The following is a 115,343-nucleotide window of genomic DNA, read 5'->3' on the forward strand; positions in this document are numbered from 1 at the left end:
CACTCCGCCTGGGGAGTACGCTCGCAAGAGTGAAACTCAAAGGAATTGACGGGGACCCGCACAAGCAGTGGAGTATGTGGTTTAATTCGAAGCAACGCGAAGAACCTTACCAGGTCTTGACATCCCTCTGACCGGTACAGAGATGTACCTTTCCTTCGGGACAGAGGAGACAGGTGGTGCATGGTTGTCGTCAGCTCGTGTCGTGAGATGTTGGGTTAAGTCCCGCAACGAGCGCAACCCTTGAGCTTAGTTGCCAGCATTAAGTTGGGCACTCTAAGTTGACTGCCGGTGACAAACCGGAGGAAGGTGGGGATGACGTCAAATCATCATGCCCCTTATGACCTGGGCTACACACGTACTACAATGGCCGGTACAACGGGAAGCGAAGGAGCGATCCGGAGCGAATCCTTATAAGCCGGTCTCAGTTCGGATTGCAGGCTGCAACTCGCCTGCATGAAGTCGGAATTGCTAGTAATCGCGGATCAGCATGCCGCGGTGAATACGTTCCCGGGTCTTGTACACACCGCCCGTCACACCACGAGAGTTTACAACACCCGAAGTCGGTGGGGTAACCGCAAGGAGCCAGCCGCCGAAGGTGGGGTAGATGATTGGGGTGAAGTCGTAACAAGGTAGCCGTATCGGAAGGTGCGGCTGGATCACCTCCTTTCTATGGAGTCCATGCTGACGGTAGGTCAGCGGACAAATCTGCAACGTAAGTTGCAACGGCACTCACTCGTGTTCAGTTTTGAAAGGTGCAATGCCTTTCGATCGTTTGGTGATGATGGCGGAAGGGAACCACACGTACCCATACCGAACACGACCGTTAAGCCTTCCAGCGTCGATGGTACTTGGACCGCAGGGTCCCGGGAGAGTAGAACGTCGCCAAGCGAATCCACTTTAAGTGGATTTTTTAATCCTATAAAGCTGTGAGGGCCCTTAGCTCAGCTGGTTAGAGCGCACCCCTGATAAGGGTGAGGTCGGTGGTTCGAGTCCACTAGGGCCCACCATTAAACTTCATAGTGGTGGTCATGGGGCCATAGCTCAGCTGGGAGAGCGCCTGCCTTGCAAGCAGGAGGTCAGCGGTTCGATCCCGCTTGGCTCCACCATTCAATGTTTGTTCCTTGAAAACTGGATATCGAAACAAAGCAAAATGCTGAATCATCCCGCTGCGATTTTCGTAAGAAAATCGTCAGCAGCCGATACGTAAGTGTCGGTACCGAATAACCAAATTGGTTAAGCTAATAAGAGCACACGGAGGATGCCTAGGCGCCAGGAGCCGATGAAGGACGTGGCGAACGACGAAATGCCTCGGGGAGCCGTAAGCAGGCTTTGATCCGGGGATGTCCGAATGGGGAAACCTGCGTATCGTAATAGATACGTACCATGCAGTGAATACATAGCTGCATTGGAGGCAGACGAGGGGAACTGAAACATCTAAGTACCCTCAGGAAAAGAAAACAAAAGTGATTCCGTCAGTAGCGGCGAGCGAAAGCGGATTAGCCCAAACCAGGGGGCTTGCCCTCTGGGGTTGTGGGACGTCAACGTGGGTTGAGCAGAGTAGGTGAAGCGGTCTGGAAAGGCCGGCCAGAGAAGGTAACAGCCCTGTAGCCGAAATTCTGCGAAAGCCCTAGACGGATCCCGAGTACCGCGAGACACGTGAAACCTCGTGGGAATCCGGCAGGACCATCTGCCAAGGCTAAATACTCCCTGGCGACCGATAGTGAAGCAGTACCGTGAGGGAAAGGTGAAAAGAACCGCGGGAGCGGAGTGAAAGAGAACCTGAAACCGTGTGCTTACAAGAAGTCAGAGCCCGTTAAAGGGTGATGGCGTGCCTTTTGTAGAATGAACCGGCGAGTTACGTTTGCAAGCGAGGTTAAGGTGAGAAGCCGAAGCCGCAGCGAAAGCGAGTCTGAACAGGGCGAATGAGTTTGCAGGCGTAGACCCGAAACCGTGTGATCTACCCCTGTCCAGGGTGAAGGTGCGGTAACACGCACTGGAGGCCCGAACCCACGAATGTTGAAAAATTCGGGGATGAGGTGGGGGTAGCGGAGAAATTCCAATCGAACTCGGAGATAGCTGGTTCTCCCCGAAATAGCTTTAGGGCTAGCCTCGGGAGATGCGTCGTGGAGGTAAAGCACTGATTGGGTGCGGGGCCCGCCAAGGGTTACCAAGTCCAGTCAAACTCTGAATGCCACAGACGTTATCCCGGGAGTCAGACAGTGAGTGCTAAGATCCATTGTCAAGAGGGAAACAGCCCAGATCATCAGCTAAGGTCCCCAAGTGTGTGTTAAGTGGGAAAGGATGTGGAGTTGCGCAGACAACCAGGATGTTGGCTTAGAAGCAGCCACCATTCAAAGAGTGCGTAATAGCTCACTGGTCGAGTGACTCTGCGCCGAAAATGTAACGGGGCTAAACACACCACCGAAGCTATGGCTAGATATGATATATCTGGGGTAGGGGAGCGTTGTAACAGCGTAGAAGGTTGATCGTGAGGACAGCTGGAGCGGTTACAAGTGAGAATGCCGGTATGAGTAACGAAAAGATCAGTGAGAATCTGATCCGCCGAAAGCCTAAGGGTTCCTGAGGAAGGTTCGTCCGCTCAGGGTAAGTCGGGACCTAAGGCGAGGCCGAAAGGCGTAGTCGAAGGACAACAGGTTGAAATTCCTGTACCACCGTGAACCGTTATGAGCGATGGGGTGACGCAGAAGGATAGTGACGCGAGCTGATGGATGCTCGTCCAAGCAGTGAGGCTGGTGTGCAGGCAAATCCGCACATCGAAAGGCTGGGCTGTGATGGGGAGGGAAAATTGGAGTACCGAAGGTCATGAGTTCAGGCTGCCAAGAAAAGCCTCTAGCCAGGGAGAAGGTGCCCGTACCGCAAACCGACACAGGTAGGCGAGCAGAGGATGCTAAGGCGCGCGGAAGAACTCTCGTTAAGGAACTCGGCAAAATGACCCCGTAACTTCGGGAGAAGGGGTGCCCCGGTAGGGTGAATAGCCCGAGGGGGCCGCAGTGAAAAGGCCCAAGCGACTGTTTAGCAAAAACACAGGTCTGTGCGAAGCCGCAAGGCGAAGTATACGGGCTGACGCCTGCCCGGTGCTGGAAGGTTAAGGGGAGCGGTTAGGGGTAACCCGAAGCTGTGAACCGAAGCCCCAGTAAACGGCGGCCGTAACTATAACGGTCCTAAGGTAGCGAAATTCCTTGTCAGGTAAATTCTGACCCGCACGAATGGCGTAACGACTTGGGCGCTGTCTCGACGAGAGATCCGGTGAAATTTTAATACCTGTGAAGATGCAGGTTACCCGCGACAAGACGGAAAGACCCCATGGAGCTTTACTGCAGCTTGATATTGGACTTTGGTACGATCTGTACAGGATAGGTGGGAGCCTGGGAAGCATGAGCGCCAGCTTGTGTGGAGGCGACGTTGGGATACCACCCTGATCGTATCGGAGTTCTAACCTGGTGCCCTAAGCGGGTATGGGGACAGTGTCAGGTGGGCAGTTTGACTGGGGCGGTCGCCTCCTAAAGCGTAACGGAGGCGCCCCAAGGTTCCCTCAGAATGGTTGGAAATCATTCGCAGAGTGCAAAGGCAAAAGGGAGCTTGACTGCGAGACAAACAGGTCGAGCAGGGACGAAAGTCGGGCTTAGTGATCCGGTGGTACCGAATGGAAGGGCCATCGCTCAACGGATAAAAGCTACCCTGGGGATAACAGGCTTATCTCCCCCAAGAGTCCACATCGACGGGGAGGTTTGGCACCTCGATGTCGGCTCATCGCATCCTGGGGCTGAAGTAGGTCCCAAGGGTTGGGCTGTTCGCCCATTAAAGCGGTACGCGAGCTGGGTTCAGAACGTCGTGAGACAGTTCGGTCCCTATCTGTCGCGGGCGCAGGAAATTTGAGAGGAGCTGTCCTTAGTACGAGAGGACCGGGATGGACGTACCGCTGGTGTACCAGTTGTCTCGCCAGAGGCACGGCTGGATAGCCAAGTACGGAAGGGATAAGCGCTGAAAGCATCTAAGCGTGAAGCCCCCCTCAAGATGAGATTTCCCAGTATGTAAGACCCCTTGTAGACGACGAGGTAGATAGGTTCGGGGTGGAAGCACGGCAACGTGTGGAGCTGACGAATACTAATCGGTCGAGGGCTTATCCAAAAAGCACATGAAGATGATCAGCGGCTTGGTTTCGATCCAGTTTTCAGGGCGCAAGCGAAAAGCCATCGTTCAAATCACGAACGTTGGCTTTTTTTAATTCACTTATATCCAAAGGCCTAATGATATGGCTAAGGCGAACATCCCGCTATTGGGCATAGCAGGACGTGTCGTTATCATTAAGTTTCAAGTACCCGTTGGATCGATGTTTACGAAGCAGGAATAGCAGAAGGAGACGGGGAAGCAATAGCCAGATATGGATGAACAGCAGGTAAACCAAATACATAGGTGACATCCAGGGATAGAAGCATCCTATAATAATAAACACGATCCACAATGTGTGCAGATGAAGCCGGCAGGCTTTGGCCAATGCAATATAGCTGTCGGGGACGTATCCCAGCCAAGGGAATCGCATAGACCACTTCCAAGTTTTGGGCGCATATCTTTCTTTGGTCCGGAGCAGCAATTGAATGATAAAAGCGTGAAGGACGGGGACAACGACAATACCTGACAAGACGGCTGCGGGGTGAATCAGAAAAAAAGACAGCAGCGGAATAATGGCCGCAACAGGCCAGAACATATATGCAAAAAAAGGTTTATAATGTATCCTTTTGAGCAGACGATAGTGATAGATGGTTGAATCTTTGGACAAGCTTCTTTCATTAGGTTTATTGTAAGTATTCAAGGTCTGCATCCACCTGTCTATCGTATGAGCATTTTGCAAAAATCTGAGCCCTTATGGCACAAGGATTTCTGAACATAAAAAAGGGACTTCACCCCAACTTGGAGAAGTTTTTCGGTGACCAAACCCAAAACTTCAAGAATGGAGGAAGTCACCTTGTATATTCTCCAAGAAAGTCTGTTTTCCTTCGAGGAACTGCAAAAACTTGAATCCAAAGAACGATTGCCTATCTTTTTCAGCGCTCTTGACCTACGTCCTTACGCCAAAGAACTGAGAAGCCGTTCACCCCGTGGCGCTGACGGTCACTGCAGACAAGGAATTCTTCGGGCTTTGCTTGCAGCTCCGCTTGAGAATATCAGTACGTTCACTGGCCTACATCGTCGGCTGGATATGGATCTTCGTTTTCGCTATCAATGCGGACTTCGGCTTGATCGGAAAGCTCCTTCCGTGGCAACGTTGAGCCGCGTCTTTGCCGAGCTTACGAGCAAAGACCTGGCCAAGCGACTTTTTGAGGATCTGGTCACACGCTGCAAGCAAGAAGGCATCGTCGATGGAAGTCATGTGGCCATCGATAGTGCCGCGATCCATGCCTACGAGAAGAAACAGCCGAAACGTAAAAGCGAGCTCACAGGCAATGCAAACTGGGGTGCCAAGTTCGACTCCTTCGGCAATAAGGTGAAGTGGTTTGGCTACAAGCTTCATCTCGCCGTCGATACCAAAAGCGAACTGCCGATGGCGCTCGCCGTGACACCGGCTCATGTCCATGACGGCGATATGGCGCCAGATCTGATGGAACAAGTCGCGGCAAAAACCAAAGTCAGCTTCTTTGTCCTCGATGCTGGGTACGACCAACTAAAAAACTATGAGGCAGCCCGGAATTTGAAAGCACAGGCGATCATCCCGATGAATCTTCGCAATGAGAAAGAGCCGCCTGCCGGCATGACATCAAACGGAACGCCTTGCTGCTCCATGGGTTTTCCGATGACCTATTGGGGAGCGGATGGCGATGTTCTGAAATTCCGCTGTCCCCATGCTACAGGCAAGGTAGACTGCCCGCTCGGAATGGCCGCTTGTTCGTCTTCCAATTATGGGATGGTCGTTAAGGTGGATACAACCAGTGATCTGCGCCGCTACTCCACACCGCATCGGGAGAGCAAGCGTTGGAAAGAACTGTACAACGAAAGAACTAGCGTGGAACGATGCAATTCCCGCTTGAAAACCTATCTAACTGCCGATGCGATGCACGTTTGGGGAATTCGGAAAGTCACAACGCACCAGTACCTTAACGCCATTGTATTGCTGGCTTCTGCACTAGCCATGGTTAAGCATTCAAGCAAAGCCGCAGCTTAAATTTTTCGGCATAGACGAAAATTCTGCAGGTCTGCCCATTTTTCGAAAATGCTGTTGCCTCACGATACTTAAACCCATAACTGTCTACGAAAATCTGTTGTCGATTCTCAAAAAGAGGAATTATGCAAAATGCTCGTATAATAAATCCAATACATATATCGGTAAGCTATAGTTAAATTATAAGGCAATACGCACAGGATAAGCATCGTTTACATAAAAATACTTCAGGACGGTTTATTCTTGAGAGAATCGGACATACTGATAGATAAAAGAATAGAGGTGATTGAAATGGGCGATGCGCTGCAGCACGAATGTACAGGACCCTGCATCATCTGCGGACTCTCTAAGGAACAAGGCATCATGATTATATCCGAATTTATATGTGACGATTGTGAGAAAGAGATGGTCAGAACGGATGTAAGCGACCCTAAATATCCTTTTTTCATACATCAGATGAAACAAATTATTTATAAAAAAATGCGTGAACCTTTGCGCGAACCGGCTCATTTTATCTTGAACAAGGATGGAAGCGGGCTTTTTTGTTTGGTACAATACGTGTATTATCGGTTTGTGAAATGAGGATGTTCATGGGATTACATCATAGAGCACCGCTCTTCGAGAAGCTTGCCGCACATGCGCAAAGAAACGCGGTAAGCCTTCATGTACCAGGCCACAAATCCAGGTCAAAGGCATATTCAGGCGCTTGGGGACATTACGGCAGCGTACTGAACATCGATCTGACGGAAATTCCCGGACTGGATGATCTGCACCATCCGGAAGAGGCGATCAAAGAAGCTCAAGAATTGGCCGCGGATTGCTTTGGAGCGGAAGAAACGTTATTTCTTGTGGGCGGAAGTACGGCTGGAAATCTGGCGATGATCATGTCCGCATGCCGCCCCGGGGATCTTCTGCTTGTGCAGAGAGATGTACACAAATCGGTCATTCACGGGCTTACGCTGGCGGGAGCGCAGGCCGTTTTTATTACGCCCCAATGCGAGCGGCATTCCGGATTGACCATCGGACTTCGTGTCCCAGACGTGGAAGAAGCTCTGAAGCGCTATCCTGAGGCGAAAGGGCTGTTTGTTACGAATCCAAGCTATTACGGAATGGCGGCAGACCTTACTTCTCTGGCTCAGTTGCTGCATGGCCAAGGAAAGCTTCTGCTCGTAGATGAAGCGCATGGCGCTCATTTTGGCTTTCATCCGGCCTTGCCGTCATCGGCGCTGGCCGCGGGCGCGGATGCGGTGGTGCAGTCTACTCACAAAATGCTGACCGCCATGACCATGGGGGCCATGCTGCATGTGCAGGGTGAACGGCTTAACCGTCGTTTACTTCGGAAAGCGCTCGCCATGCTGCAGAGTTCGAGTCCTTCTTATCCGATTATGGCGAGTCTTGATGTAAGCCGGCGGTTGCTGGCGGAGCAGGGGACGGAGCTTCTGGAGCACGGACTGCAGATAATGAACGAGATTCGCAAGCGCCTCGCCGCGCAGCCACGTTGGAAGCTGTGGACGATGCCGGAGAGCCTACGATCCGGGAACAGCTATAAACAAGATCCTTTCAAAATCGTGCTCAGCGATGCAAAAAATAGACTTTCAGGCTATTCCTTAAAGGAGCAGTTGGAGCTTCGTGGCTGTTATCCGGAATTGGCCGACCCGGAGCATGTGCTATGTGTATTCAGTATAGCCAGTACGCTCCGCGACGGGGAGCGTCTTATAGAAGCGCTCGCCGACATCGACAAGGCTGCAGGAGACTCACCTTCATCGGAATTGGTTTGTACCAATGCGGAGAGCGAGGTATTGGAGGGGAGCATCTCTGAGCCTGTGTCTTTCGGTTGGGGACAGGAACATCATCATTCTTGTGAGGTTGACATGCTGCCGGTGGCCGAATGCGCAGGCCGTAGAGCGGCGGAAATGATCGTTCCCTACCCTCCGGGTATTCCGGTGTTGTATCCGGGAGAGAGGATTACGAAACAAGTGGCGGCCTACTTGGAGCGGCTTACGGTTTTCGGTTCCCGGTTTCACGGGTATGATGTGGCAAAATCCGGAAGAGTGCCGGTATATCAAGCTGGGGAATAAGGAGACGGGAACGTGAGACAAGGTTTTTTATAACGGTGGAAGGCGGCGAGGGGGCCGGGAAAACCTCGGCGATCGGCGTGATTATAGATCAGGCAGCGGAGCATGGCTATGAGGTGGTATCGACTCGTGAACCGGGGGGAATTCCTATCGCGGAACATATCCGAGCGGTGATATTGGACAAAAGCCACACGGCTATGGATGCCCGTACCGAGGCGCTGCTTTATGCGGCGGCACGACGTCAGCATTTGACAGAAAAGGTCATTCCGGCTCTCCAAGCAGGTAAGGTGGTCATATGCGACCGGTTTATCGACAGCAGTTTGGCTTACCAAGGGTATGCCCGGGGGCTCGGAATAGATGATGTGCTGGCGATTAATCGATTCGCGATCGGAGAGTGGATGCCGGACCTTACTTTATTCATGGATGTGAGTCCGGAAACGGGGCTTGCCCGGATTCATGCAGATCAAGGGCGGGAGATCAACCGGCTTGATTTGGAATCCATGTCTTTTCACCATAAGGTCAGGGAAGGTTATCTGCAGCTGCTGGAGCGATTTCCGGATCGGATGATAAGATTGGATGCAGAGCAAGAGCTGGATGCCGTACTCCGCGAGCTGAAACAAATCGTGAACCAATATCTCCCCAGAAGAGTATAATAAAACTGAAATAATATAAAATCGAGCCTATATTATATAATAGAAGGAATTGTTCAACCTCTTGTCTAATTATAAATGTAGGGACGCGGATCATTCATTTGGCAAAGGAGGCTGGATGTATGAAATTGGTTATAGCCGTTGTGCAGGACAAAGACAGCAATCGCTTGTCCAACGCATTGATTAAAGAAGGCTTTCGCGCTACGAAATTGGCAAGTACAGGCGGATTCTTACGTGCGGGAAACACGACGTTCATCATCGGTACGGAAGACGAACGGGTGAATGAAGCGCTGCAGATCATTAAAGAGAACTGCAAGATCAGGGAACAGGTGGTCACCCCGGTATCTCCGATGGGAGGAACAACGGATTCATACATTCCTTTCCCGGTCGAAGTTCAGGTGGGCGGAGCCGCGGTATTCGTGCTTCCGGTCGAACAATTTGAGCATTTTTAAGGAAAAAGGATGCGGACGATGTGAAAATTAACCCGGGCTGGCGGCCTTTCGGTAAAGAAATTATACGAGGCGAGAACAATTCGTCTCAGCAGCTTCAGCAAAAGTCGTTTAGCGATATGATGCAGCAGCAGGACCAAAGAGCTACCCGGGAGCAGCTTCAACGTATTTTGCAGCAAATTGAACACCAGGGGCAGCGGCTTGCCAAATCGATGACCGTCCGCGAGCTGCGGCAGTATAAGCTGCTGGTCAAGCAGTTTCTCGAGGAAACCGCGCGCCGCGGCGTACAGCTCCGTGAGACGCGAGGGTGGGATCGGCGAGGCAGAGGTAAACGGTATAAGCTTCTGGAGGAAATTGATCGGGAACTGCTTGGATTGGCCGAGGAGATGCTGGATAGTGAGCAAGGACGTATTGAGTTGCTCCGCAAAGTCGGTGAAATTCGCGGCATCCTGATCAATTTGTCTTTTTAGATCGGGGCTGCTCATCATAATGGCCTTGATAGAGGTTTTCTTATAACGGAAAGGAATAGAGACAGTCATGTCTTTTCAATCCATAGCAGGACAGGAACGTGTAAAACGTATTTTACAAAACAGTCTTCGAACGGATAAAATATCGCATGCCTATATTTTCACGGGGCCGTCCGGAACGGGACGAAGGGCGATGGCCAAAGCTTTTGCGCAAGCAATTTATTGTAAGGTGCTGCCCGATGATGCCTGCGGTGAATGCTTGGACTGCCGCAAGGTACTGCATGGAAATCATCCTGATTTGCACGAGGTGAAGCCGGAGGGGGCCTCGATTAAGATTGAGCAGATCCGGGAGCTTCAAAAACAATTCGCTTACCGTGCCTCGGCTTCCGGAATCAAGATGTATATTATTGAGGAAGCCGAAAAAATGACGGTTCAGGCTGCGAACAGCTTGCTTAAATTTTTGGAAGAACCCGTATCCCAGGTTGTGGCCATTCTGATCACGGATAATGGACAAGCCCTGCTTCCGACAATCCGCTCCAGATCACAATGGATTCCCTTTGTGCCGATCGGCCGGAGTGAAATGCAAAAGGCGCTGCTTCAAGAAGGGCACCCGGCTGTCCTGGTGCAAGCCGCTGTGCATATGGCGGCGGGAACGGAAGCGGCTCGCGGGTTGATTCAAGGAAATGGGTTTGCAGAACTTCGAAATCTAGTGATACAATTAGTAAGGGAAAGTTTGACCCGGCTGCCCGCCGCTCTGCTGACCGCACAGCAGAAGCTGACGAAGGGCGAATTTTCCGAACAACTGCCAAAATTTATGGATATGCTTATTTTGTGGCTCAAGGATATGGTACAGCTTAGCTTGGGCAATAAGGACGGACTGATTTATTCCGATCAGGCCGATTGGATGTCGAAGCAAGCTTTGTCTTACCCGATCGAGCATTGGATCTACTGTCTCGAGCAGGCGGTAGAGACGCAGAAACGATTGCGGTTTCATGCCAATCCCCAGCTGGCGCTGGAAAATATATTTATGAAGCTTAAGGGGGTGTAGGATTGTTCTCCGTAGTAGGTGTTCGCTTCAAAAAAGCGGGTAAAATTTATTACTTTGACCCAAGTGATCTTCCGGTCGACCAAGATAGCGCCGTGATCGTAGAAACGGCTCGCGGTGTTGAATACGGTAAGGTTGTGATCGGTCGCAGGACGGTTGGAGAGTCCGATGTGGTTCTTCCGCTGAAGAAGGTTATCCGCATCGCTGACCATCAGGATGCCAAGCTGGTAGAGGATAACAAGCAGGCGGCCAATAATGCATTTACCATTTGCCAGGAAAAGATTAAGGATCATCAGCTTCGTATGAAACTGGTGGATGTTGAATATACATTTGACCGAAACAAAATAATTTTTTATTTTACGGCGGAAGGACGAGTTGATTTCCGAGAGCTGGTGAAGGATTTGGCCGGGATTTTCCGGACACGCATCGAGCTTCGCCAGATCGGTGTCAGGGACGAAGCCAAAATGCTGGGCGGCATCGGACCATGCGGACGCATCCTGTGCTGCTCTTCTTTCTTGGGGGATTTTGAGCCGGTGTCGATCAAAATGGCTAAAGATCAAAACTTATCGCTCAACCCGACGAAAATATCCGGTCTTTGCGGACGATTAATGTGCTGCTTGAAATATGAGCATGATAATTATGAAAGTGCCAAGGACGACCTGCCCCGTGTCGGCAGTGAAGTGATTACATCGTTCGGAAACGGAAGGCTGATCTCCTTAAATGTGTCCGAACGTATGGCTAAAGTACAGATTTTTGAACTCAAAAAGTGATGGATCTTCCTTTGGATGATGTGGTGGAGCAGCTCTAAGCTATTCGCTGCTTCCGCGGCTTGGGGTGAAGAAAGAGTGAATAAAAGGGATATATTCGTACAAATCGAACAGTTGGAAGAGCAAACGGGTGTTGTGCATTCCGAGCTCGGATCTTTGAAGCGGCAAATTATTGAGCTGCTTGAGGAAAACAAGCGGCTGAGCATTGAGAATCAGCAGCTGCGCAAGCTGTTAAAGAAAGAGACGGAGCCGATCACTCCTGCTCTTCTGGCGGTAGGTAAAGTCGCTGACGCAAGTACGGATCCTGCGGCCGCCTCCGTTTTAGTCAAGGAGCCTACCGGTGAAGGCTATGACAATCTGGCCCGCATCTATCATGAAGGATTCCACATTTGTAACGTGAATTACGGGCATTTGCGAACGGAAGGCGATTGTCTGTTTTGCATGTCATTTTTGAATAAATAAAAGCGAACCGTAGGGAGGATGGACTTCTCTACGGTTTTTTTGAAGGAAAGAGGAATTTTGTGTTGGAACAAGTACCGGTATATGAATATGAAAGGGTCGACGATTTATTAACCCAACAGCTGAAAATCATTCAAAGCGATGAAGTATTCAGCTTCTCCATGGATGCAGTTCTGTTGGCGAGGTTTTGTTCTGTTCCGCATACGGGCAGCATTGTCGATCTGTGTTCAGGCAATGGGGTTATACCGCTGCTGCTGACGACGCGAACCCGTGGAACGATTATCGGGGTGGAGATTCAAGAGCGTCTGGCCGATATGGGGAAACGGAATGTGCTGCTCAACGGATTGGAAAAACAAATTACGATGATCCATGGTGATTTGCGTGATGCCCCTGATCAGCTTGGCCATGGGCAATTTGATCTGGTGACCGTGAATCCGCCTTATCTGCCCGTTCCCAATGGGGAACAGAATGTGAATGCTCATGTCGCCGCAGCCCGGCACGAGGTGTACTGCACACTGGATGATGTCGTGCGGGTAAGCAGCCGGCTCGTTCGCAGCGGCGGTCGGGTAGCGATGGTGCATAGGCCAAGCCGGTTGGTTGATATTTGCTGCACTATGCGAAAATACCGGTTGGAACCCAAACGCATACGTTTTGTTCATCCGCGGGCAAACGCGGAGGCCAACATGGTGCTGATCGAAGCGCTGCGTGATGGCAAGCCGGAAGTGCGCATGCTTCCGCCGCTGATTGTGTACAAGAACGAAAAGGAATACACCGACGAACTGTTCGAAGTGTACTATGGCCGTCGAGATAAACTTGCTTATACAGAGAACATATATAATAGAAGGAATAGATCAACTTGAACATTCAAAAGAGTTACCATGATGCTGGAGAGCAGCGCGGAAAACTGTATTTGGTTGGGACGCCGATCGGCAATCTGGAGGATATGACGTACCGGGCGGTTCGCGTACTGCGGGAAGTTCAATGGATTGCCGCTGAAGATACCCGGCAAACCCGTAAGCTGCTCACGCATTTCGACATTGCCACGCGGATGGTCAGCTACCACGAACACAATAAGCATGCGAGCGGACCGGAGCTGGTGCGGCTAATGCAGGCGGGCGATTCCATCGCGCTGGTCAGTGATGCAGGGCTTCCGGCCATTTGCGATCCCGGGGCAGATTTGGTAAGGCTTGCGATTGACGCTGAAATCGACGTTATCCCGGTTCCCGGTGCTAATGCGGCTCTCTCCGCGCTCATCATGTCCGGGTTACCGACTGAGCGCTTTACCTTTGTCGGTTTTCTGCCGCGAGACAAGAAGCCGCTGGAAAAGGAGCTTAAAGCGCTAAAGCGTGAGCCGGGCACGGTACTCTGCTATGAATCGCCTCATCGGCTGGTAAAAACGTTAACCGCCATGTCGGAAATCCTTGGCGAGGACCATGAAATTTGTCTTATCCGGGAACTAACCAAAAAGTATGAGGAAGCCGTTCGAGGTACGATCCGGGAATGCTTGGCTCATTTGGACGAGCACCCGCCCCAAGGCGAGTATTGCCTTGTTATTCGCGGCAGCAACGGCGAAAGCTCTGCTGAGTCGGATGATGATGCCGCATGGTGGACTGGCTTGACGCCGCAGGAGCATGTAGCGCGGTACGAGGCTGAGGGCTTCGACCATAAGGAAGCGCTGAGACGCGCCGCCCAAGACCGCGGCGTCCCGAAGCGCGAGCTATACAATCTGCTTCACCAGGGCAACTGATTTTTAGTTTTGCTTTTTGGTTTGTGGGTTTTGTTGTTGTGGTTGACCTTGCCTTTGATCTTGCGATGCTGCCTTGGCAGCGAGCTCACTTTGCCCGAACAAGAGCTGTCGAGGCTTGCCTCGGGTGCGTCCCCACGGCGGTCAGTCGCTCCAAAAAACACCCAAAGTCCGCACATGCACTCCAACGGAAGAACGCCGCAATCAAGCGTGTGCCCGATCACCTCATCCAAGAGGTGATTCCGAACGTTAGCGCTCCTCCCGCCCAAACGTCCATCAAGGCCCCGAGCGGGGTCCAGGGGCAGCCGCCCATGGGGTCCCCCTTGGAAGGAGGATTTAGGGGGTTGATTAAAAAAAGAACCCTAATTCGAGGAAACCACGAATCGGGGTTATAGAGGAGATATGAAAAAGGTTAGAATTACCTTAGATAAAATTGCTATCTTCATTATACCTTATTTTTTTTATTTTGTCACAGGTATTGGCATTTCAGATAAACATTCATGACAGACAATTTTCCCTTTGAAATAAGAGACGTTCTCAGCATTGCCGCAGAAGATACAGGCCGGCTCATATTTCTTCAACATAATGCGCTCTCCGTCTACGTAAATTTCAAGAGCATCTTTTTCGCCAATGCCTAGCGTTCTGCGAAGTTCGATAGGAATAACGACACGACCCAGCTCATCAACTTTTCTTACGATACCTGTAGATTTCATCATAATAAAAATTCCCCTCTCCTAGAAGTATAAGTAAGAAGCATTTTGGAAGAAAATTAATCGTCATGATTCGACATAATTCTTTACGAATATGATACCAACCATTCCAAAAATAGTCAACTAAAAATTGAGTCAATTTCATGTTATTTTATGGAATATGACGCTGTATTTGTTATATCTTAAAGAAAAAATCGAGTAAAATGTGAGATATCACACATTTTTGCAAAGTGTATTGTCACAAAAAATACGATTTTTCATTACTTTATTTCACCGTTTACATAGAAAAAAAAGTAAGGATTGGAAAGTGAAATCGACATCATTCGACAAAATTATCAAGTATACTGATTTGTTTGTCGAATAATAGTTCATTGATCAAGGAGGAAAGCTATGAGCACGCCGATGAAAGAAGAAAAGGTGTTCAAGGATCCGGTACATAAGTATATTTATGTGCAAGACCAAACGATTTGGGATCTGATCAATACAAAAGAATTTCAAAGGCTGCGCCGTATCCGTCAGCTTGGCACATGCTTTTTGACCTTTCACGGTGCAGAACACAGCCGGTTTTCTCATTCGCTTGGTGTTTATGAAGTCACACGCAGGATTATATCCCAGTTTGAACGGAATCAGTATGAGGATTGGCCCAAAGAGGAACGACTGCTGTGCTTGTGCGCGGCTTTGCTGCATGATGTTGGACACGGTCCGTTCTCCCATTCCATTGAAAAGACGTTCGGCAGCCACCATGAAGAATGGTCGTGCCGCATTGTCCTGGGGGATACGGAAGTCAATCAAGTGCTGCGGCGCGTATCTCCGGCATTCCCACGGCAAGTGGCTGACGTCATCTCCAAAACGTATCACAGAGAAATCGTCGTCAGTCTTGTATCCAGCCAGCTGGACGCCGACCGGATGGATTATTTGATTCGGGACGCTTATTTTACCGGGGTGAATTACGGTACCTTTGATTTAGATCGGATTCTTCGGGTCATGCGTCCGTACCAGGGACATATTGTAGTCAAAGAGAGCGGCATGCATGCTGTGGAAGATTATTTGATGTCACGATATCAAATGTATTGGCAGGTTTATTTTCATCCGGTAACCCGCAGCGCGGAAGTGGTGCTCCACAGTATTTTTCAAAGAGCCAAAAAGCTTTATGAGGAGGGATACCGGTTCCAGTTTATGATTGCTCCGCTGCATAAGCTGTTTCAGCAGCAGTTGACGGTAGACGAATATTACTTCTTGGACGAAGCGTTCATGCAAACCGTCTTGATGCAGTGGTCCCTGGAGAAAGACCCGATTCTTTCCGATCTGTGCTCCCGGTTTTTGCAGCGGCGTTTGTTCAAATATATAACGCTCGAGCGTATCGACACTCAACTGATGGAACGCCTGGGAAGCTTGCTGCAAAGCTTTGGAATCGATCCGGATTATTACCTGAAAATTGATTTCCCGTCGGATCTGTCGTATGATGTGTACCGTCCCGGAGAGCAGGATGAGAAGCTGCCTATCTTGCTGCTGGATTCCAAAAACACATTATCGGAGATCTCCTGCAAATCGGAGATTGTCCGCTCGATCAGCGGTATTCATATGGGGAAATACCATTTGTATTACCCTCATGAGCTGCTGTTGAACCATCTGCAGGAACTGGACGCTGATGTTCGCATCCTGTTAGGTCTGTCCTGAACATTGTCGCAATGGCGAAGAAAGGGGTATGTTCATATGCTGATCGACACGCATGTGCATCTAAACGTACAGGCATTCGATGAAGATCGACACGAAGTGATTCAAAGGGCAAGAGAGAACGGAATTAGTCACATGATCAATGTCGGATTTAACAGGGAAACCATTCCCAGCTCCATCGCTTTGGCAGAACAGTATGACTTTATCTATTCGACCGTGGGTTGGCATCCGACAGACGCAAAGGATATGACCCCGGACGATTTGGAATGGATCGAATCGCTTTGCCGCCATGAGAAGGTGGTAGCCATAGGAGAAATCGGGCTGGATTACTATTGGGATACGTCTCCAAAGGATGTACAAGCCCGTGTGTTTCGTGAGCAAATCCGGCTCGCACGTAAGCTCGGCATGCCGATTGTCATCCATAACCGGGATGCGCATCACGATGTTGTGCAAATTTTGCGCGAAGAAAAGGCGGCGGAGGTTGGCGGTGTGATGCATTGTTACTCCGGGAGCTGGGAAACAGCCAAAATGTGCCTTGACATGAATTTCTATATCTCGTTTGGAGGACCGGTCACGTTTAAGAATGCAAAACAGCCCAAGGAGGTGCTGGAAAAAGTTCCTCTCGATCGGCTGCTTATTGAAACGGACGCGCCTTACCTTGCCCCTCATCCGTATCGGGGCAAGCGGAATGAATCGTCTTACGTTCGTCTTGTAGCTGAGACGGCGGCCCAAATCAAGGGCATTTCACTGGAAGAATTGGCCGGGATTACCTCGAGGAATGCCATATCCATTTTCGGTATAAAGTGAATTTTCACACAAAAGAACTTTTTTATACAAAACAAGATAATCGAAGAAAACAAAATAAAAAACTGTGACCAATGGAGAAAAAGATGGTTTTGGTTTAAAAATTAATAAAAAACAATGATAATTGAGTAAAATCCGAGATTTTTTTCAAAGTTTGTATACTTTACAATTCCAGCCTTCACATCGTACACTCAATATTAACTTCATACGATTGCCAAAATTCCAACATCGCTGAGTTCCGTAAGGGAACGGGGGAACCGCATCGCGGATGTCACAGCGCTACGCTGTTGATGAACGTGGTGTTTATAGGGGTGAATCTTGGGGCAGGCAGCTGCTTCCGAGTAGGGCGACTCTCAAGTCCGAATCCGTCAGCTAACCTCGTAAGCGTTAAGAGAGAGGTAACGATTGTCGTCGGCTTAACTTTTCATTTTGAGGAAAATGAGAAAAGTCACGGGAAGGTTCCTCTTCTCCGCTGACTTTTTTTGTATTCCCCCGTCATTGGGATAACGATCCAAGCCGGTTCATAAAAAATAAGATTCCAGGAGGTGGCCTTAGGCAAGTACGGTTCTGATAGCCGTTGAAGCAAACGTTGGTAATTGGAGAAGAATATACTTTACCATAGTCGCGTCAGATCTAATCATGCATAACACTCGGATGGCGGGGCTTTAAGGAGGACCGAACAAGTGGGCGTTGTGACACCTGAACAAACCCATGAAAGACGATCATCCAGCTTGTCCTTCGCATTGCGATGGAAGCATGAAAACTTGCGTATGATATCGATCATTGCACTCATATTATTCGCTATGACTTTCATGTTTTTAATCATGTATTACGGTACGTCAATCAAAAGCGTATCGGTTGTTGTAGACGGAAAAGAGCAAACTTTCCAAACTAGAGAATCAGTTCTGCAGCATATACTGGATGAGCAAGGCATCTCTGTCGGTGAACACGACCGTGTGTCGCATTCTCTGGATGATTCGGTGGAATCGGGAGATCGAATTATTATCGAGAAAGCCAAACCGGTACAATTGACAGACGGTGGGCAAACCAAGACCGTATATACGACAGGAAAGACGGTCAAACAGCTATTTGACGATCAGAAGATCAAGCTCAGTGAACTTGATAAAGTGACTCCCGCTTTGAATGCGGCAATAAACGAAAATAGTGAAGTCAAGATCGTCCGTGTCAAGAAAAATGTTGAGGAAATCAAAGAACCGATCGCTTTCGAAACGGTAAAAAAGACGGAGCCGAAGCTGATCAGAGGCAAAGAACAGGTTATTCAAGAAGGACAAGAGGGCGTTCTGCTCAAGAAGAAAGAAAAAGTCTATGAAGACGGTGTGCTCGTATCCGAACAAATCGTTGACGAAAAGATTCAAACCCAAAGTGTGCAAAAAATTATTGCGGTGGGAACGAAGAATCCCGTAGTAACACTCTCTTCGTCTTCGCCAACCTTGGAACAGGTGACCAGAAACGGCGTGAAGTTCGACGTTAAACAGGTCATCAATAACGTGAAGCTCACTGCGTATAGCGCGGGACCGGCCTCGACAGGCAAGGATCCGGATCATCCGCAGTATGGAATCACGGCATCAGGTACGAGAGTAACGGAAGGTCGCACGATTGCAGTCGATCCAAAGGTCATTCCGATAGGCTGGTGGGTTTATATTGAAGGTCTGGGCTTCCGCAGAGCGGAAGACACCGGCAGCGCAGTCAAAGGAAATAAAATCGACGTTTATTTCGACAGCCATGATTATGCTTTGCGCTTCGGAACAAAACATGGCGCAACCGTATATATCATCGGTCCAAAGAAGCCGTCGGCTGATTAAGGATGGGCAATTAGGGCAGACTCATCATATATAGAACAGATGAAGAAGAGGTACGGCTAACGTCCCTCTTCTTTTCTCTTGCTGCGAAAGTAGGTACGGACGAATTCCATGATTAAAGAGATTATTGTTGTTGAAGGCAAAGACGATACGGTTGCGATTAAACGGGCCGTCGAAGCGGAAACGATCGAAACCGGCGGTTCCGCAATCAATAAAGAGGTGCTGGAGCGTATCCGGTTGGCGCAGGAACGCAGAGGCGTAATCATTTTCACGGACCCTGATCATGCAGGGGAGAGGATACGTAAAATCATCGCCAAGGAAGTCCCCGGCTGCAAGCATGCGTTCCTGACGCAGGAGGCGGCCACCAGCCGCGGCGACATTGGGGTGGAGAACGCATCGGTGGAAGCGATTCGTTCCGCGCTTGTGAATGTACGCACGGATTATATGGCCCAAGGTACGGAAATCGGCTGGAACGATCTGCTGGAGGCCGGTCTGATCGTTCACCCGGCGGCTGCCGCCAGAAGGCTTGAGATGGGCAAGCGGCTTGGTATCGGTTATTGTAACGGAAAACAGTTTTATCATCGCTGCCGCATGTTTCAAATTACAAAAGAAGAATTCGAGGCGGCGCGGCGGCATTTGGATGAAGAAGAGGGTGCAGCGTTATGAGTACCAATCGCTTTACAGATACGGCGGATGCGGGACAAGCGTCTGTGGAGGACATCGCCTCGCCGAAAAAAACCAAAGAGCTGATGCAGAAGTTCGGCTTTACCTTGAAGAAAAGCTTAGGTCAAAACTTTCTTATTGATTACAATATATTGCATAAAATCGTTTCTGCAGCCGACTTGACCCCTCAAAAAGGGGCGCTGGAAATCGGTCCCGGGATCGGAGCCCTAACGCAGCAGCTGGGCAAGGCGGCAGGACGGGTCGTGGCCATTGAGATCGACCAAAGACTGCTGCCGATGCTTGAGGAGACATTATCCCCTTATCCTCATACGACCGTTGTCCACGGCGATGTGCTTAAGGTTGATCTGAAGGAGCTGTTCGAGCAGCATTTTCAGGGCGTCTCGCAAGTTAGCGTTGTCGCCAACCTCCCTTACTATGTGACCACTCCCATTATTATGAAGCTGCTCGAAGAAAAGCTGCCTCTGGAGAATATCGTCGTCATGATTCAGAAGGAAGTGGCCGACCGGATGGCTGCGAAGCCGGGAGGTAAAGATTACGGCAGTCTCAGTATTGCGGTACAGTATTATTGTATCCCCGAAGTCGTAACGATCGTCCCGCGCACCGTGTTTATCCCTCAGCCGAATGTGGATTCGGCGGTCATTCGGTTGAAAGTAAGACAGACGCCTCCTGTGGATGTGGAAGACGAGGCCTTTTTCTTTGACGTGGTCCAAGCCAGCTTCGTGCAGCGGCGCAAAACGATATATAACAATCTAGCGGCGAAATATTTCACCAAAGAAACGAAAAGCGAGCTGGAAGTCATCCTGCAACAATCAGGCATCGATCCCTCCCGCCGCGGGGAAACATTGTCTATGGAAGAATATGCTGTACTGAGCCGGAATCTTGCCAGAGCGTTAAGTTCCCGTTAACTCCTCCATAGGGGTTATAGGCAATTCACCTGCACCATTTGCCTATATTCGCCATACGATAGACGAGGAGGCGATGCAGCCATGAAACAGGGAGACCTCGTCACTCGTAAGTCGTATGGCGGTGACATAGTTTTCAAAATCCAAGAAATCAGGCAGCAGCAGGCGGTGCTCCGCGGAGTAGAGCTGCGGCTTTTGGCCGATGCTCCGCTTCCGGATTTGGAACCCATGCCTCAGCTCGATCCTTTTCAATATTTGGGTTTGATCCGTCCGAAATGGTTGGATGCCATGAGGCGCACGAATGCATCGCAATCTCAAGCAAGCCCGAACGCGGCGGATAGCAGCACAGCTCCGGGTGCGGCGCCCAAATCACGTCCGACTTATTTTGACGTGCCGGGTAAAGTGCTGCATCTGGATGGCGATCCAGTGTATCTGCGCAAATGCATGGTCTTATATGGAGAGCTCCGGGTACCGGCCGAAGGATTCTATGTGACGGAAGCCCATATGGCCGATGCGCTCTACCGCCTGCTGCCCCAAATCCAGCCCGATATTGTAGTGGTGACCGGACATGACGGCCTTCTGAAGCACCGGAGTAGAGGGGACATTACCTCGCTTAGCAGTTACAAAAATTCGCATAATTTCGTGAATGCGGTGCAGGCAGCAAGGAAATATGAAAAAAACCGTGACGCATTGACGATTATCGCCGGTGCGTGCCAATCCCATTTTGAAGCGCTGCTGCAAGCCGGAGCCAATTATGCCAGTTCCCCCGCCCGTGTGCTGATTCATGCTCTTGACCCGTTGTGCATCGCGGCTAAAGTGGCTTTTACGCCCATTCGCGATACGGTGAATATCGTAGATGTCATCGGGCTCACACACAGTGGTTTGGAGGGGCTCGGCGGCATAGAATCACGAGGCAGCTATCGCCGGGGCGTGCCCAAAATTCAACACGCAAATCAGACTTAAGCGCCGAAAGGTGCTTTTTTTCTTTTTCAATTCCCCCATCCATCCAGAATAATTTTTGACAATTGTGTGAATGAAAGTAAAGATGATTTATGTTTTTCTGCAGAAATCAAGGAAAAAAAGTCATTGACAACACGTTTGTATGGCTGATATAATATTCGGCTTAAATTGACATACTACCTTTGTTGCGTTATAATTAAATAGGAAAGAGGTGGTAGTGATCAATGGCTAAAAATACGCTGTTGGATATCAAACGCAGTTTGGAACCTCATGTCGGACAAAAGATCATGTTAAAAGCAAATGGCGGTCGCCGCAAGACCATCGAAAGATCCGGTGTATTGGAGGAAACCTATCCTTCCGTATTTATTGTGAAGCTGGATCAGGAACACCAGACCTTCAAGCGCGTTTCTTACAGCTACGCAGACATTTTGACGGAATCGGTTGAAGTGACAGTGCAAGGCGATGACGGAGAAGTGCGGATTACAATACAACAATAATACATAAACGGTTGGCTTGCTCGAGCAGTCAGCCGTTTTTGCTTGTGTACTTCATAAGACGGTGCTGCCGTCGATAAAGTTGCATGATTTCCTGGTATCGGCGCATACTAGCTTTTACTAACTTCAAATCAACAGCGAAGGAGGTAAGGTTATGGGGCGCAGAAATCGCAGAGGGGTTATGTCCGATGCTTTCAAATATGAACTTGCCAAAGATCTCGGCTTCTACGAAACCGTACAGCGAGAAGGCTGGGGCGGCATAAGAACGAAGGATGCGGGCAATATGGTAAAGCGGGCGATCCAAATTGCGGAGGGAACGTTGCAGAAGCAGAACCCGATCCCGGTTGGAAACGTCGGGATGGCTCCCGGACAAGGTACGATTCCCGCGCAGGGGGCGATAGCGTCGCCGTCTCAGGAATCCCTAGCGCCAAGGTACGGCGGCGTGCAGCCAACTGTACAGACGCCGGTGTATTCCCCGTACTCCAGGCCGTAATTGCACCATTAAAGAAAGCTAGAGCAGCCAAGAGGCCGCTTTAGCTTTTTTTTGTGCCGTTTTTGGTATAGTATTAGGAGAAGAACGGTAAGCCCGTATAGACAGACAGTTGTAAAGAAGGTGTCCTATGAAGGTATTCGAGAAAGCCCCGGCAAAAATCAATTTGTCCCTGGATGTATTATATAAGCGTGAAGATGGCTATCATGAAGTGGAGATGGTTATGACCATGGTCGATCTGGCGGACCGGATCGAAATGCAGGAGCTGCCGCGCGACACGATCATCATATCGAGTCAAGCCGGGTACATACCGCTGGATGAAAAAAATCTCGCTTTTCAAGCCGCTCGTCTGATCAAAGAGCGATATGACGTTAAGCAAGGAGTTTATATTCATTTGGATAAGAAAATCCCGGTAGCTGCGGGACTTGCCGGCGGGAGCAGCGATGCCGCGGCTACCTTGCGTGGGCTGAATCGGTTGTGGAGGCTTGGCATAGGGATGAAAGAACTGCAGAAGCTCGGGGAAGAGCTCGGTTCGGATGTGCCATTCTGTGTAACCGGAGGAACAGCGATTGCACGGGGACGCGGTGAAAAGCTGGAGCCGATCGAATCACCCCCGCAGTGTTGGGTTATTCTGGCTAAGCCCCCGATCAACGTGTCTACATCGGAAATATACGGCAAGCTGCAGGTCGGCGCCATCCGGAAGCATCCTTCCACTGCGGGAGTGCTTGAGGCGATCCGGGAGAAGCGGTTCGAACAGCTGTGCGGGGAGCTCGGCAATGTGCTGGAGGAAATTACGCTGGAGCTTTACCCGGAGGTGCGGCAGCTGAAAGAAGTGATGGCTAAGCTGGGGGCTGACGGCGTATTGATGTCGGGGAGCGGTCCTACCGTTTTTGGACTGGTTTCGAAAGAAGCCAAGGTTCCTCGCATTTATAACGGGCTAAGAGGCTTTTGCAAAGATGTTTATGCTGTAAGACTGCTGACTTGAACAAGATGATAATGTCACTTTGGTGTCATTATATTTTTCGCGATGTGCTTGTATAAATACGTATAAAAATGTTATATTTTCATTATATTATTCGGATTTTATTATAACATGCGTCGTAAATTAGGGGGTGCACCAGTGAAAAAAATGAAAAGAAGCGCAAGATTGGTGGAAATGACCCAATACTTGCTAATTCGCCCCCATACGTTGATTCCTTTGACGACTTTCGCTGACCGCTACAACTCCGCCAAATCTTCTATTAGCGAAGACTTGGCCATCATTAAGGAAGTGTTTGAAGAAGAAGGTCTTGGGGAACTGCAGACGCTTGCAGGCGCGGCAGGGGGTGTCAAGTTCATCCCGAAAGTATCAAGAGACCATTCCCTGCAGTTTATCAACCAGCTGTGCAGACAGCTTGAGCAGCCGGAGAGAATACTGCCAGGCGGATATTTATACATGTCCGACATCATGGGACAGCCGATGGTCTTGAACGAAGTGGGCAAAATGTTCGCATCCGTTTTTGCGGGCAAAGACATCGACGTGGTCATGACTGTGGAAACCAAGGGTATTCCATTGGCCTACTCGACGGCCACATATTTAAATTTGCCGGTCGTCATCGTACGCCGGGACAATAAAGTAACCGAGGGTTCAGCCGTAAGCATCAACTATGTTTCGGGGTCGAACAAGCGGATTCAAACGATGTCCTTATCGCGGCGAGCGCTCAAGGAAGAATCCAAAGTATTAATAATCGATGACTTCATGAGGGTCGGCGGTACGATTCACGGTATGATGGATCTGCTGCAGGAGTTTAAAGCTACGGTGAAGGGCGTGGGCGTTTTTGTAGAGTCGGGTGAAGTGGAGGAGCATCTGGTGGAAGATTACGTTTCTTTGGCCAAGCTGTCCGCGGTAGATCCGAAGACAAAACAAATCACAGTCGAGCCGGGCAACTATTTTCGTGAAGGCGATACCTTTGATGAGGAGTGATCAATCAATGACGAACATAAGTATCATTTCAACAGACCAGGCGCCAGCCGCTATCGGTCCTTACTCGCAAGCGGTTCGGGTCGGATCGCTTCTATTTACATCAGGCCAGATTCCGCTCGGATCGGACGGCCAATTGGTGCCCGGAGGCGTAGAAGAGCAGACCCATCAAGTATTCCGCAATTTAAGCGCAGTGCTTGCGGCAGCCGGAGCGACTTTCCGGGATGTCGTTAAGGCAACCGTTTTCATCAAAGATATGAATCAATTTGCCCAGATCAATGAAATCTACGCTTCGTATTTCGGAGACCATAAGCCGGCTCGCTCGACGGTAGAAGTGGCGCGGCTTCCGAAGGATGTTTTTGTCGAAATCGAGCTTATTGCAGCGTTAAATGTCGAATAATTTTAAAAAGACAAATTATTTATAAAAAAGCGGAAAAATTTTGAATGGAAAGCAGGAATTTGCCCTAAAATGTGGAATTTATACCTCAAGTCAACAAGATGGAAAAAGGTGGTGAACTAGAGGTGCAAATAACTGACGTCAGACTTCGTCGGGTAAACTCCGAGGGCAGAATGAAAGCCATTGCTTCCATTACCATCGATAACGAATTTGTAGTTCATGACATTCGTGTGATTGACGGTAACAACGGCATGTTCGTAGCTATGCCGAGCAAGAGGACGCCGGATGGGGAATTCAGGGATATCGCGCATCCGATTTCCTCTTCCACTCGTGAGAAGATTCAATCGGCGGTACTGACAGAATATGAACGGGCCGCAGCGGATGAAGAAGTAATTGAAGAAGGGGCATAAACCGATGTTCTTAAAGAGCCTGTGGGCTCTTTTTTCTTTTTCCTCATGAAACGGGTGTACGGAGATTGCATTTTGAAGACCCCGACCCGTATACTAACATAGAATGATTAACTTGAACGAAGGGGATGGAAAGCTTGAACATCATGGGAGTCGTGCTCGCCGCAGGGCAGGGCAAGAGGATGAAATCAAAGCTATATAAAGTGCTGCACCCGGTGTGCGGAAAGCCTATGGTCGGTCATGTGGTCACCACACTGGAACATATAAATACTTCGCGTACGGTAGTCGTCGTAGGCCACGGCGCCGAAGCGGTTCAAGCGTATTTGGGGAATCGCGTGGAATATGCATTGCAAGAGAAGCAGCTCGGAACAGGTCACGCCGTCCTGCAGGCCAAACCGCTGCTTGAGGGCGAAGACGGGATCACCATCGTCATCTGTGGAGATACGCCGCTGGTTTCTGCAGAAACGCTGCAGGACATGATTCGGACTCATCAGGAGAAGGGGACGGCCGCTACCATTTTGACAGCGGTGATCGACGAGCCTCGCGGATACGGCCGAATCATTCGGGATGCACAGGGGCATGTCAGCGGAATTGTCGAAGAGAAGGATTGCAATGACGAGCAGCGCAGGGTTCAGGAAATCAACACAGGCACCTATTGCTTCGATAACCGGAAACTGTTCGACGCTCTCGCCTCAGTTAAGAATGACAATGCCCAGAATGAATACTATCTCACCGATGTGATCAGTATTCTGGTCAGTCGTGGTGAAAAAATCGAAGGCTGCGTGATGAAGGATATCCGGGAGTCCATCGGTGTCAACGATCGGCTGGCTCTGTCGCAGGCGGAAGCGGACATGCGTCAGATCATTAACCGGCGCCATATGCTCGGAGGGGTTACGATCATTGACCCTTCGAATACGTATATCGAAGCGGATGTGCAAATCGGTGCGGACACCGTCATTTTACCGGGTACGATCCTTAGGGGCAAAACAGTGATCGGGGAGGACTGTGTCATTGGGCCTCAGGCCGATATCACAGACAGCACCCTCGCCAACGGCATCACGGTCAAGCATTCGGTGCTGCAGGAAGCGGTGATCGGCGCCGGAACGACCGTCGGGCCTTACGCTTACTTACGACCGGGTTCGAATTTGGGCGAAGACGTGAAAATCGGGGACTTTGTTGAGATTAAGAATGCCAGACTGGCTGACGGAGTCAAGGTATCTCATTTGAGTTACGTCGGGGACGCGGTGATTGGACGGAATGTGAACTTTGGCTGCGGCGCGATTACCGTAAACTATGACGGCTATAACAAACAGCTGACCGAGGTGGAGGACGACGCCTTTATCGGCAGCAACGTCAATCTTGTGGCTCCGGTCAAAATCGGCAAAGGCGCTTACGTCGTTGCAGGCTCGACCATCACCGATGATGTCGAAGCGGGGGATCTTGCCATTGCCAGAGAGCGGCAGGTAAACAAGCCGGGTTACGCCGAGAAGCTTCACGCCAAATTTGCGGCCAAGAAAGAGCAGCTGAAGAAGAACCGTCCGTAATCGAACTTCATCGGCAGGACGTATTTCCCTTTCTATGTTTCGAACCTCCTTCAAATGGGTAAATTAGTAGAAGCTTGGGTTTGCCCAGATTGAAGGAGGTTTAACTATGGCAGCAACATTGAAAGCGGAAGCTCGTACAGGCCGAACGAAGGGTGATCTCAACCGGCTGCGTGCGCAAGGAAAAGTACCCGGTATCGTTTACGGAAAAAAAGTGACGCAAACGCCAATCGCCATCGATCAAAAAGAACTGTTTACCCTGTTGAAAACGAATCCGAACGGCATTATCGAGATGGATGTTCCGGGATTCGGCAAACAGCCGGTGATGATCAATGAAGTGCAGCGCGATGTGTTCACCCGTCAGCCGCTGCATGTCGATTTCCATCAAATCAATATGGACGAGCCCGTCACCACGACGGTCCGCCTTGAATTTATCGGAGACCCCGTTGGCGTCAAGGCCGGCGGTATTCTGCAAATCCAGCATCATGAGATTGAGATCCGCTGCTTGCCGCAGCATATCCCGAGTGAAGTAGAAGTAGATATATCCGGTTTGGACGTTGGCGAGAATATCCTCGTGTCCCAGTTAAAACTGCCTGCCGACGTCGAAGTAAAAGCCGATGAGAACGATGTGCTTGCAACGATTCTTCTGCCTCAGAAGGAAGCCGAGGAGGAGCCGGCCGCCGACGAGCCTGCAGCCAAGGTCGAGGGAGCTTTCGAGAAAGAAGAAGAGGAAGCCGACAAAACGGTATAATGTTGAACGTTCGGACGTACGGTCCGTATGTTTTTTAGAGGAAGCGTGTTGATGGGCGAGTCGATCGACACGCTTTTCCATTATGCTCGAATGACAGGAGCTTCTACCGATTCGGGGAAAAGGTTGATGAACGGGGTCATGTGAAAGTTGGCTTGGGGCGCTTTTTCGGGTATGATTAACTCGTAGGAGTTACATGGATGGTTTTGAAAGGAGCAGTTGGCTTGAAATGGTTCGTAGGCCTCGGCAATCCGGGGCGGCAATACGAAATGACGCGGCACAACATCGGCTTTATGGCGCTGGACCGATTCGCCGACAAGCACGGAATCCAAATCTCGCAGAACAAATGCAAGGGCCTGATGGGAGAAGGAATGGTGGCCGGGGAGAAGGTCGTTCTCCTTAAACCGCAGACGTATATGAATCTGTCGGGAGAGTCCGTGCGGGCATTTATGGATTTCTACAAGGCGTCCCCGGACGACCTGATTGTGGTATATGACGATTTGGATACGCCGTACGGGAGTATCCGTTTGAGGTATCAGGGCAGTGCAGGGGGCCACAACGGAATCAAATCCATCATACAGCATCTGGGCTCCCAGAAATTCAATCGAATCCGAATGGGCATTTCGCGTCCGGCACCCGGCCGGGATATTGCCGATTACGTATTAAGTCCTTTTAGCAAAGAAGAATGGCAAAGCATGCCTCAGGTGCTGGATAGAACCTGCGAGGCTATGGAATATGTATTGGAGCACACATTCGAGAAGACGATGGCGAAATTTAACGGTTAGGTTGTTAAGCATTCAAGCTCCAGCGACCCCAGGCTAAAATCCTCCATTCTTGGTCATACTAAGTATGATGTCAGCGGATTGCCGATTGTACCGGTGACCGTTGTCCGTAGAGAAGCGCTTTGCCCGGCAAAGCGGAGAGGAGGAAGGCCGCATGACCGTGAAATACATATGCCGTCATTGCCAAACATCCATCGGGGAGATTCGTCAGGAAGAAGTGAGCGAGTATCAGTTGGGCTTTCATTTCTTGACCCCTGAAGAGCGGAGAGATATAATATCGTATAACCCAAATGGGGATGTCACCGTCAAGGTGGTTTGCGATTATTGCAAAGAAGCGCTGGAGGCCAATCCGGAGCTCTCGCTCCTCGCGAATCCTCTGCAGTAGGGGCTATTCGCGTCCGGCTGTCCGGCATGATGTACATGAATCGGGCCTAAAGCGAGTGCGCTATAGGCTTTTTAGTGTTACGCGGTTGAGAGGGGTGTCCTGTTTTGCAGGCTTTAATTCGGGCGTTCGCCGCGGATCTTGATTTTCAATCCGTGGTTGCCGGCATTCGCACGGGGATGAGGGAGCAGTTAATCGCCGGATTAACTGGTTCCTCGCGTCAGGTTATGCTCGCTTCGCTTTATGAGGAGCTGGAGCGGCCTTTATTTGTCGTGACGCACAATATGTTTTCTGCACAAAAAATGTACGAGGATTTAGCCGAACTGCTGCCTGGGGACCGGGTGCTTTTGTTCCCTGCCCAGGAGTTGCTTGCCGCTGAGGCGGCAATCGCGAGCCCCGAGATGCTGGCACAGCGAGTGGATGCGCTGTCCCGTCTGGCTGGAGATTTCCGCGGCATCGTCGTAGTGCCTTATGCGGGGATGCGTAGGCTGCTTCCAAGCCGGGATTCCATCGTTCAGGCTCAGTTCCGCATTGAAGTGGGGCAGACCGTGGAGCTGGACCAGCTGGTAAGCCGCATGGTCGAGCTGGGATATGAACGGGTGGAGCGGGTTGAAAACAAGGGAGAGATGAGCGTTCGCGGGGGAATTCTCGATTTGTATCCCCTCACATCGCCTCATCCGTATCGGATCGAGCTGTTCGATATTGAAGTCGACTCCATTCGTTCGTTCGATGCGGGAGACCAGAGGTCCATCGATAAAGTGAACGAACTGACCATTCTGCCCTGCCGCGAGATCGTGGCCGATCGTAACCGGTTACAATCGGCGGCGCAGCATGCCTACGAGCTGCTTCAGGAGCAGATCGGCAAAATGACGGACCGGGCCGCCAAAGACAAGCTGCTTGAAGGCATGGGACACGAAATCGAGCTGCTTCGGGAAGGACAGCACTTTCAAGGGATATTCAAATATGTCTCCCTCCTGTTTCCGGAACGGCAAACGCTGCTGGATTACATGCCGAAGGATTCGATTATCATTGTAGACGAACCCTCGAGGCTGCTGGAGACGGCAAAGCAGCTTGAGAAGGATGAGGCCGAATGGACGACCTCGTCGCTGCAGGACGGCGAATGCATCCCGGCGCTGGCCTTGTCCAAGCCTTATGAGACGCTGCTTCTTCGCAAAGCTTATCCAACGCTGTACATGTCGCTGTTCCTACGTCAGGTACAGCAGGTGACGCCGCAGAATATCGTCAATTTCATGTGCCGGTTGATGCAAAACTTCCACGGCCAGATGAATCTGCTCAAAAGCGAAATGGAACGCTGGAAAAAATCCGGCGCCCAGGTGATGATGGTGGCCAGCGGGGCTGAACGGATTGAGCGAATCAAGCGGGTGCTGGCCGATTATCACATTGAAGAGCCGCAGATTGTGGACGGCAGCCTGCAGACCGGTTTTGAGCTGCCCAGCATTCATCTTGTCGTCATTACCGAAGCCGAAATGTTCACCCAAAAGCAGCGCAAGGCCCGCAAGGTAGACAAAAAGATTGAGAACGCCGAACGCATCAAAAGCTACCAGGAGCTTAAGGTTGGGGATTATGTCGTCCATGTCAACCACGGGATCGGGAAATTCGTAGGCATCGGAACGCTTGAGGTTGGCGGGATTCATAAAGATTATCTGCACATTATGTATGCCGGCGGCGACAAGCTGTCGGTACCGATTGATCAAATCGACCATGTCCAGAAGTACGTAGGCGCCGAGGAAGGCAAAGAGCCGAAAGTGTATAAGCTGGGCGGGACCGACTGGAACCGGGTCAAGAGCAAGGCAAGGGCATCCGTGCAGGATATTGCGGACGATCTGATCAAGCTTTATGCCGAACGCCAGGCGACTCCCGGATACGCATTCTCCAAAGACAGCGCCTATCAGCAGGAGTTCGAAGGGATGTTCCCGTACGAGGAAACAGCAGACCAGCTCCGTGCCATTGAGGAGATCAAGAGGGATATGGAGAAGCCCCGGCCGATGGATCGGCTGCTGTGCGGCGACGTCGGCTACGGCAAGACGGAGGTGGCGATCCGCGCAGCGTTCAAAGCGGCGATCGACGGGAAGCAAGTGGCGGTTCTGGTACCGACGACCATTCTGGCCCAGCAGCATTACGAGACGTTCAGGGAACGCTTCTCGGGTTATCCGTTTAACATTCACGTATTGAGCCGATTCCGTTCCAAGAAGGAACAAACGGAGACGATGAAGGGCATAAAGAACGGTACCGTGGACATCGTGATCGGCACCCACAGGCTGCTGTCCAAGGATATCCAATTTAAAGATTTGGGGCTGCTTATCGTCGACGAGGAGCAGCGCTTCGGTGTTTCGCACAAGGAAAAGCTGAAGCGGCTCAAAACGAACGTGGACGTGCTGACCTTGACAGCGACGCCGATCCCGCGCACGCTCCATATGTCGATGCTTGGGGTAAGGGACTTGTCGGTCATTGAGACGCCCCCGGAGAACCGTTTCCCGGTACAGACCTACGTCGTAGAGTACAGCGCTTCTTTGGTACGTGAGGCGATCGAGCGGGAGCTTGCCCGTGAAGGCCAGGTATACTATTTGTACAACCGTGTACAGGGAATTACCCAAATGGCTGAACAAATCTCGATGCTCGTTCCCGATGCGCGGGTGACCGTAGCTCACGGCCAAATGTCGGAGCAGGAGCTGGAGAAGACCATCCTGGATTTTCTTGACGGAGAATATGACGTTCTTGTCAGCACGAGCATCATTGAAACCGGAGTCGACATTCCAAACGTGAACACGCTCATTGTCCATGATGCCGATAAGATGGGGCTTTCGCAGCTGTACCAGCTGCGCGGTCGGGTCGGACGTTCCAACCGGATCGCCTACGCCTATTTTACTTATCAGCGGGACAAAGTGCTGACGGAGGTGGCGGAAAAACGTCTTCAAGCCATCAAGGAGTTTACGGAGCTGGGTTCCGGGTTTAAAATTGCCATGAGAGATCTTTCCATTCGCGGCGCCGGTAATTTGCTCGGTGCCGAACAGCACGGCTTTATCGCATCGGTTGGATTCGACCTGTATTCCCAGATGCTAGGAGAAGAAATTAATAAGCGGAAGAAGGAAATGGGCGGCGAAACGACGCCCGAAGAAAAGGTTTGGTCAACGCAGCTTGATATTCAGTTGGATGCCTATATTCCCGGCGATTACATTTATGACAGCGTGCAGAAAATTGAAATTTACAAAAAAGTGGCGGCTGTGCAAACCTTGGATGAAGCGATGGAGCTGGAGGATGAACTCGTGGACCGGTTCGGCGATTTGCCGCAGGCGGTGGTCAATCTGCTCAAGGCGGCCCGCCTGAAGGTCTACGGCGCGATGTATGGGATCGAAACGATCTCGCAGAAAGGTTTGGATTACGAGCTTCGGATTCACCCTGGACAAAACGACAATTTGGACGGGCAGAAGCTGCACCAATTGTCAGGCGAATTCGAGAATCGGATCAAACTGATCGGCGGGCAGCAAATCATTATCGAGCTGAAGGGCAAAGGGTTAAAACCAGAAGAATCCATCGATTTGCTGGAAAGGTTTCTGGTACAATACAAGCGTGTTTTGAAATCGAAGGGAGAGCTGCAGAATGTGGCAAAATAAAGGGAACCCGTTGCAAAAAGGGCTTTTGGCTCTTTTCGCACTCATATTGATTATTGGTGTAACGGCAGGATGCGGAAAGAAAGACGAGGGCGGCTCCACCGCGGCGCCGGAAGGCAATCCTGATGAAGTGCTTGTCACGTACAAAGACGGCGGCCAGGTGACACGCGGGGAATTTGAAACATTTATGAACGTCAATTTGCTTTTTAACCAGCAGTATGCGCAGTATAAAGATGAGCCGGCGTTTCAGCATGACATGATGAATCAATTGGTTGCGTTCAAGATTCTGGCGTCCCGTGCGGACGACAAAGCGAAAGCGGAAGCCGACAAGCAGTCGCAGCAGCAGCTTGAACAGCTTAAAAGCTTTATGGGCATGCAGGAAGGCGGCATGGAAAAGCTGCTGAAGGATAACAACATTACGGAAAAGGACTTGGATGAATTCGTGCATCAGAGCATTCAAGTTTTCGTATCGGAAGAGAGCAAGATTCCGGATGCGGATCTCAAAGCGGCTTATGACCAGAAGCTGGCGCAGGACAAGAACACCTACGATATCGCTACGGTCAGCCATATTCTCATCGGCATTAATGATCCGGCGACGGGGAAAGAGACCCGTACGAAGGAAGAAGCCTTAAAGCGGGCGAAAGAAGTAAAGGACAAGCTGACGCAGGGCGGCGACTTTGCCGCGCTGGCCAAGGAATATTCGGAAGATCCGGGCTCCAAGGATAAGGGGGGGACCTATACGGATATGCCTCTTTCTCAATGGGTGCCTGAATTCAAACAGGCTGCTATCGAGCTTCCGATCGGCCAGATCAGCGATCCGGTAGAAACGACATTCGGTTACCATATCATGAAGGTTGAATCCCGCAAAACCAAAACGTTTGATGAAGTAAAGCCGGACTTACGCTCTGAAGCGGCGCAAAACAAGGTGCATGAATTTATGGAGAAAGAGCTTCCTGGGCTTATTGAGACGAACAATCTGCCTAAGCCGGAAGAGTCTAAGCCCGCAGAAACGCCGGGTACGCAAGCTCCGCAACCGGACGCTCCTCAATCCGATGCTCCAAAGACGGAAAACGGCAAGTAAGATTTACCAGGGCACCCGTATGGATGCCCTGTTTTGTTTTCATTTTTTTGGACATAATGTAAACAGCGGCGGACATTCTTACATAATGAACCGATGACCGCAAGGATCAAGCGCCAGGTATCATGCATAACCACTTGGGAATCGAAGAATACTAAGATTAGTTCAATTCCCTCCATTGGCATAAATTAGAGTCCAGTCTGTATCTAACTCTCAGGAAAGCGAGGCATCTAGAATTATGAAAGCAACTGGAATCGTTCGTCGTATAGACGATCTTGGCAGGGTCGTCATCCCCAAGGAGATTCGCCGTACGCTGCGGATTCGGGAAGGGGATCCTCTCGAAATCTTTGTAGACCGCGACGGAGAAGTGATTCTTAAGAAATACTCTCCTATCGGTGAACTGGGTGATTTTGCAAAAGAATATGCCGAGTCCTTATATGAAAGTACAGGCCACATTACGATGATATCGGACCGCGATACCATGATTGCCGTAGCCGGCGGTTCCAAGAAGGAATATTTGGACAAGCCGATCGGTTCTCTCGTTGAACAATGCATGGAAAACCGTAAGGCTTCGATAGAAAGCAGCAGCGGGTCATATGAAATTTCCAAGGATGTAAACGAAACTTACAGCTCGTATGTGATTGCTCCGATTGTGGCGGGCGGAGACCCGATCGGAGCGGTGATTCTGGTCAGCAAGGATGAAAGTGTGAAAATGGGCCAAATGGAGCTCAAAATGGCGGAAACGGCTGCGGGCTTCCTCGCCAAGCAAATGGAACAATAATGTGCGGCTGAAATCAACCGCAAGAAAGCAAAAGCAGGGCTTCCTGATGGCATCCTCTTGAAGGGATATCGGGAAGCTTTTTTGCTTGGTTTTGGAAAATGGGCGGCAAGTGCGGTATAATGTTGGCGTTAAGACGGACGCTAAGCCAAGCTTTAGTGCGGTACGGCAAGAAGGAGAGGGAGAGCATCGGAGGAAAGGAGACGGACAAGGCGTTCGGGCCGGAGGGGCGGACCGATGGGGGACGCGCGGGCTCGGCGCTGCTCAAAGGCGCTGCTTTGTTGGGGATGGCCGCTGTCATCTCCAAGCTGATCGGAACGCTGCAGAAAATTCCGCTTCAGAATTTGGCCGGCGATGCGGTATTCGGCATTTATAACGCGGTTTATCCGCTCTATATTTTAATTTTGTTTTTGGCGACGGCCGGTTTTCCGCTGGTGATATCGAAATTTGTATCTGAGTATGCGGCCGCCCGCCGCTTCGACGAAGCGCGCCGTGTGCTTCGTGTGGCCTTGGTTGCGCTGATGGCGACGGGAATTTGTTTCTTCCTGCTGCTGTATTCCGGAGCCGATACGATCGCGCGATGGATAGGTGCTTCGCAAACCGTCGAGGCGATTCGCAGCGTGTCGTTTGCACTGTTGATCGTACCGGTCATGTCCTGCCTGCGCGGCTACTATCAAGGATTTCAAAATATGGTTCCGACCGCTTGGTCGCAGGTTGCCGAACAAACGGTGCGGGTGGGTACGATGCTGATCCTGCTTATCGTGCTCATGCATCTGGGTTATGGACCGGAATGGATTGCCGCAGGCGCCACGTTTGGTTCTGTGACAGGTGCGATGGCGGGTTTGGCGGTCATGCTGTTTTTTTGGCGGAGGGATCGCGAAACGCTGGGGAGTACGGGTGCGGTCGGCGGTTCTTCCCTCTTCGGCGCTTGGCAATGGAAGCGGGATTGGGCGCTGATGAAACGGTTGACGGTCTACGCGATTCCGCTCTGCCTCGGCGCCATTGCGGTTCCGATTTTGACACTTGTGGATTCCTTCACGCTGCCCAGGCTCCTTCGAATTTCAGGCTATGACGAAACCGGGGCGCTTTATCAATTCGGGCTTTATCATCACGGCCTGCCTCTGGTGCAACTGGTTGCCATGATTGCGTCTTCCATGTCGGCGGCGCTGGTGCCGGCGATGGCGGAAGCCAGACAGCGGGGAGATCTGGCGGCAGCGCGCAGCAGGGCGGAGATATCGCTGCGGTTCACCTGGATGATCGGGCTCGCCGCCTCGTTCGGTCTGGCCGTGCTGGCGGAGCCGCTGAACGTAATGTTCTTCAAAAGCGCCGATGGTACGGCGGCGATGGCGATCCTTTCGTTCACCGCGCTGTTCTCGGTGATCAATATTGTCGCCGGCAGCGTGCTGCAAGGGCTTGGCGCCGTGCGTGCGCCGGCGCTGTATCTGCTGCTTGCCGCCGGCGTGAAGGTCGCGGCGAACGCGCTGCTTGTGCCGCGCTTCGGCATCGCCGGCGCCGCGGCAGCCGCGGTGGCCGCCTACGCGCTCGCCGGCGGCCTCACGCTCGCGCACGCGCTGCGCGCCGCCGGCATCACGGCCCCGGGCGGCCGCGCCGTCATAAAGCCGCTGCTGGCGGTCGGCTTTATGACGCTCGGCCTGCTGGCCGTGACGCACGGCGCTCCGCCGCTGCTTGCACGGCTGCCTGTGGCCCTGTCCGAGCGGGGCATGGCCGCGATCATCGCGCTTAGCGGCGTCGCGATGGGGGCGCTGGCTTTCGCGTTCGCGCTGCTGCGTCTGGGCGCGGTGACCGCCGCGGAGCTGGCTCAGGTGCCCAAGCTTGGGGGCAAGCCCCTTGCGCTGCTGCGCAGACTCCGGCTGCTCCCCTAGAGCGGAGCGCCGCATCAAAACTTAAGGAGGCGCTTGCGCCATGTCTATGCAACCGCAAATTACCGTTGTCGGCCTCGGAACCGGCGACCCGAATCAACTGACGCTCGGCGTCTGGAGAAAGCTCGAATCCACCGGCACGACGGGCGGAGCGCTGTATCTGCGCACCAAGGAGCATCCGATGGTCTCGATGCTTGATCACCACGGGCTGCGCTATGAGACGTTCGACGCCGTATATGAAGCCAATGAGGCGTTCGACACGGTGTACGAAACGATCGCCTCTACGCTGATCGCCCGGGCGAAGACTCCAGGGGCGGGGGAAGTGCTGTACGCCGTCCCCGGACATCCGATGGTCGCCGAGCGGACGGTGCAGCTGCTTCGCGAGCGTTGTCCGGCCGAAGGCGTGCTGCTCGGGTTCATGGGCGGCGAGAGCTTTCTCGATCAGGCCTTTCTGAGGCTCGGCTTTGATCCCATCGAGGGCTTTCAGCTGCTTGACGGTACCTCGCTTCAGGCAAGCTCCCTGAATCCGCAGCTGCATACTTTGATCGGACAAGTGTATGATGTCTATACGGCCTCGGATGTGAAGCTGACGCTGATGGAGCTGTACCCGGACGACTATCCGGTAACCGTTGGCCATTCGCTTGGCGTGACAGGGGAGGAGCGCGTTCGTGAGGTGCCTTTGTATGAGCTTGACCGTGTAGAAGGTTACGGCAACTTGTCATTGGTGTGGGTGCCGCGGACGGATCGGGACGATGTGCGCAGCCGCACCTTCTCCCGCCTGCACGAAATCGTGCACATTCTGCGAAGCCCGGAAGGGTGTCCGTGGGACCGGGAGCAAACGCACAAGTCGCTGCGCAAAAACTTGATTGAAGAGGCCTACGAAGTACTGGAAACGATCGACGACGACGATCCAGATCATATGTGCGAAGAATTAGGCGACTTGCTGCTGCAAATCATGTTGCATTCGCAAATTGAAGCGGAGGCCGGCTCCTTCACCGTATTCGATGTGATTCAGGAGCTCAACGAAAAGCTGATCCGCCGTCATCCCCACGTATTCGGCTCCATGCAGGCGGAGGATGCGGACGAAGCGCTAAGCAACTGGCAGCAGATCAAAGACGAAGAAAAACGCCGTAAAGGCATAAACCCTGACGAGCAATCGGTGCTGTCGGGCGTGCCGCGCGATCTGCCGGGGCTGATGAAGGCGTATAAGCTTCAGAAGAAAGCCGCCGGCGTTGGCTTTGATTGGAGCGCTTTGGAAGAGGTGCTGCCGATTGTGGAATCGGAGTTGGCCGAAGTGAAGGAAGCGATCGAACGGTTCGGTAAAGCGGAGCAGCAGGAGGAGATTGGTGACCTGCTGTTTGCCGTCGTGAATCTTGCACGTTTTTTGAAGGTGGATCCCGAGGAAGCCATGGCCGACGCCAACCGAAAATTTTTCGACAGATTCAGCTATATTGAATCGCAGCTGCGTTTAAAGGGCAAGACATTTGACCAAACTGATTTGCAGGAGATGGAATCTCTTTGGCAGGAAGCAAAAAAAGTTCTAAAAAAATAAGCATCTTTGCAGGAATTTCCTATGCAAGCAAAGAATACATAAGCTTAGCGTCATTCAAAGAGGAGGATATTTACTCATGAACAAAACCGATTTGATCAACAACATCGCTGAAAAAAGCGGCCTTACAAAAAAAGACGTGGAATCTGTATTAAACAGTTTTCTTGGCGAAGTAACAGAAGCTTTGTCGAATGGTGACAAGGTTCAGCTGATTGGTTTCGGCACATTTGAAACTCGCAAACGTTCCGGACGCACGGGCCGCAACCCGCAAACCGGTAAAGAGATTACAATTCCAGAATCCAAGGTTCCAGCCTTTAAAGCAGGCAACAAGCTTAAAGAAGCGGTGAAATAATGCGGCTTGACAAGTTTCTCAAGCTCTCCCGTTTAATTAAGCGCCGTACGGTCGCTAAGGACGTATCCGAACAGGGCCGCGTCTGGATTAACGGAAGGGAAGCCAAACCCAGCAGCACGGTGAAGGTAGGCGACGAACTGACGATTCAATTCGGGCAGAAGCTGGTCACCGTTCGCGTGGAACTGCTGTCCGAGTCAACCCGCAAGGAAGACGCGGCCAAGATGTACACGCTGCTGAAAGAAGAAATGAACAAACGTGATTCGGACTTTTTGTTGTGATCCGATTTCGATCAAGAAGAGACTGAGCGGATGCTCGGTCTCTTTTTAGTCTGGCGGTAATTTCCGGTCACAGGCGGATCCTGCAGGATGGCGCATCGGATTCCGATTGGGAGTTCTAAACCTCGGACGACCCCCATACGTTTATAGTAAGCATGCTTTGGGCAGGCCAAAGTGATGAGGAGGGGGACGTGCCATGGCAGAATTGCCGGGGAAGGTAAAGCGCCAGGAGATTAAAATGCTCAACCGCAAGCTGCTGGAAGTATCCGGAGTGCTGAATGTGGAAAGCTTCGACAGCGAGGAGTTTTTGCTGGAAACCGAGTGCGGCTATCTGATGATCAAAGGCCAAAATTTACATATCAAAAATTTAAGTCTCGAGCAGGGCCTGGTCGCGATTGAAGGGTATGTCAACGAGCTGGCGTATGTGGATGCAAACTCCCAGGGGAAAACCAAGGGATTTTTCGGTAAACTGTTTAAGTGACGCTGCAGATTCAATTTGTGACGCTGGGCATGATGTCTGCAGGAGGGCTCGCGCTGGGAGTGCTGTTCGACATGTACCGGGTGCTTGCTGGCCAGCTGAAAGTACCCTCTTGGATGAAAGCCGTCCTGGATCTCCTGTATTGGTTCATCGGCACGCTGATCGTGTTCAGGCTTCTTTATGAGAGCAACTGGGGCGAGGTTCGCCCGTTTATTTTTCTTGGTCTTGGCATCGGCATCGTTTTATATTTTTTGGTGTTTAGCCGTGCGGTCATCTGGGTGATTCGGTTATTGATCCGCATTGTGCTGGCCGCCGTTCGCATTGGAAAGCAGTTGATCCGGGTGTTTATTGTCAAGCCGGCGATCGGATTATACCGGTTTTTGATCATCTTTTTAGGATTTTTGCTCGCGGTGGCTATTTTCCTTTATAAAACTGTGATACAATTATGCTATCCTGTGCGGAAATTGCTTGTATGGCTGGTGAGGCCGATTGGCCGATGGATTCGCGCCCGAATTCCGGTTCCCGCATGGATGAAGCAAATGATAACAACTGTCGCAGCCTGGCTGCAAAAATTCAGATAAGAGTTTCGCTCTTATCGTAACCTGGGAGGATACAAGGTTCATGCAGGCAGCTTCTAAAGCAAAACATAGTGAGCCGCAAAACAAAGGCTCGTATCGCCGACGCCGTTTTGTGATGCTGGTGCTGGCATGCTTTTTGAGTTGGGCCGGCATTACCCTTTGGAACCAGGCTGACAAAATCAGTGACCGGAAAGAGAAGGTTAGCGCCCTTGAGCAGGAACTGACCAAGACGCAGCAGGTCTATGACAGCCTGCAGCGCGAAATCGAAAGGCTCAATGACCCGGAATACGTAGAGCAAAAAATCCGTAAAGAGCTTCATTATGTAAAGCAAGGAGAAACGTTGTTTTATACCCCGAAGCCGCCACAGAAATAACCTAGCAAATGATGGTCTACGCCTTGTGTTGACCGTATTTTCTCCATAAGTTATAATCTGCGTAGCTTCATTATTGTTTTTTTTGCATTGCTAACTATTTAAGGGAGGATCAGTTTACTTTATGGCAATTGAAGTGGGCAGCAAGCTGCAAGGAAAAGTAACAGGCATTACTCACTTTGGGGCGTTCGTCGAGCTTTCCGAGGGGGTTACCGGCCTTGTACACATCTCGGAGATTGCGGACAACTATGTCAAGGATGTCAACGATCATCTCAAGCTGAACGATATCGTTACCGTGAAAGTGATTAATGTCGACAAAGACGGCAAAATCGGTTTATCCATCAAGCAAACGGTGGATCGTCCGGTAGATGCTGCTCCGCCGACAAGGCCCGCTCGTTTTGAAAGACAAGGAGGAGACCGCGGAGGCTTTAACCGAGGAGACCGTGGGGATCGTGGAGGCCGTGGTGGTAAACCTCCCGCAACCAGGCTTTCCTTTGAAGATAAAATGGCTCGCTTCCTGAAAGACAGCGAAGACCGCATTTCTTCCCTTAAGAAGAACACCGAGGGTAAGCGCGGCGGTCGCGGCGCGCGCCGAGACTAGCAGGAAACGATATTTCGAAGCTGTTCGACTGGCCAAGTCCGAACGGCTTTTTTGCATACGGAGGAAATATTTTACGGGTCGAATATTTCGCGCATCGGGACTTGACAAGCCCTTGCCGGCTATTATATACTCATGCTTGTTGCGGCGGCGTAGCTCAGCTGGCTAGAGCGTACGGTTCATACCCGTAAGGTCGGGGGTTCGATCCCCTCCGCCGCTATAAGTGCTCAGAACCGCTTCCATAGAAACTGTGGGAGCGGTTCTTTTTTTTGTGAAATATTCCAATATTTGTCGGATATTCCATTTCAGCTCCCCGAATCGACAGGTTGTAACGCAAAGAGTGCTTGTCCGCGGCGAACACAAAGGGGAACAAGACTGAATTTCTTCTCCAAACCATTTTGAAAGCCCTAACAAATACAGGTAGGACAACGACTGAACGAAATTCGCGGACAGACTTCTTTTTGTCGGAAAAAACTTTGAATCTACCAACTCATTCTGACAAACTTTCCACAACGCACCACGTATACTAGGTACCACTAATAGTTTATGGGTGGTGTAATCATATTATGCACAAACGTCAAATTTTTTCCAAAGCGGGAACGGCATGGTCCGGGTGGATGCAGCGCTCGATGAAGTCCGTTTCCAGAGTCACCGTAGAAAACAGGCTTGTCCAGTCGCTTGTCGGTAAGAGATGGTCCATTCTGCTTCTTGTGATGGCGTTCCTGCTGGGCCGCGCAATGATTCTGGAACAGCTTGCGCCGTTTGCCGTCGCTTATTTTGCCGTGATGTATTTCTTGAGGCGGGAGCTGCTCTTTTGGTCCGGCCTGTTCCTGACAGCCGGCAGCCTGTTCTCTGTAGAGCCTATGAATGCGGGCTATCTTGCGGCCTCCATGATCGTGTTTCTTCTCATACAAAGAGGAGTGGAACGGTTCGAACGATCGGACATTTCATACGCGCCGGTCATCGTGTTTGCATCCATCTTCTTTGTGCAGTTGTTTTCACACCTCGCTTCCGCTGAGCTCACGTGGTATACCTTAATGATGACGGCCATCGAATCGATGCTCAGCTTGATTTTGACTCATATCTTTTTGCAGGCCGTACCGGTATTTACCTTATCCAGAAAAAATTACAGTTTAAAAAATGAAGAGGTGATCTGTCTTATTATTCTGCTTGCGTCCGTCATGACGGGGACGGTCGGCTGGTTAATTGGTCCGGTAACGCTGGAGCATGTGCTGTCCCGGTATTTGATCCTCCTGTTCGCGCTTGTCGGGGGAGCGCCTTTGGGGGCTTCGGTGGGAGTGATCTCCGGACTCATTCTTAGCTTGGCCAGCTCCAGTGCAATCTACCAGATGAGCCTGCTCGCTTTTGCCGGGATGCTGGCGGGCTTGCTCCGGGAAGGCGGCAGGCTGGCGGTAGCGCTTGGCATGCTGCTTGGTTCCTCCATCTTATCCGTTTATCTGGGGACCCAAGCTCAGGTGCTAAACTCAACCTGGGAATCGGTCGCGGCGGTGGCGTTGTTCCTGCTGACTCCCAAGGGAGTGATACAGACGTTGGCCAAATATGTGCCGGGGACCCAAGAGAATTTAAAGTCACAGCATGATTATGCCCGCAGGGTCCGCGATGTAACGGCAAACCGCGTTGAACAGTTCTCCGAAGTATTCCGCCAGCTGTCGCGCAGCTTCAAGCAAATTACGGTGGATGCCCAGCCGCTGCACAAAGAGGAAGAAGTCGGGCACTTCATGAATTCCGTGGCCGAAAAATCATGTGCATCGTGCTGGAAACGACAGCAGTGCTGGGACGGCAAATTTTATCAAACGTATAAATTTATGACCGACATGATGACCGAGGTAGAGCTGCGCGAGAACATGACACGCAAAGACATCCTACCCGAATGGAAAAAGCTGTGCATTAAACCGGATCAGGTGCTGGAGGTGATGAAACAACAGTATGGCCAGTATAAGAATGACCAGCATTGGAAAAAGCAAATCATCGACAGCCGTCAGCTTGTGGCGGAACAGCTATCGGGCGTTTCTCAGGTCATGGAAGATCTGGCCAAGGAAATCAAGCGGGAAGGACAAGAGCTCTTCATGCAGGAGGAGCAGATCCGCAGCGCATTGGAAGAACTGGGCCTGTCCATTCACAGCATCGATATCATCAGTCTGGATGAAGGGAACGTGGAGATTGAAATTATCCATCAATATACGAAAGGATTTGATGAATGTCGTAAAATTATTGCTCCCCTGCTTTCGGATATTCTCGGGGAAAACATTGCAGTCAAGAACGAGCAGCTGCTCGAGCAAAAAGGAGGGTACAGCGCCGTACTGCTCGGGTCGGCCAAGGAATACGAAGTGGAGACGGGGATCGCCGGAGCGGCGAAAGGAGGGGATTTGCTGTCCGGAGACAGCTTTAGCACAGTAGAGCTGGGCAACGGCAAATTTGCGGTGGCGCTCAGTGACGGAATGGGCAATGGCGAGCGGGCGCGGGCGGAGAGCAGCACGGCGCTCTCGATTTTGCAGCAGTTGCTGCAATCCGGCATGGACGAGAAGCTGGCGATCAAATCACTCAATTCCATTCTGATGCTGCGCTCGTCGGATGAGGTATTTGCGACAGTGGATGTGGCTCTGATCGATCAGTACAGCGCGAATACGACATTTATGAAAATTGGCTCCACGCCAAGTTTCATCAAACGGGGGAATGATGTGATTGCCGTTACGGCGAACAATTTGCCTGTAGGCATTGTGCAGGACATGGATATCGATCTCGTGAGCGTGTCTTTGAAGCATGGGGATATTTTGATTATGGTGACCGACGGCATTTACGATGCGCCCGGCCACGCCGTCAACAAAGAAATGTGGATGAAGCGAATGATCTCAGAAATCGAGGCGGACAGCCCGCAGGAATTTGCGGATGTTTTGCTCGAGCGTGTGGTAAGGTATCATCACGGAGATATCTATGATGATATGACGGTGGTTGTGGCACGGATTGATAAATTCCAGCCGGAATGGGCTACCTTCTCCTGGCCGGGAATGCAGCGCGTCGAACGTCCGAAGACGGTTAGTTAATAGATAGATTTTCTAAGGGACATCCGTTCTTTAGGTATGGCGGATTGCTGTGCCAATGAACAGGGATGTTCCTTTTTGTCGGAAACCAAGTTTAGAATCCTCCCTACTGGTAAAGATATGTAATAGAGTAAAAGGGAGGACAGAAAGATGAAGCAGATTATTCTCATCACAGACGGTTGTTCGAATGTTGGAATCAGTCCGGTTGTAGCGGCGGCCCATGCCAAGGCGGAAGGGATTATCGTTCATGTGGTTGGCGTGCTGCATGCCGGCGATACGGACGATTCGGCTGCGGCGGAAATCGCGGAAATTGCCAAGGCGGGTGGCGGGATGAGCCGCATGGTTCAGCCTTCACAGCTGTCCCCGACGGTGCAAATGATGACGCGCAAGACAGTTGCGCAAACGATTCAGCAGGTCGTAGGACAAGAGCTTCGCAGCATCCTGGGACATTCCAGGCTTGAAGCGCTGCCGCCGGAACAGCGCTCCGAGGTCGTCCGGGTCATCGACGATTTAACGGAGACGACGAGCCTGCAGGTCGCGCTGTTGATCGATGCGAGCGCCAGCATGAAGCCCAAACTTCAGGCCGTAAAAGAAGCCATAGCGGATCTCCAGCTTAGCTTGCAGTCCCGAATCGGCCAAAGCCGGATTGCCGTTTTCCATTTTCCGGGGAACGTATCGGGGGACCAAGAGATTGTCATGGATTTGGATTGGACCAACGAGCTTGCAAATCTGAACCGGTTGTTTTATAAATTAAACATGAAGGGAACGACACCCACAGGTCCCGCACTGCTGAAAGTGGTTCAATCTATGAACCGGAATGCCGATGATAACAAAGAGAACGCGGGTTATACAGCCGGGAGCCTCTCTATAACGAGCGGCACTGTGATAACAAACGAGGAAGGGATACTCCGTGACTACGTTGTTTGAACCCGCAGTACCTGTGGGAGCCTGGATTCAGGGCAAGTGGAACAAAAACCAGTACCGGGTCGAGCGGCTGCTTGGCGAGGGGGCGAACGGAAAGGTGTTTCTCGTGAGCCGGCGCAAGCGGCATTACGCGCTCAAAATAGGCTTTGATCCGGCGGATCATCAATCGGAAGTGAATGCGCTCAAGGCGTTAACGAAATCTTCGACTTCCTTTCAGGATATGCTCGTGGAAGCGGATGATTTTTCACAGGAGGGTATGGATTATCCTTTCTGTGTGATGCGTTATATCAAAGGAAAGTCTCTTACAGAGTTTATTAAACAATATGGAACCGATTGGATTCCTCTGATTGGCTTGAATTTGCTGCGCAAGTTATCGGAGCTTCACTCAAGCGGCTTTGTCTTCGGAGATCTGAAGGCGGAGAACATGATCATTACCGGGTACGGAGAAGTGGAACTGATCGACTTCGGAGGGGTGACGGCCAAAGGCCGGTCGGTTAAACAGTTTACGGAAGTGTATGACCGGGGGTTTTGGAACAACGGATCGCGAACGGCGGATGAAGGATATGATTTATTTTCTTTTGCAGTGCTGCTCCTCCAAGTGACCGACCGGGAGAGGTTTCAAAGCGTGACATCCATCCTGCCGCAAACCCGGAACGTAGAATGGCTGCTTGAGCTTTTGCAGGGGTGTCCCCCATTGGCGCAGGCAGCCCCCTTGCTCCGCAAAGCGCTTACGGGACGGTACGACAGCTCAAAGCAGATGCTGGCCGATTGGCGGGCCCGCAGTCTGGGAAATGGAACCGTCCATAAAAAGCCGGTAAATGGGGATTGGATTAAGCTGTGCTTTGCCGCCTCATTAATTGTATTCGGCGCAACGTTGTATTTGGTTTGGCCATAGGGGCAATACATAAGAGAGCGGGATAACAAGAAGAAACGGGCTATTGGGGAAATGAGAGGGACATAGGGATGGAGACGGCACAATCATTATCCGCTAAGATAGAGCGGTACATACGAGACGAAACGCTGATTGAACCGGGAGATGGGGTTGTCGTAGCGGTATCGGGAGGGCCCGATTCCGTAGCGCTGCTTCATCTTTTGTTTGCGTTGTCCGATCGATACGGATGGAGGCTCGTCGTAGCCCATGTAAACCATGGCTTTCGGGGGTTGGAATCCGATCGGGAAGCGGAGCTCGTGAGTGAACTGGCACAGCGCCTTGGCCTTCCTTTGGCTTCCACCTATATCGATATGCCGCGTTATATAGAAGAAACAGGGCTGAATACACAAGCGGCCGCCAGGGAAAAACGCTATGCTTTCTTGCTGGATACGGCTGTACGCTACCAGGCTCGGCGCATCGCGCTTGCGCACCATGCGGACGATCAGGCGGAAACCGTTATGATGCGTATGCTGCGGGGAACAGGGCCATCCGGCTTGGCCGGTATCCCTATCAGGCGCAAAGAAAAAAATGATGTGGAACTTATTCGTCCCTTACTGCGTATATACAAATCAGAGCTGCTGCATTACTGTTCCGCGCAGGGCTTACCTTACTGCACAGACAGCAGCAATCTGCAGACCAAATATTTTCGCAATCAAATACGATTGGATGTGCTGCCTTTTCTTTCCCGCTACAATGACCAGCTTCCTTCCGCTTTAAACCGACTGGCTGAAATGATGGCCGGAGAGGACGATTACCTGGAGGCGGAAACGCTCAGGCTTTACAAGGCTCATGTAAGCCGGAAGAACGATGCCTGGTTCTGGAGTGCGGAGTGGTTTAGCGGGGTACATGTTGCTTTACAAAGGCGTTTGATTAAACTAATATTAAGTTATCTTGCTTCCGATCCGGAATCCATCGATTTCCTGAAAATCGAGCAGATGCGGATAGCCGCGCTTAGTAAGCAGCCGACGAATTTCAGGCGAGTCATCGGACAAAACATTACGCTCAGCAGGGAATATGATCAAATCGCTGTACATACGATGGTGTTATCACCTTTACCTTATGTCTACGAGATCAAGAAGAACCAGCCGGAGCTGCTGATCCCCGAGACGGGGGTTCGGGCGGAGTTTCGATGGCTTATAGGGACGACGGAAAAGCCGCAGACAAGAGATATGTATTCGGCTTGCTTCGATGTGGATGAACTGGCCTTCCCTGTCATTTTTCGAAGCCGTCGTCCCGGAGATCGTATGCGTCCTCTGGGACTAAATGGATCGAAAAAGGTAAAGGATATGTTCATTGACGGCAAGCTCCCGTTGAGCTTGAGGGAGAAGATCCCGATTGTAACGGATGCCAAAGGGCGCATTCTATGGCTGCCCGGAGTTCGGCGGTCAGGGCATGCGTTGGCCGGCAAAGAAACGAAACACGTGGTATGTATGAAGCTTGATATTGATTTTACTTAAGAAGTAGGAGGATCTCTTTTGCAAAACGACGTCCAAGAAGTACTATACTCTGAGCAGCAAATTCAAGACAAAGTGAAGGAAATGGGCGAATTGATCAGCCGCGATTTCGAAGGGCGCAACCCTCTCGTCATCTGCGTGCTCAAGGGTGCTTTCATTTTCATGGCTGACTTGGTAAAACAGATAACGATACCGCTCGAAATCGATTTCATGGCGGTGTCCAGCTACGGAGCCTCTACCAAATCGTCGGGTGTAGTCAAAATCATCAAGGATCTCGACATCTCTGTAGAAGGCCGTCACGTAATCATTGTTGAGGATATTATCGACAGCGGGTTGACGTTAAGCTATCTGATCGATGTGTTGGAAAGACGCAATGCGAAATCGATCACGGTCGCCGCTTTATTTGATAAGCCTGCGCGTAGAACGGTGGATTTGGATGCAGACTATAAGGGTTATGTTATCCCGGATGCGTTCGTGGTGGGCTATGGTCTGGACTACGGCGAGAAGTACCGGAATCTGCCGTATGTAGGCATATTGAAGCCGGAAGTGTACTCCCATTAGCATTTCTTGAGAAGCCAAGACTTGCTGTGGTACAATATACAAAGTTGCCGTTTGCCTGAGAGGAGGTAGGGAATGAATCGCATTATTCGCAATACAGGCTTTTATCTGCTCATTTTTTTGGTTACCGTCGGAATCGTTCATTTTATCAGCACTCAGAATGAGCAACAAGACATCATCAGCTACGATCAACTCCGACAGACCTTAACGGAAAAGAATGTCGAATCGATCATCGTCAAGTACGATGCTCAAACGTATTTAGTTCGGGGGACATATAAAAATGCGCCATCGTCGAATAATAAAAATTTCGAATCCCGTGCGCCGTATGACCCACAAATCTTCCGTTTGATTGAATCCAGCGACATTCCCCCGGGGAACGTTTACATCGAGAGAATGGAAGGGGACAATGTTTGGATCAGTTTCCTCACCTCCATCATCCCGTTCGTGATCATCTTCATTCTGTTCTTCTTCTTGCTGAATCAAGCCCAAGGTGGCGGCGGTAAGGTGATGAACTTCGGCAAGAGCAAAGCAAGGCTTTATAATGAAGAGAAAAAACGCGTCACTTTCGAGGACGTCGCCGGAGCCGATGAAGAGAAGCAAGAATTGGTAGAAGTGGTGGAATTTCTGAAGGATCCCCGCAAATTTGCGGCAGTGGGTGCCCGCATTCCGAAAGGGGTTCTGTTGAACGGGCCTCCGGGTACAGGGAAGACGCTGCTTGCCAGAGCTGTGGCCGGTGAAGCCGGTGTGCCGTTCTTTAGCATCAGCGGTTCCGATTTCGTCGAAATGTTCGTCGGTGTCGGTGCATCCCGCGTACGCGATTTGTTCGAGAATGCAAAAAAGAACGCCCCTTGTATTATTTTTATAGATGAGATCGATGCCGTGGGTCGCCAGCGCGGAGCCGGTTTGGGCGGTGGGCATGACGAACGCGAGCAGACGCTCAATCAGCTGTTGGTTGAGATGGACGGTTTTGGCGCAAACGAAGGGATTATTATTATCGCTGCGACAAACCGTCCGGATATTCTCGATCCGGCCCTTCTCCGTCCGGGTCGTTTCGACCGCCAGATTACAGTAGATCGTCCGGATTTGAAAGGCCGTGAAGCCGTCCTGAAGGTACACGCCCGCAACAAACCGCTGAATAAGGACGTGAAGCTGGATCAACTGTCCCGCTATACGACCGGATTTACCGGTGCGGATCTTGAGAATCTGCTTAATGAGGCAGCGCTGATCGCAGCCCGCCGCAACCGGAAGGATATCTCGATGTCTGAGATCGAGGAGGCTTTCGACCGTGTCATCGTCGGGACGCAGAAGAAAAGCCGGCTGATCAGCGAGCGGGAGAAGAGAATGGTCGCTTACCACGAGGCGGGCCACACCATTGTAGGTCTTCATGTGGAGAATGCCGATGTGGTGCATAAGGTCACGATCATTCCGCGCGGCCGCGCAGGCGGTTACGTGATGATGCTGCCGAAGGAAGGCGAAGACAAAATGATGCAGACGAAGTCCGAGCTGCTCGATAAAGTCACCGGACTTCTGGCAGGCCGGGTATCCGAGGAGCTGTTCATCGGAGAAATCGGAACCGGCGCTTATAGCGACTTCCAACGAGCTACCGGCATTATTCGCCGCATGATTACGGAATTCGGGATGAGCGACAAGCTTGGTCCGATGCAGTTCGGCACATCGCAGGGTCAGGTCTTCCTGGGCCGCGATTTTGGGCACGAGCAAAACTATAGCGATGCGATTGCTTATGAAATTGACCAGGAGATGCAAGCGATGACCCGCGCTTGCTATGAACGGGCCAAAGAAATTCTTACCCAATATAAAGACCAGGTTCGTCTTGTAGCGGAAACCTTGATCGAGAGGGAAACCCTTGAGAAGGATCAAATTAAAGAGCTGATCGAAAAAGGTTCGCTGCCGCCTTTGGAGAAAGACGGCTCCTCTGAAGCCAAATCCGAGGAAGTGAAAGTGAACATCCAAAGTCAGCCCTCGCAGGAAAGCAAAGAAAGTCAATCGGATTTGGATAAAATATATTCCAAGGACCCAGATAAAGATAAATAACCATACGCTAAACCGGTGCTGGAAACAGCACCGGTTTTTGTATTTCACAGGGTCCATGACGGCTTTTTGCGAAACTGGACTTATGACCGGGTACGGATGAACAGGGGTTCCGGAATTGTGGATTTTTTCCGGGTTTTTCAGGTGATTTAAACATTGACATAGCTTTATCAGTTGTGTAAATTAGGTGTAAATCTTTATAAGCTTTGTGAACATTTTCACCAGACTGCTCTAGTCAATGAATGAATTTTTCATACCGGCTGCAGGGGCTGAGAAAAGGATGGTACCTCATGGAAGCATTAGCATTGGAGCGAAAAAAGGAGCAGCAGCAAGAGCTGAAGGAACGAATCGCCCAGTTGAAAAAAGAGCGTAATGCCATTATTCTTGCTCATTATTATCAACGGGATGAAATCCAGGAAGTGGCTGATTTTCGGGGCGATTCTTTCTTATTGGCGCAGAAGGCCGCATCTACCGATGCCGACGTTATTGTATTTTGCGGCGTGCATTTTATGGGAGAGAGCGCAAAGATTCTGGCTCCGAACAAAACAGTGCTCATTCCCGATGAAAGGGCCGGCTGTCCGATGGCGGACATGGTCAATGTGAATGGCCTTCGGGAGTTGAAGAAAAAGCATCCGAATGCCAAGGTCGTTGCGTATATCAACACATCGGCCGAGGTTAAAGCGGAGACGGATATTTGCTGTACGTCGGCGAATGCGATCAAGGTGATCAATTCGGTCGATTCCGATGAAATCATCTGGGTTCCGGATAAAAATCTGGGGGATTACGTTTCCAAATTTACGGACAAAAAAATGATTATTTGGGAAGGATATTGCAACACACATGACATGTTGACCGTCAAAGATGTAGAGGAAATGAAAGCGCAGTATCCGAATGCTCAATTTGTGGTTCATCCGGAATGCCGTCCGGAGGTCGTAAAGCTTGGCGATTTTGTCGGCAGCACAACGGCGATCATTAAATACTGCAAAGAATCCGACTGCCAGGAATTTATCGTCGGCACAGAGGATGGAACCGGTTACCAGCTGCGAATGGACAGTCCGAACAAGAAATTCCATTTTGCCACGAAGTATTTGGTTTGTCCTAATATGAAAGTCAACAATTTGAAAAAGGTGGTCAAATGTTTGGAGACGAACAGCCCCCAAATTTATGTGCCACAACACGTGGCCGATCAGGCCAGAGCATCCTTGGAGCGCATGTTGCAGGTCAAGTAGCATGCGCTACTTCTCTTCTTGGACGGGTGGGGTTGGGAATCAATGATACCGCGGTACTTGGTTAATTTTGATTTGGAGAAGCTTCCTCATGTTTATACGGATGTCATCGTGATCGGCGCAGGAATCGCCGGTCTTTTTACCGCTCTGAAAGCATCGGAAAAGCATAAGGTATTGATGGTGACGAAAAAATCGCTGCTGGACAGCAATACCCGGTATGCTCAAGGGGGAATCGCGGCGGTTATATCGGATGAGGATTCTCCTGCCTATCACCGGCAGGATACGCTCATTGCCGGAGCGGGGCTGTGTTCTTCGGCCGCGGTGGATGTGCTGGTTCATGAAGGTCCTGCAGGCGTTACGGATTTGATCCGTATGGGTACCGAATTCGATATGGAGGACGGCCGTTTTGCCTTAACTAAGGAAGGGGCGCACAGCCAACGGCGTATTCTGCACGCTCAGGGCGACGCAACCGGCGCTGAGATCGTACGAGCCCTTTCGGAGAAAACGAAGCAGGAGAAGAACATTGAGATCTGGGATGATCATTTTGTTATCGATTTGATCACCGATGAAGGAACGTGTTACGGTGCGTTGGTGCAAAGGCCGGACGGACAAAAGGTGTTCGTGGGCGCCAATGCGACGATTCTTTGCACCGGCGGGGCCGGACAGCTGTTTCGTTACACGACGAACCCCGAGATTGCCACAGGCGATGGCATTGCCATCGCTTATCGTGCAGGAGCGGACATACGCGACGTAGAATTTATACAATTCCATCCGACGGCATTATGTTACCCGGGGGCGCCGAGGTTTTTGATCTCGGAGGCCGTAAGGGGAGAAGGCGCGGTACTTCGCAACATCAAAGGAGAGCGTTTTATGGAGCGGTACCATCCCCAATTGGAGCTGGCTCCGCGGGACATTGTCGCACGTGCCATTGTCAGTGAGATGGAGGAGACGAAGTCCACATTCGTTTACATCGACTTTACCCACGAATCACATGAAACCGTGAAGAACCGTTTTCCGACCATCTATGATTTCTGTCTGAATTACGGGTTGGACTTGTCATCGGACTGGATTCCGGTTGCGCCGGCGGCCCATTACATGATGGGCGGAGTAGCGACGGACTTATACGGAGAAACCACCGTGAAGCGGTTGTTCGCATGCGGGGAGGTATCCTCAACCGGTGTTCACGGTGGCAATCGGCTTGCCAGCAACTCCTTGTCCGAGGCGATTGTTTTCGGGCGGCGGATCGTAGAACGGATTGATCAGCTGTCTCCTTTAGAAACGGTACCGCCCGTCCGGGAGCAGCGGCCCTTAAAAGATAACGCGATTCAGCCGGTGGTGGAGAAGAAGCTGAAGCTTCAGAAGCTGATGCTTCGCTATGCAGGTCTAAAGCGGCATGCGAAAGGATTGGCTAAGGGTTACGAAGAGCTTAAGCGTCACCTGTCCTTTTTGGACAGCTGCCTGTCCAAGCGGGAGGAGTACGAGTTTGCCAATCTCCTCATATGCGGGCTGCTCACAACCCAGGCTGCATTGATTAGGGAGGAAAGCCGCGGGGGACACTACAGAGAAGATTTCCCTGAAAGGGACGACCTGGTATGGCGCAAGCATACCGTGTTCAACCGCGTGAACGGAATCAAGGAAGGGAGAAGCGATGATGTTTGAGTTGAATCAAACCGTTCTGAATGAAAGTCTTAAGCGATGGCTGGAAGAAGACATCGGCATGGGCGATGTCACGACGATGACCACCATCCCTTCCGATTCAATGTCCAAAGGGATCATTCATGTGAAGGATAACGGTATTGTGGCAGGCCTTCCCGTCGCGAAGGCGGTTTTTGCTCTGGTTGATCCTCAGCTTCGGTTTGAGGCTAAAGCGAGCGATGGGGACGCCGTCTCCAAAGGAACCGTCATTGCGGAGGTTAGCGGAAGTACCCGCAGCATTCTGCTGGGGGAACGGCTAGCGCTCAATTTGCTGCAGCGCATGTCGGGTATTGCCACCCGAACAAACCAGTTTGTCGAACGGCTGGAAGGGCGTCCCTCGCGGCTGGTCGATACGCGCAAAACGACTCCGGGCCACCGCATGCTGGAGAAATATGCGGTTCGCGTCGGCGGAGGGCATAACCACCGGTTCGGTTTATACGACGCGGTGATGATCAAGGACAATCATATCAAGGGTGCCGGAGGCATCGCGAAGGCGATTCAATCCGCCCGGGCCCGCATTCCCCACACGATGAAGATTGAAGTCGAAGTGGAGAATTTCGTGCAGCTGAACGAAGCGTTAGGCGCGGAGCCGGATATCATCATGTTGGATAATATGGGGCCGGAACAAATGAGGGAAGCGGTGCTGTTCATTAAACAACGGGCTCCGCATATCATTGTAGAAGCGTCAGGAAATGTATCGTTGGACAATGTGCGTGAGATCGCTGAGACCGGCGTCGATGTGATTTCCGTGGGCAGGCTGACTTACTCTGTCCAGTCACTGGATATCAGCCTGGATTTGAATGAACAGAAGGGGAAGAAGGAGGATCGTGCATGATTCTGGTGGTGGACGTAGGCAACACGAATATCGTAGTCGGTATTTACGAGGGCAGGCAGCTGCTGCATCACTGGCGGCTCAGCACGAATCGGTCGGCCACCACGGACGAATACGGAATGATGATGGTGAATCTGTTCCGCCATGCGGATATTCGCCTGGAGCAGGTAGAAGGGATTATCATTTCTTCGGTCGTACCGCCGCTTATGTTTGTGCTGGAGCAATTATGTTTAAAATATTTAAAGAAAACGCCTCTGGTCGTAGGGCCGGGGATCAAGACCGGTCTGAATATCCGCTATGAGAATCCAAAAGAGGTGGGAGCGGACCGGATTGTGAATGCCGTGGCAGCCATCGAGCTGTATGGTTCCCCCTGTATTGTGGTCGATTTTGGAACGGCCACCACGTTTGATTATATTGATGAAGGCGGACAATATGTCGGAGGCGCCGTTGCGCCAGGGATTGGAATTTCGACCGAAGCCCTGTATCAGCGAGCGGCCAAGTTGCCCCGGATTGAGCTGACCAAACCCAAAAGCGTGGTAGGAAGAAACACCGTTGCTTCCATGCAGGCGGGCATTATTTACGGCTTTGCAGGTCAGGTGGATGGCATCGTGGACCGGATCAGGCAGGAATTCGGTTCAGAGCCGAAGGTTATTGCGACCGGCGGCTTGGCGGAGTTAATTTCAAGCGAATCCCGTACCATTGAGCTGGTGGACCCTTTGCTTACACTGCAGGGGCTGCAAATCATTTATGAACGGAATGTCGGGTAAATTTTTATGTGTAACAAAGCCATATTTGGTAGATAGAGAAGGAGCGGCATTATGCAGGATTATTTGATCAGGGCAACGGCGTATGAAGGAAAAGTACGGGCGTTTGCCGTGAAAACGACCGGGATTGTAGAAGAGCTCCGGCGGAGGCATCTTACAACGCCTACCGCTACAGCGGCATTGGGGCGCACGGCAACGGCAGCTCTCATGATGGGTGTGATGCTGAAGGGTGAAGAAAAGCTGACGGTGCAAGTGAAAGGCGGCGGCCCCATCGGCCAGATCGTCGCGGATGCGAATGCCAAAGGTGAAGTGCGCGGGTATGTAGACAATCCGGGTGTTGATTTGCCGCTGAATTCCATCGGCAAGCTTGATGTGGCCGGGGCCGTCGGTACCGATGGTTTTTTGTATATAACCAAAGATCTTGGCTTGAAAGAGCCTTACCGCGGAAGCGTACCGATCGTTTCCGGGGAATTGGCTGAAGATTTCACCTATTATTTTGTTAAATCGGAACAGACCCCGTCGGCTGTCGCTTTAGGGGTGCTTGTGGATGTCGACTATACCGTAAAAACGGCAGGCGGCTTCATCATCCAACTGCTTCCAGGGCTTAAAGACGAGGAAATCGATCAAATCGAGAAAGAGCTTGGCACTCTTCCCCCCATTACTAAGCTGCTGGACCGGGGAGATTCATTGGAATCCATTCTGGAAACCTTGCTTCCCGGGGCCAAAGTGCTTGAACGCAGAGATGATGTCCGATTCCAGTGCAAATGCTCGCGTGAACGTGTAAAGCAGACCCTGATCAGTATGGGGCGCTATGAGATAGAGCAAATGCTGGAAGAGGATGGGCAGGCGGAAGTGGTGTGCCATTTTTGCAATGAAAAGTATCATTTCGGCGAAGATGATTTGAAAGTCCTGATTCAGGCCTTGTAAGCCAGGAGAACGATCGGGCGGAGGCGCTCTGTCCGACTATATAGAGAGCGACAATACGAGGGGATAGGATATGCGAAACGTTAAGGTGTTATGGGGATTGATCGTTGTTTTGCTGACCGCTGTTGTTATCCTCTCCTCCGTACTGATGGCCCAAACCTTACAACCACCCGATTCAGACAAACATCCGGACCAATCTCAGAATGGCGGAGAGACACGCATTGTCGCCACAGTCGGAACCAAGAACATCACCATCGGAGAAGTAGAGGAGCAGCTGATCCAAAAGTATGGAAATCAGCAGCTGAACCAAATGATAGATCAGGAAGTTATACGTGCCGAAGCTGAGACGCAGGGGATTGTGGTGAGCGAAAGCGAGATTCAGCAGGAACTGGAACGAATGCAGCAGGGCTATGACAGTGAAAGCCAGTTTTACGAATTGATGAAAGAGCAGTTGGGATTTACCCCCGAGGCTTTAAAGAAGGATGTATACAATAAATTGCTGGGCGACAAAATTACGATTCAAGGCATCGTCATTACGGATCAAGAAGTAGAAGCTTACATGCTTGCTCATCAAGAAGAGTTTAAGCCGCGTGTACAGCTTAAGCTGCAGCATATTGTATCCGCGAATCGGGAACAGGCGCAAAGAGCGCTGGACGACTTGGCCAAGGGCCAGAGCTTTGCCCAAGTGGCCAGGGAGCGTTCGCTTGACGATGCCACGCGGGATAGCGGAGGAGATTTAGGGTGGCTCGATGATGACGATCCGTTCATCCATCCGGCTGTAATGAAAGCGGCCATTTCGCTAAAACCGGGAGAAGTCAGCAAACCGGTGGAGGCCGATGGGCGGTATGTGATTGTTCGTGTGGCGGATCGGAAGGAGCAGTCAAAGGGCAGCCCGGAAGTCCTGCGCGAACAAGTGCGCAAGGAGCTTGCTTTACGCGAAGCTCCGCCTTTAAAGGAAACGCTGGAGAACCTACGGAAGAAGTGGAATGTGACGATTCGCGAGTCATTTTAAAAGATCGAATCCTCAAAAAATGTGTATTGACAACCTCCTTAAGGGTTGATAAGATAAAGACATAATACCTAGCAAAATACTCGGATATTTGATGCGAACTTGAGGAGGAGAACGGAATGGCCAAACTAGTACAAAATGTAACTGAATTAATCGGGGATACGCCGCTTGTGAAATTGAACCGCGTCGTACCGGAAGGAAGCGCGGAAATTTACGTTAAGCTCGAATTCCAAAACCCGGGTGCAAGTGTAAAGGACCGGATTGCCATTAGCATGATCAATGTAGCAGAGCAAGAGGGGCTCATTAAGCCGGGGGATACCATTGTGGAGCCGACCAGCGGCAACACGGGTATCGGTTTGGCGATGGTCGCTGCGGCCAAAGGGTACAAAGCGATTCTGGTTATGCCTGAAACCATGTCTATTGAAAGACGCAACCTGCTCCGGGCTTACGGCGCTCAACTGGTACTGACACCTGGAGCAGAAGGCATGAAGGGTGCGATTAAGCGCGCGGAAGAGATTGTTGCCGAGAACCCTGGCTACTTTATGCCACAGCAATTTAAGAATCAAGCGAACGTCAAAATCCACCGCGAAACAACGGGTCCGGAAATCGTGGAAGCGATCAAATCCCACGACGGTAAGCTGGATGCCTTTATCGCAGGGATCGGAACGGGAGGAACGATTACAGGCGCCGGCAGCGTTCTGAAGGAAAACTTCCCGAACATTAAGATTTATGCCGTTGAGCCTGCGGCATCTCCTGTATTGTCCGGAGGCAAGCCGGGTCCGCACAAGATTCAAGGTATCGGGGCCGGATTCGTGCCTGATATCCTGAATACGGAAGTGTACGACGGAGTGATTACGGTTGAGAACGAAGAAGCGTTCGAAACGTCCCGCCGTGTGGCCAAAGAAGAAGGCATTCTGGGTGGTATCTCCTCCGGGGCAGCGATTTTCGCCGCACTGAAAGTGGCGAAGGAGCTTGGCGCGGGCAAGCGTGTCGTAGCGGTTATTCCAAGTAACGGTGAGCGCTATCTGTCTACACCGCTGTATCAATTCGAAGACTAAAAGGGCATCATACGCCTGCTCGGCTTGGCTGAGCGGGCTTTTTTTTATTTGGCTTTTCAAGTATACTAATCCCAATATCTTATTGAGACGATGGAAAGGGGGCCGGATGGCAATGATTTTGACTTCATATGAGCAGTGGCAGCAATGGGCACGCAGCCACTCCGTGCTTCCTTATATCAGGAGCTTTCCTTTGGATGAAACGCGGCCCTTGTCTTGGGCGGAGGCCTGGGAACAGGCGGGGCCGGAATCCTTTGTGCTGGAGAGCGGCAAAGGGGGCCGTTACAGCTTTTTCGGCCTAAAGCCGGCTTCTTCCATCCGTGGAACGGAGGGAGCCGCGACGGTGATCGGGGAGGATGGCAGCGAATCGCGATGGTACGGTGCTCCGCTGGAGCTCGTGAAGCGATGGATGGCGCCCTTTCACTCGCCTGTCGTCGAAGGCGCCCCCAAGTGGGTAGGCGGCTGTCTCGGCTTCTGGGGATATGATGTTGTTCGCACGATTGAACGGCTGCCGGCGCGTGCCAAAGCCGATTTGCCTATACCCGATTACGCCTTTATGCGGGTAGACGAGCTGTGGATCATCGATCATGAGGAGCAGATGCTGTACTGCTCGGTGAACACCTACTGTCCCGCTGAGCACAGGGGAGAGGCCGAATGGCTTCTCCGCCGCTATCTTGAGGCGGAGCAAGCGGCGGAGCATATGAAACGCGTATGGGACCGAATTATATCCTTAAATTCAAATCCGGAGGCGCTGGAGAGGCTTGACGAGCGGAGGCGTACAATGGAAGAGGACGATCTTCAGGTAGACGTTGAGGCCATTCCCGGGCTTACGGCGGATTTTCCCAAAGAAGATTATATCCGTGCCGTCCGCCGCATTCGCGATTATATCGGTGCGGGAGACGTCTTTCAGGTCAATTTGTCGGTGCGCCAACATAAGAAGCTGGAAGCGGCGCCGGAGGAGATTTACGAATGGCTCCGGCTTGTGAATCCTTCTCCTTATATGGGCATGCTTCGTTTCGGCGATTTTCATCTCGTTTCCGGCTCTCCGGAGCTTCTTGTACAGCTGGACAGGGGAACGGTTCGTACCCGTCCCATCGCAGGAACCCGTCCAAGGGGAGCTACCGCTGAAGAAGACCGGCGGCTGGCGGATGAGCTGATCCACAATGAGAAGGAACGGGCGGAGCATATTATGCTGGTCGACTTGGAGCGCAACGACGTTGGGCGAATATCCGCTTTCGGTACCGTACGGGTTAAAGATTTTATGGTCATCGAATATTACTCTCATGTCATGCACATCGTGTCTCAAGTAGAGGGACGGTTGGCGGAGGGGCGGGACGCCTTTGACGTTATTGCCGCAACCTTCCCGGGCGGCACGATTACAGGCGCACCGAAAATCCGGACGATGGAAATTATAGAAGAGCTTGAACCTGTGAGGAGAGGGCCCTATACCGGTTCGATCGGCTGGATTGACTACAACGGGGATATGGAATTTAATATCGTCATCCGAACGTTGGTTGCTGCCGGAGGCATCGGCTACGTACAGGCCGGAGCAGGGATTGTGATCGACTCCGTCCCGGAAAAAGAGTACACGGAATCCATCAATAAAGCGAAAGCCATGTGGAAGGCGATTCAATACAGCGAACGGAAACCAATAAACCAAGGGAGGGCGAAACCATGATATTAGTTATCGATAATTATGATTCGTTTACGTACAATCTGGTTCAATACTTAGGCGAGCTGGGAGAAAAGGTAGAGGTGCGCCGCAACGACGAGATCGATCTTGCAGGTATAGAGGCGCTGAAGCCGGACCATATTCTCATTTCCCCGGGACCCTGCACACCGAATGAAGCGGGGATCAGTCTTAGTCTGATCGAGCATTTCAAAGGGAAAATTCCGATACTCGGCGTCTGCCTCGGCCATCAATCGATCGGACAAGTGTTCGGCGGAGATGTGATTCGTGCACAGCGGCTGATGCACGGTAAAACGTCGGCCATCTACCATGACGGCAAAGGGGTATTCAAGGGCCTTCCCTCTCCTTTTACCGCGACGCGTTATCATTCGCTGATCGTCAAGAAGGAAACACTGCCGGACTGCCTGGAAATCAGTGCACACACGGCGGAAGGCGAGATTATGGGGCTCCGCCATAAAGAATACCCGATTGAAGGGGTGCAATTTCATCCGGAATCGATTATTACAGACCACGGGCACCAAATGCTTCGGAACTTTTTGAAAGAAACGGCAGTGGGCCAGGCGTGATTATCGATGTAAACGGCGAATGCATAGAAGAAAGCCAGGCTGTGGTCTCCGTATACGACCACGGCTTTCTTTACGGCCTGGGTTTGTTCGAGACGTTTCGAACATACGGAGGCCATCCCTTTTTACTGGAATGGCACTTGGAGCGTCTGGCTTCAGGCTGCAGGGAGCTTGATATAGACTATGAACCGGATTTGGAAGCGTGGAGCCGAAGGATTTCCAGACTTCTGGAAGTGAATCAGCTTCCCGATGCTTATTTTCGTTTGACGGTAACGGCCGGGATGGGAGCGCTCGGCTTGCCCTCAGGGACCTACGAAAAGCCGGAAGAAGTACTTTATGTAAAGCCTCTGCCTCCTATGGATCCGGCTGTTTATCATGAGGGGAAAGCGCTGCAGCTGCTCCGGCTGCGGCGCAATACGCCGGAAGGTGTGGTCAGGCTAAAATCGCTGCATTATATGAATAACGTGTTGGCCAAAAAAGAAATGAAACGATATCCTTGGGCGGCCGGGGCGGAGGGATTATTTCTGGACACGCGAGGCCGCCTGTGCGAGGGCATCGTGAGCAATATATTTTTCGTACGGCATGGGGGGCTGTATACACCTGCGGTGGAAACCGGACTGCTGCCGGGGATTACCAGGCGATTTGTCATGGCTGCAGCCCAACGTGAAGGAATAGACGTATCGGAAGGCCTGTACGATTGGGCTGATCTGCTTGAAGCCGATGAGGTGTTCGTGACCAATTCCGTACAAGAGCTTGTTCCTGTCACGACATTGTTCGACGAAACCGGCGCGGCTCATCGTGTGGGCCTGGGAACAGCCGGGCCGATAACACAGCAGCTGCTTCAAGTCTACAGGAAAGCGGCGGCAAGGAGGAATGACCGTGTTTAAAAACGATCGTGATCAGAATGACCGCACATGGATTATGGGAATATTGAACGTCACCCCGGATTCATTCTCGGACGGCGGGCGCTACATCGATCCGTCCGCAGCGGTGGCCCGCGCAGAGCACATGCTTCAGGAAGGTGCAGACATCCTCGATATCGGCGGTGAGTCCACGCGGCCCGGGTTTGATCCCGTACCTCTGGAAGAGGAGCTGCGCCGGGTGATCCCGGTGATTAAAGCGATCAGGCAAGCGGGCATTACCGCACCGATTTCCATCGATACGTACAAGGCGGAAACAGCCAGACGGGCTTTGGAAGCGGGGGCTAACATCATCAACGATATTTGGGGTTTGCAAAAGGATGCCGCGATGGCTGAAGTTGCCGTTGAATACGGATGTCCGATCATTCTAATGCATAATCGCACCGAAGCGGTATATGCTAACTTTATCCAAGATGTCATAGATGACTTGCGTCTAACGGTTGAGAGGGCACAAGCCGCAGGAATCCGCGAGGATCAAATTATTCTTGATCCGGGTATCGGTTTTGCCAAATCATATGAACAAAATTTGCAGCTGATGAACTATTTGGACCGGATCGTAGCTTTGGGCTATCCGGTACTGCTCGGCACATCCCGCAAAAGCATGATCCGCCATACGCTGAATCTTCCTCCGGGGGATGTGGTCGAAGGTACGGCGGCAACGGTTGCGCTGGGCATTGCCCAGGGATGCCGCATCATGCGGGTTCACGATGTACAGGCCATGAAACGGGTAGCGTTGATGACCGACGCGATCCTGCGCCAGCGTTAAGAAACAAAGAACTTCTCCGGATAAGAGGAGGCAAGAGGTAATGAAGGACAGATTGATATTAAAAGGAATGTCCTTTTTCGGGCACCACGGCGTTTTTCCCGAAGAAAACAAGCTGGGCCAACGCTTCTATGTAGATACGGAGCTTTACTTTCCGCTCGATAAGGCCGGTCGTTCCGATCAGCTTGAAGATACGGTGAACTATGCTGAAATATACGAATTCATCAAACAAATTGTCGAGCAGAAGACATTCAAGCTGATTGAGGCTTTAGCCGAAGATATTGCATCTGAACTTTTGCAAACTTATACTAGTATAAATGAAATTACCGTTCGCGTGGTGAAGCCCCACCCGCCTTTTGCCATTGTTTTTGACGGTGTAACGGTTGAAATTCACAGAAAGCGGGCTCCTATTCAATGAATTCACACAACACAGGCACATGTGGGTCTTCCGTATACGCCTACATCGGTTTGGGCTCCAACATGGGAGACAGAGAGAGGTTTTTGCGGGAAGCCGTGCGGCTCTTGCAGGACACCCCAGGAGTACAAGTAACCGGTGAATCGGGATTATATGAGACCGATCCGGTCGGGTATGTGGACCAGGCCCTTTTTTTAAATCAGGTAGTGGAGATTAGCACGACGCTGGAGCCCCAACCGTTGTTTGAACGCATGTTGGACATCGAGCTGCAGCTGCACCGCAAGCGGGATATCCGATGGGGGCCCCGAACGATCGATTTGGATTTGCTGCTGTTCGGAGATCGTTCTCAAGACTGTCCCGATTTAATTTTGCCGCATCCGCGCATGATGGAACGTGCCTTTGTGCTTGTGCCGCTCGTTGAAGTGATGTCGCTTCGGGACCCGGTACGGGCGGAACAATGGACCAGGCGGCTTGATCGGATGGAAGGAAAGGAAGGCGTCAGATTGTGGAAAAAAATGCATTAGCTCAGCGCATCCGCGCTTTTCGTAAATTAAAGGGGTATACGCAGAACGAATTGGCGCAGAAGCTCGAAGTATCAATTGCCGTACTCGGTTCGATCGAGCGTGGAACCCGCAAAGCCGATCCCAAAATGATTCGCAAAATATCCGAAGCGCTCGGTATCGATCCGGAAGAGTTGTCTTCCCCGACGGGCTAAAAACATATTATTCTTAATCCAATTGGAAAGGAGACAGACTCATGCTAACCATAGGTAATGTTACTGCACCGAACAACGTGGTATTGGCCCCTATGGCAGGGGTGTGTAATCCGGCCTTTCGCTTGATCGCCAAAGAGTTCGGTACCGGCCTTGTATGTGCCGAAATGGTGAGCGATAAGGCGATTCTGCACGGCAATCACCGCACCATGGAAATGCTGTACGTCGATGAGCGCGAAAAACCGCTCAGTTTGCAAATTTTTGGTGGAGATACGGAAACGCTGCTGGAGGCGGCAAAATTTGTCGATCAGAACACAAACGCCGATATTATAGATATCAACATGGGCTGTCCTGTCCCCAAAATCACAAAATGTGACGCGGGGGCGCGATGGTTGCTGGATCCCGGTAAAATCGAGCAAATGGTTTCTACCGTATCGAAGGCGGTAAGTAAACCGCTCACGGTAAAAATGCGGATTGGTTGGGATGACGATCATATCTATGCCGTACAGAATGCCAAGGCCGTGGAGAACGGCGGGGGTGCTGCGGTGTCCGTACACGGGAGAACCCGGGTGCAAATGTATACGGGTCACGCCAACTGGGATATCATTAAAGAGGTGAAAGAGGCCGTATCGATTCCAGTCATCGGCAACGGAGATATTTTTACCCCGGAGGATGCCAAGCGAATGCTGGATCATACCGGTGTGGACGGCGTGATGATCGGACGGGCGGCTTTGGGCAACCCATGGATGCTGTACCGCACCATCCAGTATCTTACCCGCGGGGAGCTTCCTGATGAACCTAGCCCGCAGGAAAAAATCCGCATTGCCGTCCTGCATTTGGATCGTTTGATTGCTTTAAAGGGCGAAGCGGTGGCGGTCAAAGAAATGCGTAAACATTTGGCATGGTACCTAAAAGGACTTCATGGCGGAGCACGAATCAAAGATGCCATTATGGAGCAGACGAAGCGGGATGAGATGGTCCGGCTTTTGGAGGATTATGCTGAATCGCTTGAGGATCGGACGGCAATTACCCACTAAACAAAAGTGAAAATGGACGATAACGGGATGCTTGGTTTACATTGACATTTGATTGGGGTTGAAATATAATCAGTCAATAGTAAATGGCGGCAGGCCAAGGACGTGAGTAGCAGCTGCGTTCATTTAGTAATTATAAGTGAATTCATACTCGATGGAGCTCGAAATATGAAAATCTTTCACACGACGGGAGATAAATAACAATGGCCGAAAAGGAAGTCATTCTCACGCAGGAAGGTTTGAAGAAGCTCGAAGAAGAACTGGAGCATCTAAAATCCGTTAAGCGCCGCGAGGTGGCAGAACGGATTAAAATAGCAATCGGTTATGGGGATATCAGCGAGAACTCCGAATACGAGGATGCCAAGAATGAACAGGCGTTTGTAGAAGGCCGGATCATTACTTTGGAGAAAATGCTGCGCAACGCGCGAATCATTAACAATGATGAAGTCGATACCGATGCGGTGAACGTCGGGTCCATCGTCATTCTGAAGGACCTCGAATTCGGAGACATTGTGGAATATTCCATTGTAGGTACGGCGGAATCCGATCCCTTCCAGAATAAAATATCCAATGAAAGCCCTGTGGGCAAAGCCATTCTTGGCAAACGCAAAGGGGCTATCGTTGACGTAAACGTACCTGCTGGCGTCATCCAATATGAAATCGTAGACATTAAGAAGTAATTTGGGATAGAAAAGCTTCCTTGGGAGGCTTTTTTTCCTATCGAATGAGTATTTCCGTTTATTTCAAGAATCAAGGAGCTGGAAACATGACTGTGGAATTGGAATTGAACGAGCTGCTGAAAATCCGCCGTAATAAATTGGACGAGCTGCGCGGCATGGGAATCGACCCATTTGGTCAAAAATTCGAAAGAACTCATCATGCGGGTGACATCTTCAAAGCTTATGAGGACAAGACGCAAGAAGAGCTTGAAGCGCTGTCCGCCGAAGTGAGCATTGCCGGACGGATCATGCAGAAGCGGGAAATGGGCAAAGCGGGCTTTGCGCATCTTCAGGACATTACGGGTAAAATTCAAATTTATGTCCGTGCCGATGCGGTAGGCGAAACGAAATATCGTGCCTATAATCTGCTGGATATCGGTGATTTGATCGGGATCCGGGGGACGGTATTTAAGACCAAGACCGGAGAACTGTCTGTTAAAGCCAAATCGGTGGAGATACTCTCCAAGTCGCTCCTGCCCCTCCCGGAAAAATACCACGGTTTGAAGGATGTCGAGCTCCGTTACCGCCAGCGTTACGTCGATCTGATTATGAATCAGGACGTTCAGCAAACCTTTATTACACGGTCCAAAATCATTCAATCGATGCGCCGTTATTTGGATTCACGCGGCTATTTGGAAGTGGAAACGCCGACATTGCACGCCATTGCCGGCGGTGCGGCCGCGCGCCCTTTCATTACGCACCATAATGCGCTGGACATGCAGCTTTACATGCGGATTGCGATTGAGCTTCATTTGAAGCGGCTGATTGTAGGCGGCATGGAGAAGGTGTATGAAATCGGACGCGTATATCGTAACGAAGGGATTTCTACAAGGCACAACCCGGAATTTACGATGATCGAGCTGTATGAGGCTTATGCCGATTATAAAGACATCATGAAGCTGACCGAGGAAATGATTGCGCATATCGCTCAGGAAGTATTGGGCACAACCAAGATCACGTACCAAGGCCAGGAAATTGATTTATCTCCTCCTTGGAGACGAGTCTCTATGGTAGAGGCGATTAAAGAAGTCGTAGGCGTTGATTTCAGCGCCGATATAAGTGATGAGGAAGCCCATAGGCTTGCAAAGGAGCATAAGGTGCCGGTAGAGCCAATGATGACCTACGGCCATATCGTAAATCAGTTCTTCGAGACATTCGTAGAACAGACCTTAATCCAGCCTACATTTGTTACGGGCCATCCTGTGGCGATTTCTCCGCTGGCGAAAAAGAATGATCAGGATCCGCGGTTTACTGACCGTTTCGAGCTGTTTATTGTTGCCCGTGAGCACGCCAACGCATTCACCGAGCTCAACGATCCGATCGATCAGCGCGAGCGCTTTGAAGCCCAGCTGGCGGAACGGGAGCAAGGTAATGACGAAGCGCACGAGATGGACGAGGATTTTATTCGTGCGCTGGAATACGGTATGCCGCCTACAGGCGGGTTAGGTATCGGCATCGACCGATTGGTCATGCTGCTGACCGATGCGCCATCCATCCGCGACGTACTGCTGTTCCCGCTGATGCGGGAGCGTCAAGGCGAATAAAAGGAACTCAGAGGTTACCTCCGCAGTGTACTGCGGAGGTATTTTTATGCGGGCAAATCTACCAGTTGCATCGGTTTGAACAATTTGTTATATTATCTCTTGCAGCTTCTATGGCGCGTGTTGTTGAAGATGATAGAGACAACCGCGAAATGGATGCAGCGAAAAAATAATGCTTGCATTCAGCTAGGCGAATATGATATATTAATCAAGTCGCTTTCGACGAGGTTGAAAAAACAGAGTCGAAAAACGGCGCATAAAATTGCCCTTTGAAAACTGAACAACGAGTGAGTGTAAAGATAGAGAATCGAGAGATTCTCGCCAGTAGTAGATAATGAGCTAATCAGCTTTTCTTTCATGGAGAGTTTGATCCTGGCTCAGGACGAACGCTGGCGGCGTGCCTAATACATGCAAGTCGAGCGCTAGGGGTGCTCCCTTACGGGAGATCCCCTGGAGCGGCGGACGGGTGAGTAACACGTAGGCAACCTGCCTGTAAGACCGGGATAACTACCGGAAACGGTAGCTAAGACCGGATAGGTGATTTTTCCGCATGGAGGGATCAAGAAACACGGTGCAAGCTGTGGCTTACAGATGGGCCTGCGGCGCATTAGCTAGTTGGTGGGGTAACGGCTCACCAAGGCGACGATGCGTAGCCGACCTGAGAGGGTGATCGGCCACACTGGGACTGAGACACGGCCCAGACTCCTACGGGAGGCAGCAGTAGGGAATCTTCCGCAATGGACGCAAGTCTGACGGAGCAACGCCGCGTGAGTGAAGAAGGTTTTCGGATCGTAAAGCTCTGTTGCCAAGGAAGAACGCCTTGGGGAGTCACTGCCCTGAGGGTGACGGTACTTGAGAAGAAAGCCCCGGCTAACTACGTGCCAGCAGCCGCGGTAATACGTAGGGGGCAAGCGTTGTCCGGAATTATTGGGCGTAAAGCGCGCGCAGGCGGCCGCTTAAGTTTGGTGTTTAAGCCCGGGGCTCAACCCCGGATCGCACCGAAAACTGGGTGGCTTGAGTGCAGGAGAGGAAAGCGGAATTCCACGTGTAGCGGTGAAATGCGTAGAGATGTGGAGGAACACCAGTGGCGAAGGCGGCTTTCTGGACTGTAACTGACGCTGAGGCGCGAAAGCGTGGGGAGCAAACAGGATTAGATACCCTGGTAGTCCACGCCGTAAACGATGAGTGCTAGGTGTTAGGGGTTTCGATACCCTTGGTGCCGAAGTTAACACAATAAGCACTCCGCCTGGGGAGTACGCTCGCAAGAGTGAAACTCAAAGGAATTGACGGGGACCCGCACAAGCAGTGGAGTATGTGGTTTAATTCGAAGCAACGCGAAGAACCTTACCAGGTCTTGACATCCCTCTGACCGGTACAGAGATGTACCTTTCCTTCGGGACAGAGGAGACAGGTGGTGCATGGTTGTCGTCAGCTCGTGTCGTGAGATGTTGGGTTAAGTCCCGCAACGAGCGCAACCCTTGAGCTTAGTTGCCAGCATTAAGTTGGGCACTCTAAGTTGACTGCCGGTGACAAACCGGAGGAAGGTGGGGATGACGTCAAATCATCATGCCCCTTATGACCTGGGCTACACACGTACTACAATGGCCGGTACAACGGGAAGCGAAGGAGCGATCCGGAGCAAATCCTTATAAGCCGGTCTCAGTTCGGATTGCAGGCTGCAACTCGCCTGCATGAAGTCGGAATTGCTAGTAATCGCGGATCAGCATGCCGCGGTGAATACGTTCCCGGGTCTTGTACACACCGCCCGTCACACCACGAGAGTTTACAACACCCGAAGTCGGTGGGGTAACCGCAAGGAGCCAGCCGCCGAAGGTGGGGTAGATGATTGGGGTGAAGTCGTAACAAGGTAGCCGTATCGGAAGGTGCGGCTGGATCACCTCCTTTCTATGGAGTCCATGTTACCTGCGGGGTAACGGACAATAAGCAAGAAGCACTCACTCGTGTTCAGTTTTGAAAGGTGCAATGCCTTTCAAAGCTTAGCGTGTTCTTGGCAAAAGTTGATGGTTGCATCGGCAAGCCGGAGCATGGTAAGATACCTTTCCTGCCGGTAAAACGGCAGCGGAAATACGTTTGTTCCTTGAAAACTGGATATCGAAACGAAGCAAAATGCTGAATCATCCCGCTGCGATTTTCGTGAGGAAATCGTCAGCAGCCGATACGTAAGTGTCGGCACCGAATAACCAAATTGGTTAAGCTAATAAGAGCACACGGAGGATGCCTAGGCGCCAGGAGCCGATGAAGGACGTGGCGAACGACGAAATGCCTCGGGGAGCCGTAAGCAGGCTTTGATCCGGGGATGTCCGAATGGGGAAACCTGCGTATCGTAATAGATACGTACCATGCAGTGAATACATAGCTGCATTGGAGGCAGACGAGGGGAACTGAAACATCTAAGTACCCTCAGGAAAAGAAAACAAAAGTGATTCCGTCAGTAGCGGCGAGCGAAAGCGGATTAGCCCAAACCAGGGGGCTTGCCCTCTGGGGTTGTGGGACGTCAACGTGGGTTGAGCAGAGTAGGTGAAGCGGTCTGGAAAGGCCGGCCGGAGAAGGTAACAGCCCTGTAGCCGAAATTCTGCGAAAACCCTAGACGGATCCCGAGTACCGCGAGACACGTGAAACCTCGTGGGAATCCGGCAGGACCATCTGCCAAGGCTAAATACTCCCTGGCGACCGATAGTGAAGCAGTACCGTGAGGGAAAGGTGAAAAGAACCGCGGGAGCGGAGTGAAAGAGAACCTGAAACCGTGTGCTTACAAGAAGTCAGAGCTCGTTAATGAGTGATGGCGTGCCTTTTGTAGAATGAACCGGCGAGTTACGTTTGCAAGCAAGGTTAAGGTGAGAAGCCGAAGCCGCAGCGAAAGCGAGTCTGAACAGGGCGAGTGAGTTTGCAGGCGTAGACCCGAAACCGTGTGATCTACCCCTGTCCAGGGTGAAGGTGCGGTAACACGCACTGGAGGCCCGAACCCACGAATGTTGAAAAATTCGGGGATGAGGTGGGGGTAGCGGAGAAATTCCAATCGAACTCGGAGATAGCTGGTTCTCCCCGAAATAGCTTTAGGGCTAGCCTCGGGAGATGCGTCGTGGAGGTAAAGCACTGATTGGGTGCGGGGCCCGCCAAGGGTTACCAAGTCCAGTCAAACTCTGAATGCCACAGACGTTAACCCGGGAGTCAGACAGTGAGTGCTAAGATCCATTGTCAAGAGGGAAACAGCCCAGATCATCAGCTAAGGTCCCCAAGTGTGTGTTAAGTGGGAAAGGATGTGGAGTTGCGCAGACAACCAGGATGTTGGCTTAGAAGCAGCCACCATTCAAAGAGTGCGTAATAGCTCACTGGTCGAGTGACTCTGCGCCGAAAATGTAACGGGGCTAAACACACCACCGAAGCTATGGGTCCAGTAATGGGCGGTAGGGGAGCGTTGTAACAGCGTAGAAGGTTGATCGTGAGGACAGCTGGAGCGGTTACAAGTGAGAATGCCGGTATGAGTAACGAAAAGATCAGTGAGAATCTGATCCGCCGAAAGCCTAAGGGTTCCTGAGGAAGGTTCGTCCGCTCAGGGTAAGTCGGGACCTAAGGCGAGGCCGAAAGGCGTAGTCGAAGGACAACAGGTTGAAATTCCTGTACCACCGTGAACCGTTATGAGCGATGGGGTGACGCAGAAGGATAGTGACGCGAGCTGATGGATGCTCGTCCAAGCAGTGAGGCTGGTGTGTAGGCAAATCCGCACATCGAAAGGCTGGGCTGTGATGGGGAGGGAAAATTGGAGTACCGAAGGTCATGAGTTCAGGCTGCCAAGAAAAGCCTCTAGCCAGGGAGAAGGTGCCCGTACCGCAAACCGACACAGGTAGGCGAGCAGAGGATGCTAAGGCGCGCGGAAGAACTCTCGTTAAGGAACTCGGCAAAATGACCCCGTAACTTCGGGAGAAGGGGTGCCCCGGTAGGGTGAATAGCCCGAGGGGGCCGCAGTGAAAAGGCCCAAGCGACTGTTTAGCAAAAACACAGGTCTGTGCGAAGCCGCAAGGCGAAGTATACGGGCTGACGCCTGCCCGGTGCTGGAAGGTTAAGGGGAGCGGTTAGGGTAAGACCGAAGCTGTGAACCGAAGCCCCAGTAAACGGCGGCCGTAACTATAACGGTCCTAAGGTAGCGAAATTCCTTGTCAGGTAAATTCTGACCCGCACGAATGGCGTAACGACTTGGGCGCTGTCTCGACGAGAGATCCGGTGAAATTTTAATACCTGTGAAGATGCAGGTTACCCGCGACAAGACGGAAAGACCCCATGGAGCTTTACTGCAGCTTGATATTGGACTTTGGTACGATCTGTACAGGATAGGTGGGAGCCTGAGAAGCATGAGCGCCAGCTTGTGTGGAGGCGACGTTGGGATACCACCCTGATCGTATCGGAGTTCTAACCTGGTGCCCTAAGCGGGTATGGGGACAGTGTCAGGTGGGCAGTTTGACTGGGGCGGTCGCCTCCTAAAGCGTAACGGAGGCGCCCCAAGGTTCCCTCAGAATGGTTGGAAATCATTCGCAGAGTGCAAAGGCAAAAGGGAGCTTGACTGCGAGACAAACAGGTCGAGCAGGGACGAAAGTCGGGCTTAGTGATCCGGTGGTACCGAATGGAAGGGCCATCGCTCAACGGATAAAAGCTACCCTGGGGATAACAGGCTTATCTCCCCCAAGAGTCCACATCGACGGGGAGGTTTGGCACCTCGATGTCGGCTCATCGCATCCTGGGGCTGAAGTAGGTCCCAAGGGTTGGGCTGTTCGCCCATTAAAGCGGTACGCGAGCTGGGTTCAGAACGTCGTGAGACAGTTCGGTCCCTATCTGTCGCGGGCGTAGGAAATTTGAGAGGAGCTGTCCTTAGTACGAGAGGACCGGGATGGACGTACCGCTGGTGTACCAGTTGTCTCGCCAGAGGCACGGCTGGATAGCCAAGTACGGAAGGGATAAGCGCTGAAAGCATCTAAGCGTGAAGCCCCCCTCAAGATGAGATTTCCCAGTATGTAAGACCCCTTGTAGACGACGAGGTAGATAGGTTCGGGGTGGAAGCACGGCAACGTGTGGAGCTGACGAATACTAATCGGTCGAGGGCTTATCCAAAAAGCACATGAAGATGATCAGCGGCTTGGTTTCGATCCAGTTTTCAGGGCGCAAGCCTTGAGAAATGAATACGTTTGGTGATGATGGCGGAAGGGAACCACGCGTACCCATACCGAACACGACCGTTAAGCCTTCCAGCGTCGATGGTACTTGGACCGCAGGGTCCTGGGAGAGTAGAACGTCGCCAAGCAATGAAAGAGCCTCTTTGGATTTATAATCCGAAGAGGCTCTTTCCTGTTGTGTGATGCATAAAATAAGCACATCTTATCAATTTGAAATGCTTTTGCGGTATATGAAATAAACGATGGGGTGTTTTTTAAAAATAAGCGCACGGTATTATTTAAAGACATAATCTTAGGGAAAGAATACATAATAAGCATAGGAACCGAATCCGTTGTTGCTTAAACGAAGTTAAACAAATGTGATATCGGAGCATCTCGCTGTTGGCTTAGTCTGGAGCACTGCGGGGTGTTGCATTATTGTAAAAATCTGATATAATGTTTTTAAAGTCAAAGAAAGTCAAAGTCAATAATTGAGATTTTCAATGGCTTTCACACAACATTTTACGAACTGGCTTTACTTCTGCCTTTGGAGGTCGAACGGATGCGAAATGTTTCAGAAGTTATCGAACAGTATCTGAAGCAAATTTTGCAGCAGAGCCCGGGCGGCGTGATTGAGATCCAGCGTAATGAACTTGCCGATCAGTTCAACTGTGTTCCATCACAAATCAACTATGTCATCAGTACCCGTTTTACTTTGGAAAAAGGGTACATTGTGGAAAGTAAACGAGGCGGCGGCGGGTACATTCGAATTCAGAAGATTAAACTGCATTCTCATGGCCCTGTGCTTGACCATATTTTTCGAACGATCGGCTCGCATATGGATCAATCCGCTTCGGAAGGTCTGTTGTACCAGCTAGAGGAGGGCGGCTTCATTTCCGAAAGGGAAGCGGCCATCATGAAGGCAGCTATGGCAAGAGAGGTGCTCACCTTGAAACTGCCTCTTCGCGACGAGATTCGGGCGAAGCTTCTTAAAGCCATGCTGATCTCCTTACTTAGCAAATGAGGAGGGAACCGAATGTTATGTCAAGAATGTGGTAAAAAACAAGCAACGCTGCATTTTACTAAAATTATGAATGGCGAGAAGACGGAATTTCACATTTGTGAAACGTGTGCCAGGGAAAAGGGAGAGCTGATACCGGGAACCCCGAACGGCTTTTCCATTCACAATCTGTTGAGCGGATTACTTGACTTTGAACCCTCATCAACGCCCGGCACGCTGGCGAATAAAGTTCAACCGAGCCGCTGCGAGCATTGCGGGCTTACTTATAGTCAATTTAGTAAAGTAGGACGATTCGGCTGCAGCGAATGCTACAAATATTTCGGTGAGAAGCTCGAACCCCTTTTCAAAAGAGTCCACGGAAATATCATTCACACCGGCAAGGTTCCAAAACGATCTGGCGGGTTGATTAAATATAGGCGCGAAATCGATCGGCTCAAAAAGGAGCTGCTGTTATCCGTTGAAAATGAAGAATTTGAGCAAGCGGCCAAGCTTCGGGATCAGATTCGGGAATTAGAAAAGAAAGTAGCCGAAGGCTGAGATAATGACAGGTTGTTGGGGGGAATGCTTATGACAGAGGCGAGCCGATTTACAAAGCATGCTCTGAGTGATTGGATGAAGGCGGATGGCCCAGATTCGGATATCGTGATGAGCAGCAGAATTCGCATTGCCCGGAATTTACGGGCCTACCCTTTTCCTATGTTGGCGACGAACCAACAGTCAAAAGAGGTTTTGGATCAAGTAGCTCAGGCGCTTCATAATGATGAATTGAATACGATCAGCAAGTTTACGCTGCTTCCGCTCTCGGAATTGAATGATTTGGAAAAACGGGTGCTGGTTGAAAAGCATCTGATCAGTCCGGCCCTGGCTAACGAGTCACGGAACGGTGCGGTTATTTTGAGCGATAATGAATCGATCAGCATCATGGTGAATGAAGAAGACCATCTGCGAATACAATGCCTGTGCCCCGGTTTTCAAATTAAAGAAGCGTGGGAGATGGCTAATGAAATCGACGATGCTTTCGAGGTGCAGCTGAACTACGCATTTGATGAGAAAAGAGGGTACATGACGAGCTGCCCGACAAATGTCGGAACCGGTATTCGCGCGTCGGTTATGATTCACCTTCCGGCGTTGGTGCTGACTCAGCAGATCAATCGAATTTTGTCGGCTATCACACAGGTAGGCTTGGCGGTTCGGGGTCTGTATGGTGAAGGCAGCGAGGCTCTGGGCAATCTGTTCCAAATATCCAACCAGATTACGCTCGGACAATCGGAAGAGGAAATTATCGACAATCTTTACAGCGTAGTCAGACAGATCATCGAGCATGAACGGGCGGCCAGACAGAAGTTGGTACATGAAACCAAAGCCAAAATTATCGATCGAGTCAGCCGTTCCTATGGAATTCTTTCCTATGCGGCGATTATGGACTCCAAAGAAGCGACGCAGCGGTTGTCGGATGTTCGGCTCGGCATTGATTTACAATTTATCAAGAATGTGTCACCAAACGTACTGAATGAGCTTCTCGTGATGACCCAACCGGGTTTTTTACAGCAATTAGCAGGAGAAAAGCTAACCCCTGAAGAAAGAGACATTAGAAGGGCCCAGCTGATCCGGGACAAAATATCACAATCGGATTGAAGCCAGGCCGAGTTCATGTTAATGTGGAAACCATATTCCCTTACTAATTTTTGGAGGTGTTACACATGATGTTTGGCAGATTTACAGAACGTGCGCAGAAAGTACTGTCTTTGGCTCAGGAAGAAGCCGTTCGTTTGGGTCATAACAATATTGGAACGGAGCATATTTTGCTCGGTTTGATTCGCGAAGGCGAAGGAATTGCGGCCAAGGCGCTGATCGCGTTGGGGCTTGGTTTGGAGAAAATTCAGGACGAAGTCGAATCGCTGATCGGCAGAGGACAAGAACAGCCGACGAATATCGCTTATACCCCTCGAGCCAAAAAGGTTATTGAGCTGTCCATGGATGAGGCGCGAAAACTCGGGCATACGTATGTCGGAACGGAGCATATTCTGCTCGGATTGATTCGCGAAGGCGAAGGTGTTGCAGCGCGAGTGCTGGGCAATTTGGGCGTAAGCTTGAATAAAGCCCGCCAACAAGTGCTCCAACTGCTTGGCAGCAGCGAGGTGGTCTCGCCGAACCATGGTAGCCCTGCTAATGTAAATACACCGACTTTGGACGGTCTGGCGCGTGATTTGACCGCCTATGCCAAAGAAGGCAACCTCGATCCGGTTATCGGCCGGAGCAAGGAAATCGAGCGCGTCATTCAGGTGCTCAGCCGCAGAACGAAGAACAATCCGGTCCTGATCGGGGAACCGGGGGTTGGTAAAACCGCTATTGCGGAAGGCCTGGCCCAGAAAATTGTAGCCAATGAGATTCCCGAGACTTTGCGTGACAAACGCGTGATGACTTTGGATATGGGATCTGTCGTAGCCGGTACCAAATACCGCGGCGAATTCGAAGACCGTCTGAAAAAAATCATGGATGAAATTCGTCAAGCCGGCAACATCATTCTTTTCATTGATGAGCTCCATACGCTTATCGGTGCAGGCGGAGCGGAAGGCGCAATCGATGCCTCCAATATCCTGAAGCCGGCGCTGGCCCGCGGCGAACTGCAGTGCATCGGAGCGACGACGCTGGATGAATATCGCAAATATATCGAGAAGGATGCCGCTTTGGAAAGACGCTTCCAGCCGATTACGGTGGATCAGCCTTCTCCGGAAGAGGCGATTCAAATTCTCCATGGGCTTCGTGACCGGTATGAAGCACACCATCGTGTAAAAATTACAGATGAAGCGATTGAGCAAGCCGTGAAGCTCTCCGATCGTTACATCACGGACCGCTTCCTCCCGGACAAAGCGATTGATTTGATCGATGAGGCAAGCTCAAAAGTAAGGCTTCGCTCTTACACCGTTCCGCCGGATCTGAAAAAGCTCGAAAGCCGTTTGGAAGACATCCGCAAGGAGAAGGATGCTGCCGTACAGAGCCAGGAATTCGAGAAAGCAGCCGCGCTTCGCGACACGGAGCAGAAGATGAGAGAAGAGCTCGATGCCACAAAGAACGAATGGAAGGAAAAACAAGGCCGCACCGACTCCGAGGTGACGCCGGAAGATATCGCCCAAGTGGTGGCCAGCTGGACCGGCATCCCGGTGGTGAAGCTGGCTGAAGAAGAAACCGAGCGTCTGCTCAAAATGGAATCCATTCTGCACGATCGGGTGATCGGACAGGATGAAGCGGTGAAAGCCGTGAGCCGCGCAATCCGTCGTGCAAGAGCGGGGCTGAAGGATCCGAAGCGTCCGATGGGTTCATTTATATTCCTTGGGCCGACAGGGGTCGGTAAAACGGAATTGGCCCGCGCTTTGGCGGAGTCGCTGTTCGGCGATGAAAACGCGGTGATCCGGATTGACATGTCCGAGTACATGGAGAAGCATTCCACTTCCCGTTTGGTTGGAGCGCCTCCGGGATACGTCGGATATGAGGAAGGCGGACAGCTTACGGAGAAAGTACGCCGCAAGCCGTACTCTGTCGTTCTTTTGGATGAAATTGAGAAGGCCCATCCGGAAGTGTTTAATATCTTGCTTCAAGTGCTTGAAGACGGACGTTTAACGGACTCCAAGGGCCGTACAGTAGATTTCCGCAACACGCTGATTATCATGACATCCAACGTCGGGGCGGATTTGATTAAGAAAAACTCGACGCTGGGCTTTACTGCGGCACAAGATTCGGGCAGAGATTACGCAAACATGAAGGACAAAGTCATGGGCGAACTGAAGAAGAGCTTCCGTCCGGAGTTCTTGAACCGGATCGACGAAATCATCGTATTCCACTCCCTGGACGAAAAGCATATCGGCGAAATCGTATCGTTGATGGCCGAAGAACTGCGTAAACGTCTGAAGGAACAGGAAGTGGATTTCGTACTGACCGATGCGGCCAAGGCATTCCTTGCCAAAGAAGGCTACGATCCGGCATTTGGTGCAAGGCCTCTACGCAGAGCGATTCAAAAGCATATTGAAGATCGTTTGTCTGAAGAATTGCTCCGCGGCAACATCAGTAAGGGCGATACGCTTACGATTGATGAGAAAGAAGGCGAGTTGATTGTGGAGCGCAATCAAGGCGTCGCTTCACAAGCATAATGAAAAAATCCGGCTGCCGTTTTCCGGCTGGTCGGATTTTTCTTTATACGGAATGAACTGGGAGGGTTTTCAAGGGTGTTGCATCATGGTAAACTTTGTTTTGTAGTACTATAAGCGCGTTTGGGCTTGAAGCAGGATTAGGAGGCGCAATGGCCAAAGCAAAAACAAAGTTTTTTTGTCAGCAGTGCGGCTACGAAACGCCGAAATGGTTCGGCAAATGCCCTGGCTGCGGAGCTTGGAATACATTTGTGGAAGAAGTGGAGACTTCCGGCAAGAGCAGGGGGCTTCATTTATCTTTTTCCGATAAGAAAGAAAAAGCAGTTTCCATCATAAACATAGAAAGCAGTCAGGAAGAGCGCATTATCACGGATAACCGGGAGTTAAACCGTGTGTTGGGAGGAGGCGTCGTACCAGGATCCCTTATTCTGGTAGGGGGCGATCCTGGAATTGGCAAATCGACACTTCTGCTGCAGGCTTCCTACGCATTGACGCAGCAAAATCTCAAAGTGCTGTATATTTCCGGCGAAGAATCCGTCAGGCAGACGAAGCTCCGAGCCGACCGGCTTCAAGCGGTCTCCGGTTTGCTGTTTGTACTTAGTGAAACGAACGTGGAGTATATCGAGGCGGCGATTGATGAGATGGAGCCGGATTTTGTCGTCATTGATTCCATTCAGACGGTATATCATCCCGCTGTGGCTTCGGCACCCGGCAGCGTATCTCAGGTCAGAGAATGCACAGGGCATTTTATGCGCATCGCTAAAGGGAGAGGCATTGCCACCGTGCTTGTGGGCCATGTTACTAAGGAGGGGTCGATTGCCGGGCCGCGACTTCTCGAGCATATGGTCGATTGCGTGCTTTATTTTGAAGGGGAGCGGCATCACTCGTATCGTCTTCTGCGTGCCGTAAAGAACCGGTTCGGTTCGACGAATGAGATCGGTATTTTTGAAATGCGGGAGAGCGGATTAGTCGAGGTGAGCAACCCTTCGGAGCTGTTCTTGTCGGAACGGCCGATGGGTGTATCCGGTTCAACCGTGGTTGCGAGCATGGAGGGAACCAGGCCGGTTCTGGTTGAACTGCAGGCGCTCGTATCGACCACAAATTTCCCTTCTCCCCGGAGGATGGCCACCGGCTATGATCACAACAGGTTGTCGCTGATCATCGCTGTGCTGGAGAAACGGATGGGTCTGTTCTTGCAGAATCAGGACGCTTACCTCAATATCGCAGGCGGAGTCAAGCTCGACGAACCGGCAGTAGACCTTGCTGTGGCGGTGAGCATTGCCTCAAGCTTCCGCGATCAGCCTACACAGCCGTTCGACGTTGTCTTCGGCGAGGTGGGCCTGACCGGTGAGGTCCGCGGCGTTTCCCGAGTAGATCAGCGGGTGCGCGAAGCGCAGAAGCTCGGCTTCAAGCGGGTCATTCTCCCGCACAAAAGCCTGAAGGGGTGGACGCCGCCCGCAGGAATTGAAATCATCGGTGTGAATACTGTAGCCGAAGCGCTATCAGCAGCTTTAGTATAACCGTCAGGAGGGACACCTTTGAGCAAGGAAGAAGCGAAACGCGACGTGATGAGCCAACTGCTGCAGTTGGTAGCGCCGGGAACCCCTTTTCGGGAAGGGCTCGAAAATGTGCTGCGAGCCAAAACCGGCGGTCTGATCGTCGTAGGATACAGTCCGGAAGTGATGGAAATTGTGGACGGAGGATTTTCCATCAACTGTGACTTTTCCCCAAACTATTTATATGAGTTGGCCAAAATGGACGGCGCCATCATTCTCAGCGAAGATCTCAAACGCATACTTTATGCCAATACACAGCTGATTCCGGATTCATCCATCCCATCCACCGAAACGGGGATCCGTCACCGGACAGCAGAGCGCGTCGCGAAGCAGACTTCCAAGCTGGTAGTGTCGATTTCGCAGCGGCGAAACGTCATCACGCTGTATCAAGGAAATTTGCGGTATGCCTTAAAAGATATTGGTGTGATTTTGACCAAGGCGAATCAGGCGATTCAAACGTTGGAAAAATATAAATCTGTACTCGATCAGGATTTGACGAACCTTGGCGCTTCGGAATTTGAAGAGCTCGTGACGCTACATGATGTAACGGGAGTTATACAACGTATCGAGATGGTGCTGCGTATTAAAGCGGAAATTAATCGCTACATCAACGAGCTGGGGAACGAAGGCCGTCTGATCAGTATGCAGCTGCATGAATTGGTCGGTAATACGGAATACGAAGCCTTTTTGCTGATTAAAGATTATGTCAAGGATCCCAGCGACGAAAAGGTTAAAGAAGTCTTGAACTCGCTCAAACGGCTGGCCACCGACGAAATGCTGGATCATTCCCACATTGCCCGAGTGCTTGGATTCCCGCATGCGACCAACAGTGCGGAGGAAATCGTATCCCCGCGGGGGTATCGGGTATTGAATAAAATCCCGAGGCTGCCGTCGGTGATCATTCATAATCTGATCGAGCGCTTCGAACAGCTTCCTCATCTGATGATGGCCACGATCGAGGAACTGGACGAAGTGGACGGAATCGGAGAAGTAAGGGCCCGAACGATAAAAGAAGGCCTAAAACGAATTCAAGATCAGGTACTCATTGACAGGCATATCTAACTTGCATACAATCATAAGGTACCTTAGTATAATTGAATTGGGTTAGGTTTTTTTGAATAGGGCACAGTATAACCAGAGGTGGATTAATCATGATAACGAAATCCCTCCCGAATTTGTTTACCGTCGGGAACCTGTTTCTCGGCATCATTTCGATCATTATGGTGTTTAACAATAAACCCGAGCTGGCGGCTATTATGGTGCTTGTGGCTATGCTGCTTGACGGTTTGGACGGACGGGTGGCCCGTGCGCTCAATGTTCAAAGCGAATTCGGCAAGGAACTGGATTCGCTGTCCGATGTCATCTCGTTTGGGGTGGCTCCGGCGTTCATTATGTATGTTATGGCCTTTACCGAGATGAACGCGGCAGGGGCGTGGATTGTCACGGCGATTTTCCCCATTTGCGGAGCGCTGCGGTTGGCTCGCTTCAACGTGATTGCCGGTACGCCCGGCTACTTTATCGGTCTGCCCATACCGGCTGCCGGCGGTGTTCTTTGTACGCTTGCTCTGTTTCACAATGAGCTGAGCACCATGGTGCTTGTCTTGGCCACACTTCTCCTGTCCTATCTGATGGTCAGCACGGTGAAATATCCGAACTTCAAGAAGGTGGGCATTCCAAAAGCGGCGATATGGGTAACCCCGATCGTGGTGATCATCGCCGTTGTCATTGCCGTTCAATTTCCGGGCACACTGTCCAAGATCATCTTTGTACCGCTGCTCCTGTATGCACTGTACGGCCTAAAAAAAAACGTTGACCGTCTTTTCGTCTTTCTCCGCCTGAAGAAAAAGAAAACGAATACGATGGAAGAACCGGAATCCAAAACAACGACAATTTAACGAAGAGATGTCCGTGAAAATGAAAAGCATTTATTTTCCTTATGGAAATAAATGCTTTTTTGTTTTTTCTTACGGAACGATTAGGCAGGAAACTTTTGGTTCATAATTGTAACGTAAGGGGTTATGCAACCGATTTTGATGGAGGTGAAGTCTATGATGAAAAAATGGTTCCAGCTTCTATTCGCAGTTATTGGCGGTACGCTTGGATTACAATGGAGTGATACGATAGGTAAACCATTATTTGAAGTCATAGGTACAGTAACGGGTATTCATGAAATAAAAGGGCAGGGAGCATGGATGTTTGGGGTGGGAGCACTCTTCTTTTATTCGATGAGCTCCTGGGCGCTAAATTCTCTGCTTAAGGTCATGGTTCAGGGGGAAGAACGCGCGGCGAATATGCCGGCGGCCGATATGCTTGCCGGGGCGGCGGGAATGGTGATGGGATTGTTGGTCTCTTCCGTTCTGCTGAATCCTTTGGCGCGTGCGGGTATATTCAATCCGCTGCTGCATATGCTGTGTATCGCGATTTTCTCGTATGCGGGATACCGGATGGGGATCTTGAAGAAAGAAGAGTTGTTAGCCGCACTCGATAAGCGGAGGTCGGATCGGAGACGCGGCGCTTCAGGCGAAGCCAAAGAGTTTGAGGAGCATAAAATTCTGGATACGAGCGTCATTATCGACGGCCGGATTGCAGATATCTGCAAGACGGGGTTTATTGAAGGTACACTGGTCATTCCGGAATTCGTGCTGGAGGAGCTTCAGCATATTGCCGATTCCTCCGATCTGTTGAAAAGAAACCGCGGACGTCGGGGGCTTGATATTTTGAACAAGATTCAAAAGGAGCTCGACGTGAAGGTGCTGATCTATGAAGGGGATTTTGAAGAGATTTCCGAGGTGGACAGCAAATTGGTCAAGCTGGCGAAATTGCTTCAAGGCAAAGTGATCACGAACGATTTCAACCTGAATAAAGTATGCGAGCTTCAGGGCGTGTCGGTCCTGAACATCAACGATTTGGCCAATGCGGTGAAACCGGTCGTACTGCCGGGAGAGGAAATTCTCGTGCAGGTAATCAAGGACGGCAAAGAGCACGGTCAAGGCGTCGCTTATTTGGATGACGGCACGATGATTGTGGTCGAAGGCGGGCGTGACTTTATCGGCACGACACTGGATGTTCTGGTGACGAGTGTTCTGCAAACTTCAGCCGGACGAATGATTTTTGCTAAGCCCAAGCTATTGGAAAAAGCGCTCTAACGCGGTATGATAGTGTAGATGCGCTAATCGGGCCCATGTCTTGCCGGAAACGGCAGCTTTCGCGAAAGCAGGGCCCTGAAGCCGATATGTTGTGGCAGGTGGACAAGTTGACGATCAGACTTGGAGTAGTCGTTGTCGCTGCGGGCAAGGGCTCGCGGATGGGCACAAAAGAAAGCAAGCAGTATTTGCTGATTGATCATAAGCCGATTCTCGTACATACGCTGGAGCTGTTTGAACGCTTCGCTCCGGTAAGCAGCGTTGCGCTCGTTACCGGAGCGGACGATGTGCCGCGCTGCGGTCAGTTTGTCAGGGAGTACGGACTGGGCAAAGTAAAGCATATTATACAGGGTGGAAAAGAACGGCAGGATTCCGTTTATCAGGGCTTGCAGGCCTTGAAAGGGACTGTCGATTGGGTCATGGTACATGACGGCGTCAGGCCGTTCACGGCAGTTGAGCACCTCGCCGCCTGTCTGCATCAAGCGATGAAGACGGAGGCGGCAGTGCTTGCCGTGCCCGTGAAGGACACGATCAAAGTCGTGGACGGCTCGGGGGTGATCCAATCCACTCCTGACCGGAGCAGCTTGTGGGCGATCCAAACGCCGCAGGCTTTTCGTTTTTCCGTGCTGCTGGAGGCGCACGAACGCGCCCGGCAAGAAGGGTTTACAGGGACGGACGATGCCATGCTGGTGGAGCGGATGGGGATCCGCGTGTCGGTAGTGGAAGCCGACTATTACAATATTAAAATCACGACTCCCGAGGATCTGCCTTGGGCGGAGTGGATTATTCGCAATGTCAGGGGAGAGAAGAAATGATGATTCGGGTAGGACAAGGCTTTGATGTACACCAGTTGGTGGAAGGGCGCAAGTGCATCATCGGCGGAGTGGAAATCCCGTACGAGAAGGGACTGCTCGGGCATTCGGACGCGGACGTGCTGCTGCATGCGGTGAGTGATGCCATTCTGGGAGCGCTCGGGCTTGGGGATATCGGCAAGCACTATCCCGATACGGATGCCGCCTTTAAAGATGCGGACAGCTATAAGCTGCTGGTAGACATATGGGGGAAGGCGAAGGAAGCGGGATACCGTTTGGGAAATGTGGATTGCACCATCATCGCGCAAAAACCGAAGATGGCTCCGTATATTCCGGCGATGGCGGAGCGCATCGCTCAGGCGCTGGAGGCGGAGACGAGCCAAGTCAATGTGAAAGCAACGACGACCGAGCAGCTTGGATTTACGGGACGCGGAGAAGGAATAGCGGCACAAGCGGTTGTTTGTCTTGTCCAAGGTGTGCTATCATAACACATATTATTTTGACGGTTGATCGGCTTGCAGGCATCGTTCGGTCTGAAGGAACGCCTGCGGAGCAGGGGAGGAGAACAACGTATGGCAAAGTTTCGTGTGAGGTATGCGCCGAGCCCGACAGGGCACTTGCATATCGGGGGAGCGCGTACGGCGCTGTTTAACTATTTGATCGCCCGTAAGGAAGGCGGACAGTTCGTGATCCGTTTCGAAGATACGGATCAAACCCGGCATGTGGAAACCGGAGTGGACAGCCAACTGAACGGATTGAAGTGGCTGGGTATCGAATGGGACGAGAGTGTGGATGTAGGAGGACCGTATGGGCCGTATCGCCAAACCGAACGGCTGGACCTGTACCGGCCTTTTATTGACCGGCTGCTGCAGGAAGGCAACGCCTACTACTGTTACTGTACGGAAGCGGAGCTGGAGGAGGAGCGGGCTAAGCAGGAGGCTGCGGGCCAGATGCCGATGTATTCGGGCAAATGCCGCCATCTGACGCCGGAGCAGGCGGAGGCCTACAAAGCGGAAGGCCGCAAGCCGTCGATCCGCTTCCGTGTGCCGGAGAACCGGACGATTGCTTTCGAGGATCGGATTCGCGAGCACGTCGAATTCGATACGAACGGCATCGGCGATTTCATTATCGTCCGCCCCGACGGCATCCCGACGTATAACTTTGCGGTCATTCTGGATGACCACCTGATGGACATCACCCTAGTTATTCGCGGGGAAGAGCACCTGACCAATACGCCGCGGCAGATCATGATGTATGAAGCGCTTGGCCTTCCTGTGCCGGAATTCGCGCATTTGGCGCTGATCCTGAATCAGGACCGCAAAAAAATGAGCAAACGGGACGAATCGATCATCCAATTTATCGAGCAGTATAGGGATCTGGGTTATTTGCCGGAAGCGGTGATGAACTTTATCGCGCTCCTAGGCTGGTCTCCGAAAGGGGAGGAAGAAATCTTCACAAGGGAAGAGCTGATTGCAGGATTCGATCTCGACCGGTTGTCCAAGAGTCCTGCGGTATTCGATATGGATAAGCTCAATTGGATGAGCAACGTCTACATCAAAAAGGCGGATACCGAGCGTATTGCAGAGCTGGCACTGCCCCATCTTCAAAAAGCGGGCAGACTGCCACAGGAGTTGACGGACGAGCAGCGGCAGTGGGCTCACTCCCTGATCGGGCTGTATCAGGAGCAGCTGCGCTATGCCGCTGAGATTGTTGATTTGTCGGAGCTGTTCTTCCGTGAGGAGGTCAGCTATGATGAAGAAGCTAAAGCGATGCTTGCGGAAGAGCATGCACCCGTCGTATTGCACAGCTTCTTAACCCAGGTGGAACAGGCGTCAGAGTTTGATGTCGATGCTCTAAAGGCGATGCTGAAAGCTGTCCAAACGGAAACCGGCTATAAAGGGAAGCAGCTCTTTATGACGGTGAGAGTGGCCCTGACGGGTCAAATGCATGGGCCCGATCTGAATAGGACCTTGTATTTGTTGGGCAAAGAAAAGGTGATTCAACGGGTGAAGAAGTTATTGTAAAACTTCCGTTTTTTCGATATACTATAGAGATCATTGATATTGCTTTAACTTCATACTTAGTGGCGACGAACGGGAAAGTACGGAAAAATGCGGGATTCTCAGAGAGGACAACCGGTGTGGGGGCATGCCGGCTGCAAGTTGTCCAATCCTCTTTATCCGGAAGTGCACCCGGGAGCTGTAAAGACGATCTGCCTGCGAGCGCTCCGGCTGCAGCGGCAGGGTAGCCTTTACCGTGACGTTCACGATACGAACGATACGAGATGGATAAGCTTCCCGGCCAATCATGGCTGCTGGGAAGAGGATTTATACTTATCCAAGCAGAGTGGAACCGCGGTATTTGAACGCCTCTGCAGCCGAAATCGGCTGCGGAGGCGTTTTTTGCGCGACGTTCTTTCTTTCGCTTGGGGGATTAGGAAAGGGAAGCGGTGAAACGATATGTTCGAACGGATGAAAGAAGACATCAATACGATCTTTGAGAACGACCCCGCGGCCAGGGGATGGTTTGAAGTCGTCTTTACTTATGCCGGTTTGCATGCGCTTTGGGCGCATCGGGTCGCGCATTGGCTTTATAAAAAAAGATGGTATACGCTGGCCCGAGTGATTTCTCAGATCAGCAGGTTTATGACGGGCATTGAGATTCACCCGGGTGCGGTTATCGGACGGAGATTTTTTATCGACCACGGCATGGGCGTCGTCATTGGAGAAACCTGCGAAATCGGCGATGACGTACTGTTGTATCATGGTGTAACGCTGGGGGGTACAGGCAAAGAGCGAGGGAAGCGCCATCCGACCATCGGCAATAATGTGGTCATTTCGGCCGGAGCCAAGGTGTTGGGTTCATTCACGGTAGGAGACAACTCCCGCATCGGCTCGAATGCGGTAGTGTTGAGCGAAGTGCCGCCGAACAGCACCGTAGTGGGAATTCCGGGACGCATCGTCAAGAGGGATGGCGTTCGTATCGGTCGGTTGGAGCATGATAAGCTTCCCGATCCGATCATCGATATGTTCAAACAGCTGCAGGAGCAGGTTGACGAGCTGAAGGCGGCGCAGCAAAGGGAGCAGAAAAGGGAACCAGTGAAAACAAAGATCGGAGGAAACGATTGAGCATGTCGCTTAAGATTTATAACACGATGACACGTACGAAAGAAAACTTTATACCGCTGGAACCGGGTAAAGTAAAAATGTATGTGTGCGGTCCGACCGTATATGATTATATTCACATCGGGAATGCCAGACCGGTTATTTTTTTCGATGTGGTTCGCCGTTATCTGGAGTCGGTAGGTTATGATGTGACGTTCATTGTGAATTTTACCGATGTGGATGACAAGCTGATCAAGAAGGCCGCGGAGATGGGCACCACCGTTCCGGAGGTGGCGGACTTGTTTGTTCAAAAGTATTATGAGGATACGGCGGGTCTGGGCGTTCGCAAAGCGACGGCGCATCCCCGCGTGACGGAGAACATGGCGGACATCATCGAGTTCATTTCGGGGCTGGTAGCCAATGATTACGCCTACGAATCCGGAGGAGACGTTTATTTTCGGACGTCCAAATTTACCGAGTACGGCAAGCTTTCCCACCAAAACCTGGAGGAGCTGCAGTACGGCATTCGGGTAGACGTGGACGAGCGCAAGGAGAATCCTCAAGATTTCGTGCTTTGGAAGGCTGCGAAGCCGGGTGAAATTAGTTGGTCAAGCCCCTGGGGTGAAGGCCGCCCGGGATGGCATATCGAATGCTCGGCGTTGGTTCGTAAATATTTGGGCGAAACGATCGATATTCACGGTGGAGGCCAGGACCTGACTTTTCCGCACCATGAATGTGAAATCGCTCAATCCGAGGGATTAACCGGCCGCCGGATGGCCAATTATTGGATGCATAACGGATTTGTGAATATCAACAATGAAAAAATGTCCAAATCGCTTGGGAACGGCATTCAAGTGCATCAACTGCTCAAGGAGATGCCGGGCCAGGTGATTCGCTATTTTATGCTCTCCGGCCATTACCGTAATCCGTTGAATTTCAGCGAGGATGCGGTGGAGCAAGCAAAGGGCAGCTTAGCCCGTTTGGACAACTGTATCGCCGCTTTGAAGCACCGGCTGCAATCCGCGGAAGCGGGGGAGGCCGACGCTGCGGTCGTGGAGGCGGTCCGTGCGGCCAAGGAGCAATTTGAAGCGAAGATGAACGATGATTTCAATACGCCGGATGCAATTACGGCGGTGTTTGAGCTTGTCAGTGCCGCGAATAATTATTTGCAATCGGGGCGGGTAACGTCCGGCTCCCTGGAGCTGTTCGTACAGCAGTTTGCAGCGATGGACGGCGTGTTGGGTCTATTGGCCCCGGAGGCAGAGGAATTATTGGATGAAGAGGTGGAACGGCTCATTACAGAAAGGACCGAAGCGCGAAAAGCGAAAAATTGGGCCCGCGCCGATGAAATCCGGGATCTGCTGACAGAACGCGGCATTCAACTGGAAGATACGCCTCAAGGCATCCGCTGGCGGCGGAAGTAGGGCGAGTTTATGAAATGGGACGAAATGTCGGATCAGGAGATCAAGAGCCATTTATTTTCCTTCCCGCCCGCCCGCGAACCGGGTCAGCTTCATCCGCTGGTGCTGGCGTATATGGGAGACGCCATTTACGAGGTGTTCGTGAGGCAGTATGTGGTGGCGCAAACGAATCATAAGCCCAACTACTTGCATCGGACGGCTACCCGGTATGTTTCGGCAAAATCGCAGGCGAAATCGCTGCAGCGTTGGCTGCCGCATCTCACGGAAGAGGAACAGGATGTCGTCAAGCGGGGGCGCAATGCCAAGTCCGGGACAACCGCGAAGAATGCGGATGTGTTGGAATATCGGCACAGCACCGCGTTTGAATGCCTGATCGGCTATTTGTATTACACGCAGCAATGGGAGCGGCTTCAGTATTTGATGTTGCTGTCGTTGGAGCAGGATAAATAACATTCGAAGAAGGAAAGGGGGCCTTGGGCATGGAAGAAGAATTTATCGGAGGAAAGCATTCCGTACTTGAAGCGCTGCGTTCCGGGCGGACGATCAACAAAATTTGGATTGCCGAGCAGGCGCAAAAACAGCTCGCCCAGCCGATTATTGCCGAAGCGAAGCGCAGCGGGGTGGTTGTGCAGCTGGCTGACAAGCGGAAGCTGGATCAAATGGCCTCGGGCCTGCAGCATCAAGGAATCGTCGCGCAAGTGGCGGCATATGCATACGTCGAAGTCGAGGATTTGCTTGCGAGAGCGGAGGAGCGCGGTGAGATGCCGTTCTTGCTTTTGCTTGATGAAATAGAAGATCCGCATAACCTTGGCTCCATTCTGCGTACAGCGGACTGTACCGGCGTGCACGGGGTCATTATCCCCAAAAGACGTTCCGTGGGATTGACGGCTGCCGTCTCGAAAACATCCGCGGGTGCAGTAGAGTATGTTCCGGTAGCGCGTGTGACGAATCTGGCGCAGACCATCGAGCTGCTAAAGGAGCGCGGGGTATGGGTGGCCGGAGCGGATGTCGGGGCCGAGCAGCCCGTATACCAGACGAATCTGAACCTGCCTCTGGCGATTGTGATCGGTAATGAAGGTAAAGGGATCGGCCGGTTGATTAAGGAAAAATGCGATTTTCTGCTTAAACTCCCGATGTTCGGTCAAATTAATTCGCTGAATGCCTCTGTCGCCGCATCGGTCTTCATGTATGAAGTCGTCCGGCAGCGGACGGCAGCCCGCTAGCGCGCTTACCAGCAGGGCGATGCTGCATGATACAGGAAATCTTAATCGTAGACGGATACAACATCATTGGCGACTGGCCTGAGCTTAAGGCGCTGAAAGAAATCAGGCTGGAAGAAGCGCGGGACAGGTTGATTGAGATGATGGCGGAATATCAATCGTTCTCGGGCATGAAGGTGATCGTTGTTTTTGACGCGTATTATGTGCCGGGACTTGGCGGTAAGTATGTTCAGAGCAAGCTTCCGGTTTATTACACCAAAGAAAAGGAAACGGCGGATGAACTGATCGAACGATTGGTTACGGAGCATATCGGACGGCGAAAGCAAGTATATGTGGCGACTTCGGATATGACGGAGCAGCATGTTATTTTCGGTAAAGGAGCCTTCCGCATTCCGGCCGGCGAGCTTCTCGTAAAGCTGCGGCAAGCGCGGGCCGAGATCCGGCGAAAAATTGAGGATGAAGCCGCGGGGAAGCGTAATACCTTTGATAAGCGGCTCAGTGAAGATGTTCGGGCGATGTTCGAAAAGTGGCGGCGGGAGAAGTAGCTTTGCAAATCTAGCAAGTAAAGCTTTTTCTAACGGGAATCCGGTTGACGATGGTAGATTACATAATGTATACTAGTCCTATCTTTCAAGCGTTGGGCCGGAGGGATTGTAGTGAGTGTCGACTTCAAAGAGTTGAGAATGGATGAATACGACCTCAAGGCAGACGAAGATCTTGTCGAAGCGGTCCGTGAAGGAAATAGCGATGCACTGGAGTACTTGATCAACAAGTATAAAAACTTTGTCCGCGCCAAAGCACGTTCTTATTTTTTGATCGGCGCTGACAGGGAAGACATCGTGCAGGAAGGTATGATCGGTCTCTATAAATCGATCCGCGATTTCCGCGGAGAAAAGCTCGCCTCTTTTAAAGCCTTTGCCGAACTCTGTATTACCCGCCAAATCATCACAGCGATCAAAACCGCCACGCGCCAAAAGCATATTCCTCTGAATTCTTACGTTTCGCTGGACAAGCCCATTTATGATGAAGATTCCGACCGTACACTGCTTGATGTGATCTGCGGTTCCCGAGTATCCGATCCGGAGGAGCTGATCATCAATCAAGAGGAGTTTAGCGGACTTGAAGACAAGATGGGCGAGATTTTAAGTGATCTCGAACGCAGAGTGCTGATGCTGTATTTGGACGGACGCTCCTATCAGGAGATTGCTGTTGATTTAGACCGCCATGTCAAATCGATTGACAACGCGCTTCAACGGGTAAAACGCAAGCTCGAAAGGTATTTGGAAGTACGCGATGCATAATGATTAAAGCGCCTTTTGCTTTTGTGGAGGTGCTTTTTTGCAATAAAAATAAAAACGTCCGGCAAAACTGAACAATTTCCTTTCCGCGCAAGAAAAGCGGCTGTACAAACCGCAAATGGTTCTTCACCGAAAGGGCTTCGTTCGGAAGCTTTTTTATACCCTTATCATAGAACAAATGTTCCTGAAATGCAAGGGATCCCTTTATATAAATCGGTTTAGGATTCGTTTAAGATCCGGGGCCTTGGTTAATAATGGATGTGGACGGGGACGGACAGCCAAGTGAATACATTCCTTGACACAAGCTATGTCGTGTGCTAAAGTATTTGGGTGGCCTTAATTGAAAGGCGTTTTTTTGCTGATCATATAAGGCTGTAAATCTTGAGGCTGGTCCGTAGGAGGTGTACATCATGCGGGTGATCATCACTTTAGCGTGCACAAACTGCAAGCAAAGAAACTATACATCCACTAAAAATAAGCGCAACCATCCCGACCGCATGGAGTTGAAGAAATATTGCAAGTTTTGCAATGAACAGACAGCTCATCGCGAAACGCGCTAGTTTTTTGGAGGTGTAGTTGTGTCCTTTTTGGCTAAATTGAAGCAGGGATTCGGCAATACATTTTCTTTTTTTGCGGACAGCTGGTCCGAGCTGAAAAAAGTAAAATGGCCTAGCCGTAAAGAGCTGATTAGCTACACGCTGGTCGTATTATTTACGGTCACCTTTATAACGGTGTACTTCTACGTTCTGGACCTGGGAATTTCAGAGCTGCTTCGCCTCGTGTTTCAATAATCTGGGCTGGTGGGTGGCACTATGGAAATGGAAAAAAGATGGTACGTCGTACATACCTATTCCGGGTATGAAAACAAGGTGAAGGCAAATTTGGAAAAGCGCGTCGAATCCATGGATATGAAGGACAAGATTTTTCGTGTGCTCGTTCCCATGGAAGAAGAGCTTGTGAATAAAGACGGCAAGAAGAAAACGGTTATGCGTAAAGTATATCCAGGGTATGTCCTCGTGGAGATGATCCAGACGGACGATTCGTGGTATGTCGTGCGCAACACTCCTGGGGTTACCGGGTTTGTCGGATCGACCGGTTCGGGTTCGAAGCCGACGCCGCTGCTTCCCGAGGAAGTGGATGCGATTCTCAAGCACATGGGTATGGAAGAGCCGAAGCCGAAGATCGATTTCGAGCTCAAAGAAACCGTACGCGTAAAAGTTGGACCGTTTGCCAATTTTGTCGGTTCCGTAGAAGAAATTCTGCTCGACAAAAGCAAGCTGAAGGTTCATGTCAACATGTTCGGCAGAGAGACGCCGTTGGAGCTTGACTATAATCAGGTGGAAAAGCTTTAACCGTTGTAAGCGAAATTCTGCCATACTACGGGCGAGGAGGTGTACACAACAATGGCGAAAAAGGTTATTAAAATGGTGAAATTGCAGGTCCCTGCAGGAAAAGCGAATCCGGCTCCGCCGATCGGTCCTGCTCTTGGTCAAGCCGGCGTTAATATCATGGCGTTCTGTAAAGAATTTAATGCTCGCACGGCCGATCAAGCAGGTCTCATCATTCCGGTAGAAATTACGGTATTCGAGGACCGTTCCTTCACGTTCGTTACCAAAACGCCTCCAGCTGCCGTATTGCTGCGCGTGGCTGCAGGGATCGAAAAAGGTTCCGGCGAACCGAACAAGAAGAAAGTTGCAACCGTTAATCGTGCGAAAATTCGTGAAATTGCCGAGCAAAAAATGCCTGACCTGAACGCGGCATCCATCGAGGCTGCTATGCGTATGGTGGAAGGTACGGCTCGCAGCATGGGCGTTGCAATCGTAGACTAATCCATGCTTCCGGCTCCCGGTTATAACGGAGGAGCCAACCAAGTGGGAGGATATTCCGCTAATACCACATAGGAGGATAAGACAGTGGCTAAACACGGCAAGAAATACTTGGAAGCTGCCAAGCAAATCGACGCTGACGCTTTTTACGAGCCGCTCGAAGCGATCGAGCTCGTGAAGAAGACAGCGCGCGCCAAATTTGACGAAACTGTTGAAGTGGCTGTACGTTTGGGCGTAGACCCTAGAAAACAAGACCAAGCCGTTCGCGGTGTGGTTGTATTGCCTCACGGCACAGGTAAAACAAAACGCGTTCTTGTATTCGCCAAAGGCGAAAAAGCCAAAGAAGCGGAAGCGGCAGGAGCCGATTTCGTTGGCGATCAAGACATGATCAACAAGATCCAGCAAGGCTGGTTCGACTTCGATGTCTGCGTAGCTACGCCAGACATGATGAGCGAAGTCGGTAAGCTCGGCCGTATCTTGGGTGGTAAAGGTTTGATGCCGAATCCGAAAGCGGGTACCGTTACGTTCGACGTGGCGAAAGCCGTTCAGGAGATCAAGGCTGGTAAAATCGAATACCGTCTGGATAAAGCCGGACAAATTCACGCGCCGATCGGAAAAGTTTCCTTCGAAGCCGAGAAGCTTGCTGAAAATTTCAAAGCTTTGATTGATGCGCTGAACAGAGCGAAACCGGCCGCAGCTAAAGGGGTATACCTGAAGAACATCGCGGTATCCTCGACAATGGGTCCGAGCGCTCGTGTGAACGCTGCAGCTCTTAGATAGGAGTAGCCTTGGTATTTGACTTTCCAGGTCATCCATGCTAACCTGTTCTAAGTCTAACAAACGAATATGCTTACCGTAGACAGCAGGTGCTCCTACCCATGGGCTTAATTTCCTGCCGAGGTGTTATGATATAAATTCGGTATTCTTTGCTTAACAGCTCAAGAATATGTGAATCATCATGCCTTCGCTTTCGTCTGCGAAGGCATTTTCGCTTTTATGCGGACCTTTTGCCTTGGCGGAGATGGCGAGAAACGGAATGAGCGGCCTCGGGCGGACTTTGTTTACGAGTTAAGTTTACGAAGCAGTTTTCTCACGAAAACTTATAGCTTATGCTTACGATGCAAGCTTTCCTGCAGAAAGCTCTTAGGAGGTGCAAAAATGGCAAACGCAAAAATTATCGAGCAAAAAGCTCAACAGGTTACGGTTGTAGCCGAAAAGCTGAAAGAAAGCTCTTGTTCCATCGTTGCCGATTACCGCGGCTTGAACGTTGCCCAAGTAACGGAGCTTCGCAAACAATTGCGTGAAGCTGGTGTGGAATTCCAAGTGTTGAAAAATACTTTGGTACGCCGTGCTACGGCGAATGCGGAACTGTCTGAACTGGATGAGTATTTGACTGGTCCTACTGCGATCGCATTCAGCAAAGAAGATGTCGTGGCTCCGGCTAAAATTTTGGCGGAGTTCGCTAAGAAGAACGAAAACCTGAACATTAAAGCAGGCGTTGTAGAAGGTAAAGTGGTTGATATCAACCAAATCAAGGCGCTGGCTGAGCTTCCGTCCAGAGAAGGTCTTCTGTCCATGTTGCTCAGCGTGCTTCAAGCTCCGATTCGCAACTTCGCCCTTGCGGTTAAGGCTGTATCCGATAAGCAAGAAGGCGGCGCACAAGAAGCGTAATCTTTTTAAAAAAAACGATCTAAATATAAACGGAGGTTTAAACCATGAGCAAAGAGCAAATTTTGGAAGCCATTAAAGGCATGACAGTATTGGAACTGAACGATCTGGTTAAAGCAATCGAAGAAGAGTTTGGCGTAACGGCGGCTGCTCCTGTGGCAGTAGTAGCAGGCGGCGGCGCTGCAGAAGCGCAAGAGCAATCCGAATTCGACGTTATCCTGGCAAGCGCAGGCGCGTCCAAAATCAACGTAATCAAAGTGGTTCGCGAAATTACAGGCCTTGGCTTGAAAGAAGCAAAAGACCTCGTAGACGGCGCACCGAAGCCGTTGAAAGAAAAAGTTTCCAAGGAAGAAGCTGAATCCATCAAAGCTAAGCTGGAAGAAGCAGGCGCTTCCGTAGAAGTGAAGTAATTTCAAAGGTCAAGCACCCCTTGAAGAGGCGATTCTCTCAAGGGGTTTTCCTTTTCAATACAGCAAACAGGGAGGTGGCCGAACGTGTCGGAACATTACTATTCCAGAAAACCCAGCGTTGAACATGACCTGCACACCATTGAAGAGACGATGCGTGGACGCAGGTTCATTTTTGTAACGGATGCCGGGGTGTTCTCAAAAAAGGGGGTTGATTACGGATCGAAGCTGCTCGTGGAAACGATGGCGCTTCCCGTCGATGCCCGGATTCTTGATGTGGGCTGCGGTTACGGGCCGATTGGACTGACGGCTGCCGTGCTGGCGCACAAGGGTACGGTCACCATGGTGGACATCAATGAACGCGCTGTTGCGTTAGCCAAGCACAATGCCGATCGGAACGGCCTGGGCAATGTAGAAATACTGCAAAGTGACCTGTTATCGGAGTTGAAGGGGCGGTCGTTTGATGTGGTGCTGACCAATCCTCCGATCCGGGCCGGCAAAGAAACGGTTCACCGTATTTTCGAGCAGGCGCATGAAGCACTTGTACCGGGCGGCGCTCTTTGGGTCGTTATTCAGAAGAAACAAGGCGCCCCGTCGGCTTATAGCAAATTGGAGTCTCTCTATAGCCGTGTAGAACAGGTGGAACGGAGTAAAGGCTACTGGATTATCAAGGCTGCGAAATGATTTTGATGCGCTGGAAAAATGTTGACTTGAATTTTGTGATGTGATATTATATTAAAATGTCAGTATTATGGTCATGCTTTTTCTCTTTAGTTTACTAAAATGTCAAGATATTTTTTTCATGCTGGGATGAATAAGATTTTATCATTTGACGTATAATGTTTAAATTTTAGGTAAACCCTACAAGGTGTGAAGAAAATTATGGTAAAATGGGGAAAAAGTCACCTGTTCGTTGTACGATTCGTGCATCGTAATAACAAGCTTCCTTAAGAAGTTTATCTTCGTGCAGTATTTACTCGAGAAGGCTTCCCAAAGAGGCTTTTATTTTGTTCTATTGAGTAGACATGAGGGGTGAATCTAAGTTGGCGGGACATCTTGTTCAATTAGGTCGACGTAAACGCAGGTCGTACGCGCGGATTCATGAGGTGTTGGAAGTTCCAAACCTGATTGAAATCCAACAAAAATCATATCAGTGGTTTTTGGATGAAGGGTTGCGTGAAATGTTTCAAGATATTTCCCCAATCCAAGATTTTACGGGGAATTTGGTGTTGGAATTTATCGACTACAGCTTGGGAGAGCCAAAGTATTCAGTGGATGAATCCAAAGAACGCGACGTCACCTTCGCTGCACCGCTTCGTGTGAAAGTACGATTGATCAATAAAGAGACTGGCGAAGTCAAGGAGCAGGAAGTCTTTATGGGCGATTTCCCTCTGATGACCGAAACGGGTACTTTTATTATCAACGGCGCTGAACGGGTTATTGTCAGTCAGCTGGTTCGTTCCCCGAGCGTCTATTTTAGTACGAAAGTCGATAAAAACGGTAAAAAGGCTTATACCGCTACCGTGATTCCGAACCGCGGCGCTTGGCTTGAATTGGAAACGGATGCGAAGGATATCATCTATGTGCGTATTGACCGTACAAGAAAAATCCCTGTAACCGTACTGCTTCGTGCACTCGGCTTCGGTACCGACGCGGAAATCATAGACCTGCTGGGTGACGATGAATACATCCGCAATACGTTGGACAAGGATAACACCGATTCGACGGACAAGGCGTTGATTGAAATTTACGAGCGTCTTCGCCCGGGCGAGCCGCCGACGCTGGATAATGCGAGAAGCTTGCTGATCGCCAGATTCTTCGATCCGAAGCGTTACGATCTTGCCAATGTTGGACGGTACAAAATCAACAAAAAGCTGCATATCAAAAATCGTCTGTTCAATCAACGTCTGGCTGAGACCCTTGTTAATCCGGAAACAGGCGAGATTATTGCAGAAGCTGGACAACAGCTTGACCGCCGTTTGCTCGACACGATTATTCCTTATCTGGAAGACAACGTCGGCTTCAAAGAATATTCGGTCGCTAACGGCGTAACTGAAACAGATAAGATTACGCTGCAGCACATTAACGTCTACTCCCCGATTGAAGACGGGAAAGTGGTTAAAGTCATCGCCAACGGGAAAATTGACAAGTCGGTGAAGAACATTACGCCGGCTGATATCATTGCATCGATCAACTATTTCATTAACTTGCTGCATGGGATCGGCAGCACCGATGATATCGATCATCTGGGTAACCGTCGTTTGCGTTCCGTGGGAGAGCTTTTGCAGAACCAGTTCCGCATTGGCCTGTCCCGGATGGAGCGCGTGGTACGCGAGCGGATGTCGATTCAGGATGTGAACACGATCACCCCGCAGCAATTGATCAATATACGTCCGGTCATCGCTTCGATCAAGGAGTTCTTCGGAAGCTCCCAGCTGTCGCAGTTTATGGACCAGACGAACCCGCTTGCCGAACTGACGCACAAACGCCGCCTGTCCGCTCTTGGACCCGGTGGTTTGACGCGGGAACGCGCAGGTTTTGAAGTGCGGGACGTCCATCACTCCCACTATGGGCGGATGTGTCCGATTGAGACGCCGGAAGGACCGAACATCGGTCTGATTAACTCGCTTTCCACGTTCGCGCGTGTGAATGAGTTCGGCTTTATTGAAGCGCCCTACCGGCGTGTTGACCCGAATACCGGCATAGTTACGGATGAGATCGCTTATTTGACGGCCGATGAAGAAGATAATTACGTGGTCGCGCAGGCGAATGCCGAGTTGACCGAGGACGGCAGATTTGCGAATGATAACGTCATTGTCCGTTACAAGGACGATATTCTGACGCTTCCTAAAGAGCGTGTCGATTACATGGACGTTTCCCCTAAGCAGGTTGTATCGGTAGCGACGGCGCTTATTCCATTTTTGGAAAACGACGACTCCAACCGTGCTCTCATGGGTTCGAACATGCAGCGTCAAGCCGTTCCGCTTCTTATCCCTAAGGCGCCGCTTGTCGGTACGGGGATGGAGCATAAGGCGGCCAAGGACTCGGGTGTATGTGTCGTTTCCAAGGTGAACGGTGTGGTAGAACGGGTGACGGCTAACGAGATCTGGGTACGCCGTCAGGAAGTAGTGGACGGCCGGCTGGTGAACGGAGACATCGTTAAACATAAATTGCACAAGTTTTTGCGCTCCAATCAAGGAACATGTATTAACCAACGTCCGATTTGCCATAAAGGCGAGCAAGTGCGCGTAGGAGATATCCTCGCCGATGGTCCGTCGACGGAGATGGGCGAGCTTGCGCTCGGGCGGAACGTAGTGGTTGCCTTTATGACATGGGAAGGCTACAACTACGAGGATGCGATATTGCTTAGTGAAAAACTGGTGAAGGAAGACGTCTATACTTCCATTCACATTGAAGAATATGAGTCTGAAGCCCGGGATACGAAGCTCGGACCGGAGGAAATCACCCGTGATATTCCGAACGTCGGGGAAGATGCGCTGAAAAATCTCGATGAGCGCGGAATTATCCGCGTCGGTGCCGAGATCGCGGCAGGCGACATTCTGGTGGGCAAAGTAACGCCTAAAGGGGTTACGGAGCTGACCGCGGAAGAACGTTTGCTTCATGCGATTTTCGGTGAAAAAGCCCGTGAAGTTCGCGATACTTCGCTTCGTGTGCCGCACGGTACCGATGGTATCGTAGTCGACGTGAAGGTATTTACCCGTGAGAACGGCGACGAACTGCCTCCTGGCGTAAACCAGCTGGTGCGCGTCTACATCGCCCAGAAGCGGAAAATTTCCGAAGGCGACAAAATGGCGGGACGTCACGGAAACAAAGGGGTTATCGCACGGATTTTACCGGAAGAGGACATGCCGTTCCTGCCGGACGGCACGCCGGTTGAAGTTGTGCTGAACCCGCTTGGCGTTCCTTCCCGGATGAACATCGGACAGGTGCTGGAAGTTCACTTGGGGATGGCTGCCAAGTATCTCGGTATCCATACGGCAACGCCGGTATTCGACGGTGCTAATGAATACGACGTGTTCGATACGATGGAAGAGGCCGGCATGCAGCGTAACGGCAAGACGATCCTGTACGACGGCAGAACCGGTGAACCGTTTGAGCGAGAGGTAACGGTAGGCGTCATGTATATGATCAAGCTGGCTCACATGGTCGATGATAAAATCCATGCGCGCTCGACAGGGCCGTACTCGCTCGTTACGCAGCAGCCGCTGGGCGGTAAAGCTCAGTTCGGCGGACAGCGGTTTGGCGAGATGGAGGTATGGGCGCTCGAGGCTTATGGTGCAGCCTATACCCTGCAGGAGATTTTGACTGTGAAGTCAGACGACGTGGTAGGACGCGTCAAAACGTATGAGTCGATTGTGAAAGGTGAGAATGTTCCGGAGCCTGGCGTACCGGAATCCTTCAAGGTATTGATCAAAGAGCTTCAAAGCTTGGGTATGGATGTGAAAATCTTGTCCGAGAATGAAGAAGAGATCGAAATGAAGGAAATCGACGATGAGGATGAGGTAACAAGCGATAAGCTTAACCTTAACCTTGAAGGCGCGGAAATGGGAGTCGAGTAATCTATTGGGCCAGGCGTAAGCCACAGGTGTATGAAGCGTACAGACAGCACATTCTTACAACGGATGCTTCCGGTGTAGATTTGCCCACACAAACTTGGAGGAGGGTTGCTCCTTGATCGACGTCAACAATTTTGAATTCATGAAAATCGGATTGGCTTCCCCCGACAAAATCCGTTCATGGTCCAGAGGCGAAGTGAAAAAGCCGGAGACGATCAACTACAGGACGCTGAAACCTGAAAAAGAAGGCTTGTTCTGTGAGAAAATATTTGGTCCGACCAAGGATTGGGAATGTCATTGCGGTAAATATAAACGGGTTCGTTACAAAGGCGTTGTCTGTGACCGCTGCGGCGTAGAAGTTACGCGTCAAAAAGTGCGCCGCGAGCGCATGGGTCACATCGAGCTTGCAGCACCGGTTTCACATATCTGGTATTTCAAAGGAATTCCAAGCCGTATGGGGCTTGCGCTCGACATGTCTCCGCGGTCTCTGGAAGAGATCATCTACTTTGCTTCCTATGTCGTAACTGATCCTGGAGATACGCCGCTGGAGAAAAAACAGCTGCTCTCCGAGAAGGAATACCGCAGCTATCGGGAAAAATACGGCTATGCATTCCAAGCCGGTATGGGCGCGGAAGCGGTGAAAAAGCTGCTTCAAGACATCGACATCGAGAAAGAAGTCGATATGCTGAAGGAAGAGCTGAAAACCGCTCAAGGTCAACGCCGTAACCGTGCCATTAAACGTCTTGAGGTTATGGAAGCATTCCGTAACTCCAAAAATATGCCGGAGTGGATGGTGCTCGACGTACTGCCGGTTATCCCTCCGGAGCTTCGTCCGATGGTTCAGCTTGACGGGGGGCGCTTTGCGACCTCTGACTTGAACGATTTATACCGCCGTGTCATCAACCGGAACAACCGTCTGAAACGTCTGCTTGATCTGGGCGCTCCTGATATTATCGTGCAGAACGAAAAGCGGATGCTTCAGGAAGCGGTTGACGCGCTTATTGATAACGGCCGCCGCGGCCGTCCCGTAACGGGACCGGGTAATCGTCCGCTCAAATCCCTCAGCCACATGCTGAAGGGTAAACAGGGGCGTTTCCGTCAAAACCTGCTGGGTAAGCGGGTTGACTACTCCGGCCGTTCCGTTATCGTGGTGGGACCGAGTCTCAAAATGTATCAGTGCGGACTTCCAAAGGAAATGGCATTGGAATTGTTTAAGCCTTTCGTCATGAAAGAGCTTGTGAATAAAGGTCTTGCGCATAACATTAAGAGCGCAAAACGCAAAGTGGAACGCGTTAGTCCCGAAGTATGGGATGTTCTTGAGGAAGTCATCAAGGAACACCCGGTTCTGCTGAACCGTGCTCCCACGCTTCACCGTTTGGGCATTCAGGCGTTCGAGCCGATTCTGGTTGAAGGCCGGGCGATCAAGCTGCATCCGCTTGTTTGTACGGCATATAACGCCGACTTTGACGGAGACCAGATGGCCGTTCACGTTCCGTTGTCTGCAGAAGCCCAGGCGGAAGCCCGCGTGCTGATGCTCGCAGCAGGCAATATTCTCAACCCGAAAGACGGCAAACCGGTTGTTACGCCGTCGCAGGACATGGTTTTGGGAAGCTTCTACTTAACGACGGAAAACAAGGAAGCCAAAGGCTCCGGTACGATTATTCGTTCGATTGAAGAAGCCGTGTCGCTCTACCACCGCGGAGATGCGGCTCTGCATGCGCGGGTGGCGATTCCGGCCAAGGCTTTGAAAAAAACCAGCTTCACGCCGGAACAAGAAAAGGCCATGCTGATCACAACGATCGGTAAAATCATCTTCAATGAGATTTATCCGCCGGACTTCCCGTACATTAATGAAGCGACGAAAGCCAATTTGCTGAACGGACCTTCAAACGATTATTTCGTGTTCGAGAAAGGCGTGGATCTTCGCAAGAAAATGGCGGAGCTGCCTGAAACGAAAGCGGTCGGAAAAGATTACCTTGGCACGATCATTGCAGAATGCTTCCGCCGTTACCATACGACACAAACGTCGATCACGCTGGATAATATCAAGCAGCTTGGATTTACTTACTCTACGCGTGCCGGCATCACCATTGCCGTAGCGGATGTGACGGTTCCGAAGGAGAAAGATGAAATCCTTAGAGAATCCGACGAAAAAGTTCGTGTGGTTACGAATCAATATCGCCGCGGTTTGATTACGGACGATGAACGCTACGACCGCGTTATCGCGATCTGGAGCAAGGCCAAGGATGAAATTACCGATATTTTGATGAAGTCGCTTGATAAATATAATTCCATCAATATGATGGTGGAATCCAAAGCACGGGGTAACAAATCGCAAATTACCCAGCTTGGCGGAATGCGCGGTCTGATGGCTAACCCGTCCGGTAAAATCATCGAGCTTCCGATCAAGTCCAATTTCCGCGAAGGGTTGACCGTATTGGAGTACTTTATCTCCACTCACGGTGCGCGGAAAGGTTTGGCCGATACCGCACTTCGTACGGCGGACTCGGGTTACTTGACCCGCCGTCTGGTAGACGTGGCTCAAGACGTAATTGTTCGTGAAGAAGATTGCGGTACGGATAAAGGGTTCCTCGTCAGCAGAATCCAGGATGGTAAAGAAGTCATCGAAGATCTGTATGACCGAATCGAAGGACGGTATTCCTTTGAAACGATTCGTCATCCGCAAACGGGTGAGATTATTATTAACCGTAACGAGCTGATTGAAGCACATATTGCCGACCAAATTATAGCAGCCGGTATTGAGAAGGTACAAATCCGTTCCGTACTCAGCTGCCGTTCCAGACACGGCGTCTGCAAAAAGTGCTACGGCCGTAATCTGGCGACCGGTAAACATGTAGAAATCGGCGAAGCGGTAGGTATTATTGCGGCGCAATCCATCGGTGAACCAGGAACGCAGCTTACCATGCGTACGTTCCATACCGGGGGCGTTGCGGGCGACGACATCACGCAAGGTTTGCCGCGGATTCAGGAGCTCTTCGAAGCTCGTAATCCAAAAGGGCAAGCGATAATTTCTGAAATTGACGGTGTGATCAAAGAAATCCGTGAAGCGAAGGATCGTCGTGAGATTGAGGTTCAAGGTGAAGCTGAATCGAAAGTATATTCCGTACCTTACGGCTCCCGGATTCGCGTCACAGTGAACCAGACCGTAGAGGCCGGAGATGAGCTGACGGAAGGCTCGATCGATCCGAAGGAAATGCTGCGCATTAAAGGGATCCGCGGCGTGCAGAACTACATTTTACAGGAAGTTCAGCGCGTATACCGGAACCAAGGGGTGGAAATCAACGACAAGCACGTCGAAGTGATGATCCGCCAAATGCTGCGTAAAATTCGCATCGTCGATGCCGGAAATACGACTCTGCTTCCGGGATCCTTTGTGGACATTCATGAGTACGAAGAAGCGAACAAAGTGGCGCTTTTCGCCAATGAGGAACCTGCTGTTGCCAAACCGGTGCTTCTGGGTATTACCAAAGCATCGCTCGAAACAGATTCCTTCCTCTCTGCGGCATCGTTCCAGGAAACGACTCGTGTACTGACAGATGCGGCGATTAAAGGAAAAGTCGACCAGCTGCTCGGTTTGAAGGAGAATGTGATCATCGGTAAACTGATACCGGCAGGTACGGGGATGGCAAGATACCGTAACATCCGCATTACAGATCCGAACGCAGAGCCAAGGGATGAAGAGTTGACTGAAGCAGAAGCGGTAACCGTAGAGTAACGAAGAAGACCCGGCGCTTGCCTTCAAAGCATGGATTGTAAAATCTTTTTGAAGGCAAGCGTCCATTCTTGACACGGTAAAACCGAGATGCTAATATATCAAAGTGTGCCATTTTCTAAGCCTAGTCACCTGTCCTTTTGGAGGATATGATCTATGTCTTATGATAAAGTGAAACAGGCAGCAAAGCTGATTATAGGCACGAAACAAGTGACGAAAATGGTAGAGGCGGGACATGCCACCGAAGTTTTCGTTGCCAGAGATGCAGATCCGCGAATTACGATAAAAATAGTTAACCTCTGCAAGATGATGGGGGTTAAAGTGACATACGTGGACTCCATGACCATGTTAGGTAAAGCGTGTGGAATCGAAGTAGGCGCAGCTATGGCTGCGGTAGTGAATGAATGATGCAGTAATGTTTTTGCCTGAGAATCCGTTAAGGGTTTAAGGTAAAAACTTTTACTTTGTTCATTTACGATTCGCCTGGATCTGTGGGCTTGAAAAGAAAGAACCATTCATATTAAAGGAGGTGGCCAATATGCCAACAATTAACCAGCTCGTTCGTAAAGGACGCCAAGCGAAAGTTGTAAAATCCAAATCCCCGGCTCTTCAAAGAGGTTTCAACGCCTTGAAAAGAGAAGCGACGAATCTGAGTTCTCCTCAGAAACGTGGCGTTTGCACTCGTGTAGGTACGATGACCCCGAAGAAACCAAACTCTGCTCTTCGTAAGTATGCGCGTGTTCGCTTGACGAACCGTGTAGAGGTTACTGCCTACATCCCGGGTATCGGACACAACCTGCAGGAGCACAGCGTTGTTCTGATTCGCGGCGGTCGTGTTAAGGACCTTCCAGGGGTTCGTTACCACATCGTTCGCGGCGCACTTGATACTTCCGGTGTAGCCAACCGCAAGCAAGCACGTTCCAAGTACGGCGCAAAACGCCCGAAAGAGAAAAAGTAATGCAGCTTTTATAAATTGAATGATTTTAGAAGAAAGGGGGATAACTATGCCTCGTAAAGGTCCAGTTACTCGCAGAGACGTATTGCCAGATCCGATTTATAACAGCAAGCTCGTTACCCGCTTGATCAACCGCATTATGATTGATGGTAAAAGAGGAACAGCTCAAACGATCCTTTATAATGCTTTCAATCTGATTAAAGAACGTACGGGCAAAGAACCTATGGAAGTATTTGAACAAGCGATCAAAAACATTATGCCGGTTCTTGAAGTTAAAGCTCGCCGTGTTGGGGGTGCCAACTATCAAGTTCCTGTAGAGGTAAGACCTGATCGCCGTACGACTTTAGGTCTTCGCTGGCTTGTAAACTATTCCCGCCTGCGCGGTGAAAAAACGATGGAAGAAAGACTGGCTCAAGAAATCATCGATGCCAGCAACAACACAGGCGCTTCCGTGAAAAAACGCGAAGATACGCACAAAATGGCAGAAGCCAACAAGGCGTTTGCACATTATCGTTGGTAAAATTAAATTCCTTTTTATAGGAAGGAGACGTTCCTGATGGCAAGAGAGTTCTCCTTGAAAGATACGCGTAACATCGGGATCATGGCGCATATTGATGCCGGCAAGACCACCACGACGGAACGCATCCTGTTCTACACTGGCCGCGTGCACAAAATCGGTGAAGTTCACGAGGGTGCTGCTACGATGGACTGGATGGAGCAGGAGCAGGAGCGCGGAATCACCATTACTTCCGCTGCTACGACCGCTCAATGGAAAGGCCACCGCATCAATATTATCGACACCCCGGGACACGTTGACTTCACTGTAGAAGTTGAACGCTCCCTGCGCGTATTGGACGGAGCAGTAGGCGTATTCAGCGCCAAAGAAGGCGTTGAGCCGCAGTCGGAGACAGTTTGGAGACAAGCGGACCGTTATGGCGTTCCCCGGATCGCCTATGTCAATAAAATGGATATCATCGGTGCGGATTACCTGCAGGTTATCCAATCGATGCGCGATAAGCTTGGCGCGAACGCAGTTGCCATTCAGCTGCCGATTGGGGCTGAAAATGATTTCAAAGGCGTTATCGACCTTATCGAGCGTAAAGCTTATATCTACAAAGACGATCTGGGTAAAGAACCTGACCAGGTTGAAGTCCCTGCTGAATACAAGGATAAAGTGGAAGAGCTTCGTCTTGAGCTTGTAGAGAAGGTAGCGGAGCTTGACGAAGAACTGATGATGAAATATCTGGAAGGCGAAGAACTGACGGTCGAAGAAATTAAAGGGGCGCTCCGTAAAGGGGTTGTCGGCGTTAAAATCTTCCCGGTTGTCTGTGGATCGTCTTACCGGAATAAAGGCGTACAGTTAATGCTGGATGCCGTTATTGACTATCTCCCGTCTCCAATCGATGTGCCGAACATCAAAGGTACGCTCGAGGACGGATCGGAAGTCGTACGTAAATCTTCTGATGACGAACCGTTTGCCGCTCTGGCATTCAAAATCATGACAGACCCGTTTGTCGGCAAATTAACGTTCTTCCGTGTGTACTCAGGGGTTCTGAACTCCGGTTCTTACGTATTGAACGCGACAAAAGGCAAACGCGAACGGATCGGCCGTATTCTTCAGATGCATGCGAACAGCCGTCAGGAAATCAGCGAGGTTTATGCGGGTGACATTGCGGCTGCCGTAGGCTTGAAGGATACTGTGACCGGGGATACGCTGTGTGATGAGAAGCATCCGGTTATTCTGGAATCCATGAACTTCCCGGAACCGGTTATTCAGCTGGCTGTTGAACCGAAAACAAAAGCCGACCAAGACAAAATGGGTATTGCGCTGGCCAAATTGTCTGAAGAAGATCCGACTTTCCGTGCGCATACGGATGAAGAAACCGGCCAAACGATTATCTCCGGTATGGGTGAGCTTCACCTTGAGATTATCGTCGACCGCATGCTTCGCGAGTTCAAGGTAGAAACCAATGTGGGTAAACCGCAGGTTGCCTACCGCGAAACGTTCCGTCAACCGGCTAAGGTTGAAGGTAAATTCGTTCGCCAATCCGGCGGCCGTGGTCAATACGGACATTGTTGGGTTGAGTTCGAACCGCTGGAGCCGGGTACCGGATTCCAGTTTGAAAGCAAAATTGTCGGTGGTGCGATTCCTAAAGAATTCATCCCTCCGATTCAAGCCGGTATTGAAGAAGCTATGAAAAATGGCGTATACGCAGGCTTCCCGCTCGTGGATATCAAAGCAACTGTCGTTGACGGTTCTTACCACGATGTGGACTCCAGCGAAATGGCGTTTAAAATTGCTGGCTCCATGGCACTCAAAGCTGCCGGAGAAAAATGCCGTCCGGTATTGCTTGAGCCGATCATGAAGGTAGAGGTTACCGTGCCGGAAGAGTACATGGGCGACGTTATGGGCGACCTGAACTCCCGCCGCGGAAGAATCGAAGGTATGGATTCCCGCTTCGGCGCGCAAATTATCCGTGCCAAAGTGCCTCTTTCCGAAATGTTTGGTTACTCTACGACGCTGCGCTCCCGTACACAAGGCCGGGGTGTATACTCGATGGAAATTTCGCACTATGAAGAAGTGCCTAAGTCGATTGCCGAAGAAATCGTTGCAAAGAACAAAGGCGCTTAATATAATTACTATATTTAAGGAGGCTATTCACTCATGGCTAAAGCAAAATTTGAGCGTACAAAACCGCACGTTAATATTGGCACCATCGGTCACGTTGACCATGGTAAAACAACTCTGACTGCCGCAATCACTACCGTATTGTCCAAAAAATACGGCGGTGCCGCTGTAGCTTTCGATCAAATCGACAAAGCACCGGAAGAGCGCGAACGCGGTATCACGATTTCGACTGCACACGTTGAATACGAAACGCCTAACCGTCACTATGCACACGTTGACTGCCCAGGCCACGCTGACTATGTTAAAAACATGATCACGGGTGCTGCGCAAATGGACGGCGCGATCCTGGTTGTATCCGCAGCAGACGGTCCGATGCCGCAAACTCGCGAGCACATCCTGCTGTCCCGTCAGGTAGGCGTACCTTACATCGTGGTATTCCTGAACAAATGTGACATGGTTGAAGACGAAGAGCTTCTTGAACTGGTTGAAATGGAAGTTCGCGACCTGCTGAACGAATACGAGTTCCCAGGCGACGAAACTCCAATCATCCGCGGCGCTGCTCGTGAAGCCCTGCAAAACCCAGACGGTCCTTGGGCTGACAAAATCATTGAGCTATTCGAGCAAATCGACAACTACATCCCTACGCCTGAGCGCGACACTGATAAACCTTTCTTGATGCCGGTAGAGGACGTGTTCACGATCACTGGTCGTGGTACTGTTGCTACAGGCCGTGTAGAGCGTGGTGTGGTTAAAGTCGGTGACGAGGTTGAAATCATCGGTTTGGCTGAAGAAACTCGCAAATCCGTTGTTACGGGCGTAGAAATGTTCCGTAAGCTTCTGGATTCCGCACAAGCTGGTGACAACATCGGTGCGCTGCTTCGCGGTGTAGACCGTAAAGACATCGAGCGTGGACAAGTTTTGGCAAAGCCGGGTTCCGTTAAACCGCACACGAACTTCACCGCTCAAATCTACGTTCTGACGAAAGAAGAAGGTGGACGTCACAAACCTTTCTTCAGCGGTTACCGTCCGCAGTTCTACTTCCGTACAACGGACGTAACGGGTATCATCAACCTGCCGGAAGGTTCCGAGATGGTTATGCCTGGTGACAACATCACTGTTACCGTAGAACTGATCTCGCCGATCGCTATCGAAGAAGGAACTCGCTTCGCGATCCGTGAAGGCGGCCGTACAGTTGGTGCCGGCGCCGTTGCAACCATCAGCAAGTAATTTCGGTGATCCGAATCCTATAGATTTACGTACTGTTCCGAAGCAAGACCAAAGCAATTTGTACTGTTCCGAAGCAACCCTTCATCTATATAGATGAAGGGTTTTAATTTTTTAGGCATCCGCAGCATTTTTTTCTTGCTTTTCATAATGAAATTTAATATAATAGTGAACGTTGGTCTGTGACGTTGCGATGATGTGAGAGGTTGCTGACACGCCCGGCCCCTTTGCCATAGGGACGGCGTCAGGAGATTTTCACGGAGTATGTCCGATACTAAATTGGGCGAAAGAAGGAGGGAATACTATGGCAAAGCAAAAGATTCGTATTCGTTTGAAGGCGTATGATCACAGAATTCTGGATCAATCTGCCGAAAAAATCGTGGACACTGCAAAACGTTCCGGTGCAGGGGTATCTGGTCCGATTCCGCTTCCTACCGAGAAGCAAATCATCACGATTCTTCGTGCGGTTCACAAGTACAAAGATTCTCGTGAGCAGTTCGAGATGCGTACACATAAACGTTTGATCGATATCGTCAATCCGACGCCGCAAACGGTTGATGCATTGATGCGTTTGGATCTGCCGTCCGGTGTGGACATCGAAATCAAACTGTAATATATACACTGTGGTTATAAAACAACAGGCTAAAGAGGAAAAGAGGTGTCAACGATGACTAAAGGTATCTTAGGTAAAAAGATTGGGATGACTCAAGTATTTACTCCTGAAGGATTGGTTGTTCCGGTTACCGTTATTGAAGCAGGTCCTTGCACGGTGCTGCAAAAGAAGGCCGTAGAGAACGACGGTTACGAAGCCATCCAAATCGGTTTTGCCGACAAGAAAGAAAAGAATGCGAACAAACCTGAGTTGGGCCACGCGAAAAAAGCCGGCACAACACCTAAGCGCTACGTGAAAGAAATTCGCAATGTACAGATCTCTGAGTATGAAGTTGGCCAGGAGATCAAGGCTGATATCTTCGCAGAAGGCGAATTCGTTGATGTAACGGGTACATCTAAAGGTAAAGGATTCCAAGGCGTTATCAAAAGACATAACCAATCCAGAGGTCCGATGGCGCACGGCTCGCGTTATCATCGCGGTCCGGGTTCGATGGGCTCGATCCAGGCTAACCGTGTTCCAAAAGGTAAAAACCTTCCGGGTCACATGGGTACAGAGACGGTTACCATTCAAAAGCTTGAAGTGGTTAAAGTCGATGCGGAGCGGAATGTACTTCTAGTTAAAGGCTCCATTCCAGGTCCTAAAAACAGCTATGTTACCGTGAAATCTTCAGTGAAGAAGTAAGAAAGCGGGAAAGGAGGATAACAAATGCCAAAAGTAGCAGTGTATAACGTTAGTGGTTCTCAAGTAGGCGAAGTGGAACTGGCCGACAGCGTGTTCGGAATCGAGCCGCACGTTCATGTATTGAACGAAGCGGTATTGATGCAGCGGGCATCCCTTCGTGCCGGAACTCATAAAACTAAAGGTCGCTCCGAAGTGCGCGGCGGCGGTCGCAAACCTTGGAAGCAAAAAGGTACAGGTCGTGCGCGTCAAGGCAGCATCCGCTCTCCACAATGGAAAGGCGGCGGTACCGTATTCGGACCGACACCACGCAGCTATGCTTACAAGCTGCCTAAGAAAGTTCGCCGTTTGGCGATTAAATCCGCGTTGTCTTCCAAGGTGAAGGCGAGCGAAATTATCGTGCTGGATCAATTGCAACTGGCTCAGCCGAAAACGAAAGAATTTGTATCCATTTTGAATAACCTTAAAGTAGATCGTAAGGCTTTGGTTGTGACGGCTGCATATGACGAGAACGTAGCATTGTCCGCACGCAACATTCCTGGAGTTAAATTTGTGGCTGCCGAAGGAATCAACGTGCTTGATGTTATGGTCTATGACAAGCTGATCATTACGAAGGATGCGGTGCAAAAGGTAGAGGAGGTGTTTGCGTAATGAAGAACCCTCACGATATTATTAAAAGCCCGATCATTACTGAACGTTCCAGCGAAATGATGGCGGATAAGAAATATGTATTCGAGGTGGATCTCCGTTCGAATAAAACGGAAATCAAGCAAGCGATCGAACAAATTTTCAAAGTGAAAGTTGCGAATGTCAATACGCTCAGAGTACCGGCGAAGCCAAAGCGCTACGGCCGCTATTCCGGATATACGTCCGAATGGAAAAAAGCGATCGTGACACTCAGCGCAGACAGCAAAGAGCTGGAATTCTTTGAATCGGTATAAGATGAATTCTTGAAGTAAGGAGGGAACCCACGTGCCTATCAAAAAATATAAACCAACGTCTCCTGCAAGACGTGCGATGTCGGTTTCTACATTTGAAGAAATCACAACATCGACTCCGGAGAAGTCGCTTTTGGCTCCTTTGAGCAAAAAAGCGGGACGCAACAACCAAGGTAAAATTACGGTTCGTCACCAAGGCGGCGGACATAAGCGTAAATACCGTATTATCGACTTTAAACGGAACAAAGATGGAATACCCGGTAACGTTGCTACAATCGAGTATGATCCGAACCGTTCCGCTAACATTGCATTGATTCATTATGTGGATGGCGAGAAGCGTTATATCCTCGCTCCGAAAGGCCTTAAAGTAGGCGATCAAATCGTATCCGGTCCGACAGCGGACATCAAGGTCGGCAATGCATTGCCGATGGAAAACATCCCTGTAGGTACGGTGATTCACAATATCGAATTGAAGCCCGGAAAAGGCGGCCAACTGGTTCGCGCAGCCGGTACGGAAGCGCAGCTGCTTGGTAAAGAGGATCAATACGTTATTGTTCGTTTGTCCAGTGGTGAAATGAGAAGAATTTTGAAAGTGTGCCGCGCAACGGTAGGTTCCGTAGGTAACGAAGATCACGAGCTCGTGAAAATCGGTAAAGCCGGACGTTCCCGTTGGTTGGGTAAAAGACCGGAAGTTCGCGGTTCCGTTATGAACCCGAACGATCACCCGCACGGTGGTGGTGAAGGTCGTTCCCCGATCGGCCGCAAATCCCCGATGTCTCCTTGGGGCAAGCCGACACTCGGATATAAAACACGGAAGAAGAACAAAGCTTCCAATCAATATATTATTCGTCGCCGCACGAAATAATTCGGTTCTCAGTTCGGTTAAAGAAGGGAGGAATGAAGCATGGGTCGCAGTTTGAAAAAAGGTCCATTTGTTGACGGTTATCTTTTGAAGAAAGTGGAAGCAATGAATGGTGAGGGTGTTAAAAAGCAAGTAATCAAAACTTGGTCCCGCCGTTCCACAATTTTCCCGCAATTCATCGGCCACACCTTTGCTGTATATGACGGCAGAAAGCATGTGCCGGTATATGTGACGGAAGATATGGTCGGACATAAGCTTGGTGAATTTGCTCCAACCCGTACTTACAAAGGTCACGCGGGTGACGATAAGAAGACGGGCAAGCGCTAATAGATGAACGTGAATTCGATTGAGTTGTGAATGAGAGGAGGTACTTCCATGCAACAAGCTAAAGCCATTGCAAGATATGTTCGTGTTGCTCCCCGCAAAGTTCAATTGGTTGTCGACTTGATCCGCGGCAAGAAAGTAGGCGAAGCGATCGCTATTTTGCGTCATACGCCAAAGTCCGCTTCCCCGATCGTGGAGAAGCTGTTGAACTCGGCTATTGCCAATGCGGAGCACAACTACTCTTTGGACGTAAACAACCTGGTGGTTGAGCAGGCTTATGTGAACCAGGGACCAACTTTGAAAAGATTCCGTCCTCGCGCTATGGGTCGTGCGAGCCGCATCAATAAACGTACCAGCCACATTACAGTAGTGGTATCTGAGAAATAAGGAGGGATAACGTGTGGGTCAAAAAGTAAACCCGGTAGGACTTAGAATTGGTATTATTCGCGACTGGGAATCCAAGTGGTATGCTGGAAAAGATTTCGGCGATCTGCTTATGGAGGACGTAAAAATCCGCGAATATTTGAAAACAAAACTGAAAGATTCCGCTGTTTCCCGTATTGAAATCGAACGTGCGGCAAACCGCGTGAACGTAACCATTCATACAGCTAAGCCTGGCATGGTTATCGGTAAAGGCGGATCGGAAGTCGAGGTTATCCGCGGCTACCTGTCCAAGCTGACTAACGGCAAGAAAGTTCATATCAACATTTCGGAAGTTAAAAATTCGGATCTGGATGCGATTCTTGTAGCTGAAAGCATTGCACAACAACTGGAGCGCCGCGTATCGTTCCGTCGTGCATTGAAACAAGCGATTCAAAGATCGATGAGAGCCGGAGCCAAAGGTATTAAAACATCGGTTAGCGGTCGTTTAGGCGGAGCGGAAATCGCCAGAACCGAAGGATACAGTGAGGGTACAGTTCCTCTTCATACATTGCGTGCGGATATCGATTATGGTACGGCGGAAGCTCACACCACTTACGGTCGGATCGGCGTAAAAGTATGGGTCTATCGCGGCGAGGTTCTTCCAACGGCTAAGAAAAAGGCTGCTACGGAAGGAGGCAACTAATCATGTTAATTCCTAAACGTGTAAAACACCGCAAAGAGCACCGCGGGAAAATGCGCGGCCGTGCAAAAGGCGGAACGGAAGTTCATTTTGGTGAATATGGTTTGCAGGCGTTGGAACCGGCTTGGGTAACCAACCGTCAAATCGAGGCTGCACGTATTGCCATGACCCGTTACATTAGACGGGGCGGTAAGGTTTGGATCAAAATCTTCCCTGCCAAACCAATCACTCAAAAGCCGCTTGAAGTCCGGATGGGTAGCGGTAAAGGTAACGTAGAAAAATGGGTTGCTGTCGTTAAACCGGGTAAGGTTCTGTTTGAACTTGCCGGCGTAAGCGAAGAAGTCGCTCGTGAAGCTATGCGTCTCGCCTCTCACAAGCTGCCAATCAAGACGAAGTTTGTGAAAAGAGAAGAACTGGGTGGTGAAGCAAATGAAAGCTAGTGAATTTCGCAACTTAACCACTGCTGAGATCGAACAAAAAATTTCCGGATTTAAAGAGCAGCTCTTTAACCTCCGTTTTCAACTAGCTACAGGTCAACTGGAAAATCCCGTACAAATTCAAAAAGTCCGCAAAGATATTGCTCGGGCAAAGACGGTTTTGCGTGAAAGAGAATTGGGAATCACTAGTTAATGAATGAGAGAGGAGGATTTTAACATGGCTGAACGCAACGAGCGTAAAACGCAGCAGGGTAAAGTCGTCAGCGACAAAATGGACAAAACCATCGTTGTCGCCGTTGAAACTTATAAGAAGCACGACCTTTACCACAAGCGCATCAAATACACGAAGAAGTTCAAAGCTCATGACGAAAACAATGAAGCCAAAATCGGCGATATTGTTGAAATCATGGAAACCCGTCCGCTCTCCAAAGACAAACGCTGGAGATTGGTCAAAGTGGTCGAAAAAGCGGTTATCGTTTAATATAAGCATTCGGCATCAATTCCGGAAGGAGGGAATTACACAATGATTCAACCATTTACACGATTGAAAGTAGCTGACAACTCTGGTGCAAAATCGCTGATGTGTATCCGCGTGTTGGGTGGTACCGGTCGTCGTACCGCTAACATCGGTGATCTGATCGTTTGCTCTGTGAAAGAAGCAACACCAGGGGGCGTTGTCAAAAAAGGTGATGTGGTTAAAGCTGTAGTTGTACGTACGAGACGCGGTGCGCGCCGTAAGGACGGATCCTACATCAGCTTTGACGAGAATGCAGCGGTTATCGTAAAAGAAGACAAGAGCCCGCGTGGTACTCGTATCTTTGGACCGGTAGCTCGTGAACTTCGTGACAGAGACTTCATGAAAATCGTATCTCTGGCTCCAGAAGTTATCTAATTGTCGTTCATTGACATTCAATTCGGATGCTTACGAAGTGGTTTTCTAACGAAAGCCTAAGCAGACGCTTACGAGGAAGGCATTCTTCCGAATGCCCTTAGGAGGTGGAAACATAATGCCAAAACAACCGAAGAAACTCGAGTCCCATAACAACAAACTTCATGTCAAAAAAGAAGACAAAGTGTTCGTTATTAGCGGTAAAGATAAAGGAAAAACGGGTCGCGTGATCGCTGCTTATCCTCGCGAGAACCGCGTGTTGGTCGAAGGTGTAAACTTGATCAAGAAGCATGCCAAGCCATCCCAACAAAACCCGCAAGGCGGCATCCTTACACAGGAAGCTCCTATTCACGTATCCAACGTGATGCTGGTCGATCCAAAAACAGGCGAGCCTACACGTGTTGGCTACAAAGTGCTTGATAACGGCAAAAAAGTTCGCGTTGCGAAAAAATCCGGCGAGATTATCGATTAATATCTGGTAAGAAAGGAGGCACTCGGATTCATGGCTGCAAGATTGAAGGATCGTTTTCTGAACGAAATTACTCCTGCTCTGATGCAAAAATTTAATTACACCACGGTGATGCAGGTTCCTAAAATTGAGAAAGTAGTTATCAATATGGGCGTTGGCGAGGCGGTTTCCAACTCTAAAGTGCTCGATACTGCTGTACAAGATCTGCAATTGATCTCTGGACAAAAACCGGTGATCACAAAAGCGAAAAAATCAATCGCAGGCTTTAAACTGCGTGAAAATATGCCGATCGGCGTGAAAGTAACATTGCGCGGCGAGCGTATGTACCATTTCTTGGACAAATTGTTCAACGTTGCTCTTCCGCGCGTGCGCGACTTCCGCGGCGTATCTACCAAAGCATTTGACGGCCGCGGCAACTATACGCTCGGATTGAAAGAACAGTTGATTTTCCCGGAAATTGAATACGACAAAGTAGACAAGGTCCGCGGCATGGATATCGTCATTGTAACAACAGCTAAAACGGATGAAGAGTCCCGTGAATTGTTAACACAATTAGGCATGCCGTTTTCCAAATAATCAGGACAGGCACCCGAGTGCCGGATCCCAACGGAAACCCCAGGAGGTGTAAACTGAAGTGGCAAAAACTTCGATGAAGGTCAAACAGCAGCGTCCTCCTAAATTTAAGGTGCAGGCCTATACGCGCTGCGAACGCTGCGGTCGTCCGCATTCCGTGCTTCGGAAATTTAAAATTTGCCGGATTTGCTTCCGCGAATTGGCATATAAAGGCCAGATTCCTGGCGTGAAGAAAGCAAGCTGGTAAAACTCATAGTTTCGGGAAGGAGGTTTCAACACATGGTTATGTCCGATCCAATTGCAGATATGCTTACACGCATTCGCAACGCTAACGTCGTTCGTCATGAGACTGTGGAAATTCCGGCTTCGAAGATCAAAAGAGAAATTGCTGAGATCCTCAAGAAGGAAGGCTTCATTCGTGACGCTGAATATATCGAAGACAACAAGCAAGGTATTATCCGCGTATTCTTGAAATACGGCCCTAACAACGAGCGCGTTATCACTGGTCTGAAAAGAATCAGCAAGCCAGGCCTGCGCGTTTATGCGAAGAGCCAAGAGGTGCCTCGCGTACTGGGCGGCTTGGGTATCGCCATCCTGTCCACATCCAAAGGTGTGATGACGGACAAGGAAGCTCGTCAATCCAAAGCCGGCGGAGAAGTTATCTGCTACGTTTGGTAATTAAGATTTTGAATGAATGGAGGTGCAGAACATGTCCCGTATTGGTCGCAAACCAATCACGATCCCAAGCGGAGTAAACGTGACTATTGATAACACATTGATTACGGTAAAAGGACCTAAAGGCACTTTGAGCCGTGAACTGCATAGAGATATGAAGATCAACGTTGAGGGCAATGTCATTACAGTAGAGCGCCCTTCAGATAATAAATTGCACCGTTCTCTCCATGGTACGACGCGCAGTGTTGTGCAAAACATGGTGAGCGGAGTAACGGACGGATTTGCTAAAAGTCTCGAGTTGGTTGGCGTAGGATACCGTGCGAACAAATCCGGCAACAAGCTGGTGTTGAACGTAGGTTACTCGCACCCGGTAGAAATCGAGCCGGAAAACGGCATCGAATTCGAAGTTCCTTCGAATACGAAAGTCATCGTTAAAGGAATCGATAAAGAGCTGGTAGGTGCAACTGCCGCTAAAGTCCGTTCTGTTCGTGAGCCTGAGCCGTATAAAGGTAAAGGTATCAAGTACGAAGGCGAACGTATTCTTCGTAAAGAAGGTAAAGCCGGTAAGAAGAAATAAGGCCGCGTAATGGACACTGCGTGCTAATGTTTCTGATCCAACTCGAAAGGAGTGACACAAGAATGATTACCAAAGTCGATAAAAATAAAGCGCGTTTGAAAAGACATCTTCGCGTGCGCAAGAAAATTCAAGGAACGGCTGAGCGTCCTCGTCTCAACATTTTCCGTTCCTCCAAGCATATGTATGCCCAATTGATCGACGATGTTAAAGGCGTTACACTTGCCTCCGCTTCCACGCAAGACAAGGAGCTCAGAGAGGGCATCCGTAACGGCGGCAACATCGAAGCGGCTACGAAGGTTGGAGCATTGATCGCTGAACGCGCCAAAAAAGTCGGTGTCGATAAAGTGGTTTTCGACCGCGGCGGATATTTGTATCACGGTCGTGTCAAAGCACTTGCAGACGCTGCTCGTGAAGCAGGTCTTGAATTCTAATCTAAATTTACACATAAGGAGGTAAAGGACTTGCGTATTGATCCCAATACTTTAGAGCTGACTGAAAAAGTCGTTCATATTAACCGCGTTGCTAAAGTAGTAAAAGGCGGTCGCCGCTTCAGCTTCAGCGCACTCGTGGTTGTAGGCGACGGCAAAGGTTGGGTAGGCGCTGGAATCGGTAAAGCTTCCGAGGTACCTGACGCGATCCGTAAAGGTATTGAAGATGCAAAGAAAAACCTGATTCACGTTCCTATCGTCGGAACTACAATTCCTCATCTGGTGACCGGACACTTCGGCGCAGGTAAAGTTCTGCTTAAACCTGCTTCCAAAGGTACAGGAGTGATCGCGGGCGGCCCGGTTCGTGCCGTGCTCGAACTGGCTGGCGTAGGCGACATTTTGACGAAGTCCCTCGGATCTTCGAACTCCATTAACATGGTCAACGCTACCTTGGAAGGTTTGGGTCGTCTGAAGCGTGCGGAAGACGTGGCTAAGCTTCGCGGTAAAACCGTTGAAGAACTCTTAGGTTAGGAGGGATACCATGGCTAAGCAATTGCAAATCACCCTCAAGCGCAGCCTGATCGGTCGTCCTGAGACTCAGCGTCGTACAGTTACGGCACTTGGGCTCCGCAAGCTGAATCAAACTGTAACCCAAGCAGACAATGCCGCGATTCGCGGAATGGTAAACCAAGTCAATCACTTGGTGGAAGTTAAAGAAATCGAAGCTTAATAGACTACCATATAGCTAGAGGAGGTGCGAACGATGAAATTGCATGAGCTTACTTCTGCTCCTGGTTCACGCAGTTCCCGCAAGCGCGTAGGACGCGGTGTGGGCAGCGGTATGGGAAAAACGGCAACTCGTGGTCATAAAGGTCAAAATGCGCGTTCCGGCGGCGGTGTTCGTCCAGGATTTGAGGGCGGTCAAAATCCGCTTTATCGTCGCTTGCCAAAACGTGGATTCAACAACTATTTCCGTAAGGAATTTGCTGTTGTCAACGTTGAGGATTTGAACAAATTCGCAGCGGGTACGGAAGTTACTCCGGAGACTTTACTTGAATCCGGCATCGTGAAGAATCCAAGAGACGGTATCAAAATCTTGGGTAACGGTGAAATCACGGTTAAATTGAACGTTAAGGCCAACAAATTCTCCCAATCTGCGGTAGAAAAAATTCAGGCTGCAGGCGGTCAAACCGAGGTGATTTAATGTTTCGTACCATATCCAATATTATGAAAGTAGAGGATCTGCGCAAACGTATCATCTTCACCTTACTTGTGCTGATCGTCTACAGGATTGGTGCTTTTATTCCGGTACCTAACATCAACACGGACATTCTGAAGCTCCAAGACCAAGCCAGTCAAGGCGGCGTGTTCGGGTTGCTTAATACTTTTTCCGGCGGCGCTCTGTTCCAATTCTCCATCTTTGCGATGGGGATTATGCCTTATATCACGGCATCGATCATTGTGCAGCTGCTCTCTATGGATGTCATTCCCAGATTTGCACAATGGGCGAAAGAAGGAGAAGCAGGCCGAAAAAAGTTAGGGCAGATTACCCGTTACGGGACCATCGTGCTGGGCATCATTCAAGCGTTCGGACTTGCGATCGGTTTTAATCGTCTGTACACCGGACTGGTTATCAATCCGACATTTGCGACCTATGCTTTGATTGCTATCGTTCTCACGGCGGGCACTGCTTTTCTGATGTGGTTAGGGGAACAAATCACCGAGAATGGCATTGGAAATGGTATTTCCATTATCATCTTTGCAGGCATCGTAGCTGCCATTCCGACAAGTATACAGCAAATTTATCAAACGCAATTTGTTGATGCCGGCGGGGCGCTCTTCCTTAACGTAGTGAAACTCGTGATTATTGTGCTCGTGGTCATTGCATTGATTGCCGGTGTGATTTTCGTCCAGCAGGGCGTGCGTAAAAT

The 115,343-nt window shown here is 50.7% G+C and carries 115 protein-coding genes, 3 tRNA genes, 6 rRNA genes, 3 pseudogenes, 1 riboswitch and 1 other annotated feature (2 of these 129 cut by a window edge); of the genes and pseudogenes, 125 read left to right on the forward strand and 2 right to left on the reverse strand.

Going from position 1 to position 115,343, the window contains the following annotated elements; genetic code table 11:
- The 5 genes from EXW96_RS19490 to EXW96_RS19510 form a co-directional block, all read left to right on the forward strand.
- Nucleotides 1-667: ribosomal RNA gene (locus EXW96_RS19490) — 16S ribosomal RNA — on the forward strand; it begins 883 nt to the left of the window's first position.
- Nucleotides 668-771: 104 nt separating this feature from the next.
- A 5S ribosomal RNA gene (gene rrf / locus EXW96_RS19495) occupies nt 772-888 on the forward strand.
- Nucleotides 889-930: 42 nt separating this feature from the next.
- Nucleotides 931-1,007: transfer RNA gene (locus tag EXW96_RS19500), tRNA-Ile, on the forward strand.
- A 23-nt stretch (nt 1,008-1,030) separates the two neighbouring features.
- Nucleotides 1,031-1,106, forward strand: a tRNA-Ala gene (locus EXW96_RS19505).
- Between the two features lie 125 nt (nt 1,107-1,231).
- A 23S ribosomal RNA gene (locus tag EXW96_RS19510) occupies nt 1,232-4,149 on the forward strand.
- The 16S, 23S and 5S rRNA genes sit together here with 2 tRNA genes alongside, the layout of an rRNA operon.
- Nucleotides 4,150-4,294: 145 nt before the next feature.
- Here the strand turns inward: EXW96_RS19510 and EXW96_RS19515 are convergent.
- The gene (locus EXW96_RS19515) at nt 4,295-4,831 is read right to left on the reverse strand and encodes a hypothetical protein (RefSeq protein ID WP_174351221.1); all 537 of its coding nucleotides are present in this window, start codon (nt 4,829-4,831) and stop codon (nt 4,295-4,297) included.
- Nucleotides 4,832-4,984: 153 nt separating this feature from the next.
- On the opposite strand from EXW96_RS19515, the gene EXW96_RS19520 reads away from it, so the two are divergent.
- The 11 genes and pseudogenes from EXW96_RS19520 to rsmI all read left to right on the forward strand — a co-directional run bounded on the left by EXW96_RS19520 (nt 4,985) and on the right by rsmI (nt 13,834).
- Nucleotides 4,985-6,178 (forward strand): transposase, encoded by a 1,194-nt coding sequence (locus tag EXW96_RS19520; RefSeq protein WP_174350067.1) that lies wholly within the window; start codon nt 4,985-4,987, stop codon nt 6,176-6,178.
- A gap of 288 nt (nt 6,179-6,466) precedes the next feature.
- Nucleotides 6,467-6,655: pseudogene (locus tag EXW96_RS27735) on the forward strand (sigma factor G inhibitor Gin); the annotation flags it as partial.
- A gap of 110 nt (nt 6,656-6,765) precedes the next feature.
- Nucleotides 6,766-8,253 (forward strand): aminotransferase class I/II-fold pyridoxal phosphate-dependent enzyme, encoded by a 1,488-nt coding sequence (locus EXW96_RS19530; protein WP_174351222.1) that lies wholly within the window; start codon nt 6,766-6,768, stop codon nt 8,251-8,253.
- Between the two features lie 35 nt (nt 8,254-8,288).
- Complete coding sequence (gene tmk, locus EXW96_RS19535) at nt 8,289-8,903, forward strand: dTMP kinase (protein ID WP_174351223.1); 615 nt, start codon at nt 8,289-8,291, stop codon at nt 8,901-8,903.
- A 119-nt stretch (nt 8,904-9,022) separates the two neighbouring features.
- Complete coding sequence (locus EXW96_RS19540) at nt 9,023-9,352, forward strand: cyclic-di-AMP receptor (RefSeq protein WP_062410320.1); 330 nt, start codon at nt 9,023-9,025, stop codon at nt 9,350-9,352.
- A gap of 20 nt (nt 9,353-9,372) precedes the next feature.
- Nucleotides 9,373-9,819 carry a YaaR family protein gene (locus EXW96_RS19545; protein ID WP_174351224.1) on the forward strand — a complete coding sequence of 149 codons (447 nt, stop codon included), beginning with the start codon at nt 9,373-9,375 and terminating at the stop codon, nt 9,817-9,819.
- Nucleotides 9,820-9,886: 67 nt separating this feature from the next.
- Nucleotides 9,887-10,864: a DNA polymerase III subunit delta' gene (gene holB, locus EXW96_RS19550; protein ID WP_174351225.1), complete on the forward strand. Its 978-nt coding sequence runs from the start codon at nt 9,887-9,889 to the stop codon at nt 10,862-10,864.
- 2 nt (nt 10,865-10,866) lie between these two features.
- Nucleotides 10,867-11,669: pseudogene (locus EXW96_RS19555) on the forward strand (PSP1 domain-containing protein).
- A gap of 37 nt (nt 11,670-11,706) precedes the next feature.
- Complete coding sequence (locus EXW96_RS19560) at nt 11,707-12,090, forward strand: initiation-control protein YabA (RefSeq protein ID WP_054819630.1); 384 nt, start codon at nt 11,707-11,709, stop codon at nt 12,088-12,090.
- 62 nt (nt 12,091-12,152) lie between these two features.
- A complete protein-coding gene (locus tag EXW96_RS19565) occupies nt 12,153-12,947 on the forward strand; it encodes a tRNA1(Val) (adenine(37)-N6)-methyltransferase (RefSeq protein WP_174351226.1) in 795 nt (264 codons plus the stop codon).
- Nucleotides 12,938-13,834, forward strand: a complete 897-nt coding sequence (gene rsmI, locus EXW96_RS19570) for a 16S rRNA (cytidine(1402)-2'-O)-methyltransferase (protein ID WP_171006035.1) — start codon at nt 12,938-12,940, stop codon at nt 13,832-13,834. The genes EXW96_RS19565 and rsmI overlap by 10 nt, the downstream gene beginning before the upstream one ends.
- Nucleotides 13,835-14,292: 458 nt before the next feature.
- On the opposite strand, the gene EXW96_RS19575 is transcribed toward rsmI, so the two are convergent.
- Nucleotides 14,293-14,547, reverse strand: a complete 255-nt coding sequence (locus EXW96_RS19575; protein ID WP_010501678.1) for an AbrB/MazE/SpoVT family DNA-binding domain-containing protein — start codon at nt 14,545-14,547, stop codon at nt 14,293-14,295.
- Between the two features lie 384 nt (nt 14,548-14,931).
- On the opposite strand from EXW96_RS19575, the gene EXW96_RS19580 reads away from it, so the two are divergent.
- From EXW96_RS19580 to secY, 109 genes and pseudogenes are all read left to right on the forward strand, one after another.
- Nucleotides 14,932-16,218, forward strand: coding sequence for an HD domain-containing protein (locus tag EXW96_RS19580; protein WP_062410326.1), 1,287 nt, complete (start codon nt 14,932-14,934; stop codon nt 16,216-16,218).
- 36 nt (nt 16,219-16,254) lie between these two features.
- The gene (locus tag EXW96_RS19585; RefSeq protein WP_054819633.1) at nt 16,255-17,022 is read left to right on the forward strand and encodes a TatD family hydrolase; all 768 of its coding nucleotides are present in this window, start codon (nt 16,255-16,257) and stop codon (nt 17,020-17,022) included.
- 216 nt (nt 17,023-17,238) lie between these two features.
- A riboswitch (cyclic di-AMP (ydaO/yuaA leader) is annotated at nt 17,239-17,422 on the forward strand.
- Between the two features lie 280 nt (nt 17,423-17,702).
- On the forward strand, nt 17,703-18,842 hold the full coding sequence (locus EXW96_RS19590) for a resuscitation-promoting factor (RefSeq protein ID WP_174351227.1): 1,140 nt from the start codon (nt 17,703-17,705) through the stop codon (nt 18,840-18,842).
- Between the two features lie 108 nt (nt 18,843-18,950).
- On the forward strand, nt 18,951-19,505 hold the full coding sequence (gene rnmV, locus EXW96_RS19595) for a ribonuclease M5 (protein ID WP_174351228.1): 555 nt from the start codon (nt 18,951-18,953) through the stop codon (nt 19,503-19,505).
- On the forward strand, nt 19,502-20,428 hold the full coding sequence (rsmA, locus tag EXW96_RS19600; RefSeq protein WP_062410329.1) for a 16S rRNA (adenine(1518)-N(6)/adenine(1519)-N(6))-dimethyltransferase RsmA: 927 nt from the start codon (nt 19,502-19,504) through the stop codon (nt 20,426-20,428). Before rnmV ends, rsmA begins: the two co-directional genes overlap by 4 nt.
- Before the next feature lie 81 nt (nt 20,429-20,509).
- Nucleotides 20,510-21,388: a sporulation peptidase YabG gene (gene yabG, locus EXW96_RS19605; protein WP_174351229.1), complete on the forward strand. Its 879-nt coding sequence runs from the start codon at nt 20,510-20,512 to the stop codon at nt 21,386-21,388.
- Nucleotides 21,389-21,609: 221 nt separating this feature from the next.
- Nucleotides 21,610-21,882 carry a biofilm formation stimulator Veg gene (veg, locus tag EXW96_RS19610; protein WP_054819635.1) on the forward strand — a complete coding sequence of 91 codons (273 nt, stop codon included), beginning with the start codon at nt 21,610-21,612 and terminating at the stop codon, nt 21,880-21,882.
- 151 nt (nt 21,883-22,033) lie between these two features.
- A pseudogene (locus tag EXW96_RS27745) lies at nt 22,034-22,213 on the forward strand (small, acid-soluble spore protein, alpha/beta type); the annotation flags it as partial.
- Between the two features lie 286 nt (nt 22,214-22,499).
- Complete coding sequence (ispE, locus tag EXW96_RS19620; RefSeq protein ID WP_062410331.1) at nt 22,500-23,354, forward strand: 4-(cytidine 5'-diphospho)-2-C-methyl-D-erythritol kinase; 855 nt, start codon at nt 22,500-22,502, stop codon at nt 23,352-23,354.
- 135 nt (nt 23,355-23,489) lie between these two features.
- Nucleotides 23,490-24,332 (forward strand): pur operon repressor, encoded by an 843-nt coding sequence (gene purR / locus EXW96_RS19625; RefSeq protein ID WP_062410332.1) that lies wholly within the window; start codon nt 23,490-23,492, stop codon nt 24,330-24,332.
- A 7-nt stretch (nt 24,333-24,339) separates the two neighbouring features.
- Nucleotides 24,340-24,729 carry a RidA family protein gene (locus EXW96_RS19630; RefSeq protein WP_054819637.1) on the forward strand — a complete coding sequence of 130 codons (390 nt, stop codon included), beginning with the start codon at nt 24,340-24,342 and terminating at the stop codon, nt 24,727-24,729.
- Between the two features lie 122 nt (nt 24,730-24,851).
- The gene (gene spoVG / locus EXW96_RS19635) at nt 24,852-25,136 is read left to right on the forward strand and encodes a septation regulator SpoVG (RefSeq protein WP_054819642.1); all 285 of its coding nucleotides are present in this window, start codon (nt 24,852-24,854) and stop codon (nt 25,134-25,136) included.
- Nucleotides 25,137-25,270: 134 nt separating this feature from the next.
- The gene (glmU, locus tag EXW96_RS19640; RefSeq protein WP_054819643.1) at nt 25,271-26,677 is read left to right on the forward strand and encodes a bifunctional UDP-N-acetylglucosamine diphosphorylase/glucosamine-1-phosphate N-acetyltransferase GlmU; all 1,407 of its coding nucleotides are present in this window, start codon (nt 25,271-25,273) and stop codon (nt 26,675-26,677) included.
- Between the two features lie 106 nt (nt 26,678-26,783).
- A complete protein-coding gene (locus EXW96_RS19645; RefSeq protein ID WP_054819638.1) occupies nt 26,784-27,425 on the forward strand; it encodes a 50S ribosomal protein L25 in 642 nt (213 codons plus the stop codon).
- 221 nt (nt 27,426-27,646) lie between these two features.
- Nucleotides 27,647-28,207 carry an aminoacyl-tRNA hydrolase gene (pth, locus tag EXW96_RS19650; protein ID WP_054819644.1) on the forward strand — a complete coding sequence of 187 codons (561 nt, stop codon included), beginning with the start codon at nt 27,647-27,649 and terminating at the stop codon, nt 28,205-28,207.
- 151 nt (nt 28,208-28,358) lie between these two features.
- Complete coding sequence (gene fin / locus EXW96_RS19655; RefSeq protein ID WP_062410335.1) at nt 28,359-28,589, forward strand: anti-sigma-F factor Fin; 231 nt, start codon at nt 28,359-28,361, stop codon at nt 28,587-28,589.
- A 104-nt stretch (nt 28,590-28,693) separates the two neighbouring features.
- Complete coding sequence (mfd, locus tag EXW96_RS19660) at nt 28,694-32,218, forward strand: transcription-repair coupling factor (RefSeq protein WP_062410336.1); 3,525 nt, start codon at nt 28,694-28,696, stop codon at nt 32,216-32,218.
- A complete protein-coding gene (locus tag EXW96_RS19665) occupies nt 32,205-33,296 on the forward strand; it encodes a peptidylprolyl isomerase (RefSeq protein ID WP_054819639.1) in 1,092 nt (363 codons plus the stop codon). The genes mfd and EXW96_RS19665 overlap by 14 nt, the downstream gene beginning before the upstream one ends.
- Nucleotides 33,297-33,531: 235 nt before the next feature.
- On the forward strand, nt 33,532-34,074 hold the full coding sequence (gene spoVT / locus EXW96_RS19670; protein ID WP_054819640.1) for a stage V sporulation protein T: 543 nt from the start codon (nt 33,532-33,534) through the stop codon (nt 34,072-34,074).
- 119 nt (nt 34,075-34,193) lie between these two features.
- Nucleotides 34,194-35,954, forward strand: coding sequence for a putative polysaccharide biosynthesis protein (locus tag EXW96_RS19675; RefSeq protein WP_174351232.1), 1,761 nt, complete (start codon nt 34,194-34,196; stop codon nt 35,952-35,954).
- Nucleotides 35,955-36,000: 46 nt separating this feature from the next.
- Nucleotides 36,001-37,503 (forward strand): bifunctional methyltransferase/pyrophosphohydrolase YabN, encoded by a 1,503-nt coding sequence (gene yabN, locus EXW96_RS19680; protein WP_074729817.1) that lies wholly within the window; start codon nt 36,001-36,003, stop codon nt 37,501-37,503.
- A 76-nt stretch (nt 37,504-37,579) separates the two neighbouring features.
- A complete protein-coding gene (locus tag EXW96_RS19685) occupies nt 37,580-37,852 on the forward strand; it encodes an HU family DNA-binding protein (RefSeq protein WP_010501443.1) in 273 nt (90 codons plus the stop codon).
- Nucleotides 37,852-38,130, forward strand: a complete 279-nt coding sequence (locus EXW96_RS19690; RefSeq protein ID WP_054819661.1) for an RNA-binding S4 domain-containing protein — start codon at nt 37,852-37,854, stop codon at nt 38,128-38,130. Before EXW96_RS19685 ends, EXW96_RS19690 begins: the two co-directional genes overlap by 1 nt.
- Before the next feature lie 193 nt (nt 38,131-38,323).
- On the forward strand, nt 38,324-38,608 hold the full coding sequence (yabP, locus tag EXW96_RS19695) for a sporulation protein YabP (RefSeq protein ID WP_062410339.1): 285 nt from the start codon (nt 38,324-38,326) through the stop codon (nt 38,606-38,608).
- Entirely contained in the window at nt 38,605-39,186 is a 582-nt protein-coding gene (yabQ, locus tag EXW96_RS19700; RefSeq protein ID WP_062410340.1) for a spore cortex biosynthesis protein YabQ, read from the forward strand. Before yabP ends, yabQ begins: the two co-directional genes overlap by 4 nt.
- A 40-nt stretch (nt 39,187-39,226) precedes the next feature.
- The gene (locus tag EXW96_RS19705; RefSeq protein WP_062410341.1) at nt 39,227-39,556 is read left to right on the forward strand and encodes an FtsB family cell division protein; all 330 of its coding nucleotides are present in this window, start codon (nt 39,227-39,229) and stop codon (nt 39,554-39,556) included.
- A 121-nt stretch (nt 39,557-39,677) separates the two neighbouring features.
- Complete coding sequence (locus EXW96_RS19710) at nt 39,678-40,154, forward strand: S1 domain-containing RNA-binding protein (protein WP_054819659.1); 477 nt, start codon at nt 39,678-39,680, stop codon at nt 40,152-40,154.
- Between the two features lie 143 nt (nt 40,155-40,297).
- Nucleotides 40,298-40,371, forward strand: a tRNA-Met gene (locus EXW96_RS19715).
- Between the two features lie 346 nt (nt 40,372-40,717).
- Nucleotides 40,718-43,213, forward strand: coding sequence for a stage II sporulation protein E (spoIIE, locus tag EXW96_RS19720; protein WP_062410342.1), 2,496 nt, complete (start codon nt 40,718-40,720; stop codon nt 43,211-43,213).
- A 147-nt stretch (nt 43,214-43,360) separates the two neighbouring features.
- The gene (locus EXW96_RS19725) at nt 43,361-44,137 is read left to right on the forward strand and encodes a vWA domain-containing protein (RefSeq protein ID WP_062410343.1); all 777 of its coding nucleotides are present in this window, start codon (nt 43,361-43,363) and stop codon (nt 44,135-44,137) included.
- On the forward strand, nt 44,121-45,029 hold the full coding sequence (locus tag EXW96_RS19730; protein WP_174351233.1) for a serine/threonine protein kinase: 909 nt from the start codon (nt 44,121-44,123) through the stop codon (nt 45,027-45,029). Before EXW96_RS19725 ends, EXW96_RS19730 begins: the two co-directional genes overlap by 17 nt.
- 68 nt (nt 45,030-45,097) lie before the next feature.
- The gene (gene tilS / locus EXW96_RS19735) at nt 45,098-46,522 is read left to right on the forward strand and encodes a tRNA lysidine(34) synthetase TilS (RefSeq protein ID WP_137671176.1); all 1,425 of its coding nucleotides are present in this window, start codon (nt 45,098-45,100) and stop codon (nt 46,520-46,522) included.
- A gap of 18 nt (nt 46,523-46,540) precedes the next feature.
- Entirely contained in the window at nt 46,541-47,080 is a 540-nt protein-coding gene (gene hpt / locus EXW96_RS19740) for a hypoxanthine phosphoribosyltransferase (RefSeq protein WP_054819654.1), read from the forward strand.
- A 72-nt stretch (nt 47,081-47,152) separates the two neighbouring features.
- On the forward strand, nt 47,153-49,129 hold the full coding sequence (ftsH, locus tag EXW96_RS19745) for an ATP-dependent zinc metalloprotease FtsH (RefSeq protein ID WP_062410345.1): 1,977 nt from the start codon (nt 47,153-47,155) through the stop codon (nt 49,127-49,129).
- A 287-nt stretch (nt 49,130-49,416) separates the two neighbouring features.
- The gene (gene nadA, locus EXW96_RS19750) at nt 49,417-50,355 is read left to right on the forward strand and encodes a quinolinate synthase NadA (protein WP_062410346.1); all 939 of its coding nucleotides are present in this window, start codon (nt 49,417-49,419) and stop codon (nt 50,353-50,355) included.
- Between the two features lie 42 nt (nt 50,356-50,397).
- Nucleotides 50,398-52,011 carry an L-aspartate oxidase gene (gene nadB, locus EXW96_RS19755; protein ID WP_074730133.1) on the forward strand — a complete coding sequence of 538 codons (1,614 nt, stop codon included), beginning with the start codon at nt 50,398-50,400 and terminating at the stop codon, nt 52,009-52,011.
- Complete coding sequence (gene nadC, locus EXW96_RS19760; protein WP_054819662.1) at nt 52,004-52,882, forward strand: carboxylating nicotinate-nucleotide diphosphorylase; 879 nt, start codon at nt 52,004-52,006, stop codon at nt 52,880-52,882. Before nadB ends, nadC begins: the two co-directional genes overlap by 8 nt.
- Nucleotides 52,879-53,646 (forward strand): type III pantothenate kinase, encoded by a 768-nt coding sequence (locus EXW96_RS19765; protein WP_054819653.1) that lies wholly within the window; start codon nt 52,879-52,881, stop codon nt 53,644-53,646. The genes nadC and EXW96_RS19765 overlap by 4 nt, the downstream gene beginning before the upstream one ends.
- Before the next feature lie 51 nt (nt 53,647-53,697).
- Nucleotides 53,698-54,570: an Hsp33 family molecular chaperone HslO gene (hslO, locus tag EXW96_RS19770; RefSeq protein ID WP_137671173.1), complete on the forward strand. Its 873-nt coding sequence runs from the start codon at nt 53,698-53,700 to the stop codon at nt 54,568-54,570.
- Between the two features lie 70 nt (nt 54,571-54,640).
- Nucleotides 54,641-55,579 carry a peptidyl-prolyl cis-trans isomerase gene (locus tag EXW96_RS19775; protein WP_054819652.1) on the forward strand — a complete coding sequence of 313 codons (939 nt, stop codon included), beginning with the start codon at nt 54,641-54,643 and terminating at the stop codon, nt 55,577-55,579.
- Between the two features lie 116 nt (nt 55,580-55,695).
- Nucleotides 55,696-56,634 (forward strand): cysteine synthase A, encoded by a 939-nt coding sequence (gene cysK, locus EXW96_RS19780; RefSeq protein WP_062410350.1) that lies wholly within the window; start codon nt 55,696-55,698, stop codon nt 56,632-56,634.
- Nucleotides 56,635-56,746: 112 nt separating this feature from the next.
- Nucleotides 56,747-58,309, forward strand: coding sequence for an anthranilate synthase component I family protein (locus EXW96_RS19785; RefSeq protein WP_174351234.1), 1,563 nt, complete (start codon nt 56,747-56,749; stop codon nt 58,307-58,309).
- The gene (gene pabA, locus EXW96_RS19790; protein WP_054819651.1) at nt 58,306-58,887 is read left to right on the forward strand and encodes an aminodeoxychorismate/anthranilate synthase component II; all 582 of its coding nucleotides are present in this window, start codon (nt 58,306-58,308) and stop codon (nt 58,885-58,887) included. Before EXW96_RS19785 ends, pabA begins: the two co-directional genes overlap by 4 nt.
- Nucleotides 58,884-59,771 (forward strand): aminodeoxychorismate lyase, encoded by an 888-nt coding sequence (gene pabC / locus EXW96_RS19795; RefSeq protein ID WP_054819650.1) that lies wholly within the window; start codon nt 58,884-58,886, stop codon nt 59,769-59,771. Before pabA ends, pabC begins: the two co-directional genes overlap by 4 nt.
- Before the next feature lie 34 nt (nt 59,772-59,805).
- Nucleotides 59,806-60,570 (forward strand): dihydropteroate synthase, encoded by a 765-nt coding sequence (gene folP, locus EXW96_RS19800; protein ID WP_249929678.1) that lies wholly within the window; start codon nt 59,806-59,808, stop codon nt 60,568-60,570.
- A 40-nt stretch (nt 60,571-60,610) separates the two neighbouring features.
- Nucleotides 60,611-60,985, forward strand: a complete 375-nt coding sequence (gene folB, locus EXW96_RS19805; RefSeq protein ID WP_054819648.1) for a dihydroneopterin aldolase — start codon at nt 60,611-60,613, stop codon at nt 60,983-60,985.
- Nucleotides 60,982-61,506, forward strand: a complete 525-nt coding sequence (folK, locus tag EXW96_RS19810; protein ID WP_062410355.1) for a 2-amino-4-hydroxy-6-hydroxymethyldihydropteridine diphosphokinase — start codon at nt 60,982-60,984, stop codon at nt 61,504-61,506. Before folB ends, folK begins: the two co-directional genes overlap by 4 nt.
- The gene (locus EXW96_RS19815; RefSeq protein WP_062410356.1) at nt 61,488-61,697 is read left to right on the forward strand and encodes a helix-turn-helix domain-containing protein; all 210 of its coding nucleotides are present in this window, start codon (nt 61,488-61,490) and stop codon (nt 61,695-61,697) included. Before folK ends, EXW96_RS19815 begins: the two co-directional genes overlap by 19 nt.
- A gap of 41 nt (nt 61,698-61,738) precedes the next feature.
- On the forward strand, nt 61,739-62,731 hold the full coding sequence (dusB, locus tag EXW96_RS19820; protein WP_054819646.1) for a tRNA dihydrouridine synthase DusB: 993 nt from the start codon (nt 61,739-61,741) through the stop codon (nt 62,729-62,731).
- Nucleotides 62,732-62,931: 200 nt separating this feature from the next.
- The gene (gene greA / locus EXW96_RS19825; protein ID WP_054819645.1) at nt 62,932-63,408 is read left to right on the forward strand and encodes a transcription elongation factor GreA; all 477 of its coding nucleotides are present in this window, start codon (nt 62,932-62,934) and stop codon (nt 63,406-63,408) included.
- Between the two features lie 86 nt (nt 63,409-63,494).
- On the forward strand, nt 63,495-64,991 hold the full coding sequence (gene lysS, locus EXW96_RS19830) for a lysine--tRNA ligase (RefSeq protein ID WP_062411112.1): 1,497 nt from the start codon (nt 63,495-63,497) through the stop codon (nt 64,989-64,991).
- Between the two features lie 351 nt (nt 64,992-65,342).
- Nucleotides 65,343-66,893: ribosomal RNA gene (locus EXW96_RS19835) — 16S ribosomal RNA — on the forward strand.
- A 303-nt stretch (nt 66,894-67,196) separates the two neighbouring features.
- Nucleotides 67,197-70,109: ribosomal RNA gene (locus EXW96_RS19840) — 23S ribosomal RNA — on the forward strand.
- A 73-nt stretch (nt 70,110-70,182) separates the two neighbouring features.
- Nucleotides 70,183-70,299 (forward strand): 5S ribosomal RNA (gene rrf / locus EXW96_RS19845).
- A gap of 413 nt (nt 70,300-70,712) precedes the next feature.
- Complete coding sequence (locus EXW96_RS19850; protein WP_174351235.1) at nt 70,713-71,174, forward strand: CtsR family transcriptional regulator; 462 nt, start codon at nt 70,713-70,715, stop codon at nt 71,172-71,174.
- Nucleotides 71,175-71,186: 12 nt separating this feature from the next.
- Nucleotides 71,187-71,708 (forward strand): protein-arginine kinase activator protein McsA, encoded by a 522-nt coding sequence (gene mcsA, locus EXW96_RS19855; protein ID WP_174351236.1) that lies wholly within the window; start codon nt 71,187-71,189, stop codon nt 71,706-71,708.
- 30 nt (nt 71,709-71,738) lie between these two features.
- Entirely contained in the window at nt 71,739-72,806 is a 1,068-nt protein-coding gene (gene mcsB, locus EXW96_RS19860; RefSeq protein WP_174351237.1) for a protein-arginine kinase McsB, read from the forward strand.
- 65 nt (nt 72,807-72,871) lie between these two features.
- Nucleotides 72,872-75,316 carry an ATP-dependent protease ATP-binding subunit ClpC gene (gene clpC, locus EXW96_RS19865; protein ID WP_054818694.1) on the forward strand — a complete coding sequence of 815 codons (2,445 nt, stop codon included), beginning with the start codon at nt 72,872-72,874 and terminating at the stop codon, nt 75,314-75,316.
- Between the two features lie 149 nt (nt 75,317-75,465).
- Complete coding sequence (radA, locus tag EXW96_RS19870) at nt 75,466-76,833, forward strand: DNA repair protein RadA (protein WP_062410360.1); 1,368 nt, start codon at nt 75,466-75,468, stop codon at nt 76,831-76,833.
- 18 nt (nt 76,834-76,851) lie between these two features.
- Complete coding sequence (gene disA / locus EXW96_RS19875; protein WP_256380575.1) at nt 76,852-77,931, forward strand: DNA integrity scanning diadenylate cyclase DisA; 1,080 nt, start codon at nt 76,852-76,854, stop codon at nt 77,929-77,931.
- An 89-nt stretch (nt 77,932-78,020) separates the two neighbouring features.
- On the forward strand, nt 78,021-78,764 hold the full coding sequence (pssA, locus tag EXW96_RS19880) for a CDP-diacylglycerol--serine O-phosphatidyltransferase (RefSeq protein ID WP_062410361.1): 744 nt from the start codon (nt 78,021-78,023) through the stop codon (nt 78,762-78,764).
- A gap of 153 nt (nt 78,765-78,917) precedes the next feature.
- Nucleotides 78,918-80,015, forward strand: a complete 1,098-nt coding sequence (locus EXW96_RS19885) for a PIN/TRAM domain-containing protein (RefSeq protein WP_054818697.1) — start codon at nt 78,918-78,920, stop codon at nt 80,013-80,015.
- A gap of 107 nt (nt 80,016-80,122) precedes the next feature.
- Nucleotides 80,123-80,827: a 2-C-methyl-D-erythritol 4-phosphate cytidylyltransferase gene (ispD, locus tag EXW96_RS19890; RefSeq protein WP_174351238.1), complete on the forward strand. Its 705-nt coding sequence runs from the start codon at nt 80,123-80,125 to the stop codon at nt 80,825-80,827.
- Nucleotides 80,827-81,312 carry a 2-C-methyl-D-erythritol 2,4-cyclodiphosphate synthase gene (gene ispF / locus EXW96_RS19895; RefSeq protein WP_054818698.1) on the forward strand — a complete coding sequence of 162 codons (486 nt, stop codon included), beginning with the start codon at nt 80,827-80,829 and terminating at the stop codon, nt 81,310-81,312. The genes ispD and ispF overlap by 1 nt, the downstream gene beginning before the upstream one ends.
- Nucleotides 81,313-81,396: 84 nt before the next feature.
- A complete protein-coding gene (gene gltX, locus EXW96_RS19900; protein WP_174351239.1) occupies nt 81,397-82,848 on the forward strand; it encodes a glutamate--tRNA ligase in 1,452 nt (483 codons plus the stop codon).
- A gap of 87 nt (nt 82,849-82,935) precedes the next feature.
- Nucleotides 82,936-83,277 carry a hypothetical protein gene (locus EXW96_RS19905; protein ID WP_174351240.1) on the forward strand — a complete coding sequence of 114 codons (342 nt, stop codon included), beginning with the start codon at nt 82,936-82,938 and terminating at the stop codon, nt 83,275-83,277.
- Between the two features lie 6 nt (nt 83,278-83,283).
- Nucleotides 83,284-83,952, forward strand: coding sequence for a serine O-acetyltransferase (cysE, locus tag EXW96_RS19910; RefSeq protein WP_174351241.1), 669 nt, complete (start codon nt 83,284-83,286; stop codon nt 83,950-83,952).
- Nucleotides 83,953-83,954: 2 nt separating this feature from the next.
- A complete protein-coding gene (gene cysS, locus EXW96_RS19915; RefSeq protein ID WP_137671166.1) occupies nt 83,955-85,352 on the forward strand; it encodes a cysteine--tRNA ligase in 1,398 nt (465 codons plus the stop codon).
- Nucleotides 85,353-85,361: 9 nt separating this feature from the next.
- Nucleotides 85,362-85,799: a Mini-ribonuclease 3 gene (locus EXW96_RS19920; RefSeq protein WP_054818700.1), complete on the forward strand. Its 438-nt coding sequence runs from the start codon at nt 85,362-85,364 to the stop codon at nt 85,797-85,799.
- Between the two features lie 29 nt (nt 85,800-85,828).
- On the forward strand, nt 85,829-86,572 hold the full coding sequence (gene rlmB / locus EXW96_RS19925) for a 23S rRNA (guanosine(2251)-2'-O)-methyltransferase RlmB (RefSeq protein ID WP_054818740.1): 744 nt from the start codon (nt 85,829-85,831) through the stop codon (nt 86,570-86,572).
- A 26-nt stretch (nt 86,573-86,598) separates the two neighbouring features.
- On the forward strand, nt 86,599-87,114 hold the full coding sequence (locus EXW96_RS19930; protein ID WP_062410366.1) for an NYN domain-containing protein: 516 nt from the start codon (nt 86,599-86,601) through the stop codon (nt 87,112-87,114).
- Nucleotides 87,115-87,225: 111 nt separating this feature from the next.
- Nucleotides 87,226-87,870, forward strand: coding sequence for an RNA polymerase sporulation sigma factor SigH (sigH, locus tag EXW96_RS19935; RefSeq protein WP_054818701.1), 645 nt, complete (start codon nt 87,226-87,228; stop codon nt 87,868-87,870).
- A gap of 407 nt (nt 87,871-88,277) precedes the next feature.
- Complete coding sequence (rpmG, locus tag EXW96_RS19940; protein ID WP_025851018.1) at nt 88,278-88,427, forward strand: 50S ribosomal protein L33; 150 nt, start codon at nt 88,278-88,280, stop codon at nt 88,425-88,427.
- Nucleotides 88,428-88,445: 18 nt separating this feature from the next.
- On the forward strand, nt 88,446-88,658 hold the full coding sequence (gene secE / locus EXW96_RS19945; protein WP_062410367.1) for a preprotein translocase subunit SecE: 213 nt from the start codon (nt 88,446-88,448) through the stop codon (nt 88,656-88,658).
- Between the two features lie 27 nt (nt 88,659-88,685).
- A complete protein-coding gene (gene nusG, locus EXW96_RS19950; RefSeq protein WP_054818741.1) occupies nt 88,686-89,219 on the forward strand; it encodes a transcription termination/antitermination protein NusG in 534 nt (177 codons plus the stop codon).
- Nucleotides 89,220-89,270: 51 nt separating this feature from the next.
- Nucleotides 89,271-89,696: a 50S ribosomal protein L11 gene (gene rplK, locus EXW96_RS19955; RefSeq protein WP_062410368.1), complete on the forward strand. Its 426-nt coding sequence runs from the start codon at nt 89,271-89,273 to the stop codon at nt 89,694-89,696.
- Nucleotides 89,697-89,780: 84 nt separating this feature from the next.
- Nucleotides 89,781-90,473, forward strand: coding sequence for a 50S ribosomal protein L1 (gene rplA / locus EXW96_RS19960; protein WP_062410369.1), 693 nt, complete (start codon nt 89,781-89,783; stop codon nt 90,471-90,473).
- Between the two features lie 55 nt (nt 90,474-90,528).
- Nucleotides 90,529-90,693, forward strand: a sequence feature (ribosomal protein L10 leader region).
- 158 nt (nt 90,694-90,851) lie between these two features.
- Entirely contained in the window at nt 90,852-91,364 is a 513-nt protein-coding gene (rplJ, locus tag EXW96_RS19965; RefSeq protein ID WP_054818704.1) for a 50S ribosomal protein L10, read from the forward strand.
- Nucleotides 91,365-91,408: 44 nt separating this feature from the next.
- Entirely contained in the window at nt 91,409-91,771 is a 363-nt protein-coding gene (rplL, locus tag EXW96_RS19970) for a 50S ribosomal protein L7/L12 (protein WP_054818705.1), read from the forward strand.
- Between the two features lie 84 nt (nt 91,772-91,855).
- Entirely contained in the window at nt 91,856-92,452 is a 597-nt protein-coding gene (locus EXW96_RS19975; RefSeq protein ID WP_174351242.1) for a class I SAM-dependent methyltransferase, read from the forward strand.
- A 341-nt stretch (nt 92,453-92,793) separates the two neighbouring features.
- Entirely contained in the window at nt 92,794-96,348 is a 3,555-nt protein-coding gene (gene rpoB / locus EXW96_RS19980) for a DNA-directed RNA polymerase subunit beta (RefSeq protein ID WP_171006031.1), read from the forward strand.
- 112 nt (nt 96,349-96,460) lie between these two features.
- A complete protein-coding gene (gene rpoC / locus EXW96_RS19985; protein ID WP_062410372.1) occupies nt 96,461-100,081 on the forward strand; it encodes a DNA-directed RNA polymerase subunit beta' in 3,621 nt (1,206 codons plus the stop codon).
- 153 nt (nt 100,082-100,234) lie between these two features.
- Nucleotides 100,235-100,486: a ribosomal L7Ae/L30e/S12e/Gadd45 family protein gene (locus EXW96_RS19990; protein ID WP_174351243.1), complete on the forward strand. Its 252-nt coding sequence runs from the start codon at nt 100,235-100,237 to the stop codon at nt 100,484-100,486.
- A gap of 130 nt (nt 100,487-100,616) precedes the next feature.
- Entirely contained in the window at nt 100,617-101,036 is a 420-nt protein-coding gene (rpsL, locus tag EXW96_RS19995; protein WP_054818707.1) for a 30S ribosomal protein S12, read from the forward strand.
- A gap of 46 nt (nt 101,037-101,082) precedes the next feature.
- Nucleotides 101,083-101,553: a 30S ribosomal protein S7 gene (gene rpsG, locus EXW96_RS20000; protein WP_054818708.1), complete on the forward strand. Its 471-nt coding sequence runs from the start codon at nt 101,083-101,085 to the stop codon at nt 101,551-101,553.
- Between the two features lie 36 nt (nt 101,554-101,589).
- On the forward strand, nt 101,590-103,665 hold the full coding sequence (fusA, locus tag EXW96_RS20005; RefSeq protein WP_054818709.1) for an elongation factor G: 2,076 nt from the start codon (nt 101,590-101,592) through the stop codon (nt 103,663-103,665).
- Between the two features lie 33 nt (nt 103,666-103,698).
- Entirely contained in the window at nt 103,699-104,889 is a 1,191-nt protein-coding gene (gene tuf / locus EXW96_RS20010) for an elongation factor Tu (protein ID WP_054818710.1), read from the forward strand.
- Nucleotides 104,890-105,190: 301 nt separating this feature from the next.
- A complete protein-coding gene (rpsJ, locus tag EXW96_RS20015; RefSeq protein ID WP_062410373.1) occupies nt 105,191-105,499 on the forward strand; it encodes a 30S ribosomal protein S10 in 309 nt (102 codons plus the stop codon).
- Nucleotides 105,500-105,553: 54 nt separating this feature from the next.
- Nucleotides 105,554-106,180 carry a 50S ribosomal protein L3 gene (gene rplC / locus EXW96_RS20020; RefSeq protein WP_174351244.1) on the forward strand — a complete coding sequence of 209 codons (627 nt, stop codon included), beginning with the start codon at nt 105,554-105,556 and terminating at the stop codon, nt 106,178-106,180.
- A 24-nt stretch (nt 106,181-106,204) separates the two neighbouring features.
- The gene (gene rplD, locus EXW96_RS20025) at nt 106,205-106,828 is read left to right on the forward strand and encodes a 50S ribosomal protein L4 (RefSeq protein ID WP_054818712.1); all 624 of its coding nucleotides are present in this window, start codon (nt 106,205-106,207) and stop codon (nt 106,826-106,828) included.
- Nucleotides 106,828-107,118: a 50S ribosomal protein L23 gene (gene rplW / locus EXW96_RS20030; protein WP_054818713.1), complete on the forward strand. Its 291-nt coding sequence runs from the start codon at nt 106,828-106,830 to the stop codon at nt 107,116-107,118. Before rplD ends, rplW begins: the two co-directional genes overlap by 1 nt.
- A 31-nt stretch (nt 107,119-107,149) precedes the next feature.
- On the forward strand, nt 107,150-107,980 hold the full coding sequence (gene rplB, locus EXW96_RS20035) for a 50S ribosomal protein L2 (protein ID WP_074729641.1): 831 nt from the start codon (nt 107,150-107,152) through the stop codon (nt 107,978-107,980).
- A 39-nt stretch (nt 107,981-108,019) separates the two neighbouring features.
- Entirely contained in the window at nt 108,020-108,304 is a 285-nt protein-coding gene (rpsS, locus tag EXW96_RS20040; RefSeq protein WP_054818715.1) for a 30S ribosomal protein S19, read from the forward strand.
- A gap of 48 nt (nt 108,305-108,352) precedes the next feature.
- The gene (rplV, locus tag EXW96_RS20045; protein ID WP_054818716.1) at nt 108,353-108,688 is read left to right on the forward strand and encodes a 50S ribosomal protein L22; all 336 of its coding nucleotides are present in this window, start codon (nt 108,353-108,355) and stop codon (nt 108,686-108,688) included.
- 13 nt (nt 108,689-108,701) lie between these two features.
- Nucleotides 108,702-109,367, forward strand: a complete 666-nt coding sequence (gene rpsC, locus EXW96_RS20050; RefSeq protein WP_054818717.1) for a 30S ribosomal protein S3 — start codon at nt 108,702-108,704, stop codon at nt 109,365-109,367.
- A 2-nt stretch (nt 109,368-109,369) separates the two neighbouring features.
- Nucleotides 109,370-109,804 (forward strand): 50S ribosomal protein L16, encoded by a 435-nt coding sequence (gene rplP / locus EXW96_RS20055; RefSeq protein WP_062410375.1) that lies wholly within the window; start codon nt 109,370-109,372, stop codon nt 109,802-109,804.
- Nucleotides 109,794-109,994 carry a 50S ribosomal protein L29 gene (gene rpmC, locus EXW96_RS20060; protein WP_062410376.1) on the forward strand — a complete coding sequence of 67 codons (201 nt, stop codon included), beginning with the start codon at nt 109,794-109,796 and terminating at the stop codon, nt 109,992-109,994. The genes rplP and rpmC overlap by 11 nt, the downstream gene beginning before the upstream one ends.
- A gap of 24 nt (nt 109,995-110,018) precedes the next feature.
- Nucleotides 110,019-110,282 carry a 30S ribosomal protein S17 gene (rpsQ, locus tag EXW96_RS20065; protein WP_054818719.1) on the forward strand — a complete coding sequence of 88 codons (264 nt, stop codon included), beginning with the start codon at nt 110,019-110,021 and terminating at the stop codon, nt 110,280-110,282.
- A 42-nt stretch (nt 110,283-110,324) separates the two neighbouring features.
- On the forward strand, nt 110,325-110,693 hold the full coding sequence (rplN, locus tag EXW96_RS20070; RefSeq protein ID WP_054818720.1) for a 50S ribosomal protein L14: 369 nt from the start codon (nt 110,325-110,327) through the stop codon (nt 110,691-110,693).
- A gap of 115 nt (nt 110,694-110,808) precedes the next feature.
- Nucleotides 110,809-111,162: a 50S ribosomal protein L24 gene (rplX, locus tag EXW96_RS20075; RefSeq protein ID WP_062410377.1), complete on the forward strand. Its 354-nt coding sequence runs from the start codon at nt 110,809-110,811 to the stop codon at nt 111,160-111,162.
- Nucleotides 111,163-111,192: 30 nt separating this feature from the next.
- Nucleotides 111,193-111,735 carry a 50S ribosomal protein L5 gene (gene rplE, locus EXW96_RS20080; protein ID WP_054818721.1) on the forward strand — a complete coding sequence of 181 codons (543 nt, stop codon included), beginning with the start codon at nt 111,193-111,195 and terminating at the stop codon, nt 111,733-111,735.
- 58 nt (nt 111,736-111,793) lie between these two features.
- Nucleotides 111,794-111,979, forward strand: a complete 186-nt coding sequence (locus EXW96_RS20085) for a type Z 30S ribosomal protein S14 (protein WP_026326663.1) — start codon at nt 111,794-111,796, stop codon at nt 111,977-111,979.
- A gap of 32 nt (nt 111,980-112,011) precedes the next feature.
- Nucleotides 112,012-112,410 carry a 30S ribosomal protein S8 gene (gene rpsH / locus EXW96_RS20090; protein ID WP_054818722.1) on the forward strand — a complete coding sequence of 133 codons (399 nt, stop codon included), beginning with the start codon at nt 112,012-112,014 and terminating at the stop codon, nt 112,408-112,410.
- A gap of 31 nt (nt 112,411-112,441) precedes the next feature.
- Entirely contained in the window at nt 112,442-112,984 is a 543-nt protein-coding gene (gene rplF / locus EXW96_RS20095; protein WP_054818723.1) for a 50S ribosomal protein L6, read from the forward strand.
- A 62-nt stretch (nt 112,985-113,046) separates the two neighbouring features.
- A complete protein-coding gene (gene rplR / locus EXW96_RS20100; protein WP_062410378.1) occupies nt 113,047-113,415 on the forward strand; it encodes a 50S ribosomal protein L18 in 369 nt (122 codons plus the stop codon).
- Between the two features lie 30 nt (nt 113,416-113,445).
- Nucleotides 113,446-113,943 carry a 30S ribosomal protein S5 gene (rpsE, locus tag EXW96_RS20105; protein ID WP_054818725.1) on the forward strand — a complete coding sequence of 166 codons (498 nt, stop codon included), beginning with the start codon at nt 113,446-113,448 and terminating at the stop codon, nt 113,941-113,943.
- Nucleotides 113,944-113,953: 10 nt separating this feature from the next.
- Nucleotides 113,954-114,142: a 50S ribosomal protein L30 gene (gene rpmD / locus EXW96_RS20110; RefSeq protein ID WP_054818726.1), complete on the forward strand. Its 189-nt coding sequence runs from the start codon at nt 113,954-113,956 to the stop codon at nt 114,140-114,142.
- A 33-nt stretch (nt 114,143-114,175) separates the two neighbouring features.
- Nucleotides 114,176-114,616, forward strand: a complete 441-nt coding sequence (gene rplO / locus EXW96_RS20115) for a 50S ribosomal protein L15 (RefSeq protein ID WP_054818727.1) — start codon at nt 114,176-114,178, stop codon at nt 114,614-114,616.
- A protein-coding gene (secY, locus tag EXW96_RS20120; protein ID WP_174351245.1) for a preprotein translocase subunit SecY crosses the window boundary here: on the forward strand, nt 114,616-115,343 show its 5' portion. It continues 574 nt past the right edge of the window; the window shows 728 of its 1,302 coding nt (coding positions 1-728); it begins with the start codon at nt 114,616-114,618; the stop codon falls past the right edge of the window. Before rplO ends, secY begins: the two co-directional genes overlap by 1 nt.

Source organism: Paenibacillus sp. JMULE4, assembly GCF_013337105.1.
In the GTDB taxonomy this organism is placed as follows: Bacteria; Bacillota; Bacilli; order Paenibacillales; family NBRC-103111; genus Paenibacillus_G; species Paenibacillus_G naphthalenovorans.

Bases quoted from the DNA above. Each gene is read 5' to 3' on its own strand.
- rplE (WP_054818721.1), top strand. From the start codon at position 111,193: ATGGCTGCAAGATTGAAGGATCGTTTTCTGAACGAAATTACTCCTGCT.
- clpC (WP_054818694.1), top strand. From the start codon at position 72,872: ATGATGTTTGGCAGATTTACAGAACGTGCGCAGAAAGTACTGTCTTTG.
- ispF (WP_054818698.1), top strand. From the start codon at position 80,827: ATGATTCGGGTAGGACAAGGCTTTGATGTACACCAGTTGGTGGAAGGG.
- rpmC (WP_062410376.1), top strand. From the start codon at position 109,794: ATGAAAGCTAGTGAATTTCGCAACTTAACCACTGCTGAGATCGAACAA.
- gltX (WP_174351239.1), top strand. From the start codon at position 81,397: ATGGCAAAGTTTCGTGTGAGGTATGCGCCGAGCCCGACAGGGCACTTG.
- EXW96_RS19765 (WP_054819653.1), top strand. From the start codon at position 52,879: ATGATTCTGGTGGTGGACGTAGGCAACACGAATATCGTAGTCGGTATT.
- lysS (WP_062411112.1), top strand. From the start codon at position 63,495: ATGACTGTGGAATTGGAATTGAACGAGCTGCTGAAAATCCGCCGTAAT.
- rplL (WP_054818705.1), top strand. From the start codon at position 91,409: ATGAGCAAAGAGCAAATTTTGGAAGCCATTAAAGGCATGACAGTATTG.
- rpsL (WP_054818707.1), top strand. From the start codon at position 100,617: ATGCCAACAATTAACCAGCTCGTTCGTAAAGGACGCCAAGCGAAAGTT.
- rplR (WP_062410378.1), top strand. From the start codon at position 113,047: ATGATTACCAAAGTCGATAAAAATAAAGCGCGTTTGAAAAGACATCTT.
- EXW96_RS19920 (WP_054818700.1), top strand. From the start codon at position 85,362: ATGAAATGGGACGAAATGTCGGATCAGGAGATCAAGAGCCATTTATTT.
- tuf (WP_054818710.1), top strand. From the start codon at position 103,699: ATGGCTAAAGCAAAATTTGAGCGTACAAAACCGCACGTTAATATTGGC.
- EXW96_RS19785 (WP_174351234.1), top strand. From the start codon at position 56,747: ATGATTTTGACTTCATATGAGCAGTGGCAGCAATGGGCACGCAGCCAC.
- EXW96_RS19850 (WP_174351235.1), top strand. From the start codon at position 70,713: ATGCGAAATGTTTCAGAAGTTATCGAACAGTATCTGAAGCAAATTTTG.
- EXW96_RS19580 (WP_062410326.1), top strand. From the start codon at position 14,932: ATGAGCACGCCGATGAAAGAAGAAAAGGTGTTCAAGGATCCGGTACAT.
- EXW96_RS19725 (WP_062410343.1), top strand. From the start codon at position 43,361: ATGAAGCAGATTATTCTCATCACAGACGGTTGTTCGAATGTTGGAATC.
- nadA (WP_062410346.1), top strand. From the start codon at position 49,417: ATGGAAGCATTAGCATTGGAGCGAAAAAAGGAGCAGCAGCAAGAGCTG.
- EXW96_RS19645 (WP_054819638.1), top strand. From the start codon at position 26,784: ATGGCAGCAACATTGAAAGCGGAAGCTCGTACAGGCCGAACGAAGGGT.
- rpoB (WP_171006031.1), top strand. From the start codon at position 92,794: ATGAGGGGTGAATCTAAGTTGGCGGGACATCTTGTTCAATTAGGTCGA.
- nadB (WP_074730133.1), top strand. From the start codon at position 50,398: ATGATACCGCGGTACTTGGTTAATTTTGATTTGGAGAAGCTTCCTCAT.
- EXW96_RS19885 (WP_054818697.1), top strand. From the start codon at position 78,918: ATGATGAAAAAATGGTTCCAGCTTCTATTCGCAGTTATTGGCGGTACG.
- EXW96_RS19665 (WP_054819639.1), top strand. From the start codon at position 32,205: ATGTGGCAAAATAAAGGGAACCCGTTGCAAAAAGGGCTTTTGGCTCTT.
- rplF (WP_054818723.1), top strand. From the start codon at position 112,442: ATGTCCCGTATTGGTCGCAAACCAATCACGATCCCAAGCGGAGTAAAC.
- cysE (WP_174351241.1), top strand. From the start codon at position 83,284: ATGTTCGAACGGATGAAAGAAGACATCAATACGATCTTTGAGAACGAC.
- spoVT (WP_054819640.1), top strand. From the start codon at position 33,532: ATGAAAGCAACTGGAATCGTTCGTCGTATAGACGATCTTGGCAGGGTC.
- rplX (WP_062410377.1), top strand. From the start codon at position 110,809: ATGCCAAAACAACCGAAGAAACTCGAGTCCCATAACAACAAACTTCAT.
- pssA (WP_062410361.1), top strand. From the start codon at position 78,021: ATGATAACGAAATCCCTCCCGAATTTGTTTACCGTCGGGAACCTGTTT.
- EXW96_RS19690 (WP_054819661.1), top strand. From the start codon at position 37,852: ATGCGGCTTGACAAGTTTCTCAAGCTCTCCCGTTTAATTAAGCGCCGT.
- EXW96_RS19685 (WP_010501443.1), top strand. From the start codon at position 37,580: ATGAACAAAACCGATTTGATCAACAACATCGCTGAAAAAAGCGGCCTT.
- rpmG (WP_025851018.1), top strand. From the start codon at position 88,278: ATGCGGGTGATCATCACTTTAGCGTGCACAAACTGCAAGCAAAGAAAC.
- hslO (WP_137671173.1), top strand. From the start codon at position 53,698: ATGCAGGATTATTTGATCAGGGCAACGGCGTATGAAGGAAAAGTACGG.
- tilS (WP_137671176.1), top strand. From the start codon at position 45,098: ATGGAGACGGCACAATCATTATCCGCTAAGATAGAGCGGTACATACGA.
- rnmV (WP_174351228.1), top strand. From the start codon at position 18,951: ATGATTAAAGAGATTATTGTTGTTGAAGGCAAAGACGATACGGTTGCG.
- EXW96_RS19585 (WP_054819633.1), top strand. From the start codon at position 16,255: ATGCTGATCGACACGCATGTGCATCTAAACGTACAGGCATTCGATGAA.
- cysS (WP_137671166.1), top strand. From the start codon at position 83,955: ATGTCGCTTAAGATTTATAACACGATGACACGTACGAAAGAAAACTTT.
- EXW96_RS19705 (WP_062410341.1), top strand. From the start codon at position 39,227: ATGCAGGCAGCTTCTAAAGCAAAACATAGTGAGCCGCAAAACAAAGGC.
- rplP (WP_062410375.1), top strand. From the start codon at position 109,370: ATGTTAATTCCTAAACGTGTAAAACACCGCAAAGAGCACCGCGGGAAA.
- rpsJ (WP_062410373.1), top strand. From the start codon at position 105,191: ATGGCAAAGCAAAAGATTCGTATTCGTTTGAAGGCGTATGATCACAGA.
- rpmD (WP_054818726.1), top strand. From the start codon at position 113,954: ATGGCTAAGCAATTGCAAATCACCCTCAAGCGCAGCCTGATCGGTCGT.
- EXW96_RS19930 (WP_062410366.1), top strand. From the start codon at position 86,599: ATGATACAGGAAATCTTAATCGTAGACGGATACAACATCATTGGCGAC.
- ispE (WP_062410331.1), top strand. From the start codon at position 22,500: ATGAAGGTATTCGAGAAAGCCCCGGCAAAAATCAATTTGTCCCTGGAT.
- rplK (WP_062410368.1), top strand. From the start codon at position 89,271: ATGGCGAAAAAGGTTATTAAAATGGTGAAATTGCAGGTCCCTGCAGGA.
- EXW96_RS19710 (WP_054819659.1), top strand. From the start codon at position 39,678: ATGGCAATTGAAGTGGGCAGCAAGCTGCAAGGAAAAGTAACAGGCATT.
- EXW96_RS19575 (WP_010501678.1), bottom strand. From the start codon at position 14,547: ATGATGAAATCTACAGGTATCGTAAGAAAAGTTGATGAGCTGGGTCGT.
- rplJ (WP_054818704.1), top strand. From the start codon at position 90,852: ATGGCAAACGCAAAAATTATCGAGCAAAAAGCTCAACAGGTTACGGTT.
- rpsH (WP_054818722.1), top strand. From the start codon at position 112,012: ATGGTTATGTCCGATCCAATTGCAGATATGCTTACACGCATTCGCAAC.
- fin (WP_062410335.1), top strand. From the start codon at position 28,359: ATGACCGTGAAATACATATGCCGTCATTGCCAAACATCCATCGGGGAG.
- nusG (WP_054818741.1), top strand. From the start codon at position 88,686: ATGGAAAAAAGATGGTACGTCGTACATACCTATTCCGGGTATGAAAAC.
- rsmA (WP_062410329.1), top strand. From the start codon at position 19,502: ATGAGTACCAATCGCTTTACAGATACGGCGGATGCGGGACAAGCGTCT.
- ftsH (WP_062410345.1), top strand. From the start codon at position 47,153: ATGAATCGCATTATTCGCAATACAGGCTTTTATCTGCTCATTTTTTTG.
- EXW96_RS19990 (WP_174351243.1), top strand. From the start codon at position 100,235: ATGTCTTATGATAAAGTGAAACAGGCAGCAAAGCTGATTATAGGCACG.
- mcsB (WP_174351237.1), top strand. From the start codon at position 71,739: ATGACAGAGGCGAGCCGATTTACAAAGCATGCTCTGAGTGATTGGATG.
- yabG (WP_174351229.1), top strand. From the start codon at position 20,510: ATGAAACAGGGAGACCTCGTCACTCGTAAGTCGTATGGCGGTGACATA.
- mcsA (WP_174351236.1), top strand. From the start codon at position 71,187: ATGTTATGTCAAGAATGTGGTAAAAAACAAGCAACGCTGCATTTTACT.
- rlmB (WP_054818740.1), top strand. From the start codon at position 85,829: ATGGAAGAAGAATTTATCGGAGGAAAGCATTCCGTACTTGAAGCGCTG.
- folB (WP_054819648.1), top strand. From the start codon at position 60,611: ATGAAGGACAGATTGATATTAAAAGGAATGTCCTTTTTCGGGCACCAC.
- EXW96_RS19775 (WP_054819652.1), top strand. From the start codon at position 54,641: ATGCGAAACGTTAAGGTGTTATGGGGATTGATCGTTGTTTTGCTGACC.
- rplC (WP_174351244.1), top strand. From the start codon at position 105,554: ATGACTAAAGGTATCTTAGGTAAAAAGATTGGGATGACTCAAGTATTT.
- folK (WP_062410355.1), top strand. From the start codon at position 60,982: ATGAATTCACACAACACAGGCACATGTGGGTCTTCCGTATACGCCTAC.
- EXW96_RS19540 (WP_062410320.1), top strand. From the start codon at position 9,023: ATGAAATTGGTTATAGCCGTTGTGCAGGACAAAGACAGCAATCGCTTG.
- rpsQ (WP_054818719.1), top strand. From the start codon at position 110,019: ATGGCTGAACGCAACGAGCGTAAAACGCAGCAGGGTAAAGTCGTCAGC.
- rpsS (WP_054818715.1), top strand. From the start codon at position 108,020: ATGGGTCGCAGTTTGAAAAAAGGTCCATTTGTTGACGGTTATCTTTTG.
- EXW96_RS19905 (WP_174351240.1), top strand. From the start codon at position 82,936: ATGCGGGATTCTCAGAGAGGACAACCGGTGTGGGGGCATGCCGGCTGC.
- spoIIE (WP_062410342.1), top strand. From the start codon at position 40,718: ATGCACAAACGTCAAATTTTTTCCAAAGCGGGAACGGCATGGTCCGGG.
- pabA (WP_054819651.1), top strand. From the start codon at position 58,306: ATGATATTAGTTATCGATAATTATGATTCGTTTACGTACAATCTGGTT.
- yabN (WP_074729817.1), top strand. From the start codon at position 36,001: ATGCAACCGCAAATTACCGTTGTCGGCCTCGGAACCGGCGACCCGAAT.
- rplW (WP_054818713.1), top strand. From the start codon at position 106,828: ATGAAGAACCCTCACGATATTATTAAAAGCCCGATCATTACTGAACGT.
- EXW96_RS19530 (WP_174351222.1), top strand. From the start codon at position 6,766: ATGGGATTACATCATAGAGCACCGCTCTTCGAGAAGCTTGCCGCACAT.
- dusB (WP_054819646.1), top strand. From the start codon at position 61,739: ATGCTAACCATAGGTAATGTTACTGCACCGAACAACGTGGTATTGGCC.
- holB (WP_174351225.1), top strand. From the start codon at position 9,887: ATGTCTTTTCAATCCATAGCAGGACAGGAACGTGTAAAACGTATTTTA.
- yabP (WP_062410339.1), top strand. From the start codon at position 38,324: ATGGCAGAATTGCCGGGGAAGGTAAAGCGCCAGGAGATTAAAATGCTC.
- EXW96_RS19630 (WP_054819637.1), top strand. From the start codon at position 24,340: ATGACGAACATAAGTATCATTTCAACAGACCAGGCGCCAGCCGCTATC.
- rpsG (WP_054818708.1), top strand. From the start codon at position 101,083: ATGCCTCGTAAAGGTCCAGTTACTCGCAGAGACGTATTGCCAGATCCG.
- rplN (WP_054818720.1), top strand. From the start codon at position 110,325: ATGATTCAACCATTTACACGATTGAAAGTAGCTGACAACTCTGGTGCA.
- cysK (WP_062410350.1), top strand. From the start codon at position 55,696: ATGGCCAAACTAGTACAAAATGTAACTGAATTAATCGGGGATACGCCG.
- greA (WP_054819645.1), top strand. From the start codon at position 62,932: ATGGCCGAAAAGGAAGTCATTCTCACGCAGGAAGGTTTGAAGAAGCTC.
- folP (WP_249929678.1), top strand. From the start codon at position 59,806: ATGGGAATATTGAACGTCACCCCGGATTCATTCTCGGACGGCGGGCGC.
- rplO (WP_054818727.1), top strand. From the start codon at position 114,176: ATGAAATTGCATGAGCTTACTTCTGCTCCTGGTTCACGCAGTTCCCGC.
- nadC (WP_054819662.1), top strand. From the start codon at position 52,004: ATGTTTGAGTTGAATCAAACCGTTCTGAATGAAAGTCTTAAGCGATGG.
- veg (WP_054819635.1), top strand. From the start codon at position 21,610: ATGGCTAAAAATACGCTGTTGGATATCAAACGCAGTTTGGAACCTCAT.
- rplD (WP_054818712.1), top strand. From the start codon at position 106,205: ATGCCAAAAGTAGCAGTGTATAACGTTAGTGGTTCTCAAGTAGGCGAA.
- rplV (WP_054818716.1), top strand. From the start codon at position 108,353: ATGCAACAAGCTAAAGCCATTGCAAGATATGTTCGTGTTGCTCCCCGC.
- radA (WP_062410360.1), top strand. From the start codon at position 75,466: ATGGCCAAAGCAAAAACAAAGTTTTTTTGTCAGCAGTGCGGCTACGAA.
- EXW96_RS19675 (WP_174351232.1), top strand. From the start codon at position 34,194: ATGTTGGCGTTAAGACGGACGCTAAGCCAAGCTTTAGTGCGGTACGGC.
- fusA (WP_054818709.1), top strand. From the start codon at position 101,590: ATGGCAAGAGAGTTCTCCTTGAAAGATACGCGTAACATCGGGATCATG.